Source organism: Limnohabitans sp., assembly GCF_030158565.1.
Taxonomy (GTDB): domain Bacteria; phylum Pseudomonadota; class Gammaproteobacteria; order Burkholderiales; family Burkholderiaceae_C; genus Limnohabitans_A.
On sequence record NZ_JAOASQ010000046.1, the window covers coordinates 1 to 111,545 of the forward strand.

The window sequence follows — 111,545 nt, forward strand, 5'->3', positions numbered from 1 at the left end:
TCAAAGGGGTTCAAAGGGGTTCAAAGGGGTTCAAAGGGGTTCAAAGGGGTTCAAAGGGGTTCAAACATCAAAGCCCGGGTTCTCGCGGGCCAGTTTGCGCAGCAGCGAAGGCCACACAAAAGCGCCGCCCAAGCCACCGGTTTGCACGCGCATGGCGTGCGAGATACCGTCCAAAATTTGCGGGTTCACGGCTGTCAGGTCCTTCGGGCCCGATTGCCCGGCTAGGGCATCGACCTGGATGCGGCAGGTGTTCTCAAACGTGTACATCGACAAGAAGGCATCGGCGATCGATTTGCCCACGGTGAGCAGACCGTGGTTGCGCAGCATCAAATAATTGGCGTCTCCCAGATCGGCTTGCAGGCGGGTTTTCTCGTCGTCACGGATGGCCACGCCCTCGTAGCCGTGGTAGGCCAGCGAGGCCAGCACAAAGGTGCTTTGTTGGCTGATGGGCAGCACGCCATGCGCCTGTGCGCTCACGGCCACGCCCGCCCGGGTGTGGGTGTGCAAGACGCAAGCGGCGTCGTGCCGCACCTCGTGCACCGCGCTATGGATCACAAAGCCCGCCGGGTTGACCGGGAAGGGGCTGTCGTGCAGTTTGTTGCACTGCATGTCCACCTTGACCAGGCTCGACGCGGTGATCTCGTCGAACATGAGGCCATAGGGGTTGATCAAAAATTGTTCCTGTCCGCCGGTGACCGATTCGGGCAACTTGGCGCTGATGTGGGTGAAGACCAGATCGCTCCAGCCGTACAGCGCCACCAGCCGATAGCAAGCGGCCAGATCGACACGCAACTGCCACTCGTCGGGGTGAACGCTGTCTTTCAAAGAAGGGATCTCAAACGCCATGGCACAGCTCCTGCGGGGGTGAATCAGAACAAGGCGTTCAGCTTAACCACAAGCGTGTGCGCGGTCAGACCTCTTGGTGACTTGGCGCACCGTCAGTCGGGGCGGGTTTGCGCTTCCAGTTGCGTCAGGTAAATGCGCGCATATTGCCCGCCATCGTCGGTGGGGCCACACATCTCAAGAGACGCTTGCAGCTGGCCGCACACGGCGGGGCGGTCGGGCTGGCCAAAAATCTTGCAGCGCAGCTGCTCGTCCAGTTGCACGCAAGGCACGCCTGCGGGTTTACCGCCAGGCATGCCGGGGATGGCCGAGGAGATGGACGGCGCGATGCAGCAAGCCGCGCAGCCTGCGCGGCAAGACACGGCCTTCATGTCGAAGCCTTCATTTGGGCCACAAGACCCACAGCTGCAAAGGTTGCTTCATGCGCCCGGCCAGCTCGCCTGCGGCGGCGCCCGAGCCTGCGTAGTAGTCGGCCCGCACCGCACCCACGATGGCGGTGCCGGTGTCTTGCGCCAGCACCAGTTTGTCCAGCGATGTCACCGGCCCTTGCGAGCGCAGCCACACCGGCGTGCCATAGGGAATGCTGCTGCGGTCCACCGCGATGGAGCGGCCTGCGGTGAGCGGCACGCCTTGCGCGCCTTTGGGGCCGGGCGGTGTGATGCCCGGCGGCAAGGCTTCTTCCTTGAAGAACACCACGCGCGGGTTTTGCCACAGCAGCTCGTTCACGCGCGAGGGGTTGCGGGCGATCCAGTCCTTGATGCCGGGCCAGGACGCATCGCGGATCAGGCCTTGGTCGAGCAGCCATCGGCCAATGCTTTTGTAGGGTTGCTCGTTGGTGCCCGCATAGGCCATGCGCACCAGGCGCTGGCGGCCATCGGGCTCGGTCAGGTTGACCAGGCCCGAGCCCTGGATGTGCAGCACCATGGCATCGACCGGGTCGGCCAGGTAAACCAGCTCTTTGCCGCGCAGGGCGGCGCGGGCGGCGGATGTGGTCTCCATCTCCTGGCGGGTGTACCAGGGCTTGCGCTGGGCCAGGCTGGCAGGGGGCGCATACAAGGGCACGTTGTAGCCTGCGCGTGGTTGGCGCGAGGCGTTGAGCACCGGCTCGTAGTACGAGGTCAGCAGTCCTTCGCTGCGTTGGTCGAGCGACTCCACGCGGTAGGCTTGCAGCTTCTGGCGCAGCCATTGGCGCTGCGCAGCGGCCGAGGCGTTGGCCAGTTGGCTCACCTCGGGGCACAAGGTTTTCCAGGCGGGTGCGGGGCGCAGGCAGCTTTGTTGCCAGGCGGGCCAGGCTTCTTGAAGGTCGTCGTTGTCCAGCCCGGTGATGTGGGACCAGGGCACCGGCACCCAGCGGCTTTGGGCCTGCGTGATGACCGAGGGCATTGGGCCTGCTTGTGGGCCAGGTTTTGCCTCTGGCCAAGGGGTTTGCTGGCGCGGGCTCATGCTGCAGCCAGCCAGACTGCCTACAATCGCGGCCAATAACCATGCGGCCCGGGCCGATGGCCATCGCATCAAAAGGAACGTGTTCATGGGTTTGATTTTGCTGGAAGCTTTGCTGGCCTTGGTCGTCTTGGTTGTGATTGTCTGGTGGACGATGTTTGCCGGACGCTCCAAAGGGGAGTTGTCTGCGCGCCCAGACGATGCGGACCAAGACAAACCGTGACGGGCTGCAACAGGCGACATCAGTCGAGCAAGGTCTGACCGCCTTCAAACCGCTTGGCGTAGTAGCGGTTGCTCAGGTGGTCGATGCGCACGCCGGTGCGCTCGTTGCTGGCGTGCACAAAGCGGCCATCGCCCACATACACGCCCACGTGTGAATGCCGCGCGCCCAGGGTGTTGAAGAACACCAGATCGCCGGCTTGTAGAGAAGCGGTGTCCACAGGCCGTGACAAGCGACCCAGATCGGCCGATGTGCCGCGCAGCTTCATGCCCGCAGCCTCTTTGTAAACATGCGTGACCAAACCCGAGCAGTCAAAGCCCATGGCGGGCCCGCGCCCACCCCAGGCATAACGCGTGTCAAGCAAGGACATCGCGTACAAGGCCAGGTCGTTGCGCGTGGCGTTGTGCGGTGAGGGGTTTGTGCTGGACGCCGTGGGTGGCGTGGCGGGCTTGGCCTTGTAAGGCGCTGGGGCGCTGCATCCTGCCAGCAGCGCTGCCGCGAGACAAAGCCCAGTTGTCGTCCACCAGGCTTGGCGGGTCGGGTGTGCGCGGGCCATGCTCATGACAGTGTGCGCAGCAAATTGGCCAGCTCGACCGCCGACTTGACCTGCATTTTGTCGAACACACGGGCCCGGTGGACCTCCACTGTGCGCACGCTGATGTCGAGCTGGTCGGCGATGAGTTTGTTGGGCAGGCCTTCGACCACCAGGCGCATGACGTCGCGTTCGCGCTCGGTCAATTCGCCCAATTGCGATTGCAGCAGTCCCGCTTGGCGACGGGCCGCCAGCCGTTCGTGAGACAGGTGCAAGGCTTGCTCAATGCGATCAACCAGCGCGTTGTCGGAAAAGGGCTTCTCGCAAAAATCGAAAGCCCCGCGCTTGACGCTGTCCACCGCGGTGGGCACGTCAGCGTGGCCGGTCAAAAAAATCACGGGCCAAGTCTGCGCAAGGCCATTGGCCAGCAACTGCTCAAACAAAGCCAGTCCGCTCATGCCGGGCATGCGCACGTCCAGCAAAATGCAACCGGCCTGTTTGACGGGGGATGCCCCGTTGTCCGTGGTTTTCTCCAGCATGGCCAAAAAGGCCTCGGCACTGTCAAAAGGCTCGCTCAGCAAGCGCCGTGTGCGCAGCAGCCAGGCCATGCCTTCGCGCACGCTGATGTCGTCGTCCACGATGTAAACCGTGCTGTCTTGGTGAGAATGCATGGCCGGATTTTAGGCTTTGGGCGGTGTGGTGCTGGCCTGCTCAACGAGTGCCGCAGGCAAAGTGAAGCGAAACACGGTGCCCTTGGTCGTCTGCGCCTCGAACTCCAGATGCCCACCGTGTTGTTCAACCACGGTACGGCAAAGGCTCAGGCCCAGGCCCATGCCCTCGGCTTTGGTTGTGAAAAAGGGTGTGAAAAGTTGCTCGGCCACTTCGGGTGCAATGCCCGTGCCCACATCGGTGACAGCGAATTCCACCCAACTTTGTTCGGCATTGGATGCTCCTCGCCGGGCTTGCAAGAGCAACACGCGCTCTGTGCATTCGGGCCGGTCCATGGCCTGCATGCCGTTGCGCGCCAGGTTCAGCAGCACTTGCTCAACCATGGTGCGGTCACACCACACGGCAGGCAGGCGCGGCTCAATGCGGGTCACCACGTTCACCTGCAGTTTGCGGGCCTGCAGATTGACCAAAGGCAAGATGGCATCCATCAGCGCATGGGGTGTCACGGCTTCGCGGGCCTGGTCGCGCCGCCGCACAAAGTCGTGTACGCTGTTGATCACGCGGCCCGCGCGGCCGGCCTGTTCGGCAATGCGGCGCAGCGCCATGTGCACATCGTCTTGCGATTGCGCCAAGGCATCCGGGTCTTTGAGCAAATTGAGCGATCCGTTGGCATAACTGGCAATGGCGGCCAGTGGCTGGTTCAGTTCATGGCTGAGCAGCGAAGCCATCTCGCCCACCGTGGCCAGACGGGCGGTGGCCTGCAAACGCTCCTGGCTGGCGCGTGAGACTTCTTCAATGCGGCGCTGCTCGCTGATGTCGATGACGGCCCCCATCCAGCCGCTTTGCTGGCCTTGGGTGTTGATCAGCGGTGCTTCGATGATCAGCACTGGAAAGCGCGTGCCATCTTGGCGCATGAACACCGATTCGAAACCTTCGCGCGGCGGGGCATTGCCCGCCAGTCGGATCGCTTGGCGTTGTTTGTATTCGTCCACCATTTCGGGTGGCCAGTAAGGCATGGGGGCGTTGTGTCCAATGAGCGCACTGGCCGGTAGGCCCACCATGTCGCAAAAAGCCGGGTTGACGTAGGTGATGAGGCCCTCCAAATCCCGCGCGCGCAAGCCGGTGACCAAGGAGTCTTCCATGGCTTTGCGAAAAGCCAGCGCATCGGCCAGGGCGTGTTCGGCTTTGAGGCGTCTGCGCGAGTCCTTGACCAAAAGCACCATCACCGTGATCAGTGCAATCGACATGGCGGTGACCAAGGCGGTCAGCACGTTGGGGAACAAATCGGGTTCGCCCCTGCGGCTGTCCATGCGCAGCACCAGGGTGTTGCCTGGCAAGTCCACCAATTGCTGCGCTGTGAACAGCCGCAGGCCGCGTCGCTGGGTGCCGGCAATGGCCAGGCGTGTGCCGTCGGCTTCGGTGAAAGACACTTCGTTGCGTCGGCCCAGTGTGTTGCCCAAACGCTCGGCCAGCATGGCTTGCAGACCATAGGTCACGATGGTGTAACCCACCAGCTCGCCTGCCAGTGTTTGCGGCAGGCACAGCTCCATGACCTCCATGCCCAAGCCGTCGGTTTGGGGCACATAGTAGCTGGTGGAATAGGCGGGACCGTTGAGCCGCCGTGCCCGCTGGCATGCCTGAATGGCTTCTGCGAACGTGTCGATTCGCGGCGCGCGTTCAAAGACCGGTGCGCGCAGGGGGGACTCCACAAATGCCAGGCTATTGAGCCGCGCATCGCGCCACTCCAGGCGCACCCAGTCGCGGTTGTCGCGCAATAAAGTGAGGGCCTCTGCGGACCAACTTTTGAGCGTGGTGTGCTGTGCCTGCAGTGCTTGCAAGGTCTGCACATCCAGAGACAGGCCGCTGCGGATGTCGTTGACCGCGTCGGTGGTGTCGCGCTCCAGTTCGGCTTGCAGTTGGCTGATTTCGTAGCGTCCAGCAAGCCACACCAGCGTGACCAGAACAGCCACCACCAGTGCCATGAGGGCGGCCCACAAGGAACGCCGTCCGGAGACCTTGAACAGCCCCGCGTTTTGCGCCAAGCGCCACGCACGCAGGTTTGGCAAGAGGGTTTGAAAAATCTGCAAAGATCGCAGCGATTTCATCGTCTGTTTACTTTGTTGTCGCATCGGTTTTGTCTGCATCGCGCGACACGCGTTTGACGCGTGGCGCAGCCCAGTTGCCATCGATCAGGAACTCCTGTGTCGAAGCACGGCTCAAAGGTGATTGCAAGTAAAGCTGTGCCAAAAAGGTGGTCAGGCCAACCAGCGGATTGACAGCGATGCCGGCCACCAAAGACGCTGTGCCGGTGTCCACCTCGGGCAAAATCACCACGCGCAATTGCTGTGTTTCCTTGGAAAGGTCTGCCCAGCCATCCAGTTGCACCACAGCATTGATGCCCTTGATTTGCAAGTTGCGCGTGGTGGCAATGCCATGGTCGATGCTGACATGTCCTGTCACAGAATCGAAGGCAAAACCTTCGTAGAACACGTCACGAAAATCCAGCAAAAAGCGGCGCGGCAAGGCTTGCAAGCTGAGCACGCCCAGCAGTTTGGCAGCACCTGCGTCGGCTTTGAGGAATTGACCGCGGCCCATCTTCACGTCGAACTGGCCGCTCATGCTGGGGTGGTGCAGTGTCAGCGGCGAACCGTTCCAACTGATGTGGCCTTCGAGATCGCCACTGCCGTCGCGCAGGGCGCCAGGGGTGCCCAAGCGTGTCAGCAAGTCCCCAGCATCGTTGACGGTCAAGCGAAAATTCATTTCGGTTTTGCGCAAGTTGCTGCCTTCGCTGGCCGTCAGCCACCGGCCGGTGCTTCGCAGTGTGGCCTCCGGCAAGATGATGTTGAATTTGTTGAGCCGCCATTCGCCGGCGGGTTTGCCTCTCGGTATGGCCAGTGCACTGTTGAGTGCTTCGATTTCGATGCGTCCCAGTTTCAGGCCACGCAGTTCCAGTTGCTCGATCACGATGTCCAGCGCGGGCAGCTGGGTTGGTGGTGCATCCAACAGGCTTTCGACATCGGCTGCGCTGGATGGGGGCAGGTTCAGGCGTGCGAGGCGGGCATACAAATGGCCTGGCTGGCCACCGGTGGATTGGCGAAACTCGAGGTGCCCACTCAATTCGCGGGCATCCACGTTGGCGCGCCATGTCAAGCCATCGCGCGAACCACCGGCGACCACCTCGTGAAGGGTTCGGCCTTCAGCGGTGATGGTGTTGGCTTGCAAACCAATGCGAGTTGGCAAGTAGCTTTGCATGGCGCTGTTGTCCTTGCCAGACGCCTCTGCATTCTGGCTGGCGGGCCACAAGGCCTGCCACTCGCCGACAGAGAATTGGTCGATCGTGATGGTGGCGGCAACACCGGCTTCGGGCATGGGCGGCAAGGCGCCGTTGGCTTTGCCCAAACTCATGCTGCCGCGCAAGACGCGAGGCGTTTGACCGGACAGGTCGCGCACATACTGAACCGAGGCCACGCGGCCCAAATCAATTTGCAGGCGGTCTTGCAAATGGCTGCCGGTGTTTTGGACGCGGCTGCGTATGCTCAGCGGCATGGTCGATGCCGCTGACTTGTTCAGTGGCGCGGGCAACTTCAGTCCCAGGCCTTCCAGTTGACTTTGAATGAACAGCTCGGGTTGGCCCTGACGCCACCCCAGATTGGCGGTGTAAGGCGTGCTGCCACTGAGGTGTTTGGCCAAGTCATCAAGGGGTTGGAATTCGCGGGCTTGACGCAAGCCTTCGGCGCTGATTTCGCCTTGTGCACGCAGCTGCAATGTGGGTTCGCTGCTGTTGCTGGTGGGCCGCAAACCGCCTTCTATCCGGATCGGGCCGCCCAGAAAACGTGCTTGAACGGCATTCAGGCTAAAACCAGATTCTGAAAATTGAATGGTCCCTTGGGCTTTTTCAAAAACCGGTAACACCGTGCTGGCCCGCAAATCGTTGCTGTTCAAGGCAAGGGCGCCTTGCACTTTGGTGTTGTGCGTCGCCAGCAAGGGGATGCTCAGTTTGAGACGGGTCTGTACGGCGCCCGTGGCTTGCATGTCATGCAAGGCCGAGCCCAGGAGCTTGTCCAGGGCTGACTTTTGAATCAGGCCGAGCACTTGCGCGGCAGGGCCTTTTTGTTCTGCAGAGACTTCCAGTGTGGCTTGCTCGGCCATGTTGGCAATTTGGGCCTGGATCCTGCTCAAAGGCATGCCCGTTTTTGCCTCGCCAGCGCGGGCCGAGGCATCGCTGAGTTTCATGCCCAATCGGTCAAACACCAGTTGCCCCGAGAGTTCGTGCAGACGTGGCCAGGGCAGGCTGTTGCTGGGCATCAAAGATGCGGGCACATAGTCCAGTTCCACACCGTTCAGACGTCCGGCGAATCGGAATTCACCTTCTTTGGGGTTGGCAAAGGGCAAACGATCGAGGTCGCCTTTGATGTTGACTTGGACCCCGCTGTAGCTGCCCTTGATCACGGCATCGCGCACATACTGGCGCACCGATGCGGGCAAAGACATGGGCAGGTAACGGTGCACACGCGCTGCATTGGCCTGGCTGACCTGGCCTTGCAACTCGATCATGCCCAAGCCTTTCGCACGGCCATGCCATTGACCTTGCCATTGGCCATTCAGATCGGCGTTGTTCAGTTGCACAGACCATTGCGGCACGTCCCACAGGCCATCCTTGTGTTGCCAACGTGCCTGGGCATGCAGACTGTTGATGGGCACGACGGGCTCTTCCAGAATGCCTGGCAACATGAGGGCAGCGCCTGCGCCCATGTCAAGCTGCATTTGACCGCCGGCCTGTGTCATTTTGACTTGGACCTGAGCCCCTTGCACCCCTGGCCAACTTGGCGAGTGCTCCTGTGTTGCGCTGGGTGCGCGTGCTGGCAGGTTCAAATTTCTAACGTTCGCTTGGGCTTCATAGCTTTGCGGATTTTCCCAGTCACCCACCCACGCCAATTGCAGTGCGTCCACTTGGCCCATCACGTCGGCTGTTTGCAGTTGTTGGTGCAATGCATCGGGCAGCGGCAAGCGCAAAGACAGATCGCGCAGCGCTTGCAAATCGAGGTGGTCGCCCTGGATGCGGCCTTGAGCGGGTTTTCGTGCCTGAAGTTGTTCGTGGGTGTAGGTCAACTTCAGGTTGCCACCAGGCCAATGCAAACCTTCGGCGCTGACAAAAGACAAGTTCTGCAAAGCGAGTGAAAATTTCTGTGGGAGCCGCTGCACAGAGACGCGCCCTGAGACGTGTTCAAAAGCCAAGGGCGCGCGTTGTGGGTCCAGTCGGATGTTCAGATCGGTCAGGTCGCTGTCGGCCGCGCCTCCGGTCCATTGCCCTTTTTCAAAATCGCTCCAAAGTCGCAAGGCGCCTTGGCCGGACTGGATGTCTGCGCCCAGATGCACTTGCTTGCGCAGTTGTGCCACGTCGACTTTGGGGAAATAGGCGTAGGCCTGCCCTGACCAGTCTGAGAACTGCGCCGCGTGTGTGGACAGCAAGCCGCGCTTGAAGCGCCCCACCGTCACGAAACGTGCGCCCCATTCTTCGGGGGGGGTTGCGTCCAGCCGCATGTCGTGAAAACGGGTCGAATTGCGCAGGACCAGATCGACCTCACGCAACGCCAGCGTTTCGGTGGCCGCCGCCGGTTTGTCCGATGGCCGTGTCTTGCCCTTGGGGGGCAGTTGTGCACGCTCGTTGGTCCAGCGGACGGTGCCAGCACGCACGAGCACTTCGTTTTGAGAGAACAGCCAATCGGCTGCGGCGCTGTTGCCTTGCGGGTTGGGGGGTAAATCCAGACCCGCGATCAACCAATGGCCGTCAGCGGTCCACCGGATGTCCAGCTCGGGCGCGTCCAGCACCAGCTGTTCAAGGCGAAGGCGCAAGACCGACCGAACGCTGATGGCCAGCACCACGCGCGGCAAGATCAGCCCGGGGCGACCTTGGGCGTCGAGCAATTCAATTTGGCGCAGCTCAAAAGAGGGTGCCCAACCTGTCGATTGCGCAGACACGGCGCCAATGCGCACCGGCACCCCCATGGTTTGCTGGGCCAAGCGCTCCAGTGCGGGGCGGTAATCGGCGATTCGCGGCACAATCCATAAATGCAGGACGCCCCAAGCCAGCCCCAGCAACAAACCCAGCACCAGCAGCACCCAGCTCAGGGCGTGGATGCCGTGGTTCAGCCACCGAGTCAGGCGGGGAAAATGGGGGATGGACAGCACAAACGTTTGAATCAGAAAGTTGGCAGGAATTATGACCCGCAGTGTGCCTTTGGATGTCGTTCAGCCCACGAATGAGCAGGTTTCGGCAAATTTGGCTGCGTATTCACGTTTTGTGCAGCGTTTGCAGCGCCGTTATGCCGACTGGCTGCCCCTCTTGCCGCCAGGCGAGCCGACCCGAAACAGCCTGAGCGAGGCCTTTGAGGCCCTTCAGGGCAAAGGGCTGGACACGGGCTCAGCCTTGCGGGTGTTGCGCCAATTGACCATGGAGCGCCTGGTTCAGCTCGACTGCACCCAGCAGGCGCCGCTGCAGGCCATCACCCACGGCATGACCTGGCTGGCCGAAGTCACGCTCGACATCGCTTGCCGGCAGGCGCTGGCCGATCTGGACAACATCCATGGCGCGCCCATGACAGCCAACGGCCAGCGTGCCGAGCTGTGGATCGTGGGCATGGGCAAGCTCGGTGCGCGCGAGCTCAATGTCTCCAGCGACATTGACCTGATTTATGTGTACGACGAAGACGGCGAGACGGCGGGCAATGCCGAGGGCCGCAACAAAATTTCAACGCAGGAATATTTCAGCCGTGCCGTCAAACGCATGTATGCGCTGATTGGCGACACCACCGAACATGGCTTTGTGTTCCGGGTGGACCTGGCGCTGCGCCCCAACGGCAACTCAGGCCCCAGCGTCGTGTCTTTGGGTGCACTGGAAGAATATTTGCTGGTGCAAGGCCGCGAGTGGGAGCGCTTTGCCTGGATGAAAAGCCGTGTGGTGGCGCCCCGCAGTGCGGTGGTCAGCGGCTCTGCCCAAAATTTGCGCAGCGTGGTGCTGCCTTTTGTGTTTCGCCGGTATCTGGACTACAACGTGTTCGAGTCGCTGCGCACGCTGCACCAGCAAATCCGCGACCACGCGGCCAAGCGCAGCGCGGGCCACCCCGAGCGCGCCAACGATGTGAAGCTCTCGCGTGGCGGCATCCGCGAGATCGAGTTCACCGTGCAACTCTTGCAGGTGGTGCGCGGCGGGCAGTTTCCGGAGCTGCGCACGCGCCCCACGCTGGACGCCTTGCAACGTGTGGCCAAAGCGGGCCTCATGCCGCAGGCCACGGCCGACGCGCTGAGCGCGGCCTATGTGTTTTTGCGTCAGGTGGAGCACCGCATCCAGTACCTGGACGACCATCAAACCCATGTCTTGCCCACACGCGACGATGACCTGGCCTGGATCGCCCAGACCATGGGGCATGCGGACACCTGCAGCTTTTTGACCGCCCTGGATGCGCACCGCGAAGTGGTGGCGCAGGAGTTCGACATCCTGTTGGGCGGTGACCGTGAGTGCAAAGGTTGCAACGGCAAAAACGGCCAGCGCAGCCCTGCCGAGTTGGATGGCATCGCGGGCGTGTTCAGTGGCCGCATTGGTGAGCGCCTGGCCCAATGGCCGGGCAATCCGCGCGTGCAAGCTTTGCGTGACGATGCCCGCGGACGCCTCATGCGCTTGCTGCAACGCACGGCCCAGTGGCTGCAAGAAGGCCGTGTCAGCGAAGAAGCCGTGCTCCGCATGGTTGACTGGATCGAGCCCTTGCTGCGCCGCGAAAGTTATTTGGCGCTCATGCTGGAGCGCCCTTCGGTGCACGAACGTCTGCTGCGCCTGCTGGGTGCGGCCAAATGGCCTGCCCGCTACTTGCTGCAACACCCCGGCGTGATCGACGAGCTGGCGGGTGGGAACCTGTTTGACAGCCGCTTTGATGCGGCAGAGTTTGAAGCCGAACTGCAGTCGCGTCTTGTGGCCCTGCAGCGTACAGGCGAAGACGACGAAGAAAGCCTGCTCAACCTGCTGCGCCGCGCCCACCATGCCGAGCAGTTCCGCACCCTGGCGCGCGATGTGGAAGGCGTGCTCACCGTGGAACAAGTGGCCGACGACCTGAGCGCCCTGGCCGATGCGGTGCTGCGCGTGACGGCGCGTTGGTGCTGGAGTCGCCTCAAGCAAAAACACCGTGACGAACCCGCCATCGCCATCATCGCGTATGGCAAGTTGGGGGGCAAAGAGCTGGGTTATGGCAGCGACCTGGACATCGTGTTTGTGTACGACGACGAAGACGAACGCGCCCAGGAAATCTATGCCGCCTTTGTGCGCAAGCTGATCAACTGGATGACCGTCAAAACCGGTGATGGCGATCTGTACGAAATCGACACCGCCTTGCGCCCCAACGGCAACGCAGGCCTTTTGGTCACGCGCTTTGAGGCCTATGCCGACTACCAGGCCCAGCGCGGCAGCAATGCCGCCTGGACTTGGGAGCACCAGGCCATGACGCGGGCCCGTTTCGTCATGGGCCTGCCCTCTTTGGCGCCGCGCTTTGACGCGGTGCGCCACGCCGTCATCAGCGCCCCGCGCGATGCGGCCAGCCTCAAGGCCGAAATCGTGGCCATGCGCGAACGCGTGCGCCAAGGTCATCCGGTCAAGGCGGACCGTTTTGATGTCAAGCACAGCCCCGGCGGCATGGTCGACGCCGAGTTTGCCGTGCAATACCTGGTGCTGCTGCACACCGCCCAACACCCTGAGCTGGCCGACAACGTGGGCAACATCGCTTTGCTGCAACGCGCAGAAAAAGTCGGCTTGTTGCCTGCGGGTGTGGGTGAAGCGTCGGCCAATGCTTACCGCGAGATGCGCCGAGTGCAGCACCGGGCGCGCTTGAATGAAGAGCCCACCGATGTGGTGCCCGCCACACTGGCCGCGCAGCGCGATGCGGTGTTGGCCTTGTGGTCAGTGGCCATGATTGAATAACCGGCTCAAATTTCTAATTGACGATAAAAGCACTTTATAGTTATTTTTTAAAGTAAATTTTTAAATTTAAAGTATCCTTTCTGAAGGTTTGCAGGCATTCAGGAGGGCATCGTGCAAAAAATCGGTTCAAACACGTTCCAAAAACGGTCGTGGATGGGGGCTTTGGTGCCCTTGCTCTTCGTCTCGCCTGCCATGGCGCAAAACGCGGAAGCATCCGTCAAAGCCTTACCTGATGTGCAGGTCAAGGACGCGCCGCTTGAATACCGGCAGTTTGAAAAGGTGGAGATCACGGGGTCGTCCATCGTGCGCAAGGAGCAAACACAAGCTTTGCCTGTACTGTCAGTCACACAGGAAGACATTAAACGAAGTGGTAGGCAAAGTGTTACGGATGTCATACAAAGTCTGCCGTCTATGAGCAATTTTGTAGAGTCAGCGCAGTTCAATACGGCTGTGGGTGGGTACTCATCAGGAGCAATTCATGGCTTGACCAATGGCACCTTGATTCTTATCAACGGACGTCGCCTACGAGCAATTACACGAACCCGTGCACAGCGGAACTGGTGGCACTTGCAGCGAGTTTGAAAAATCAGCAAGGACAAGTGGGACGTTGTAGCAAAACAGCATTTGACTTTTATGGCAACGGTAACCCCGACTTGCAAGCTGAAAAATCTCAACAAGGATCGCTGGGAATTGCATTCATGCCGCATACCAATTTGCGTGTAAGCATGGACTATTGGCGGGTGAAAATTCATGACGCCATTGAAACGGTGTCAGATGCTGCAGTTTTGCAGAATCCCAATGCCCATCAGGGCAATTTCATTCTTAACAGCAGCAACAACTTGGCGATGTACTTGCCATTGACGAATATTGGAGAAATAGTGAAGTCAGGTATTGATCTGGAGGCGCAATGGCGGACCCCTTCAGATTGGGGACGGCTTGGTTTCCATGCTCAAGGGACGTATATGCTCAACTCCAAACACAGCCAGGCGACTACATCTGCTTATAGTAGTGATTTGGGGCGTTTCAATGTTGATACAGGTACAGTCATTCCACGATTTAAAAGCCGAATGACAGCAAGCATTACGCAGTCCGAGTGGACGGGGAGTCTGAGTGTTAACTATGTTGCCAGCTATACCGATGCGGATATCAACGCGACTAATTTAGAAACTTTGAAAATTGAAACCGTATCAGGTAGAAAAGTACCTTCATTCACTACATGGGATGCCACAGCTCATTATGCGATGACTAGGCAGATGGATTTTCGAATTGCTGTGCTAAATATTATGAATCAAGAGGCGCCCTTATCGTTCGCTCAAACGAGTAAACAAATCTTTGGGGCAAATACCGTCAATAGCAATTTGTGGGGGCGGACCATTCAGATTGGTATGACGGTTCGTTTCTGAGGATCATTTAAACAACAAGGGCGGCGGGGCAAGGTGCGCTGCATTTTTAACTGACAATGCGGTAAGTTAACTTGATTCTGAAGGTTCAACTTTTGCGCCAACACAATCACCCACCAGAACCCCTCCTGCTCGTTCCCGGCCTCATGTGCGATGAGGCGGTTTGGGCGCCACTGATCCCCTTGATCGCGCATGCCGCGCCGTGCAGCGTGGTCGACCACGGCGCGGCCAGCAGCTTGCCGCAGATGGCCGAGCAGTTGCTGCGCCAAGCGCCTGCGCGGTTTGCCTTGGCCGGGCATTCCATGGGGGCGCGGGTGGCTTTGGAGGTGTTTCGGCAAGCGCCAGACCGTGTCAGTCGTATCGCCCTGCTGGACACCGGTTACCTGCCTTTGGCTGCGGGTGAGGCGGGTCAGTCCGAAAAAGACAAGCGCCAGCAGTTGCTGCACATCGCCAAGACGCAGGGGGTGCGCAGCATGGCCAGCGCCTGGGTGCAGGGCATGGTGCATCCGCAGCGTTTGTCGGATGCCGTCCTGATGGCGTCCATCGTGACCATGTTCGAGCGCAAGTCGCTTGAAATTTTTGAGGCCCAGATCCATGCCCTGCTCGCACGCCCCGATGCACGGTCTGTGTTGCAAAGTCTGCATGTGCCTACCTTGATCGCTTGTGGCGATCACGATGCGTGGGCGCCCTTGGCCCAGCACCAGGCGATGCAGGCATTGGTGCCGCATGCCCGGCTGGCCGTTTTTGCCGATGCGGGCCACATGGCCCCTATGGAGCAGGCCCAAGCGGTGGCAGACGCCTTGCTGCAGTGGTTGGCGGCTGAAGGCATTGGCCAGGCAAGGGGCAAAGAAGCCCATTAAACTGACCCGTCGGTCAATGAGGCGGGAAGTTCACATGAAACACGTTTGGAATCAAAAAAGGCTGGCCATCGCTGCCGCCGGTCTGCTGGCATGGGCCGCGCAGGGCATGGCCGCTGGCCCTGCCGCCATGCCCACAGCCGGATGTCCGGCCTTGCTGAACCACACGGTGGAGCGTTTGCAGGATGAAAAGCCCCAGTCCTTGTGTCAATACAGCGGCAAGGTCTTGCTGGTGGTGAACACCGCCAGTTTTTGTGGTTTCACATCGCAGTACAAAGGGCTGGAGGCCTTGCATACCAAGTACAAAGACCAGGGCTTTGCGGTGCTGGGTTTTCCGTCCAACGATTTTTCGCAAGAGACCGGCAGCAACAAGCAAATCGCCGATTTTTGCGAAAACACCTTTGGCGTGAAGTTCCCCATGTTCACCAAGACGCAGGTCACAGGCGATGGGGCTTCGCCGCTTTACAAACAATTGATCGCCGAATCGGGCCAAAAGCCCCGCTGGAATTTCTACAAATACCTCATTGGCCGTGACGGCAAGCTGGTGGACAGCTATGGCAGCGTCATCGGACCTGACAGCAAGTCGCTGGTCTCGGCGATTGAAAAATCCTTGAAAACTGCACCATGAATTCTCCGCGCATGAAGTTGGCCATTGTGGGCTCGGGCATTTCTGGCTTGGCCGTGGCACACACGCTCCGAGGCGTGGCGGACATCACTTTGTTCGAAGCGGGCGATTATTTTGGCGGACACACGCACACGGTGGATGTGACGCTGCCAACGGCCAAGGGCGTGGTCACTCACGGCGTGGACACAGGGTTTTTGGTCTTCAATGAGCGGACCTATCCGAACTTGATCCAGCTGTTTTCTGATCTGCAGGTCGAGACGGCGCCCTCAGACATGTCGTTTTCGGTGAAAGTGCCTGGCGCCAAAAATGGCCGAGCCCTGGAGTGGAGCGGCACCAACCTGAACACGGTCTTTGCGCAACGCAGCAATCTGGTGAGCCCCCGTTTTTGGCGCATGCTCAGCGATGTGATCCGCTTCAACGCGCTGTGCACGCGCATCGCACAAGAGCAAAGCGAGCAAGCCTTGCAGCAGCCGCTGAAAGACTTTCTGAGCACGCACAAGTTCAGTGAGCAGTTCCGTGATTGGTATTTCTTGCCGATGCTGGGCTGCATCTGGAGTTGCCCAACCGATCAGATGCTGCAGTTTCCCGTGGCCACCATGATCCGGTTTTGCCACAACCATGGGCTGATCCAGGTGATGAACCGGCCGCAATGGTTCAGCGTGGTGGGCGGTGCCCGGCAATACGTGGACAAGATTTTGGCCCATGTGCCCGACAAGCGCTTGAACACACCCGTGCGCATGGTTGAGCGCGATGAGCAAGGGGTGCGCATCGTCACCGATGGGCACACCGAGCATTTTGACGAGGTGGTGATCGCCACGCACACCGACCAGGCCTTGACCATGCTGCGCGAAGCCACGCCCAACGAACAGCATGTGCTGGGCAGCATCCGTTACCAGGCCAACCGCGCGGTCTTGCACACCGATGCTTCGGTGTTGCCTGCCAGTCCCAAGACCTGGGCCGCCTGGAATTACGAGCGAGCCCCCAGCGCCGAGCGCGAGTCGTCGCGCGTGTGTTTGCATTACCTGCTCAACCGTTTGCAGCGCATCCCGTTTGAGCAGCCGGTGGTGGTGTCGCTCAACCCGGTGCAAGGCATCGATCCGTCCACCATCGTGGGTGAGTACGACTACGCGCACCCTGTGTTTGATTTGCGGGCCATCAAGGCCCAGCAGTGCTTGCCCTTGATTCAGGGCTTGCAACACACTTGGTTTGCGGGGGCGTGGGCTGGTTATGGATTTCACGAGGACGGGCTCAAATCGGGCCTGCAGGTGGGCCGCATGTTGCTCACCAAAATGAAAGCCGCTAACCCATGAATACGGCGGGTGCCTGCATGGGCTGGGGCCAGGTGCGGCACACCCGCATGCGCCCTGCGCGCCACGCTTTTGTGTACCCCACCGCATTTTTGATGTTGCCCATGCGCCGTTTGCAGGCCCATGCCGCCACAGCCGATTTGGCCATCAACCGCCGGGCTTGGTTCGCCTTTCATGACGTGGACCATGGCGACGGACGCCCAGCCGATCAAGGCGGTGCCTTGGCCTGGATGGATGAGTTGCTGCGCCAGGAAGGCATCACCGATGCGCAAGGCGAAGTCTGGTTGCAGACATTTCCCCGTGTGCTGGGCCATGCCTTCAAGCCGGTGAGCTTTTGGTACGCGCACCGCAGCGATGGCAGCTTGGCGGCCATCGTGGCCGAGGTCAACAACACCTTTGGCGAGCGGCACTGCTACCTCTTGCCCAAGCCCCAATACGGGCGCACGCTCAGGGCAGACAAGGTCTTCCATGTCTCGCCTTTTTGCGACGTGCAGGGCGAATACCGTTTTCGCTTCATGCGCACCCAGCGCGATGGCCGCGAGCAACTGGTGGCTCGTGTGGAGCACGCCGATGCCGATGGACCCTTGATCGACACCAGCTGGAGCGGCACCCTGGAGCCGGCCACTGCGGCGGCCTTGCGCCGTGTGATGTGGCGCTTTCCCCTGCTCACGCTGGGTGTGGTGGCCCGCATCCACTGGCACGCCTTGCTCTTGTGGCTCAAAAAGGTTCCTTTTTGGCGCAAGCCCGCGCCCCCTTCATTGTTTGTGACCCGATGAAAAACGACACCGAATCGATGGCTTCCCCCTTGAATGGCGCAATGGCACCCGTGGCCGCAGCCTCTGCCCCTCTGCCCCAAGCGGCCAAGCGGGTGATGGCCTTGCTGGCCCGCTTGAAGGTGGGCACCCTCACCTTGTACGGCCCCGATGGTGCCGCACATGTGTTTGGCAACCACCAAGCCCCTTTTGCCACGCTGCACATTCAGCGCTGGGAGGTGTGCGCCGCCGTGCTCAAGTCGGGCGACATCGGCTTTGCAGAAGCCTATATGGACGGCGATTGGGCCACGCCCTCTTTGGCGGATTTGTTGTGCTTGTTCATCGCCAACCGCCGCGAGATCGAAAGCGCCATTTATGGCCACTGGCTGGGGCGCTTGGCGTACCAGGTCAAACATTGGCTGCACCGAAACAACAAAACCAACAGCCGCAAAAACATCCACGCGCATTACGACCTGGGCAATGCGTTTTACCAAGTTTGGCTGGATGGCACGATGAATTACTCGTCGGCCTTGTTTGACGGCGACAAGACCCAGGACATGGCGGAGGCGCAAAAAGCCAAAGTCCGCCGGGCCTTGCGCATGACGGGTGTCCAGCCGGGAGACCGGGTGTTGGAGATCGGTTGCGGTTGGGGTGCTTTGGCCGAGGCAGCCACCTGCGAGCTGGGTGCGCACATCACGGGCGTGACCTTGTCCACCGAACAGCTGGCCTTTGCCCAAGCGCGCATGAGCCGTTTGGGTGTGGCGGCGCAGGCCGATTTGCGTTTGCAGGATTACCGCGACATCAGCGATGCACCGTTCGATGCGATTTGCTCGATCGAGATGATCGAGGCGGTGGGCCAAGCGTATTGGCCCACGTATTTTCAGACTGTGAGTCGCTTGCTCAAGCCCGGTGGTCACGCTTGCATCCAGAGCATCACCATCGATGACGCCTTGTTCGATCGATATGTGAAGTCCACCGACTTCATCCAGCAGTACATCTTCCCGGGTGGCTGCTTGCCCAGTCCGAGCGAGTTCCGCAAGCAAGCCCGTGCCGCAGGCCTGGAGGTGGTGGACGAGTTGAACTTTGGTCCCGATTACGCCGAGACCTTGCGCCGTTGGCGTGACAGCTTCATGGCGCAGCTGGACCAGGTTCGTGCCCTGAAGTTCGATGACCGCTTCATTCGATTGTGGGAGTTTTATCTGGCGTATTGCGAAGCGGCTTTTGATGAGGCCAACATCGATGTGATCCAGTTCACATTGCGCAAGCCCGCTTGAGCAAGCCATGTTTCGCGCCATTCGTTCATCGATCCTGACACTCTCATGCGTGGTCATGGGTGCATTGCCATCGCCATCGGCTTGGGCGGATACAGCCTTGGTGTCTGAGACGGCGGTGCCCAAGGGCGCCGTGCCGACAGCCTTTTCGCGCTTGCGTGTGTGGGGCTTTGATGTCTACGACGCCCGACTGTGGACCCTGCCGGGCTTTGTTGCGACCCGGTTTGAGCAACAGCTGTTTGCGCTGGAGCTGAAGTATTTGCGCAAGCTCGATGGTGATGCCATCGCCAGCCGGTCGATACAAGAAATGCGACGTGTAGGCACGTTCACCGAGCAGCAGGAAAAAACCTGGCTTCAGGCCATGCGGCAGTTGTTTCCCAATGTGGATCACAACGACCGCATCACAGGACTGAACTGGCCCGGCAAAGGGGTGGAGTTTTGGCTCAATGGTCAGCGCTTGGGGCTGGTGCAAGACCCCGTTTTTGCCCGGTTATTTTTTGGCATTTGGCTGCACGAACGCACGTCAGAGCCCAAGATGCGCTTGCAGCTTTTGCAAGGCTTGGCGCCGTGAATGGTGCCAGGCTCCCGAGCTGGTCCAATGAAAGGCACATCATGACTGCATTCGATCACCGTCGCCGCGCTTTGCGGCGCATGGCCGTACTCCCTCTGGCCGCAAGCCTGCCCTTTGTGGGGGGCTGTGCATCGCCTCAGGTGCAGCAGTACGCGCAAGAAAAACCCAACCTTGACTTGCGCACCTACTTCAATGGCAAGGTCGACGCTTGGGGCGTCTTCACCGACCGCAGCGGTCAGGTGGTCAAGCGCTTCACTGTCGAGATGGATTGCAGCTGGCAAGGTGACGAAGGCGTGTTGGATGAAGCCTTTGTGTATTCAGATGGCACACGCCAGCGCCGCATCTGGAAGCTCAAAGCCGGGCCCAACGGCGCCTACACCGGCGTGGCCGACGATGTGGTGGGCCAAGCCCAGGGCCAGGTCAGTGGAAACGCTTTTCGCTGGGGCTACACCCTCGCCTTACCGGTTGATGGCAAGGTCTGGGAGGTGGACTTTGACGACTGGATGTACCTGATGGACGAGCGGGTGATGCTCAACAAGGCGACCATGAGCAAGTGGGGCATTCGCCTGGGCGAAGTGACTTTGTCCTTCACCCGCCGCACGCCTTTGGCTTTGCCGAAATGAAGGCCTTGAACACACCCATCACCGATTGGACGGGCCGACGCGTCTGGCTGGTGGGCGCATCCACCGGCATTGGCTTGGCCTGTGCGCAGCAGATGCGGCAAGCCGGTGCGCTGGTGATCATTTCAGCGCGCAATCCGCAAGGCGTTAGTGACTGGGCCGCAAGCGATACGGGTGTCCAATGGCAGCCATTGGATGTCACGGTGCAGGCCGATGTGCAGGCCACTGCGCAGAATATTCTGGCGCAAGGCCCACTCGACATGGTGGTCTATGCCGCAGGCCACTACCGCGCTCAACGCGCTACGGCGATGGACTTGCAGCAGCTGTTGCAACACGACCGGGTCAATTACCAGGGGGCTTTGCAGGTGCTGGATGCCGTCTTGCCCGGCCTGTTGGCGCAAGGTCACGGCCACATCAGCTTGCTCAGCAGTGTGGCGGGCTGGCGCGGCTTGCCCAATGGTCTGGCCTATGGCCCGACCAAGGCGGCCCTGACCCATTTGGCCGAAACCCTGTACCTCGATTTGCAAGACGCGGGCATCGGCGTGAGTGTGGTCAACCCCGGTTTTGTCGACACACCTTTGACAGCGCAAAACGAGTTCACCATGCCCGCCTTGATCAGCCCTGAGCAAGCGGCTCAAGCGATGCTCAAGGGCTGGGCTCAAGGTACTTTTGACATCCACTTTCCCAAGCGATTTACCCTGTGGCTCAAGCTCTTGCGCGTCTTGCCCTACCGTTGGTACTTTCCGCTGGTGCGGCGCTTCACAGGACTTTGACCATGGACACACGCCTTGCCACAGCCCGCCTGGCCCGTTTTTTTGAAGCGTTGACGCCGCAAAGCGTGCCGCAGTTGCATGCCTTGTATGACGCACAGGCCCACTTCAAAGACCCCTTCAACGAGGTGCAGGGATTGCCCGAGATCGAGCGCATTTTTCGGCACATGTATGTGGCGCTGGATGGGCCGCACTTCGTCATCACCAGCCAGTTGGTCGATGGGGCGCAGGCCTTTTTAACTTGGGAGTTCCGCTTTCGCTTCAAGCGCTTTGACACGCACACTTTGCAAACCGTGCGTGGCGGCAGCCACATCCTGTTCAACGAGCAAGGCTTGGTGACCTTGCACCGAGACTACTGGGATGCGGCCGAGGAGTTGTACGAAAAACTGCCCCTGCTGGGCGGGGTGATGCGTTGGCTTAAAAAACGCGCCAACACCTGAAACGATCCGCAGGTCGGAGCTTGAGCGCCGACCTGCAGACGCATCAAGCCGGTTGGCTTTCTGCGAAGCTGGGGCGTTGCGCCAGTTTGTCGTAGAGCTTTTGCAAGTTTGGATAAGGTGTGCGCCAGTCGATTTGCGGGAATCGGAAGTCCAGATAGCCGACCGCGCAGCCGACAGCGATGTCCGACAAGCTCATGTGGATGCCTGAGCAAAACGCTTTGTCGCCCAAACCCAAGCTCATGGCGCGCAGGCTGTGGTGGATTTTGTCCAGTTGTCGGTCAATCCAGGCGGTGCTGCGCTGGCTGTCTGTGCGCCCGGGCCACACGGCCTCCAGGCGAGCCAGGATGGCGGCATCGAGCAGGCCATCGGCCAATGCTTCCCAGGTTTTGACTTCTGCACGCTCGCGCCCTGCAGAAGGAATGAGTTTGCCCACGGGCGAGAGCGTGTCCAGGTACTCCACGATCACGCGTGAGTCGAACACGGCTTCGCCGCCTTCCATGATCAGGCAAGGTACTTTGCCCAAAGGATTGGACTCATGGATGCGCGTTTGGTCGGACCAGACGTCTTCGCTGATGAACTGGTAGTCCAGTTTTTTCTCGGCCATGACAATGCGCACTTTGCGCACGTAAGGACTGGTGATGGCGCCGATGAGTTTCATGTGTCCAGAAGTCTTGTGAAGATGAGGACGATTCTAGGGGGGAGAATCTGCAAAGTGCCTGACAGGCCACAGGATTGTGTCGCTTAGGCTCTTGAAAGCCTCGCCAACTACAATCGGGGGATGAATTTCTCCCCCATTTCCGCCCTTTCGCCGCTGGATGGCCGCTATGCCAGCAAACTCAACGCCCTGCGCCCGCTGATGAGCGAGCAAGGCTATATGCACCGCCGCGTTCAGGTGGAGATCGCCTGGTTCATCGCCCTGTCCGATGCGGGCTTTGCCGAATTCAAGCCCCTGACCCCCGGTGCCCGCAGTTACCTGACGGCGCTGGTGAAGAATTTTTCGGAAGCCGATGCGGTGGCCATCAAAGAGTTCGAGAAGGTCACCAACCACGACGTGAAGGCCGTGGAGTACTGGATCAAGTCCAAATTCAAGGACCGCCCCGAGCTGGAGCATGTGGGTGAGTTCGTGCACTTTGCTTGCACCAGCGAAGACATCAACAACACCAGCCATGCCCTGCAGATCAAGGGCGCACGCGCCCAGGTGATCTTGCCCGGCCTGGACGGCTTGATCGCCAAGCTGCGCGAGATGGCGCACACCTTTGCTGAAGTCCCCATGCTCAGCCGCACCCACGGCCAGACCGCCAGCCCCACCACCGTGGGCAAGGAAATCGCCAACGTGGTGATGCGCCTGAACGGCTGCCGCGAAAAAATCGCTGCGGTCAAGCTCATGGGCAAGATGAATGGCGCTGTGGGCAACTACAACGCCCACCTGTCGGCCTGGCCTGACTTTGATTGGGAAGCCTTTGCCAAGCAGGTGGTTGAGACGCCTGAGCTGAGCGAAACGCAAGACAGCCACTGGGGCTTGGGCCTGACCTTCCAGCCCTACAGCATCCAGATCGAGCCGCATGACTATATGGCCGAGTTGTTCGATGCCGTGGCGCGCACCAACACCATCCTGATCGACCTGTCGCGTGACATCTGGGGTTATGTGAGCCTGGGTTACTTCAAGCAGCGCCTCAAGGCCGGTGAGATTGGTTCGTCCACCATGCCGCACAAGGTCAACCCGATCGACTTTGAAAACGCCGAAGGCAACCTGGGCCTGGCCAACGCCGTGCTCAAGCACCTGTCTGAAAAGCTGCCCATCAGCCGTTGGCAACGTGACCTGACCGACTCCACCGTGTTGCGCAACATGGGCGTGGGCCTGGGTTACACCGCGTTGGCTTATGCCTCGCTCATGACCGGTTTGAACAAGCTCGAACTCAACGAAGAAGCCTTGGCCACCGACCTCGACGCCGCCTGGGAAGTGCTGGCCGAGCCGATCCAGACCGTGATGCGCCGTTATGGCGTGCAGGGTGCTTACGAAAAGCTCAAGGAAGTGACCCGTGGCAAGACCGTCACCGCAGCGGACCTGCATGGCCTGATCCAGGGTCTGGCGATTCCGCAAGCCGACAAGGACCGCTTGCTGGCCATGACGCCAGGCAGCTATGTGGGCAAGGCCGCTGAACTGGCCCGCCGGGTTTGACGGGTTTTCATGGCGCTCAAATCCACCATCTACAAAGCCAACCTGTCGATCGCTGACATCGATCACAGCTACTACGAAGACCATCAGCTGACGCTGGCGCGCCACCCCAGCGAGACCGATGAGCGCATGATGATCCGCTTGCTGGCCCTGGCCATCAACGCCTACAAACTGCAGGCCGTGTGCAACGGCGACGGCAAGCTGGCCTTTGGCGCGGGCCTGTCGGACCCGGACGATCCGGACGTCAGCCTGCGCGACTTCACCGGTCAGACCCGCATGTGGATTGAGGTGGGCCAGCCCGAAGACAAACCCATCATGAAAGCCTGCCAAAAGGCCGACGAGGTCTTGCTGTATTGCTTCAACCACGCGGCCGAAGTCTGGTGGAAAGGCATCGAGACCAAGTTGACCCGGCTGGACAAGCTGCAGGTCTGGCGCGTGCCCACCGAGCGCTCACAAGAGCTGGCCCAACTGGCCGAGCGCAGCATGCAGCTGCAAGCCACGGTGCAGGAAGGTGAAGTCACCTTCAGCAGCGACAAGGGCAGTGTTCACATCGAGCTCACCCGCTGGAAATAAGCGGGTAGGAGCAGCACCCTGTGCGCGATTCTCAAATGGCCGAGTTGGTGTTTCCCGCACGGGATGCGGGTTGAAATGCTTTAACTCAAATCCAGTTTGCTCTGGGCTTCTGCCGCCGCCTTGGCCCATTGGCGGTCTTCGGCGGCACGTTCGGCGTATTTGTTGAAGCGCCAGGAAGTGCCTTCGGTGGTGATGCGGTGCCAGACGGCGCGCTTTTCACCTGGCGTCATTTCGGTCCACAGCTGCACTTCTTCAAAAGTGCGGCCGCAGCCTTTGCACATGTCATCGCCCTGGCTGGTCGAGCAAATCGCAATGCAGGGCGTGTCGGGCGTGCCGGCATACCAGTCCTGCCAGGCCTCTGCGGCGGCCAGCGGCAGGCTGAACTCGTCGGCATAGTCCTGCTTGAAGTACACCATCTGACCATACACATCGGCCAAGGCGCGCAGCTCGCGTGGCAAAGCCACCCCGTCCGGTGAGGGGTTTTTGATCCGCCAGTGGTTGATGGCGGCTTCGATGTCGGTGATGTGGATGCCGGCCATGGTGTGTTGAAGAGCAGGACGCAAATCATAGCGGGTTGCAGGCGAGTGATGCACTTTGTGCAGGCTTGCATGCCTGAATTTCCCTTCAACGCACAAGGACAAACCCAACCACGGTTTAATCTGATCTTGAAGGGGAGTAGCTCTCTCATGCCCCAAGGTGCAAAGCCTTGAGGCACTTTGATAAGCCGTCATGACGAAGTTTTACTTCCGGTTTATCAGGCGCCAGAACTTGGTTCTGACGTCGAGCAAGACCTTCGATCATCGCCTGTGTCGAATCGATCGAAGCTTGCCGTGCAGTTTGGTTTGCACATGAAGTTCCCCTCGATTCGATGCAGGTTCAACAATGGAATCTGGAGTCTTCTGATGGAATTTTTATCCGCACCTTGGTGGTCTGCTTTGTTGGCGATCATTTTGATTGACCTCGTTTTGGCTGGCGACAATGCCATCGTGATCGCACTGGCTGCGCGCAGTTTGCCCGCTGATCTGCAAAAGAAAGCCATCCTTTGGGGCACGGTGGGTGCGATCGCTGTGCGCTCGGTCATGACCTTGTGCGTGGTCTGGCTCTTGCAAATCCCCGGCCTGATGCTGGTGGGGGGTTTGGGTTTGCTCTGGATCGCCTACAAACTCATCGCCGACACCGGTGACCACGATGAGCACGGTCCTGCTGCCACCACGTTCTGGGGTGCCATGAAGACCATCATCGTGGCCGATGCCTTGATGGGTGTCGACAACGTTTTGGGCGTGGCAGGTGCCGCACATGGTTCGTGGGACTTGGTCATTCTGGGTTTGCTCATCAGCGTGCCGATTGTGGTGTTTGGCAGCTCTGTCGTGCTCAAGCTGGTCGATCGTTTTCCGATGATCATCCAGTTGGGCGCTGCTGTGCTGGCTTTCACCGCGGCCAAGATGATCGTGGGCGAGCCTTTGCTGGACAGTGTGTTCGATGCGCCCTCTCAAGCCATTTGGCGTTGGACCACTTACTTGGTGGCCATCGCCTTGGTGTTGGGCGCGGGTTGGTGGTCTTCCAGAGTGGACAGCACGTCCACCAAGGCCTGAACCGGCTCAGCGCTCGGCTTGCATCTCGCGCACCAGCGACTGGGCTTGCCGCAAGCGGGTGTCCACAATCGACGCTTCGATGTGATCGCCGGCTTGCAAAGTGTGGTTTTTGGCCCAGTCCTGCGCGGCGCGGAAGCGATCAATGGCGCCTTGCCAATCCATGCGGGCCATTTGCGCTTCGCCTTCGGCTCTGAGGGCATGCAAATGCTGGCCTTCCACGGCCAGCATGCTCGCCAAGGTGTTCCACGCTTGTGCGTCCAGTGGGAAGGCTTGCACCTGTTCGCGCAGTTGGTGCAGCACCTCTGTGCGTGTCGGGGTGGGGGGCAGGTTCAACAAGGCTTGTGCAGTGGCGATCAGCGTGGGCCTGTCCAGCTTGGAGGCTTGCCCTGGAGCGGCCAGCAATTGCACCACCGTATCCCAGCGGTTTTGGGCCGCAGCCCATTCGGCGCGCAGCAATTTGGCCAAGCGGGCGGGTGCGTTTTGACCGCTCACCGTGCGCTCCAAATTTTGCAAGCTGCGCTCGGCCGCCGCAAAGTCCTTGAGCTGCATGTGGGCCAAGGTGGCGCCGTACCAGACGCCAGCCTTGGTGGCCGCAGTGGCTTGGGGCAAGTTGACCTGGCTCGTTTGTGTGGAGGCGCGCCAAGCGTCCACTTGGCCTTGAGACAACACGCGAGCGCGCGCTGACAGCATGGCTTGCTCGACATCGACTCGGTTTCCAGCAGGTGGTGCATCCAATTGCAAGCGGGCTTGCATGTCTGCGATCCGCTCAGTGGTCAGGGGGTGGCTGCGCAAATACGGGTAGGCGCCGTTGTCGTTGAGTCCTGCGGCTTGCTGGAGCTTGCCGAACATGCCGACAAAGCCTTGGGGGTCATAGCCGGCTTCACGCATCACGCCAAATCCCACACGGTCGGCCTCGCGCTCCATGTCGCGTGAATAGCTCAGCTGTGACTGGATGGCGGCGGCCTGCCCCCCTACGATCAGCGCCTGCGCGCTCTGCGCACTTTTGCTGGCGGCCAACACGCCCAGAATCAAGGAGCCGATCACCCACGGTGTCAATTTGCCTTGCGCGCCCATGGAGCGCGCAATGTGACGTTGCGTGACGTGACTGAGTTCGTGTGCCAATACCGAGGCCAATTCGTCGTGTGTGCTGACCACAGCAATCAAGCCCAGGTGCACGCCCAGATAACCACCGGGCAAGGCGAAGGCGTTGACGCTGCGGTCGCGTCCCAGCAGGATGCGCCAGGCAAAACGTTCTTGCAGCTCGGGGGACAGCTCACCGCGTGCTGCAGCCGATTTGACCAAGGGGGCCCACAGGCGCTGAATGTACTCATCCAGCACGGGGTCTTCCAGGTAGTCCGGGTCGCGGTAAAGCTCGCGGGCGATGCGGTCGCCCAGCTTGCGTTCAGCGGCCAGGGAAATGCCATCACCATCACCCAGAGAGGGCAGCGCCGCGTTTTGTGGCCAGGCGGGCTGAAAACACAGGCTTGAGGCCAGCAGCCCGAGGAGCAGTTTCGTGCGGTGGAATTTGTTTTTCACGACAAGGAGTGTCCCATTCAATGGCCGTATGATGACCCATTCCCGTGAACTTCTTGTAAACCATTCGGACCGCATCGCCCATGACGACCTCTGATGTTTTGACCCATTTTGACGCCCAAGGACAAGCCCATATGGTGGACGTGGGGGCTAAAGCCACCACCAAGCGCGTGGCTGTGGCCATCGGTCGCATCACCATGCTGCCGGCGACGTTGACCTTGATTGAATCGGGCACCGCCAAAAAAGGCGATGTGCTGGGCATTGCCCGCATCGCCGGCATCATGGGCGCGAAAAAGACCAGTGAGTTGATCCCGCTGTGCCACCCAATTGGCCTGACCCGCGTGGCGGTCGAGTTTGAAGTGTTGACGGCTGAATCGACCGTGGTCTGCAAAGCCACCGCCGAGACCGTGGGCCAGACCGGTGTGGAGATGGAAGCCTTGACCGCCGTGCAGGTGGCCTTGCTCACCATTTATGACATGTGCAAAGCTGTTGATAGAGGCATGACCATGAACGGCATCACGCTGCTGGAAAAGCATGGGGGCAAGTCGGGCAGCTTTGTGGCTGCATAAAAACCTGTTGTTTTTCAACGGGTTAGTTGTGTTGGCGTTACCGCTAATCTGCTTGAGACTCCCATCTCGTAGCAGTGACCATGTAGCTCAGTGAGCACCTATCAAAATTTCTGTCCCATTCCTGTCCCACTGAAGGATAGAAATGGCTTCTTTTCGATATCGCAGCGACCGCTGGCAAGCTAGAGTTCGGCGCAAAGGCTAACTGTTTTGCTCCCCCGATTGGTTGATGTGGGAACTCATTGGAAGCTAGTGCTTGAACAACTCCCTCTTGATTGACCATCGGTTTACTCAGTGCACAACCATTGCTGGGATGTACATTTGCGTTCCTGAGGAGCTGATTTGCATCGAATCCACGCTCTTTGAGCATGCGCTGAACCGTACCCATCGTTATCGATGAATCAGCGTTGAAGGTGAATGAGTTCCATTTACTTTCAATCTCTGCATAGCCCTTGTACTTACCACCTGTACGTGACCAATCATCAGCAATAGCAAGCCCACCTTCAGAACCACCTGTTGCATGATGAATTGCCATCAGGACACTAATCCATTCGGAATAGCCTTCGTCAGGGTCAAGCTCTGCGATCAATGCTCGAATCGCCAGAGCATTGTCGACTTGAAAAGCTGCCAGTGAGTTTTTTTTAGGTGCTGCTGTCGGCAAAAACTTTAGCTTGAGCGCAGGAGTAGTGCCGTTGTGCCTCAACAAATCATCAACAAAAGCAGATGTCAGCTCTACAAGTTGATCGAAGGGAACAATCTCAGCGACCATTAGCTCCTTATCGGTACTAGGTGGAGCAATGATGTATGAGTTGCCACACCGGATATCAATGCGTTCAGGATGGTTCTCTGTGCTATGTCCCGCTTGCTTAATTTTCAAGCCCGCATCTTGGCGATAGTAGTAATGAACACCTTTTTTAGTCTGTACCTTCAGGTTTGAGTACAGCCGATGTTTCGTCTCTAGGTCTTCAATAGCTTTTTGGGATTCTGGTGAATCTGCATCCAACACTACCAACCCATTAGAGCAATACAAGGCAACATCATCTTCTGGATGATCTTCCCAATGCTGTTCGATCTGTTGTTCAGAGAAGCTAGCAAGCCATTCTTTTATCTTAGTACTTGGGTTCTTCTGCCCTTTAACAATGGGACAAGGGAGATAACCCTTGGCGCTCCACTCAAGAGCAGCGGAAGAAGTATTTGAAGCATTAATTTCTAATTTCATTATGAGTCCTTTCATATAGTCCACAAGTGCAGACGGATTCATCCAGAAATTTAGAAATTGAATACTAAATAATACTTGAATTCACCTATAGTCTTTCAGGAGCACTTGCGGAAATGTAATTTGCCTGAAGCGCCTATCATATCTCAATACCCATGTCAATGTCAATAGTTTTATAAAAAAATCTATAAATTTATTTTTTTGTGGTAGGAGTTGTATGGTGTTGTGTGACTGAACCACCAGAAGCGTTTTGCCCTGCAGCCGTCCTCCTTGTGACAACTCTGCAGAAAGTTCTTTTGATAGGTCAGTCACTCTGTCTTGACTGGTGGATATGCGTTGAAGTGGATAGTCATTAGGAATTCAAAATATCTTAGAAGCCACAGTACCTCCTAGAGCAGTCCTAATAAGAATTGAAATCATTAAAGTACAAGTAAACTGCAGCTGGGCGAGAAATCTTGTCCCAACTTTGTCCCACTAAACAAAGGAATGTGGACGAAAAATTTGAAGTGCTGAGCGCCGAATCGACTGTGGTCTGCAAAGCCACCGCCGAAACCGTGGGCCAGACCGGCGTTGAGATGGAAGCCTTGACTGCCGTGCAAGTGGCCCTGCTGACGATTTACGACATGTGCAAAGCCGTGGACCGGGGCATGACCATCAACGGCGTGACCTTGCTGGAAAAGCATGGGGGCAAGTCGGGGAGTTTCATTGCGGGGCAGTGAGCGATAATGATTCGGCTGGGAATGCGATTTTCATCAGCTGCAGATGTTCTTGCGCTGTTTGCACATCACCCACCATCTGTGCGGCTTCGATGACCTTGCGGATCATCTTTGGCTCCGGCGAGTAGTGCAGCATGGACTGACCTTTTGCCAGCAGGTGTGTCGCGTTTTCAGGCGTGACGGGGGTCAAGGAAAATTCGGCGAAATCGGCGGTGGTATGGAACAGCACGCTGCTCTTGGCAACGCTCAGCGCATCGCTGCCCCACAACGTTGAACGCGCATTGGCTGGGATGAAAATTTGCCGCACGCGTGAATAGTCCACCGCGATGAATGCTGTGCTGGCCAGGATGGCCGCGCCCATGAAAGGCAAGATGCGCTGAGTTGCATGGGTATATGCCAACTTTGGCTGCGTCAGCAAAACGGCGCACAACAAAATAGCCAGTTGAAAAGGCCCATACCAAAGCGGAAACTCCAACAGGCTGTGCAAACCGATCACGGCCAACACGCCCCAGGCCAGTTGATGTTGCGCATCACGCGCGTGCCAGGGGCGCATGGCCAGCGTGATCACGATCAGGCTGAGTGTGACCAGTGAGGCAATCGGAACACCCAAGGCAAAGGCCAGTTGCAAGGGGGCGTTGTGGGCGTTGCCCAGTATTTCGCAAAAGCGCTCGCCCGAATAGTTCGCACTGTAGTGCGCGTATTTGAGCTCGTTCCAGCCCCAACCCCACCACGGCTTTTGGGCGATCAGTTCGATCACATTGCGCCACAACACTTTTCGGCTGCCGCAGCCATCGTCGTTGCCCATGCGTGTCAGGGCACTGATGGCATCCGTGCCGGAACTGTTTGACAGCAGGTGCGGCAAGGCCCAAATGGCTGCCGCATATACGCCCAATGCCCACAACACTAGGCGCCAGGACAAATGCGCCTGATGCTGGCGACGCTGCAGGGACCACCCCATGACCAGCGTTGTCACCAAGATCATCTGCAAGAGGCCGGTGCGTGAGTTGGTGGCGGCGTTTCCGATGGCGATCAAGGCGAGCATCCACAACGCATGGGTGAGGACAAGTCCACTGCGTGCCCACCAAAGTACGGCCAGAATGCCCATGGATGTGAGGGTGGCCAATTGATTGCGCTGGCGCAGGTTGGCCCGAGCCTCGCCCAGGACATCGGGCACATGGACCCAGCCACTGAAGGCTTCGGCCAGGCCGAAATACTGCATGAGTCCTATGGCGCTGCTGAGCACCGCCGCCATGGCCCAAGCTCTGGCAATGTCCAGTGCTTGGAGTCGCAGCCCCGATGCCATGAGCAAGCCGATGCAGCCCCAGCTGATCAAGAGTGGCAGCACATTGGGCAAGGGGGCCGATGCCCAAGGCGCCATCCAGGGCAAGACCAACAGGAAACTGGTCAGCAAAGTGGGCCAGCGTGTGACGGGTGATCGGTCAAACCAATTCACGCGAACCCCAAGAAAAACGCCCTGCAGAGCAGGGCGTTGGTGGGGGCCAGAAGGCTCAAGAAGCTTTGCATGAGGCGGGCAAGTATTTGACGGGCAAACCGTTGCTGCTGGCTGGGCCACAGCGCCAAGCGGCGATGGTTTTGCCACCATCGGTGCTGCCCACCACGGCGGTCTCACCGCTTTGCAATGGCGTCAATGCGATGGCATTGGCCGAGCTGCTGGTGGTGCCGCGCAAAGCTTCGTGGTTGCCGACCACAGTGATCACGCCATTGGCATCGACGGCGATGCTGGTGACGTACTTGCTGGTCTGGCTGTCACAGGCTTTGGGCAGGGTTTTGGACACATCCGCATCGGATGAGGAGGAAATCGCCTCGTTCACAGCGGTTTTGCAACCGTTGGCCGCCAACAGCAGCTCAGACACCTTGGCGCGGATGGTGTAGTCCTGATACGCCGGCAGAGCCAGTGCGCCCAGAATGCCGATGACCGCGATCACGATCATCAGCTCAATCAAAGTCAAACCTTTTTGCCTTTTTTGCATGGCATCTCCTCCCTGTTGAATGGAGTTCGATGGTAAATCAATCACCGATCAAACTCCAGTCAGCGGCCTTAAGAAGCTTCTTCCTGTGCGGGGCGTCGGGCCAAAATGATCTTGCCCAAGGCCAGCACCAACAAGGCACCTGCCACGCCCAAGCCATAGCCCCAAGCTTTGTCCTGAGGGATGTAGGCGATCAAACCTGGATCGGTTTGCACCATGGTGCCTGCAATCCAGCCCAGCAGCATGCCGCCCACAGTGATGATGATGGGGAAACGGTCCATGAGTTTAAGGACCAGTTGGCTGCCCCAGACGATGATCGGGATGCTGACCAGCAGGCCGAAGATCACCAGCGGCATTTGATGATCGGCATTGCCGGAGGTTTGTGCGGCACCGGCGATGGCGATCACGTTGTCAATGGACATGACCAAATCCGCAATGATGACGGTTTTGACGGCACCCCATAGTTTGTCGCTGCCCTTGATGTTGCCGTGGTCTTCGTCTTCGTCAGGGGTCAACAGTTTCACGCCGATCCAGATGAGCAACAAGGCGCCGACAAATTTGAGAAACGGAATGGCCAGCAGCGTGAGTGCGAAAAAGATCAGGATCACGCGCAGCACGATGGCACCGGCGGTGCCCCAAAGAATGCCTTTGGTGCGTTGGTGTGCGGGCAGTTGGCGGCAAGCCAAGGCAATCACCACGGCGTTGTCGCCACCCAGCAGGATGTCGATCATGATGATCTGGCCCACAGCGAACCAGAAATGAGCGGTCAGAAATTCTTCCACGGTGTTCCTTTGATCGCCTGTTGAGGTCTGGCGAAACTTGATTTCAAAAAACGGAAAGCCGGATTGTCCCGCAGGACATCCGGCTTCGGTATTGTGGCAAACCACAGCCGCCCGTAAGCGGCTCAGAGTTTACTTCAGCTGGGCCTTGAGCAATTTGCCCAGTTCAGACGGGTTGCGTGTGACGATGAAGCCGCACTCTTCCATGATGGCCAGCTTGGCATCGGCCGTGTCGGCACCGCCAGAGATCAGGGCACCTGCGTGGCCCATGCGCTTGCCGGGAGGGGCAGTCACACCAGCGATGAAGCCCACCACAGGCTTTTTCATGTTGGCCTTGCACCACATAGCGGCTTCGGCTTCGTCTGGACCGCCGATTTCACCGATCATGATGACGGCGTCGGTGTCTGGATCGTCGTTGAAAGCCTTCATCACGTCGATGTGCTTCAAACCGTTGATGGGGTCACCACCGATACCGACGGCGCTGGATTGGCCCAAGCCCACTTCGGTCAACATCGCCACGGCTTCATAAGTCAATGTGCCTGAACGAGACACAACGCCGATACGGCCTTTACGGTGGATGTGACCGGGCATGATGCCGATCTTGATTTCGTCAGGGGTGATCAGACCTGGGCAGTTGGGGCCGAGCAGCAGCGTGCGCTTGCCGCCAGCGGCTTCCTTGGCCTTCATCTTGTTGCGCACTTCGAGCATGTCACGCACTGGAATGCCTTCGGTGATACAAATCGCCAGGTCCAGATCGGCTTCAACGGCCTCCCAGATCGCAGCGGCTGCGCCTGCTGGTGGCACGTAGATCACGGACACGGTTGCGCCAGTTTGCGTGGCGGCTTCCTTGACGGTGGAATAGATTGGGATGTTGAAGATGGACTCGCCAGCCTTCTTGGGGTTCACGCCCGCGACGAAGCAGTTCTTGCCGTTCGCGTATTCCTGGCACTTTTCAGTGTGGAACTGACCGGTTTTGCCGGTGATGCCTTGGGTGATGACTTTGGTGTCTTTGTTGATGTAGATGGACATGTTTGTTCCTAATCAGTTGCGGACGGCACCTTCAGCACCGTCCTGCAAAGTCATTACTTAACGGCTGCGACGATGGCTGTCGCGGCTTCGGCCATGGTGTCGGCAGAGATGATCGGCAGACCGGATTCGGCCAGCATCTTCTTGCCCAGCTCGTCGTTGGTGCCCTTCATGCGCACGACCAGTGGCACGGACAGGTTCACGGCCTTGCAGGCGGTGATCACGCCGGTGGCGATGGTGTCGCACTTCATGATGCCGCCGAAGATGTTGACCAGAATGCCTTTGACATTCTTGTTGGCCAGCATGATCTTGAAGGCTTCGGTGACTTTCTCAGCTGTAGCGCCGCCGCCCACGTCCAAGAAGTTGGCAGGCTCGCCGCCGAACAACTTGATGGTGTCCATGGTGGCCATGGCCAAGCCAGCGCCGTTGACCAAGCAACCGATGTTGCCGTCCAGGCTGATGTAGGCCAGGTCGAACTTGGAAGCTTCCACTTCAGCAGGATCTTCTTCGTCCAGATCGCGGTAAGCCACGATTTCGGGGTGACGGAACAGCGCGTTGGCATCGAAGTTGAACTTCGCGTCCAGGGCCATCACGTTGCCTTTGCTGTCGCGGTTCAGCGGGTTGATTTCCACCAACGAAGCGTCGGTTTCCATGTAGCACTGGTACAGCTTCTTGAAGATGTCCACGGCTTGCGCGGTGGAGTCAGCGGGCATGCCGATGGCGTCAGCGATCTTCTTGGCTTGGGCATCGCCCAGACCGGTCAACGGATCGATGAACTCGGTGATGATTTTCTCGGGAGTGGAGTGGGCCACTTCCTCGATGTCCATGCCGCCTTCGCTCGAAGCGATGAAAGCGATCTTTTGGGTGGCGCGGTCGGTGACCACGGACACGTAATATTCTTTGTTGATGTCAGCGCCGTCTTCGATGTAGAGGCGACGGACTTTTTGACCTTCGGGACCAGTCTGGTGCGTCTTGAGCTGCATGCCCAGGATCTCGCCAGCCAAGCGTTTCACGTCGTCAATGGTTTTGGCCACTTTGACGCCGCCGCCCTTGCCACGGCCACCGGCGTGGATTTGGGCCTTGACCACCCACACTGGGCCGCCCAGTTTTTGAGCGGCTTCAACCGCCTCTTGAACGGTGAATGCTGGAATGCCGCGGGGGACTGGCACGCCGAATTGACGCAAGATTTCCTTGCCTTGGTACTCGTGAATCTTCATGAGGTCTTCTCTCAGTGGGTAGTTGATTGACCGGCCCGCTGGGGTGATTCACCCGCCAGCAGGCGCTGGACACTGCAGCCTGCGACTGTATCATGCTGCAACGCACCAATACTGAGCCCGGCGTCTTACAGCGACATGACGCAGCGTGCTTGATTTCATGAGGAAGTACACACAAATGGCCAAAATCTTCATCGACGGCGAAGCCGGCACCACCGGTTTGCAAATCCGCGAGCGCCTGGCGCTCATGCCCCAAGTGCAGGTGCTGAGCATCGATCCTGCCCGTCGCAAGGACCCGCAAGCCAAGCGCGAGTTGATGGCCGAGGCCGATCTGGTGGTGCTGTGCCTGCACGACGATGCCGCCATCGAGTCGGTCGCCATGATCGACAGCCTGACCGGCCAAAAGCCCCGCATCGTGGACGCGTCCACCGCGCACCGCTGCAACCCTGAATGGGTCTACGGCTTCCCTGAACTGGCCGCTGGCCAGCGCGAAGCCGTGATCGCCGCAGACCGTGTGGCCAATCCCGGTTGCTACGCCACGGGCGCCATTGCCTTGTTGCGCCCCTTGGTGCAAGCCGGCTTGGTGCCCGCCAATTACCCGGTCTGCTTGCCGTCGGTCAGTGGTTATTCAGGCGGTGGCCGCACCATGATCGAAGACTATGAAGCGGGCAAAGCCCCCTTGTATGAAGCCTATGCCTTGGGCCTCCAGCACAAGCACATTCCGGAAATCATGCGTTTCACAGGCCTGACCTGCCGTCCGCTGTTTGTGCCGGCGGTGGGCAATTTCCGCCAAGGCATGCTGGTGCAGCTGCCGTTGCATCTGGACGCCTTGCCCGGCCAGCCCAAAGCCGCTGATTTGCACCAAGCCTTGCGTGCCCACTATGCGGCCAGCCAAGCGGCAGGCGGCTGGGTCAGCGTGGAGCCCGCAACCGAGAACGGCAAGCTCGACGCCTTGGCGCTGAACGACACCAACAAGCTGGAGTTGCGCGTGTTTGCCAACGAAGAGGCGCGTCATGCGGTGCTGATTGCCCGTTTGGACAACTTGGGCAAAGGCGCCAGCGGTGCGGCGGTGCAGAACATCCAGTTGATGCTGGGTTTGTGAGCCAAGGCACCGACGGCATTTGCATTTTTCGGGACACTGCGACCATCGACAGAGCCTTCTGACGGCTCTCTCCAGCTTGATGAGCCCTTTCGAGGGCACGACGAAGCAAGATGGTTGCCCTGTCATCAGGGTGGTTCATTGGGGGGAGCCCTCAGAGGGCTTTGCCACATCTGCGAACGGCACTCATTCGTCGTCACAGCCTTGCACCACGCGGCGTACCACCTCGGCGGCAAAGCCCCGGGTGATCAAAAAGCGCATTTGCCTGGCCCGCTCATGGGCATCGGCAGGCGGCTGACCGAATTTCTTGCGCCAGACTTCTTGTGCGCGGCTCAATTCGGTGTCGCGCAAACCTTCCATCGCTTGCGCCACCGCTTCGCCAGACAGGCCTTTGGCGGCCAGTTCTTGCCGAACACGGGCTGCGCCCAGCTTGCTGGCGCGGCGGTGGACCACCGATTCGATGGCCCGCCCGTCGTTGATGAAATCCCGGGCCTGCAATTCGTCCAGCGCCTTGGCCAGCTCGCCTGGCGTTTCCTCGTGCGGTGCCAGTTTGCGCTCCAGCTCTGCCCGGGAATGCTCGCGCTGGCTCAAAAGCCGCAAGGCGCGGCCTTTGAGTGAGGGCTGAAACCCCAAACCCTTGCGGGTTCCGGGCGCCTTGGGTGCATCGCTCATGTGGCCCCTTACGCGGCTTCTTTGGCTTCCTTGGGCTCTTTGGCCGCTTTGGCGGGCTTGGTGGGTGCGGGTGCGGTGTCACCTGTAGCGCTTGCCAGCAAAGGAATGCCCAGCGAGTCGCGCACTTTGTTCTCGATTTCGAAAGCCAGGTCGGGGTTTTCGCGCAGGAATTCGCGGGCGTTGTCACGGCCCTGGCCGATTTTTTCGCCCTGGTAGGCGTACCAGGCACCCGACTTTTCGATGACCTTGGCTTCCACGCCCATGTCGATCACTTCGCCTTCGCGGCTGATGCCTTCACCAAACAGGATGTCGAACTCGGCGGTCTTGAAGGGGGGCGCGACTTTGTTCTTGACCACTTTGACCTTGGTCTCGTTGCCGATCGCGTCGTCGCCTTTCTTGATGGTGCCGGTGCGGCGAATGTCCAGACGCACCGAGGCGTAGAACTTGAGCGCGTTGCCGCCGGTGGTGGTTTCGGGGCTGCCGAACATGACGCCGATCTTCATGCGGATCTGGTTGATGAAGATGACGGTGCAGTTGGTCTTTTTGATGGTGGCGGTCAGCTTGCGCAGGGCCTGGCTCATCAAGCGGGCCTGCAGGCCGGGCAGGCTGTCGCCCATGTCGCCTTCGATTTCGGCCTTGGGGGTCAAAGCGGCCACCGAGTCGACCACGACCAGGTCCACCGCGCCGGAGCGCACCAGGCTGTCGACGATTTCCAAGGCCTGTTCACCGGTGTCAGGTTGGCTGATCAGCAGGTCTTGCAGGTTCACACCCAGGTTTTGGGCGTACTGCACGTCCAGGGCGTGTTCGGCGTCCACAAAGGCGCAGGTGCCGCCCAGGCGTTGCATTTCAGAGATCACTTGCAAGGTCAGGGTGGTCTTGCCGGATGACTCCGGGCCGTAGATCTCGATCACGCGGCCACGGGGCAGACCACCCACGCCAAGGGCGATGTCCAGACCCAGCGAGCCGGTGGAGACAACCTGGATGTCTTCGATCACTTCGCCCTCGCCCAGGCGCATGATGGTGCCCTTGCCGAATTGTTTTTCGATCTGGGCCAGTGCGGCTTGCAGGGCTTTGGCTTTTTCGGTGTTCACTTCGCTCATGGAAATCTCCTTGAATATCAATGGTTTGGGGCATCCGCTCCCTTGAAAGCGTGTGCTTAACTGGATGCGTGAACAGTACTGTAAACGAACTGTACAAACGAGTAAACCATATTTTTGGTCAGTTTGCCTTATCATTTGCGGCATGGCCGATGCACCACTTGTCACCCCTCCAGACCCCTCCAAAGCGATGGACGACCGCTGGCGTCAAACCCATTTGGGACGCCTGCTGGGCCACGCCATGCGGCGCTTTGACGAGCGGGTCTTGCACCTGATGGCCCACAACGAAGGCGTGCCTTTGGCCTTGTCGAACCTGGCCGCTCGCGACCAGATCAGCGCGGCGCATGTGCACATCACGCGCCACTTGGCGATCGAAGGCTCGCGGCTGACCGATCTGGCGCAAGCTGCGGGCATGAGCAAACAGGCCATGGGCGACTTGGTGGACCAGTGCACGGCCTGGGGCTTGGTGCAAAGGCAAAGCGATTTGCAGGACGCCCGTGCCAAACGTGTTGTCTTCACCGCCGATGGCTTGGCCTGGTTGCAGGCTTTCAAAGACGCCGTCGCGCAAGCCGAAGCGGAATTCAGGGATGCGGTGGGGCAAGATGTGGCCACGGTGGTGGCCTTGGGCCTGGAGGCGTATGCGCATTGACGTCATCAGGACAGATCACAAGATCAAATGAAGCCGGACAGTGACGGCCTGACACTAAAATCAGCTCAAGCGCCCGGATATACACCTCAAAAAAGCCAGCATCTACAACAGGAGACAGCCATGCGAATTCTCATTGCCGAAGACGATCAGGTGCTTGCCGATGGCTTGTTGCGCACCCTGCGCAACGCGGGTGCGGCGGTGGACCATGTGGCCAGTGGCAGCGAGGCCGATGCGGCGTTGATGACCAACAATGAATTTGACTTGTTGATCCTGGACCTGGGCTTGCCCCGCATGCACGGTCTTGAGGTGCTCAAGCGCTTGCGCTCGCGTGGCTCCACATTGCCGGTGCTGATTTTGACCGCCGCCGACAGCGTCGAAGAACGGGTCAAAGGCCTGGACCTGGGCGCAGACGACTACATGGCCAAGCCTTTCAGCCTGCAAGAACTCGAAGCGCGTGTGCGCGCCCTGACCCGCCGCGGCATGGGCGGCGCCACTTCCCAGATCAAGCACGGGCCACTGATCTATGACCAGTCCGGTCGCGTCGCCACCATCGACGGCAAGATGGTTGAACTCTCCGCCCGTGAACTGGGCTTGCTCGAAGTGCTGCTTCAGCGTGCGGGTCGTCTGGTCAGCAAAGACCAGTTGGTTGAACGCCTGTGCGAATGGGGCGAAGAGGTCAGCAACAACGCGATCGAGGTGTACATCCACCGCCTGCGCAAGAAAATCGAAAAAGGCCCGATCCGCATCGCCACGGTGCGCGGTCTGGGTTATTGCCTCGAAAAAATCCCCGGCTGATCGTGTCGGGCTTGCACACCCGCACCTTGGCCTGCGTGCCCACCGAGCCATGAAGTCCAAGGGTTGGAGCGTCAAGTTTTTCAAACGTGAACAGCGTTCGCTGTTCGGGGAGATCCTCGACTGGATGTTGACCCCGCTGCTGCTGCTGTGGCCCATCAGCCTGGCCTTGACCTGGCTGGTGGCGCAGGGCCTGGCCAACAAGCCCTTTGACCGTGCCATGGTCTACAACGTGCAGGCCTTGGCGCAACAGGTCAAATTGGGGCCCGACAAAAAAGTCCAGTTCAACCTGCCTCAGCCAGCCAGCGAATTGCTGCGCGCCGATGAAACAGACCTCGTTTATTACCAAGTGCGTGGGGCCAACAACGAGCACTTGAGCGGTGACCGCGATGTGCCCATGCCGCCCGATGAAGAGGACAAAGGCAGCAGCTACGAAGTGCACATCCGTGACGACGAAATGCGCGGCATGGAAGTGCGCGTGGCCTACACCTGGATACGGCTGGATGCCGATGGTAAGCGGCCTGCGCTGGTGCAAGTGGCCGAGACCCGTGAAAAACGCTCCGTGCTGGCCGCAGAGATCATCAAGGGGGTGATGCTGCCCCAGTTTGCCTTGCTGCCCTTGGCGGTGCTCTTGGTGTGGCTGGCGCTGGTGCGCGGCATCAAGCCTTTGTCTGAGCTGGAAGAGCGCATCCGTGCCCGCAAGCCCGACGACTTGAGCCCTTTGGACGACAAGGCGGTGCCCATGGAAGTGGCGCCACTGGTGCTGTCGGTGAATGACCTGCTTGAACGGCTGAAAGACTCCATCGTCACGCAAAAGCGTTTTTTGGCCGATGCGGCGCACCAGCTCAAGACACCGCTGGCAGGTTTGCGCATGCAGGCCGACCTGGCGCAACGCTCAGGCTCCAGCGAAGAAGACCTCAAAAAATCGCTGCAGCAAATTGGCCGCGCCAGCGTGCAAGCCACCCACACCGTGAACCAGTTGCTGTCTTTGGCGCGGGCCGAGGGTGGGGGGACCAGCGTGCCCCAGCAAGCCTGCGACATGGTGCGCTTGGTCAGCGATGTGCTGCAAGACAGCTTGCCCCGCGCCATGGACAAAGGCCTGGACCTGGGCTACGAGGGCGTGGACGCCGATACCCCTGGCGTGAAAGTGACGGGCAACCCCATCTTGCTCAAGGAGATGGTGCGCAACCTGGTCGAAAACGCCATCCACTACACGCCTTCCACGGCGCAGCGGCCAGGCGTGATCACGGTGCGCGTGTTGGTCGACCCCTACAGCAAGGCGCTGGTCTTGCAGGTCGAAGACAACGGCCCGGGCATTCCGGTGCCCGAGCGCGATCTGGTGTTTCAGCCGTTTTACAGGGCCTTGGGCACCAACGTGGATGGCTCAGGCCTGGGCCTGCCCATCGTCAAGGAAATTGCGCAGCAGCACGGCGCCACGGTCAGCATTGCCCCGACGTTTGAGAACCAGACGCCGCCTGGTGCGTGCTTTACGCTGCGCTTCAAAGTCTTTTGAGCCCGCGCCAGGCGCCAAAACCACTCAGGCGGGCTTGCCCATGTTGAGCTGCAGGCGCTCACGCTCCATCACGCGGGCCACGGCAGGCACCGCCGCGACCTTTTGCACAAAGGCCCACAGCTCGGGGTGCTCTTCGGGCGTGATGCCGGCAATCGTGCCCCAACGGGTCAGGGTCAAGCTGTAGGCGTCGAGCACGCCGAACTGCTCACCGCTCAACCAAGCCTGGCCTTTGGCGGCTGCGGCTTTGACCAAGGCCTGCAACTCGCCCAGCATGCCCCGGAACAACTGCGTGTTGTAGGGCTTGAGCGCGGCCTGCACTTCGGGCAAGTCCGAAAACTTTTGCGGCATGAAGATGTGCGTGAAGGTCGGGTGCACCGTGTTGTTCATCCAGGCCAGTGTGGAGATGGCTTGTGCGCGGGCAATGGGCTCCGTGGGCAAGAAGCCCGCCTGCGGGAAGAGCTGGTCCAGGTGCAGCACGATCGCCACGATCTGGGTGACGACCTGACCGTTGTTGACCAGCACGGGCACTTGGCCGCGTGGGTTGATGGCTTTGTACTCCTCGCTGTTTTGCTCGCCTTTGTGCAGCTTGACCATGTGCGGTTCAAACTCGGCGCCACTCATCTCGAGCAGCACATGGGGCACAAAGGAACAGGCGCCAGGGGCGAAATACAGTGTCAGGCTCATGGGGTCTCCGATAGGGGGTTAATTGGATGCGGGCTTGGCCTGCGGTGCCGTGGCAGGCGCTGTGCTCACCGGCGCAGACGCGGCACCAGAAGGTGCGACAGCCGCGGGCGTGGGTTTGGCGGGCAAGACTTCGGGCGCTTTGCCAGCAGGCGCGGCAGCCGCTTCAGAAGCTGGTGCAGCGGGCGAAGGCGAAGACGCAGGTGTGGGTGCAGTCTGGCCTGGCAGCGTGAACTGCAAGGCCTCGGGCTTGATTTGTTGCTGCAAGCGCTCTGGCTCGCGTTGCACATTGGGGCCCCAGCCCCAGCGGGCAAAGGCGTCCCACTGCCAGGCCAGTGTGATGACGTTGAGCAGCAGCAACAGGGCTATCCACCAGCGGATTTTCATGGTTGGTCCTCGGCAAAGGGGCGCACGCTGACTTCGGAACTGTGGATGTCCACCACGCCAGCATCGGTCTGCAATCGTAGCGCACCGCTGGCGCTGACACCCCGCGAAGTGCCCTGCAACCCATCGCTGGTGTGTACGCGCCGACCTTTGAGCACGTCACGCGCTTCAAAGCGTGCTTGCAGGGGGGCAAAGCCGGTGGTCTCAAAAGCCAAAATGGTCTGGATCAAGGGCGCCGCAACGCGCGCCAGTGCCGCAGCGGCAGTCGCGTCAGGCCAGCATTCGGTCAAGGCTGCAGGCGGGGTGTTCAGGCCATCGGCCGGGCGCGGACGGATGTTCAGGCCCACACCGATCACCACCTGGCTGCGCCCCCCCATGCTGGCGGCTTCCACCAGAATGCCGCCCAGTTTTCGTTCTTGCATCCACAAATCGTTGGGCCATTTCAAGCGCACATCGGGGTGCAGGCTTTCGGCCAGACTCAGACCCACCGCCAAGGACAGGCCTGACCAGTCTTGGGGGGCGATGGGCAGGCTCAGCGAGAAGGTCAGTGAATCACCCGGCTGGCTTTGCCACACGCGGCCCATGCGGCCACGGCCTGCGGTCTGGCGCTCGGCCACCATCAGCGTGGGCTCATGTTGGCCTGCGCGGGCGCGGCGCATGAGTTCGCTGTTGCTGGAGTCGATCTCGGGCAGGATATCGACGGTGAAGTCGGGCAGCCAGGGAAAGACTTGCTCCCAGATGGCTTCAGCGGGCCAGGCGGTGGGGGTCATCATGAGAAAAATGCCAAGCAGGGTGTCATTGCGAAAAGGGCGCTCACTTCAGGGCTGACGGCATCGCGAGCGAAGCGTGGCGATCCAGCGTGTTTGCGGTTTTGCGTGGAGTCTGGATGGCCACGTCGCTTCGCTCCTCGCCATGACGGCTTGTGAGGCGCAATGCTATTGAGAGGCCTTCTTGACCTTTTTGGCCGACTTCTTCTTGTCCTTGTCCTTCGGTTTGGCATCGGCCTTCACTTTGGACTTTGGCTTGGCCTCCGACTTGGCCTTGTCTTTGGATTTGCCTTTGGCCTTCTTTTGGCCTGGAATCTTGGGCGTGTCGGCGCGGTCTTTGGGCGACAGCAGCGTGCCCCGGCAGTTCTTGGCGCCGCACCAGCAGGGGTACTCGGCCTTGAGTTTCTTGGTGTAGGGCTCGTCGATGATCAGGCCGTAGTCGTAGTTCAGCTCTTCACCGGCGTGGATGTTGCGCAGCGCCTTGATGAAGATGCGCTCGTTCTCTTCGTCGGCCTCGCAGTTGGGGTCGCAGCTGTGGTTGATCCAGCGCGAAGAGTTGCCGCCGTGCAGCGCGTCGATCACCTTGTCCTCGTTCACATGAAAGTAGAAGGTGTGGTTCGGGTCTTTGGGGTCGTGCGGGTGGCGGTCTTGCGCCTCGTCCCAGCTGATGATCTCGCCCACGTATTCAATCAGCGTCTCGCCCTCGGCGAGGTCTTGCAGGGCAAACACGCCTTTGCCATGCACACCGGAGCGGCGAACCTGGATGCGTCGCTTGGATGTCGAACCGGAAGAAGAAACAGGGGATTTGGCCACGGTGTTCAAAAATTTGTTATGGTGAATTCATGTGGGCGTGCGCGTGAGCGCGCCCAGGCGTGCATGTGTGCGAGCGCGCGAGCGCACGCGAGACAAGGGGATTGTAGACATGAAAACTTTGGTGATTGCAGAGAAGCCTTCGGTGGCTCAAGACATCGTTCGGGCCCTGACCCCTGTGGCGGGCAAGTTCGAGAAACACGATGACCATTTCGAGAGCGACACTTATGTGGTGACGAGCGCGGTGGGCCACCTGGTGGAGATCCAGGCCCCCGAGCAATACGACGTGAAACGCGGCAAGTGGAGCTTTGCCAACCTGCCCGTGATCCCGCCGCACTTTGACTTGAAGCCGGTGGACAAAACCAAGAGCCGTTTGAGCGCCGTGGTCAAGCAGGCCAAGCGCAAGGATGTGACCGCCCTGATTAACGCCTGTGACGCGGGCCGCGAGGGTGAGCTGATCTTCCGCTTGATTGAGCAGTACGCAGGTGGCGCCAAACCGCTGAACAAACCCGTCAAGCGTTTGTGGCTGCAGTCCATGACGCCGCAAGCGATCCGCGATGGCTTTGACAGCCTGCGCAGCGAACAACAAATGCAGGGCCTGGCCGACGCCGCTCGCAGCCGGTCTGAAGCCGACTGGCTGGTGGGCATCAACGGCACCCGCGCCATGACCGCGTTCAACTCGCGCGACGGTGGTTTCTTTTTGACCACCGTGGGCCGGGTGCAAACGCCCACGCTGGCCGTGGTGGTCGAGCGCGAAGAGCAAATCCGCAAGTTCATGAGCCGCGACTATTGGGAAATCCACGCCGAGTTCGCCGCTGCCGCAGGCACCTACCCCGGCAAGTGGTTCGACCCGAAGTGGAAGAAAGAAGAAGACGCCGAAAAGAAAGCCGACCGCAAATGGACCGCCGCTGAAGCGCAAGCCATCGTCGACGCGGTGCGCGGCCAGACGGCCACCGTGACCGAAGAGGCCACGCCCACCACGCAAGCCAGCCCCGGCCTGTTTGACTTGACCAGCCTGCAGCGCGAAGCCAACGGCAAGTTCGGCTTCTCGGCCAAGACCACGTTGGCCCTGGCCCAAAGCCTGTACGAGCGCCACAAGGCCCTGACCTACCCGCGTACCGACTCGCGCCACCTGCCCGAAGACTACGTGCCCGTGGCCAAACAAACCTTCGAGATGCTGGCCGACAGCGGCATGCGCCACCTGGCCCCGCACGCGCTCACCGCGCTCAACAACAACTACGTGCGCAAGATCCCGCGCGTGTTCGACAACAAAAAGGTGTCGGACCACTTCGCCATCATCCCCACGCTGCAAGCGCCCAGCGGCTTGTCCGAGGCCGAGCAAAAGCTCTATGACCTGGTGGTGCGCCGCTTCATGGCGGTGTTCTTCCCCAGCGCCGAATACCAGGTGACCACCCGCATCAGCGTGGCCGCTGGCCACAGCTTCAAGACCGTGGGCAAGGTGCTGGTCAAGCCGGGTTGGCTTGCCATCTACGGCAAGGAAGCGGCCAATGAGGTGGAAGACGCCAAAGACGGCGACAAAGGCCAGAACCTGGTGCCGGTGCAGCCGGGCGAGCAGGTCGGTGTCGAGTCAGTCGAAGCCAAGGGCTTGAAAACCCGCCCACCGGCACGCTATTCAGAAGCCACGCTGCTGGGCGCCATGGAAGGCGCAGGCAAGATGGTGGACGACGACGAACTGCGCGAAGCCATGCAGGAAAAAGGCCTGGGCACGCCAGCCACCCGCGCCGCCATCATCGAAGGCCTGATCAACGAGAAGTACATGCTGCGCGAAGGCCGCGAGATGATCCCGACGGCCAAGGCCTTCCAGCTCATGACGCTGCTGCGCGGCCTGCAGGTGGAAGAACTCTCCAAGCCCGAGCTGACCGGCGAGTGGGAATACAAGCTGGCTCAAATGGAACAAGGCAAGTTGAGCCGCGCCACCTTCATGGCCGAGATCGCGGCCATGACCGAGCACATCGTCAAGAAGGCCAAAGAATACGACCGCGACACCGTGCCCGGTGACTACGCGACGCTCACCACCCCCTGCCCCAACTGCGGCGGCGTGGTCAAAGAGAACTACCGCAGATATACATGCACGGGCGCACAAGGTGCTGCTGAAGGCTGCGGCTTCTCGTTTGGCAAATCGCCCGCTGGTCGCACCTTCGAGCCTGCCGAGGTCGAGCAGTTCATGCGCGACAAGAAGATTGGCCCGCTGGACGGCTTCCGCTCCAAAGCCGGTTGGCCCTTCGTGGCCGAGATGGCGCTCAAGTACAACGAAGAAGAAAAAAACTGGAAGCTCGAATTCGACTTCGGAGACGACAAGAAGAACGAAGAAAGCGGCGAGATCGTCGAGTTCACCGACGAGTCGCTGGGCGCCTGCCCCAAGTGTGGCAGCGCTGTGCACGAGCACGGCAGCAACTACGTGTGCAGCAAAGCCGTGCCCACCCACGAGCAACCCACGCCCAGCTGCGACTTCAAAACCGGCAAGATCATCTTGCAGCAACCGGTGGAGCGCGAACAGGTCGTCAAATTGCTGAGCACTGGCAAGACCGATTTGCTCGACAAGTTCGTGAGCAACCGCACGCGCCGCAGCTTCAAGGCCATGCTGGCCTGGAACCCCGAAGAGGGCAAAGTGGCTTTTGAATTTGAGCAGCGCGAAGGCGGCAAGAAATACCCGCCGCGCAAGACCGCTGCCAAAAAGACACCTTTTGGCAAGCCAGCCGCCAAGAAGACCGCCGTCAAAACCCCCGCTGCCAGAAAAGCCGCCAAGACCGCCGCGCCCAAAGCGCCGCGCAAAGCCGCTGTCGGCACGCTCAAGCCCAGCGCCTCATTGGCCGCCGTGATCGGGGACGGCACTTATGCCCGCACCGAAGTGGTCAAGAAGATCTGGGACTACATCAAGGCCAATGGCCTGCAAGACCCGGCAGACAAGCGCTCCATCAAAGCCGATGGCAAGCTGCAAGCGGTGTTTGGCAAAGACCAAGCCACCATGTTTGAGTTGGCGGGGATCATTGGCAAGCATTTGAGCTGACTTTTGCGCTCGCCCTGAGCCGTCGACGTTTTTCGGCGGCATTGAAAACGCCACGCTTGCCGTGGCGTTTTCATGTGTACGTACTTTGCGGACCCCGCCCTAATTGTTTGTGGACGATGGTTTTGAGAGTTTGTTGTTTGCAGCTGGTGATTTTCATTCAAATGTCATTTTTATAGATTAAAAAATGTAATAAATGTTGAAAAATAATACCTAAAAATTAAATATATCTTGATACTTTGCAAAAATAGCTGCCTGCCAATCAACCATCGTAAGGGGTTATTTTTATGCTCAACGTCAACACCATCAACGCTAAGAACAGTCAAAAATTTGAAGTTAAGCCAGGTCAGCCGACCAGCATCAAGGTAGAACCAAACACGCGCTTTGAGCTGGCCGATCCCACCACCGGAAAGGCTCCCGTCAAGATCAAGGCGCGACGTGCTGGAGACAATCTCGAAATCGTGATGGATGAGAAAGCGCTGATTGAAGAAGAGGCGGCCAGCAACGCGCAGAGCCCGGACTTGGTGCTCGAAAATTATTACAAGCAAGAAGATGTCAGCTTGTTTGCCGGCACCGGCGAAGCTGCCGTCAGCTATGTGCCTGTCGATGGCGCTGCTGCGGGTTCTTATGCAGCAATGAGCACGTCCGCCACCACTGGTGCGGCACTGGGTGTTTTGCCTTTGCTGAATCCCTGGGTAGGCGCAGCAGTGCTTGGAACGGGTGCCTTGGCAGCGGCAGGCAGTGGTAAATCCAATCAGGCACCTGTTGCCCAAGATGCAGCAGCCAAGGTGGATGAAAACAAATTGCTCAGTGACAAAGTTCCCGCAGCCATAGATTCGGATGGAACGGTCGCAAGTTATCGTTTGGTGAGTGATGTTGCTGCTGGCAAACTGACCTTTAATGCAGACGGTTCGTACAGTTTCGATGCCAACAAAGACTTTGATGGACTCGCAGCAGGTCAAACACGGACTGTTAGCTTTACCTACAGCGCTGTGGACAATGCGGGTGGTGTCAGTGAGGCCAAAACGGTCAGCATCACTGTGATCGGGGCGAATGATGCCCCTGTGGCGATTGCAACAAACAAGGCGATCAATGAAGGTGTTGCAGCAGCAGGCTCTGTGACAGCCTCAGATGCCGATTCGGGTGCCAAGTTGACTTATGCATTGACTGAAACAGCGCCTGCTGGCTTGTCTTTCTACAAAGACGGGACTTACATGTTTGATGCAAACAACGTTGCGTACAACAGCCTCAAAGCGGGTGAATTAAAAACCATCGCCGTGGAATTCAAGGCCAACGACGGGACGGTGGACTCGGCAGAGCAGACCTTGACGATTGTCGTCAAAGGCGTGAATGACAAGGCGGTGATCGCTGGCACGTCTACAGGCCAAGTGACAGAAGATGCACCCAGCAATGTGCTGACCGGAAAATTGACGGTGACGGATGTGGACACGGGTGAGGCGGCATTCAAGCCCGTGGCGCAAGCACAGCCGGTGGGCAAATATGGTCACTTCACTTTCGATGCACCAGTCGGTGAATGGTCATACACCTTGGACAATACAAAAGCACAGGCGCTTTATCAAGATCAAGCATTTGTTGAAAGCATGACGGTCTCCACGGTAGACGGCACGACCAGTGTGATATCGGCGACGGTCAAGGGCGTGAACGATGTGCCCGTTTTCCAAATTCAAACAGGTGATCGGGTCGATGTAACGGGTTTGACCGAAGACCCACTGAATGCGGTGAAGACCTCGGGTAGCGTGACGGTGAGCGACCCAGATGTTGAAAGCGGAACGGTATACGCGGTCACGGGTTTGAGCATCAGTGGTGGTTACACCCCTTTCAAAGATCCAGCAAATCTGACAGAGTCTCAGAAGGCAACATATGACCGTCTGTTGAACATGCTCTCGTTGGACAGTACGGCGGTCAAAAATGGCTCGGGGAAATTGGACTGGAATTTTGATTCGGTTTCAAAAGAATCGTTGGACATGATTCCAGAGGGTGAAACCATGGTGCTTGAGTACACGGTCACTCAGAAGGACCCGCATGGTGAGTCTGCAACGCAAACGGTGACCATTGAGATCACCGGTACCAATGATGCCCCCAAGGTTCAACTTCGCGCAGGAGATTCAGCGGAAGGGAAGATTGTTGATTTGACTAAAAATGTCACGGGCTCCCTCACGATCATTGACGAAGATGGAGTTGGGGCATATTTCAAAACAGTGAGTTTGGATGGCAATGAAATCACTAATACAGCGACACTTAATATTTTGAAAAGTCTGTTTGTGTATGACCCAACCACATCAACTTTTGAAACCAAGAATGAAGATGGGAATTACGATTGGATATTCAAAACCAGCGATGCCGTGAGCAGTGGGTTGTCCTCTTTTGCGGGAGCTGGAGATCATAAGCTCACCTATAACATGAACTTTCGCGATGATCATTTGATTGCAACAAGCCAAGAGATCAACATTCTTTTCACTGTCTGATCTCAAATTAGTGCTATAGTTTACGCATTGAAATTCAACCCCAGCCCCGCCACCGGCCAGTCCTCCACCGCGATCAAGCGCCCTGTACCAGACAGGGTGATGTAGGCGGTGCGGTGGCCGGGGCCGCCAAAGCAGATGTTGGTGGTGTAGAGGTCGGGTAGCGGCACATGTTGCACGGCCTGGCCGTCGGGACTGACGATGGAGATGCCGCCGTGCAGCAAGGTGGCCACGCAGATATTGCCTTGGGCATCGACGGCCATGGAGTCAAAGCGTTGGTAGTGCCCACCGGGTGATGCCGTCACCATGCGTGCGCCCTGCGGCGATGGCCAGGGGTCTTTTCGCACTTGGCCGGGAGCGGTGATGTCGAAGGCCCACACGCGTGCGCCTTCGGTCTCGGCGTAGTAAAGCGTTTGACCATCGGGCGATAGCGCAATGCCGTTGGGCGTCATCGCGGGTCTGGCCACGGCGTGGACGCCCGAGCCGTTGGGCTGCGCATAGAACAATCCGCCCCTGTCCATCTCGTGGTGGCGCACCTTGCCCAGGTCGGTGAAGTAGAAGCCGCCATGCGCGTCAAACACCAGGTCGTTGGGGCCGCGCAGGCCGATGCCGTCCACCTGTTCGTACAGGCGTTCAAATTTGCCGGTGTTGAGGTTGACGCGCTCGATGCGCCCGCCTGAATAGTCTTGCGCTTGGCCGATCGGGCGCAAACAGTTGCCGGGGTCCCGCGTCCATTCAAAGCCGCCGTTGTTGCAGATGTACACCGCGCCATCGGGCCCGATGGCGGCGCCGTTGGGGCCCGCACCCAAGTCGGCCACCACGTGTACACGGCCATCGGGGGTCACGCGGCTGAGCGTGCCGCGTGCAATTTCGACCAGCAGCACCGAGCCGTCGTCCATGGCCACGGGCCCCTCGGGGAATTGCAGTCCTGTGGCCAGTTCGCGAATTTTCATGTTTGCGCCTTTGTAAGGGGATGTCCTCAATGTAATGACGCCAAAACGTGCAACAAGCGGGGATTCCCTAGGACCTGTCACATCGCTGTCTGTATAGGCCTTCGGGTCAGCACAAACACGCCCAAAGACAGATGGTCAGTCCTGCAAGCGCCGCCCACACTGTTGGTGGATTTCAACTACACAAGGAATGTTCATGAAACGCTTGACTGTTCAACACATGGGTGCAGTGGCTGCGCTCGCGATGGTTTTGCCTTGGGGCCTTGCCCTGGCTGCGACCGAGACCGGTGCCAGCTCGGGTTTGGGCTCGGGGACATCCAAATTCATTGAGCGCCAGGAGCTGGCCGTTCACGCGATGGGCCAGGTGCGCACGCAAGAAAAGTCTGTCGCGGCCACGCGTGGGCAGCTCAAGGCGCAGGCCAAGTTGCTCAAGCAAACGCGTGAGCAAATCGAGTCGCAGGACAAGTTGCTGGCGCGCACGCGAGAGCAAATCAAGGACCATGACAAGGACACCCCTGCGGTGAAAGACCAGTTGCAAGCGCAAGAGAAAACGCAAACGCAAACGCTGGAGCAACTCAAGTCGCAAGACAAGGAACTGGGCAAAACACTGGAGCAGCTGCAAGCCCAAGAGAAGCTACAGATTCAGCTTTACGATTTGATGAAAACCAAACGTGCCAGCAGCCCGTCCTGAGCCGTTTGGCCGTGGCGTGGCGTTTCAGCCTGGGCTTGAAATGTCCACCTTCACGGGCAGCGCAGCGATGAGCGCCTGAAGCGACGCGCCAATGTGTGCCCAGGCCGCGTTGCTTGTGTCGACACGCACTGGCGCATCGCCTTGCATCAGCACACGAGGGCGCAGATCGCTCGGGATCTGCAAAGGTGCGCACACCTGGTCCACCAGGGCCTGAACCACCGCGCCCGTGGCCAAGGTGCGCAGCTCGGGTTTGTAGATCTTGCCCACATTGGTCACCGGCATCCGCTCCAGGATGGTGATGGATTTGGGTTTGGCGGGTGCTTCGTCCACACGCTCAGCGGTGAAGGCCAGTAGCGCTTCTTCGCTCACGTGTGCGCCCGCTTTGAGCGTGGCAAAAGCCACTGGCAGCTCGCCCGCATAGGCATCGGGTGCGCCCACCGCGGCACACAGCTCCACAGCGGGGTGCGCACCCAGCGCGTCTTCGATCACTTTGGGGTCGATGTTGTGGCCGCCTCGGATGATCAGGTCTTTGGCGCGGCCCGTCAGGTGCAGGCGACCCTGTTCATCGACAAAACCCACATCGCCGGTGATGAGCCAGCCATCGGGCGTGAAGCTGCGGGCGGTTTCGGCCGCGTCCAGATAGCCCGAGAACAAATTGGGGCCCTTGTAGAGCACCATGCCTTTGTCGCCAGCGGGCAAGGTGAGGGCGGTGGCCTGGTCGTCGCTGCCCAAGGCCACGATGCGCACGCTGGCATGGGGCAACGGCCAGCCCACGCAACCGGCCGGTGCGCTCAGGCCCGGCGGGGCCACGGTGCTCAGGCCTGCGGTCTCGGTCATGCCCAGGCTTTCGTTGATCTGCAGGCCAAAGGCCTGCGCAAAGCGTTGTGCCAGCTCGGGCGGCAGCGGTGCCGCCCCAGTGCGCACGGCACGCAACCGCGAAATGTCAGCGCCTGCCAGCGGCACCGCCGCCAAGGCGGCCAGAACCGTGGGCACACCCGACATGAGCGTGCAGCCATGGTGCGCCACCAGCTGCCAATAGTTGGCAATCACCTCGCGGTTGCGGAACAAACTGGCCGTCGGGATGAGGATGTGCATGCCCACGGCCAGCGAGCACAAAGCCCCCGGCAGCACGCCCGCCACATGGAAGAGCGGGTAGCCGTTGATGGTGACATCGGTGCTTTGAAAGCCCTGCATCTGCGCATTGGCCCAGGCGGTGAAGATTTGCGCGCCATGGCTGTGGCGGGCCAGCTTGGGTGCACCGGTGGTGCCCCCGGTGTGAAAGTAGGCCGCGATGTCTTGCGGCTGGAACACGCGTTCGCTGATCAGCCGATCGCTCACTTGTGATGCCCGTGCCGCGTGAAAGTCTTGCACGCCTGCGGGCAGCGCGTCGGTGGCTGGCAGCGGTCCGCCATCGGGGTGGACCAGCAGCACGGTTTTCAAAGTGGGGCATTGGGCTTGCAGGCGCAGTGCTTTGGCGCGCAGTTGGCTCTCGTCGTCCACACCGTGTGCGATCAGCACCTGGGCACCACTGGCTTGCAGCAAAGACAAGAGCTTGTCCTCGCTCAGCAGGGGGTTGAGTGGCTGCACAATGCCTGCCGCCTCGCCACCCCACAGGGCCAGGTGGTAGGCCAATCCCCCGGGCAGCAAAACAGCCACCACACCGCTTGAGCGCAGGCCCAGGGTGAACAGCAAGTTGGCTGTCTGGTGAATGCCTTGAAGCAGATCCCGGTAGGTCCAGGTGGTGGCCGGGCCGCCGACTTGGCCGGTTTCCAAAAACGTGAGCGCGGGTCGGTCGGCGTGGACTTGCGCGCTGGCGCGGATCACGTCGTAAGTGCTGGCCCAAGGTATGGCTTGCGCCAAAGGGGTGGCTTCCAGGCGCTGGAGGTCAGCCAAGGATTGAACAGGGGTGGAGGCGGTCAGGTGCATGCGCGATGGTAGCCATGGCCTGGGTGGTGCTTTGTCACGCAGGCGGCAAAGGCGTTCAGGGCACTTTGGAGTGTGTGCACAGGTGACAGGGGGTGGTGGCACATGCTTTCAGAATGGGCATTCTTTTCCACATGCACGCAAGAGGCCATATGCAACACATCGGATTTGTCGGCGCTTCGGGTTTGATGGGCCATGGCATGGCCAAAAACATCCGGGCCAAGGGTTTTGATTTGTCGATTTCGGTTCACCAGCGCACCGCGCCCGTGCAGGACTTGTTGGCAGCGGGAGCGCGGCAAGTGGCCAGCTATCCCGACTTGGCCGCCTGTGATGTGGTGCTGATTTGCGTGACCGGCTCGCCCCAGGTCGAGGCCGTGGTGGCGGGGCCGGGCGGCCTATTGTCAAAAGCGCGTGCGGGGCTGGTCATCATCGACACCTCCACCAGCGAACCCGATTCCACCCACCGCCTGGCCGCCTTGTGCGCCGAAAAAGGCGTGGTGTATGTCGATGCGCCGCTCACCCGCACCCCGATTGAAGCCGAGGCGGGCAAGCTCAACTCCATGGTCGGCGCATCGCCTGAGGTGTTTGCGCAGATCGAGCCGGTCATTCGGGCTTACAGCGAGAACGTGTTCCATGTCGGCGAGATGGGCTCGGGCCATGTCATCAAACTGCTCAACAACTTTGTGGCGCAAGCCATTTGTACCGCCACCGCAGAAGCTTTTGCGGTGGGTGCCAAGGCGGGCATTCAACTCGAAAAACTGGTCGATGTCATCTCGGCTGGCGGCGTGAATTCGGGCCTGTTCCAGTTGATGGCCAAGACCTTGCAAGGCGACTATGCCGCCATGAAGTTTGAGCTGAACAACGCGACCAAGGACTTGCGCTACTACGCGCACCTGACCGAGAGCGTGAAAGTGCCTTCCATCATTGGCGGCAGCGTGCACCAGGCGCTGAGCACGGCGGTGGCCTTGGGCTATGGCAGCGAGATGGTGCCCTCGCTGGTCAAGGCGCAAGCCCAGCTCAACCAGGTCAAGATCGGCCAGTCTTGAGCGACGCGATCCTGAGCCCAGACCAAACCGCCAGGGCCTTGCCGTACAGCGCCTTGGCGCAAGAGATCGCGACTTTGCTGCAAGACCCCACGGTGGCCGTGCCGCCGCGCATCGTGCAGGCCCTGCAGGGCGGTGGCAGTTTGTTTGTCATGCCTGCGGCCGATGCGCAGGTCGCGATCACCAAGCTCATCAGCTTCATTCCGGGCAATGCCGAGCGTGGCCTGCCGACCATCCAGGGCGACATCGTGGTGTTCGATGTGCAAACCGGTCAGCGTGTGGCTTTGCTGGATGGTCCTACCGTCACGGCGCGTCGCACGGCTGCCGTGTCTTTGTTGGCAGCCCAACAGCTGGCCCCGCGCCGCGATGGCCCGATGCTCATTGTGGGCGCCGGGGTGCAAGGCCGATCGCATCTGGAGGCGTTTCACCAAGGCTTGGGGGTGCAAGAGGTGTGGGTGGCCTCGCGCAGCCGTGCCAGTGCCGATGCGCTGGTGGCGCATGCCCACAGCATGGGCCTTCAAGCGCGGCGTGTGGATGAGCCTAACGCCGCATTGGCCGATTGCCCGCTGGTGGTCAGCACCACACCCGCACAACAAGTGGTGTTGACCGCACGGCCCCGCAGCGATGCTTTTGTGGCCGCTGTGGGGGCCTTCACACCGCGCATGGTCGAATGGTCGGCTGAGGTTTGCCAACACCTGGCCCGCACTGGCACTTTGGTGGTGGACACCCGCGACGCCGACCACGAAGCCGGTGACTTGCTGCAAGCGGGCCTCGATGTCAGCACCTTGCCAAGCTTGGCCGATGTGGTGGGCCAGACCGTGGCTTGGCAAAACGCGCACAGGCCCGCTGATGGCCCGGTGTTTTTCAAAAGCTGCGGCTGGGGCGGTTGGGATCTGGCGGCGGCCCGTTGTCTGGAGCGCACACGCGCACAGCAGGGCTGAGCCGCTACCATGGCGCTTTGAAAAATCTTCTCAAGGAAACACCATGGTTCAACGCATCGATGTTGGCGCACGCATGTCAGAAGTCGCCATCCACAACGGCACGGTTTATCTGGCCGGCCAAATCGCCGAAGTGCCGGGGCAAGACATCGAAGGTCAGACCCGTCAGGTGCTGACCGCCATCGACACTCTGCTGGCCAAGGCGGGGACCGACAAGACCAAGATCTTGATGGCCCAGATTTTCATCACCGATCTGTCTGATTTTGCGGCCATGAACCGCGTGTGGGACGCCTGGGTGGTGCCCGGCCACACCCCACCCCGCGCCACGGTGCAAGCGCAGCTGGCCAACCCCGATTGGAAGATTGAAGTGGTGGTGACAGCAGCTTTGTGACGGAGGTTCAGCCAGCCAACCCGCATCCATCCACGTCATCCCGAACCTTTTAATTTGTCATCTCGACTTTTTAATTTGCTGTCCCAGACTTTTTAATCTGTCGTCCCGGACTTTCTAATTTGTCATCCCGGACTTGATCCGGGATCCATGACTTTTCACACATGGACCCCGGGTCTTCGCCCGGGGTGACAGGTGGATTCACATCGCATTTCTGCCTGTCGGTCGGTCCCTTCAGGTCCGACAGCGCCGGCCCACAGTGCTCAGTCTCAGCGCCCGACCACCCGTGCCATCTCCAGGCACTTGTTGGAGTAACCCCATTCGTTGTCGTACCAGGCCACGACCTTGATGAAGGTGCTGTCGAGCGCAATGCCCGCATCGGCGTCGAACACGCTGGTGCAGACTTCGCCACGGAAGTCGGTCGAGACCACTTTGTCGGTGGTGTAGCCCAGCACGCCCTTCAAAGCGCCTTCGCTTTGCGCTTTCATTTCGGCGCAGATCTCGGCATAGGTGGCGGGGGTGTCCAGCTCGGCGGTCAAGTCCATCACCGACACGTCCGAGGTGGGCACGCGGAACGCCATGCCGGTCAGCTTGCCCTGGATGGCGGGGATCACCACGCCCACGGCCTTGGCCGCGCCCGTGCTGCTGGGGATGATGTTTTCCAGAATGCCGCGTCCGCCGCGCCAGTCTTTGTTGCTCGGGCCGTCCACGGTCTTTTGGGTGGCGGTGGCGGCGTGCACGGTGGTCATCAGGCCGCGTTTGATGCCCCACTTGTCGTTGAGCACCTTGGTGATGGGGGCCAACGCGTTGGTGGTGCAGCTGGCGTTGCTGATGATGGTTTGGCCAGCGTAGGACGCATGGTTCACGCCATACACAAACATGGGCGTGTCGTCTTTCGACGGGGCCGAGATCACCACCTTTTTGGCGCCTGCGGCCAAATGCTTGCCCGCGCTGTCCTTGTCCAGAAACAGGCCCGTGGCTTCGATCACCACGTCGGCACCGACCTCGTTCCACTTCAGATTGGCCGGGTCACGCTCTTGCGTCAGACGAATGCGCTGGCCGTTCACAACCAGGGTGTTGCCCTCTACGGCCACAGTGCCCTTGAAGCGGCCATGCACGCTGTCGTATTGCAGCATGTAGGCCAGGTACTCAGGCTCCAGCAAGTCGTTGATGCCGACGATCTCGACGTCGTTGAAGTTCTGCACTGCGGCGCGGAACACCATGCGGCCGATGCGGCCAAATCCGTTGATACCGATCTTGGTGGTCATGGGGGAGTCTCACTTTCCTTATGGGGTTACAGCAGTGGGCTTGACTGCCAGCAGCAGAGCCATCTGCAATGTAACCATCTTATTTGAAAATATGAAACTTTGTTACATGCCGGGTGCTTGTGTGGGTTTGTTCTGGTTTTGTAACCGGCATGAAAAAAGCGCCCGAAGGCGCTTGAAGAGGGATTTTGGCGTTCGCAGCTGCGTTGTGCTGCCTCCGCTTGGGCGATGTGGCAAAGCGAAGCGCCTCTGAGCCCCGGCGGAGGCAGCGCAACGCAGCCCCCGGGGACTCGAATGCTCACTTTTTCTTGGCCACCACGCGCACCATTTCCAGGCACTGCTTGGCGTAACCCCATTCGTTGTCGTACCAGGCGACGATCTTGACGAAGCTCTTGTCCAGGGCAATGCCGGCGGTCGCGTCGAACACGCTGGCGCAGGGCTCGCCACGGAAGTCGGTGGAGACCACTTTTTCGTCGGTGTAGCCCAGCACGCCTTGGAGGGCGCCTTCGCTTTGGGCTTTCATTTCGGCGCAGATCTCGGCATAGCTGGCGTCGCTGTTCAGCTCCACGGTCAGGTCAATGACCGACACGTCCGACGTGGGCACGCGGAAGGCCATGCCGGTGATCTTCCCTTTGATTTCGGGGATCACCACGCCCACCGCCTTGGCCGCGCCCGTGCTGCTGGGGATGATGTTTTCCAGGATGCCACGGCCACCGCGCCAGTCTTTGCGCGAGGAGCCGTCCACGGTCATCTGGCTGGCGGTGGCGGCGTGCACGGTGGTCATCAGGCCGCGCTTGATGCCCCATTTGTCGTTGAGCACCTTGACCACAGGTGCCAGGCAGTTGGTGGTGCATGACGCATTCGACACGATGGCTTCGCCAGCGTATTTTTTGTGGTTCACGCCATAGACGAACATGGGGATGCTGTCTTTGGACGGGGCCGAGATCACGACCTTCTTGGCGCCTGCGGCGATGTGCATCTGGCTGGTGGGTTCGGTCAGGTAGTGGCCGGTGCATTCCAGCACGGTGTGCACGCCCATCTCGCCCCAGCGCAGGTTGTGTGCATCACGCTCGTGCGAAAGTTTGATTTTTTTGCCATTGACGATGAGCGTGTCGTCGGTGAAGTCCACCGTGCCATCAAAGCGGCCGTGCACGCTGTCGTACTTGAGCATGTAGGCCAGGTAGTCGGCGGGCTTGGGGTCGTTGATGCCGACGATCTGGATGTCGTCGTAGCCGTGTTTGAGGGCGGCGCGCAGAGCCAGACGGCCGATCCGGCCAAATCCGTTGATGCCAAGCTTGATGGTCATGTGAATGCCTCGGGAGAAAGTTACGAAACCGTTACGTAACCGGATTTGAAACCAGGACCCTTTCAGAATCCTGATCCCCGGACGTGACATCAGCGCCTTGTCGGCGCTGATGCGGTCCAGCCGGTCAGTGGCTGCGGGCCAGAATCAGGCCTTGAGCAGCGCAGCGTGGACCGTGTCGGCCACGTTCTCGGCGGTGAAGCCGAAGTGTTTGAACAGCACAGGCGCTGGGGCCGACTCGCCGTAGGTGTCGATGCCGACCACGGCGGCGCAGCCGTATTTCCACCAGCCGTCGGTGGAGCCCATCTCGACCGCCACACGGGGCAGGCCCGCAGGCAACACGCTTTGCTTGTATTCGGTGTCCTGGCGGTCAAACACATTGGTGCTGGGCATGGAGACCACGCGCACACCGATCTTGCGCTCGGCCAGCAGCTTTTGCGCGGCCAGGGCCAGTTGCACTTCAGAGCCGGTGGCGATGATCACGCCGTGGGTCTTCTTGATGCCGACGTGTTCGGGCTCGGACAGCACATAGGCGCCAAGGCTGATGTCGCCCAGATCGCTCTTGGGCGAGTAGGCCAGGTTTTGACGCGACAGCAACAGGGCCGAGGGGCGGTTTGCGTTTTGCAGCGCCACGGCCCAAGCCACGGTGGTTTCGGCCGTGTCGGCAGGGCGCCACACGTCCAGACCAGGGATCAGGCGCAGGCTGGCGGCGTGCTCGATGGACTGGTGGGTCGGGCCGTCTTCGCCCAGACCGATGGAGTCGTGGGTGAACACATGCACCACGCGCTGCTTCATCAACGCGGCCATGCGGATGGCGTTGCGCGAGTAGTCAGAGAAGGTGAGGAAGGTGCCGCCGTAGGGGATGTAACCGCCGTGCAGGGCCACGCCATTCATGATGGCGGCCATGCCGAATTCGCGCACGCCGTAGTTGATGTGGCGGCCGATTTGGCCGTCTTCGGTCTTGACCACGTCACCAGCCAGGTCCACGCGGAAAGCGGGCGTGCTCTTGGTGTTGGTCAGGTTAGAGCCGGTCAGGTCGGCCGAGCCGCCCAGCATTTCGGGCAGGGCGGCGGTGAAGGCTTCGAGCGCCAGTTGGCTGGCTTTGCGGCTGGCCACGGTTTCGCCCTTGGTGTGGGCCGCGACCACGGCGTCAAACGCCACCTGGTTGAAGTTCTTGGGCAAGTCGCCCTTCATGCGGCGCACGAACTCTTTGGCCTCGGCCGGGAAGGCGGCTTTGTAAGCGGCAAAGGCGGTGTTCCACTCGGCTTCGCGGGCTTTGCCAGCGGCTTTGGCGTCCCAATCGGCATACACCTCTTTGGGGATCTTGAAGGGCTCGTGGCTCCAGCCCAAGGCTTCGCGGGTGAGCTTGATTTCTTCGGCGCCCAGCGGTTCGCCGTGGGCTTTGGAGGTGCCCGCGCGGTTAGGCGAGCCCTTGCCGATGGCGGTTTTGCAGACGATCAGGGTGGGCTTGTCGGCGCTGTGCTTGGCGGCGGCGATGGCCTTGGAGATGGCTTCAGCGTCGTGGCCGTCCACGGCGTCGATCACGTTCCAGCCGCAGGCGGCAAAGCGCTGGGGCGTGTTGTCGATGAACCAGGGGGCGACCTTGCCGTCGATCGAGATGCCGTTGTCGTCGTACAGGGCGATCAGCTTGTTCAGCTTCCAAGCACCGGCCAGGGCCACGGCTTCGTGGCTGATGCCTTCCATCAGGCAGCCATCACCCAGGAACACGTAGGTGTGGTGGTTGACGATTGCGTGGCCGTCCTTGTTGAACTCGGCGGCCAGCATTTTTTCGGCCAGCGCCATGCCCACGGCGTTGGTGATGCCCTGGCCCAGCGGGCCGGTGGTGGTTTCCACGCCGGGGGTCACGCCCACTTCGGGGTGGCCTGCGGTTTTGCTGTGCAAGGTGCGGAAGTTTTTCAGCTCATCGACCGAGAGGTTGTAGCCGGTCAGGTGCAGCACCGAATAGATCAGCATCGAGCCGTGGCCGTTGGACAGCACAAAGCGGTCGCGGTTGGCCCAGTGCGGGTTTTTGGGGTTGTGTTGCAGGTGATCGCCCCACAGCGCCACAGCCATGTCGGCCATGCCCATGGGGGCGCCGGGGTGACCGGAGTTGGCTTGTTGAACAGCGTCCATTGCGAGGGCGCGGATGGCATTTGCCATTTGTTGTTGATTGGCCATGGGGGCAACTCCGGGAAAAGTATTCTGGAAAACCCGAGATTTTAGCGGTTTGGGCCAGGCTTGAGCTGCCTATGGGGCTGCCCAGTGCCGTTTGCGCGCAACAAGCGCAGTACGGAACATGGCAACATCGCGGCATGAATTCTTTTGCTTCTGACGTGAGCGCACCCACTGGCGCACAGGCCATGATCCTGGCTGCTGGACGTGGCGAGCGCATGCGCCCCTTGACCGACACCCTGCCCAAACCCCTGTTGAGTGTGCGCGGCCAGCCCTTGATGCAATGGCCCATGCAGGCTTTGGCCCGTGGCGGTTTTGCGCGGCAGCTGGTCAACACGGCCTGGCTGGGCGAGCAGATCCCCGCTCACTTTGGGCATCAAGTCGTTTGGCAAGGCTTGCCGCCTGTTGAGTTGACGTATTCCCATGAGGGCCAGGACTTTGGCCATGCGCTGGAGACGGCGGGGGGCATCGTGCGGGCCCTGCCCCAGCTGGCCGAGGTGTTTTGGGTGGTCGCGGGCGATGTGTTTGCGCCCGATTTTGTGTTCACCGCAGAGGCCGCCAAGCGGTTTGCCGCCAGCGATGCATTGGCCCACCTGTGGTTGGTGCCCAACCCGAGCCACAACCCGGGCGGTGACTTCGGCCTGTCGCCCTCGGGCGCGGTGCTGAACCTGTCCAAAGGCGCACCCGGCTGTGACCACACCTTCAGCACCATCGCTTTGTACAAGCGGGCTTTCTTTGCCGACTGTGGCCTGCCCGCAGGCAATCCACAAGGCGTGGCTTTGGCCCTAGCGCCCTTGCTGCGTGCCGCCATGGACCGAGGACAGGTCAGCGGTGAGGTTTACACCGGCCCTTGGACCGATGTGGGCACCCCAGAGCGCCTGGCACAGCTCAATGCCTGAACGTCATAATCGCCAGAACAAGCCATTGGAATCCCATGACGGTCATTGAACACGCATCCATTTACGCCCAACGTCGCGCCCGTGTAGCGGCGCAATTGGGCTACGGCGGCATTGCCATCGTTCCCACCGCGCCCGAGCGTCAGCGCAACCGCGACAGCGATTTCCTGTACCGGCACGACAGCTACTTTTATTACCTGACCGGCTTCACCGAGCCCCATGCCACGCTGGTGATCACGGCCGATGGCGAGGCCACCTTGTTTTGCCAGCCTAAGGATCTGGAGCGTGAGATCTGGGACGGTATCCGTTTGGGTCCGGACGCAGCACCCGCGGCCTTGGGGGTGAACAAAGCGTTCTCGTCGACCGAGCTGGCCGCGCAGATGCCCAAGCTGCTCGAAAACCGCAGCACCGTTTGGTACCCCTTCGCCACGCATGCGGGGCTGGAGGGCCGGGTCGACGGCTGGCTGCAATCGGTGCGCGCCCGTGTGCGCTTTGGCGCCTTGTGCCCCGACTTGCAGCGTGACCTGTGCAGCGTGCTCGACGAGATGCGCTTGGTCAAAGACGCGCACGAACAAGACATCATGCGCCGCGCTTCGCAGATCAGCGCCCGTGCCCATGTCCGCGCCATGCAGCGCAGCGCCGCCATGCTGCGCGCCGGGCAGGATGTGCGCGAATACCACCTGGACGCCGAGCTGCTGCACGAGTTTCGCCAACACGGCTCGCAATACCCGGCTTATGGCTCCATCGTGGCGGCTGGTGCCAATGCCTGTGTGCTGCACTACCGCGCCGACGAAGGGCGCATTCGCGAGGGTGAACTGGTGCTGATCGATGCCGGTTGCGAACTCGACGGTTATGCCAGCGACATCACCCGCACCTTCCCGGCCAATGGCCGCTTCACCGGCCCGCAGCGCGCGCTGTACGACCTGGTGCTGGCCTCGCAAGACGCGGCCGTGGCCGCGACCCGCGCTGGTGCCCGCTTTGTGGACCCTCACGATGCCACGGTGGCCGTGCTGGCCCAAGGCTTGCTGGACCTGGGCCTGCTCGACAAACACAAGGTCGGCGCTGCGCAAGACGTGATCGCCAACCGCAGTTACTTTCCGTTTTACATGCACCGCACCGGCCATTGGCTGGGCATGGACGTGCACGACTGCGGCAGTTATGTGGAGCCCTCGCAGGTGGGTCAGATCAGCGAGCGCAAGGACCCGCTGAGCGGCGAGACCATCAAGGACCGACCCAGCCGCATCTTGCAGCCGGGCATGGTGCTGACCATCGAGCCCGGCTTGTATGTGCGCCCTGCCGAAGGCGTGCCTGAGCAGTTCTGGAACATCGGCATCCGCATCGAAGACGACGCCATCGTGACCGACATTGGTTGCGAGCTGATCACGCGCGGCGTGCCGGTCAAAGCCGATGAGATCGAAGCCCTGATGCGGGCTTGAGCACGATGACACAGACGGCGCGTGTGTTGTCCATTCAGATGGGGCGCGTTCGCCCCCTCATGGTGGGTGAGCGCAAGCTCATGTCGGCGATCGGCAAGACACCCGTGACCGGGGCGGCGCTGGCAGGCCCGCTGGGGCTAGATGGCGACGAACAGTCGGATTTGAGCGTGCATGGTGGTCTGAGCAAAGCCATCTACGCCTTGCCTTCGGAGCATTTGGCCTGGTGGCAAGCGCAGCGCCAGGCGCAAGGTGTCACTTTGTTCGACGAGTCTTTGGCACCCGGCTATCTGGGTGAAAACCTCAGCTTGCAAGGCCTGCTGGAAGACCAGGTGTTCATCGGTGACCTCTTGCGTTTTGACGAGGTGGTCTTGCGCGTGACCCAGCCGCGTGAGCCTTGCGGCAAATTCAATGCGGTCATGGGCTACAAGCAAGCGGCCAAAGACATGGTGCAAAGCGGGCGTTGCGGCTTTTATCTGGCGGTGGATGTGGGCGGTACCTTGCGGGCCGGCGAGTCCTTCACGGTGGAGCAGGGCCCGCAAGCGGTGTCGATCGCACAGGCCTTGGGCCACAAAGCCTGGAAGCATTTGCGCTGACTGTGGCCCTTTTGCGCGGTCCATCTGTGCGTAAAAGTCAAAAGCCAACTCACTTTGTACGCAGATTTACGCAGTGTGCCTGGAGACATCGGCAGACTACAATGGAAAAACCAATATCACCAGATGAAATGTCTGGTCGATGACACGATGGAGATCACCATGAGCAACAAGCTCCAAGCTGAAGAAAAACGCGCCCAATTGCGCAAAGCCGCCCTCGAATACCACGAGTTCCCCACCCCCGGCAAAATCGCCATCGCCCCCACCAAGCAGCTGGTCAACCAGCACGATTTGGCGCTGGCCTATTCGCCCGGCGTGGCCGCCCCTTGCGAAGAAATCGTCAAAGACCCGGCCAATGCTTTCAAGTACACCAGCCGTGGCAACCTTGTGGGCGTGGTGACCAACGGCACGGCCGTGCTGGGCCTGGGCGACATTGGCCCACTGGCCAGCAAACCGGTCATGGAGGGCAAGGGCGTCCTGTTCAAGAAGTTTTCGGGCATCGACGTGTTCGACATCGAGATCAACGAGAAAGACCCCGACAAGCTGGTCGAGATCATCGCCTCGCTGGAGCCCACCTTCGGCGGCATCAACCTCGAAGACATCAAGGCGCCCGACTGCTTCTACATCGAGCGCAAGCTGCGCGAGCGCATGAAGATCCCGGTCTTCCACGACGACCAGCATGGCACCGCCATCGTGGTGGGCGCGGCCATCCTGAACGGCTTGAAAGTCGTGGGCAAAGACCCCAAAAAGATCAAACTGGTCACCTCGGGCGCGGGCGCTGCTGCGCTGGCTTGTTTGGGTCTTCTGGTCAAGCTGGGCATCCCGCGCGAAAACATCTGGGTGACCGACTTGGCCGGTGTGGTTTACGAAGGCCGCACCGAGCTGATGGACGAAGACAAGATCCAGTTCGTGCAAAAAACCGAGCACCGCACACTTCGTGAAGTGATTGCCGGTGCCGACGTGTTCCTCGGCCTGTCGGCTGGTGGCGTGCTCAAGCAAGACATGGTCCAGTCCATGGCGGCCAAGCCCTTGATTTTTGCGTTGGCCAACCCCAACCCCGAAATCCTGCCGGAAGACGTCAAAGCCGTGCGCGACGACGCCATCATGGCCACCGGCCGCACCGATTACCCCAACCAGGTCAACAACGTTTTGTGTTTCCCCTACATCTTCCGGGGCGCACTGGATGCGGGAGCATCGACCATCACGTTGGAGATGGAAATTGCCGCCGTGCACGCCATTGCCGAGCTGGCGCAGGCCGAGCAAAGCGAAGTGGTGGCGGCGGCCTATGCGGGCGAGCCATTGGCTTTTGGGCCGGAATACCTGATTCCCAAACCCTTTGATCCGCGTCTGATGATGAAGATCGCTCCGGCCGTGGCCCAAGCCGCCGCCGACAGCGGCGTGGCGCTGCGCCCGATTGCCGATCTGGACGCGTACCGTGAACGTTTGCAAGGCTTCGTCTATGCCTCGGGCACGATGATGAAGCCGATTTTCACGGCCGCCAAGCGCGCCTTGAAGAAACGCATCGCCTACAGCGAAGGCGAAGAAGAACGCGTGTTGCGCGCCGCCCAGATCGTGGTGGACGAAGGCATTGCCCGCCCCACCCTGATTGGCCGTCCGGCCGTGATCGCCGAGCGCATCGAGAAGTTTGGCTTGCGCCTGAAGGAAGAGCTGGACTACGACGTGGTCAACGTCGAGATGGACCACCGCTACCGGGATTTCTGGCAGACCTACCACCGCATGACCGAGCGCAAGGGCATCACCCAGCAGATCGCCAAGATCGAGATGCGCCGCCGTTTGTCGCTCATTGGTGCCATGTTGCTGCACAAAGGCGACGTGGACGGCATGATTTGCGGCACCTGGGGCACCAACCCCATGCACCTGAACTACATCGACCAGGTGGTGGGCAAACGCAAGGGCGTGAACACCTTCGCCTGCATGAACGGTTTGATGCTGCCGGGCCGCCAGGTGTTCATGCTGGACACCCACGTGAACTATGACCCCACGGCTCAAGAGCTGGCGGAGATCACCGTGATGGCCGCCGAGGAAATGCGCCGTTTTGGCCTCAAGCCCAAAGCCGCTTTGCTGTCGCACTCCAACTTTGGTTCGTCCAACCAGCCCAGCGCGGTCAAGATGCGCCAGGTGCTGGAGCTGCTGCGCATCAACGCGCCATGGCTGGAAGTCGATGGCGAGATGCACGGCGATGTGGCGCTGGACGCGGCAGCGCGTCATGCCATCATGCCCAACAGCACGCTGGCAGGCGATGCCAATTTGCTGGTTTTGCCCAACATCGATGCGGCCAACATCGCTTACAATCTGCTCAAGACAGCCGCAGGCGGCAACATTGCCGTGGGTCCGGTCTTGCTGGGTGCTTCCAAGCCCGTGCACATCCTGACGCCCAGCACCACGGTGCGCCGCATTGTCAACATGACGGCGCTGACCGTGGCAGACGCCAATGCGGCCCGTTAAGGGTTAAACAGAGAGCAAGCACCAACTTCCAAGGTCTAAACCCTTGGAGGCATTGCTTATTAAAGATGCAAGTGCTTGCATTTTTGTGACAATTGCATCACACTAGCGCCTTCGAGTTTTCGGGTTAACCCGGAGCTCTTGAAAGGTGTTTTCATGAAGGTAGCGTTCAAAAACCACGACCAGCGAAGCTGGTTCTCAGTGATGGTCGGGGTGATTTTGATGGCCTGCACTATTTTGGTGCAAGCCAAAACCGTTGCCGACGCGCCAAGTTCGTCCACTGTGCTGGTGGCCGATCTGCCGCGTGAAGGTCAAGCCACTTACCAACTCATCCGACAGGGTGGTCCTTTTCCTTACGAAAAGGACGGGGTTGTATTTGGCAACCGTGAACGTCAGTTGCCGCGACAAGAACGCGGTTACTACCGTGAATACACCGTCAAGACCCCCGGTTCGCGTGATCGCGGCGCCCGACGCATCGTGTGTGGTGGACAGGAAGCTCGCAACCCGAGAGCCTGTTACTACACCCAGGACCATTACGCGAGTTTTCGTGAAATTGTCGATAAGAACTGATTTTTAACAGAAAGAACCACGGAGATGGACATGCCGATTCGCCAGGACCAAGAGGCGCCCTTGAAGGGCGTGCGGTCCAACATCGTGCAGTCGATCCGCGCTTACCGCGTGAGCGACTTGCAAGAGGCCGCCCAAGGCTTGGGCCACCACTTTTTGTATGCCAACCTGGCCGAAGCCCAGAGCAAACAAGACGTGCTGGACCTGATTGGCGCGCAATTCACACTGCCTTCGCACTTCGGCAAGAACTTTGATGCCCTGTACGACTGCATGACCGACCCCCTGCACAAGTCGGGTCCACAGCCCGGCTTCATTGTGGTGCTGGAATCGATCCCCGCCAATGTGAAGTTTGACAAGGAAGCCCGCGAGCAATTGCTGGACATCTTCCGCGACACAGCCGATTACTGGGGAGACCGGAAGATACCCTTCCGATGCTTCTATTCTTTTCTGTAGCCCGTTCTGCGCAAAACAGCCAAGCAGGACGGGCGATTGAGGCACAAACCGAAGAAGCCGAAGTGGCCGAATCGATCGAAGAAGGCGAAAAAATGCCCACCGACAAACTGGTCGACGTGTCGCCTTTGGCGCTGCGCATGAGCAGCCCATTCAACGCAGGTTACTGGCTCGCAGCCGCCTGATCTGTGCGTTGGGCCACTGCGGTGGCCACCATGATAAAAGCCAGTCCACGGACTGGCTTTTTCTTTGGGCGCGCGGGTTCAGACCGCTTGTGCCAGCGCCACGAACTCGGCGACGGGCACCTCTTCGGCGCGGCGCTGCAAATCGAAGGTGCCCGCGAAGCCTTTTTCATCGAGCCATTTGCCCAAAGTATTGCGCAAGATTTTGCGGCGCTGGCTGAAAGCCACCTGCACCAAAGTCTCTAGGGTCTTGACGTTCACCACCGGTGGCTGGGCCAGCGGCACCATGCGCACCACGGCACTGTCCACGCGTGGGGGTGGGTCAAAGCTTTCGGGCGGTACAAACAGCACATTGGCCATGTCGTAGCGCCACTGCAGCATGACCGACAGGCGGCTGTAGTCCGATGTGGCAGGCTGGGCCACCATGCGGTCAATCACTTCTTTTTGCAGCATGAAGTGCTGGTCCTCGATCACCGCCACATGCTCCAGCAAGTGGAACAGGATGGGTGTGGAGATGTTGTAGGGCAGATTGCCCACGACACGGATCTTGGACGCTTTCACCGCAGCGGTCTGCGCGGCCAGCATGGTTTGCGCCAGTTCGGTGAAGTTGACTTTGAGAACGTCCGACTCGACCACGGTGAGCTGCTCGTGCAAGCGCAGCCGCACGGCCAGATCGCGGTCCAGTTCGACCACGGTCAGGTGACCCAGACGCTCAACCAAGGGTTGTGTCAGTGCCGCCAGGCCAGGGCCGATCTCGACCATGGGTTGGCCTGCTTGCGGGCCAATGGCATCCACGATGGCATCGATGATGCCGCCGTCGGTCAAAAAGTGCTGACCGAAACGTTTGCGGGCAATGTGCTTCATTGGGGTGGCTCGCGCATCTCGACATAGGCGCGGCTGCGCACATCATCGACCCAGCTGGTATAGGCTTCTTCGAGCTTCTTCTCACGCAAGGCATTGCGCGCGATGGTGCGTTGGTCCTGTTCAGAAACGGGCGCATTGCGGCGGTCCGTCACTTCAATCAGGTGAACGCCAAAGCGCGAGACCAGGGGCTCGCCCACTTGGCCGGGGCGCAAGCCGTTCATGACTTGCTCGAATTCGGGCACAAACATGCCGGGGTTGGTCCAGCCCAGGTCGCCGCCTTGTGCTGCGCTGCCGTCTTGCGAGAGCTGACGCGCCACCGTGGCGAAATCGGCTTTGCCAGACACGATGCTTTGGCGAATTTCTTTCAACCGCGCAATCACCTGCGCCTGGGGCATCTGCGCTGTTGGGCGCAACAAAATGTGGCGGGCGCGGGTTTGTGTGACCATCAGCGTGGCCTGGCCTTGCTTGCGCTCGATCACCTTCAGGATGTGAAAGCCCGCGCCCGAACGGATGACCGCGCTGGTGCCGCCGACCCGGAGGTTGCGCGTGGCGTTCAAAAACAGCTCGGGATAACGATCGGCAGGCCGCAAGCCCATGGCGCCGCCGTTGGCGCCCTTGTCTATGGTTTGCGAAAAGTTCTTGGCCAGCTCGGCAAAATTTTCACCGCTGCGGGCGCGCCGGGCCACGTCCTCGGCGCGGTCTTGCAAGGCCTTGATCTGGACTTCGGTGCTGGTTTCCGGCACGGCGATCAAGATCATGCCCAGATTCAATTCGGTGGGGGCCTGCCCACCTTGTGCCTGGATTTGTTCTTGCAAATATTGCTCAATGTCGCGATCACTCACACGCACACGGCCTTCGACTTCTCGCTCGCGCACACGGGTGAGCATCAACTGGTCGCGCAATTGGTCCCGAAAGGCTTTGACGGTCAGGCCTTCCTTGGCCAGGTTTTTGCGAAACTCATCGCGTGTCACCTGGCTGTTGGCGACCACGTTCAATTCTGCCTGGTCAATGGCCTCATCCTCGATCTTGATGCCGTTGTCACGCGCTTGCTGAAGTTGGGCTTTTTCGTTGATCAGTTGTTCCAGTGCTTGGCGTGTCAATTCGGCAGGCGACACGTTACGGCCTGCAGCCGCGCCTGCCATGCGCTTGCGCAAGGCTTGCACTTCCTGGTTGGTGATGGGCTCTGAGTTGACCACCGCCACAATGAAGTCGGCTTGGCGCGGGATGCTGGTTTGAGCCCAGGCCCCCGAGCTGCCGAGCAAACTCGCCAGGCCCAAGGCCATGCCTGCACAACGCAGACGGAAAAAAAGATCATTCATAAGACTGGAATCGGCTCGGTTGTTCGGTGTGGTCACGCAGGAATTGGTAGTTGGTGATGTTGTTGCGCAGGCTTTGCAGGGGGCTGGCACCGACCCTGGCCAAGCCCGAAAATTCCAACTGGAACATCAATTGTGTGCTGGCCGTGCTCACGGTGCTTTGCAGACGCTGCAAGACGACGCGCCCCAACCAGCAACCGGCATCGTATTCGAACCCGATGATGGTGTCCACGAGACGTTTCTCGGTCAAGCTGAAGTTCATGCGGCCCACGCTGTACCAGCGGTCTGGTCCCAGGCCTTGTCCGCGTGTGCGACTCCAGGCAGATTCTGCCTCGCGGTCACCGCCGCCCCACAAATCGTTGATCGGCCATTGCCAACCCATGTCCACTTGTTCACTCACACCTTGGTTGAGCCGGTAGGCGACGTTGAACACACGGTAAGGAGAGGGGTTGTAGCGGCTTTGCAAGGTCGTGCGAGAGACCGCGTTGGTTTGGGCGTTGATTTGTACGGCCGAATCGATGGTCCAGCGCTCATCCCAACGCACGCCTGCACCCAGCAGCATGTCGCTCAGACCGGTAGAGATGGTCGATTGACCTGGCAAGACGACTTCCTGACTGGCAAATCGGATGCGTTGTGCCATGCCCAATTTGAGCATTTCAGCGCCTGAAGTGGCATTGAACAGGCGCGTGGTCACACCCAAGGTGAGTGAATTGTTGTCGACCAGGCGGTCCTGACCTACATAGGGGTTCTCGCTGTAAATGGTCGACAGGTTGAAATCGGCAGCACCGCTGTCATAAAGCGGCAGCAGACTTTGGTCCCGGTAGGGTGTGCGCGCATAAAAAGCCCGTGGCTCCAGCGTTTGCAAAATGTCTTTGCCAAACCACTTGGTTTCACGCTCGAACACCAGGCCTGAATCCAAACTGAACGTAGGCAAGACGCGGTTGAAAGCACTTTCCCCGGTGCTCAGTGCGTTATCCAGTTGGTAGCGTGTGGCGTGCAATTGCAGCTTGGGGGTGACAAACCCCCAAGGCCGGACCCATGGTCGACTGACTTGCGCTTGTACATAACTGCGCTCGCCATTGCGCAAACTGGTCAAGGTTGACGCGCTCACATTCGGAATGCGCGTGTAATCGGCCTCAAAGCGGGTGGTGTCGCCCACCACCGACCAGTCCAGGCCTTCGGCATTCCATTGGCCGTAGCGCATGGTGATCTGCGGTGCGCGGTCATAAGGCGGCGTGATCGCCGCCGTGTCGATTTGCAAGGTTTGCCAGCGCTGCACCTGTGCCGTCATGCTGAAGTTGCCCCGTCCCCAGGACAGTGCGCCGGTCGAGGGCAGCAAACGCTGTGTCAGGGCCAGCCCAGAGCGGGGGAAATCACGCCAGAAATTGTCATCGCTCACCCGGTTGAGCGTCAGGCCGATCCCGACACGGCCAACGGCATCGAGCCCGGTGTCCAGGCTGCCGCTGTGTTGCGTGGTCAGGCCCCAGCGTGACTGCTGGCGCAGACTGTCGTTGGGCATGGCGATCAAGCGAGCCTGGCCTTTGTAGTCTTGCTCCATGTAGCGGAACTCGCTGTCCAACGAAACGCCGCGTTTGCTCATCAAGTTGGTGGTGATGGTGGCGTCACGGTTGGGGGCGATGTCCAGGTAGTAAGGCACTGACATGCTCAAACCGCTGACCGAGTCCACGCCGATGAGGGAGGGCAGCAAGCCCGATTTACGTTCGTCGGTCATCGCAAAACTGACGGACGATGCGCTCATGAGGGGGACACCCTTGAAGCGCAGCTGAACATCTTCAGCCTGGACGGTGGACTCTTCCGTGTCCATGGTCATGTGCGCAGCTTTGACGAACCATTCAGGCAACCACTCCGGCCCCGGTGTACGTCTGCAAGTGGTGTAGCGCGCCTGGTGAATGATCTGACGCTTGTCATCGATGAACTCGACTTGCGCCGCATCGCCGTAGCCGCCGCTGCGGTAGAGCTCAAAAGTGGGCTTTTCAAAGGTCCCCTGAAAGCTGTCGACTTGCAGCTGCAAGCGGGGGCCTTCGAACAAGCTGCCATCGCGGCTCAGCCGCACATGGCCCGTGGCGTTGACGATGTCGCGGCTTTGGTCGTAGGTGATGTGGTCGGCCTTGATCGCCAAACCAGGGCGGCGCACCGTGGCCTGGCCGTCAATGACCAAGTCCATGTCGGGGCGGGCCGTGATTTGTTCGCCATCCACAAAGATGGCCCCCTCGCTGCGCTGACGCTCGGAAATTTTTTCTTCCAGCACCGGGCTGCTGCGCAGCGTCAAGCCAGTGCCCTGTGCTTGCGCCAGGCTGCTGATCGCCCACAGCACAGCGATGACCACGCCGCGCAGGGCGGGCGTGGCAACAGGCGCCAGTGGCAAAGAGGGCAAAACAGGGAAGGTGGACACAACTCGAGGTGGGCAAAGTGGGCAGGGCCTGCGGCACGCCCAAGGGCAAGAGCGCTGGCTTTGTAGAATGGGATTATCCATGAGCCACCCTACTTCCTCCCCCGCCGTGACTTCTGAAGTCAGCTGGGCCGATCCGGCCCGTCAAGCCCTGTTCAACAGCTGGATGGTCAGCATCGCACCTGCCCAAGGGCTTTTGCCTGCAACGGTGCGCATCGCCTCGGCCGATGCCAGCTTTCGCCGCTATCTGCGCGTTGACACACTGAGCGGTGACAGCCGCATCGTGATGGACGCGCCACCCGACAAAGAAAATTCGCAACCGTTTGTAAAGATTGCGGCTTTGATGAAGGACGCGGGGCTGCGGGCGCCCGAAGTGCTGGACTGGCACGAGGCCCATGGCTTCATGTTGTTGAACGATCTGGGCAGCGCCACCATGATGTCGGCCATTGACGCCGAACGCCCCCAGGCCAACCACGGCCTGTACATGCAGGCAGTGGACGCGCTGATCCAGTGGCAATTGGCTTCGCGCCCTGGCGTGTTGCCGCCTTATGACCAAGCCTTGCTGAACCGCGAACTGAGCTTGTTCCCCGATTGGTACCTGGCCCAGCACAAAGGCGTGCAGTTGCAAGGTCAGGACAAAGAAACCATGGACAAGGCCTTTGCCTTGATCGTGCAGCGCAACCTGGCCGCGCCCAGCGTGTATGTGCACCGCGACTTCATGCCGCGCAATTTGATGATGCCCCACCAGAGTGAGCAACTCGGTGTGCTGGACTTTCAGGACGCGGTGTATGGCCCCGTCACCTACGACATCGCCAGCCTCATGCGCGACGCCTTCCTGAGCTGGGACGAAGACTTTGTGCTCGACATCACCATCCGTTACTGGGAAAAGGCCCGCAAGGCCGGGCTGATGGACTTTGAGGACTGGCACAGCGATTTTGGTGCCTTCTACCGCGCTGTCGAGTGGATGGGTTTGCAGCGTCACCTCAAAGTGGCGGGCATCTTTGCCCGCCTCACCTTGCGCGACGGCAAGCCCAAGTACTTGGCCGATGCACCGCGCTTCATCCACTACATCCGCAAGGCCTGCGACCGTTACCGCGAACTGGGCCCCCTGCTCAAGGTGATCGACGAGATCGAGGGCACCACGCCCCAGGTCGGTTTTGCCTACGGTCGGATGTGAGACCCTGATGCCCCGTTTTTACTGCCCTGCCCCCCTGCAAACTGGCCTGGCGCTGAGCTTGCCGCCGGGCGCTGCCCGCCATGTGCAGGTGCTGCGCATGCAGCCGGGCGACGTGATCACCTTGTTCAATGGCGAGGGCGGTGAATTCGACGCCACGGTGACCCGCATGGGCCGCAGCGATGTCGAGGTTGAAGTGGGCGTGCACCATCCGATTGAGCGCGAAGCCAGCCGTGCACTCCATTTGCTGGCTGGCATCACCGCCAACGAGCGCATGGATTGGCTGGTCGAAAAAGCCACGGAGCTGGGGGTTGCCAGCATCACGCCCTTGATGGCTGAACGCAGCGTGCTCAAACTCAAGGGCGAACGTGCGGATAAGAAACTGGCCCACTGGCAAGGTGTGGCCGTGGCAGCCGCCGAGCAATGTGGTCGCAATCGGGTGCCCGTGATCCATGCGGCCGTGACCTTGAGTGACTGGCTCAAAAAAGCACCGCTGGGGCAGCGGTGGGTCTTGTCTTTGTCCGAAGGCACGCAGCCTTTGTCGCAGATGCCGACGGACGGACCCGTGACGGTGCTCAGTGGCCCTGAAGGCGGCTTGAGTCCCGCCGAAGAGGCCAGTGCATTGGCTGGCGGCTTTGCGCCGGTCACATTGGGTGCTCGCGTATTGCGCGCAGAAACAGCCCCCCTGGCTGTTTTGGCTGTTTGCGCTTGAGTTGAGCGGCTGCTTGGGATCTTGGTGACAGTCTTTTATAAGCGGTTGACGATACACTCGTCCCCATGAACGCCAACCTCATCCTCCTGACCCTCTGCCAGGGCCTGTTCTTCACGAACAACGTCACCTTCATCGCCATCAATGGCTTGGTGGGTTTGTCCATGGCCCCCTTGGGCTGGATGGCCACCCTGCCGGTCATGGGTTATGTGGTGGGCGGTGCCTTGTCCACAGGCCTGGTGGCCAAGACCCAGTCGCGCTTTGGGCGGCGCATCTCCTTCCAGCTGGGTTTGTTGGTGGCCATCTTGTCTGCCTTGTTGGCCGCTTATGCGGCCTGGAGCCACAATTTCTGGTTGCTGGTCTGTGCCACGGTGATCGCCGGTTACTACAGCGCCAACGGCCAGCTGTACCGCTTTGCTGCAGCTGAACTGTCGGTGGAGAGCTTCCGCGAAAAAGCTGTCTCTCTGGTCATGGCCGGTGGTTTGATTGGTGCCATCGTCGGCCCCAATTTGGCGTCGCGCACCAAGGACATCGTTGCAACGCCATTCATGGGGGCGTACTTGGCGTTGGCCGCTGTGGCCGTCTTGGGGCTGGTGGTGATCAGCTTCATCCGCTTTCCTGCCTTGCCGCCCAAAAAAGCCGGTGACGCGGTGGGGCGCCCTTTGTCCGTCATCATGCGCCAGCCGATCTTCATCGTTGCGGCATCCACAGCGGCATTGAGCTATGGCGTGATGAACCTGCTCATGGCCGCCACGCCTTTGGCCATGCAAGTGTGCGGTTTCGGTTTCAGCGATGCCGCATGGGTGCTGGAGTGGCATGTGATCGGCATGTTCGCGCCGGGGTTTTTCACGGGACACTTGATCAAGCGATTCGGCACCTTGACCATCATGGGGGTGGGCGTGTTGCTCAATTTTGTCTGCATCGCGGTGGCCTTATCGGGCGTGGAGTTGCACCAATTCCTGATCGCCTTGTTCTTGCTGGGTCTGGGCTGGAACTTCCTGTTCACCGGCAGCACCACCTTGGCCATGCGGGCTTGGCGCCCTGAAGAAAAAGACCGCGCTCAGGCGGCCATCAATTTCTGCGTCTTCGCCACCATGGCGGTCACCTCGTTTGCTTCGGGAGCATTGGTCACCACCGGTGGCTGGACCTGGTTGAACGTGGGCTCATTGGTGCCTGTGGCTTTGGCCGGACTGGCCTTGGCTTGGCTCGGCCTCAAGCAGCGAAGCGATCGTCCAGCCAGCGCTTGAGCACCTTGAACACCAGCTGGCGCTGGGTGTCGTTGAAGATCTCGTGGTACATCGGCGCAAAGCAGTGTGAGTGCACCACCGATGCCGGCGCCTTGGCGGCAAAGGCCGCGTTGGCATCCGGGTGCACCAGACGGTCTTGCCCGGCATAGATCAACAAGCTGGGCACTTTCCACTCGGCGGCCAAAGCCACGGTTTTGGGGCCTTCTTTGTAGATCCAGGCCCCCAGCCGGGTCGAGATGCGGTCATGCACCAGCGGGTCGAGCGTGTAGCGCTGCACCGTTTGTGCATCGCGTGCGATCAGCTTGGGGTTCAGCCCATTGCCCACGCACAGGTCGGGCCAGTATTTGGGCAAGGTGGCCAGCAACAGTTTCTGGAACAGATTGGCCCAGGTGCCCAAGGCGGGCGAGGACATGACGACCGCGTCCACATAGCGCAGCTGTTCGGCCACGGCGCGGGCCACCACCAGACCGCCCATGCTGTGGCCCAGCAAAATCAAGGGCGCATCGTGGGCGCCATGGCGATCGCGGGTGTCGTCGATGACGGTGGCCAGGTCTTGCAAGAGGCCATCGTCGGTGTGCAGCGTGCCGCGCACGCCGTCAGAATGGCCGTGGCCTTGGTGGTCGTAACCGCGCACAGCAAAGCCCCATTGCCGCAAATGTTCGGCCACATGCTCGTAGCGCCCCGTGTGTTCACCCAAACCGTGCACCAGCAGCACCGTGCCCCGGATCGGGCTTGGCGGCAGGGGCCAGTCGTACACGGCCAGTTGACCGGCTTGACCCTGCAAGGTGCTGCGTTTGACGTTTTTCATGGCATGCGGGCGATGACTTCGGCCACGGCAGCGGTGAGCTTCTTGGCATAGGGCACGTGCAAAAACTCATTCGGCCCGTGTGCGTTGCTCTTGGGGCCCAGCACGCCACAGACCATCATCTGCGCTTTGGGAAAACCTGCGCTGAGCATGTTCATCAGCGGGATCGTGCCGCCTTGCCCGATGTAGCCGACCGAGGCGCCAAAGTGCGCCTGGCTGGCGTGGTTGAGCGCGTGCTCGAACCAGGGCTGCGTGTCGGGCGCGTTCCAGCCGGTGGCGCCGCTGCCGCTTTCAAAGGTCACTTGTGCTTGGTAGGGCGCGTTGTCTTCCAGCAAGGTCTTGAGTTCTTGCACGGCCGTGGCCGCATCGATCAGCGGCGGCAGGCGCAGGCTGAGCTTGAAGGCGGTGTAGGGCCGCAGCACATTGCCCGCGTCTTTGAGCGCCGGGAAGCCGTCTGCACCCGTCACGCTCAAAGTGGGTGCCCAGGTGCGGTTGAGCAGGGCCTGCACTGGGTCGGTGGTGGTGGGCAGTGCAAAGCTGGTGGAGCCACCGCAGTCGTAGTGCGCCCACGGGAAGCGTTTGTACAACTCATCACCCAAAATCGCTGCCGTGGCCTGCGCTTGCGCCATGCGCTCGGCAGGCACTTCGCAGTGAAAGCTCTGGGGCAACAAGCGGCCGGTGGCGCTGTCTTCGAGCCGGTCGAGCACCTGGCGCATGATGCGAAAGCTCGACGGCACCACGCCCGAGGCATCGCCCGAGTGGATGCCTTCGGTCAGGATTTGCACCTTGAGCGTGCCGCTGGCCATGCCGCGCAAACTGGTGGTGAGCCACAGCTGGTCGTAGTTGCCCGCGCCGCTGTCCAGACAAATCACCAAGCCCACATCGCCCAGGCGCGTGCGCAGCGTATCCACATAAGGCAGCAGGTCATAAGAGCCCGATTCTTCGCAAGTTTCGATCAGGCCGACGATGCGCGGGTGTGGCGTCTTTTGGCTTTTGAGCGCTTGCAGCGCGGTGATGCTGGCGTACACCGCGTAACCGTCGTCTGCGCCGCCCCGGCCATAGAGCTTGCCGTCTTCGTAGGTGGGCGTCCAAGGCCCCAGATCGTTGCGCCAGCCGGTGAATTCAGGCTGCTTGTCCAGGTGGCCGTACATCAGCACGGTCTGACCCGAACCCTCGCTGGCCGGGCGTGTGGCGGCCACTTCAAAAAACAGCACCGGCGTGCGACCGGGCAAGCGGATGACTTCCAGCGTCAGGCCTTCGACCTTTTGCGCCAGCACCCAGTCGGCGGCTTGGCGCACCACGGTGTCGATGTGGCCATGCGCGGCCCAGTCGGCATCAAAAGCAGGCGACTTGGCCGGCACTTCGATGTATTTTTTGAGCTCGGGCAAGATCGATCCGTCCCACGCGTGGGTCACTTCGCGCAAGGCTTGTGCGCTGTCCAGTTGGCCAGCGGGCATTTCTCGGTGCAAGGGGGCGTTCATGTTGGCAGCTTGTGGAGTGGGGTGTAAACAAACACTGTAGTGCTTTTGCACATGATTGGCCATTTAAAGGCTTCACCGGCGTGACGCGAACGCGGCACCGTTCTTGCCGAGTGGCGGCACAATGGCCTCGTTGGGTTGGTGGCCAGGCGCAAGTGGTGCGACAAGCCGATCATATTTTTCTGGGGGAAGTCACGTGAGTTTGCTGCCATCCGACAAGGAAAACCAGGCTTGCTTTTCGGCAGTGCCTGCCCGCTTGGGCTGCATTGTGTTGGCTGCGGGTGCAGGCCAGCGCATGGGGCATCGGCCGAAATGCCTTTTACAACTGAACGGGGTGAGCCTGCTGGAGCGCCAGTTGCAAGCGATGTCGGAAGTCGGTGGGGCCCCATTGGTGGTGGTTTTGGGTCACCATGCGGCACGCATTCAGCAAGAAGAGGCCTTGACGCGGTGGGCCGTCCGCACAACCGTCAATGCCCATCCCGATGACGGGCATGTCAGCTCTTTGCGAACGGGCTTGCAGGCTTTGCCTTGGCCCCTGGACGCCGTTCTGGTGGCCTTGGCCGATCAGCCCTTGATCAGCGCACAAGATGTGCGCGATCTCTTGCACGCTTACGCCCACCGACCCGAGGGCACGCACATGGTGCAGCCCTCGTTGCAAGGCCTGCCGGGCAACCCGGTCATTTTTTCGGGGGCTGTTGCTCGGGAAATTTTGGCCCACGGTCCTCAAATCGGTGTTCGCCAGTGGCAGGCCATGCAGCCACAGGCGGTGTACAGGTGGGAAACACCCAATGACCATTACCGAACAGATGTGGACAATGAAGACGACCGTCGTTCAGTGCAAGCCTCGACCGGGCAATCTTTGCGCTGGCCGATGGATTTGGACGTATGAAGTCTGTGGCAGTAAGCGCAAGCGCAAAGTGCTTTGACAAGAAGGTCAACCATGAACAGCATCGACCTTGATGCCCCCTTGGCACGGGGCATCAAGCCCGAAGGACGTCCACGATCAGCTTGATGGAAATCGCCAGCAAGCCCCATTGCACCCATTTGAAAAACCAGTCGTCAGCGATTTTCCGTGTGAGGTAAGCACCCGCCACGGTACCCGCCAAGGCAAACGGGATCAGCACCAGTGCACCCGCCAGTTCCGCAGACCCATAAGGCTGCAGCTGGTGGTAAGGCCCCAGTTTGGCCAGGTTGATGACGGCAAAAAACAAGGTCGATGTGCCGGCAAACACCAGCTTGGGCAGTTTTTGGGGCAAGAGGTAAACCTGAAACGGTGGCCCACCCGCATGCGAAATGAAGCTGGTAAAGCCCGACAAACTGCCCCAAAAAATCCCCTTTTTCCAACTGGCCGGGTGCGGCGATTGCAGGGTGTTGCGCTTGCGCCATGCGTTCAAGACAAAACCCACGCCCATCAGGCCGATCATCATTTTCACGACCGTGTCTGACACCACCGATGCGGTGAGCCAGCCCACCAAGACACCGCCCACGCCTGCCGGAACTAGGATTTTCAGGTTGATGATGCTGAAATTTTTGCGGTACAACCACAGCCCCACCATGTCAGAGATGATGTAAATCGGCAGCAGCATCACGACCGCTTTGACCGGTGACATGAACAGCGAAAGTATGGGCACGGACAGCATGCCCACGGTGGGCAATCCCCCTTTGGACAAACCCACCATGGCCGCAGCCAGCCCCGCCCAGATCAGGTAATGAAGTTCACCCATCACAGATCACAAGGTCCTGGATTCATAAATAAGGACGTGTCCAGCTCAGGCCGCGTGATGTTCCGCCCGCCGAGGCATCGGCCGGGTTGTATTCGCAGCCGATCCAGCCGTCCCAGCCACAGGCGGCAGACACCTCGTCGATGGTCTTGAAAATGTGCGCCCAGTTCACCTCGCCTGTGCCCGGCTCGTGGCGGTGTGGCACTTCGGCGATCTGGAAGTGACCCACTCGGCCCGTGGGCAGGTATTGCGCAATCTTGGTGCTCAGGTCGCCTTCGACGATTTGGCAGTGGAACAGGTCCATCTGCACCTTCACGTTGGGGGCGCCCACGGCCTGCACGATGCGGTGCGCGTGGTCTTGGCGGTTGAGGTGAAAGCCCGGCACGCTGCGCGTGTTGATCGGCTCGATCAGTACATCGCGCCCAGCCTTGGCTGCCTCAAGAGCGGCCCATTGCAAGTTGCTGACCAAAGTGGCATCGGCCGCATCGGCACTCGCATCTTCGGCACGCAAGCCGACCATGGCGTGGATGCGTGGGCAGTTGAGCGCCTCGGCATAGACCAGCGCTTGCGCAAAGCCGGTGCGGAACTCCGCCTCGCGCCCGGGCACGCTGGCCGTGCCACGGCTGCCCGATTCCCAGGCCTTGGCAAAGCCGTCTGTCTCTGCGCCGCCAGAAGGTGTGTTGAACAGCACCTGCTGCAAACCGTTGCCCTTCAACCGTGCCGCCAGCTCTTGCGCGGGAAAAGCATACGGGAACAAATACTCCACCGCCTTGAAACCGTCTTTGGCCGCTGCTTCAAAGCGGTCCAGAAACGGCAGGTCGGGGTACATCATCGAGAGGTTGGCGGCAAAACGGGGCATGGGTTTTCTTTCAGCAAAAGGGGATTTCAGTGGTGACACATGTCACCCCAGACGATTGGTGAGCGGTGCCCCCGAATGCACCGAATGTCACCCCGGACTTGATCCGGGGTCCATGTGCACCAGCCAACGCTGGATCCCGGCTCGGAGGCCGGGATGACAAGTGGGGGCAGGCGGGGGATGACAAATGGGGGGCAGGCCGGGATGACAAGCGATGCGCAGGTGGACTGCGCTGGGCCATGTGCAAAGGCATCACCACCTCGCGCCAAAGGCCTGGCGCAACTCGTCCAGATCGCTGGCGTTCAGCGGGGGGGTGTGGGGTTGCAGCAGCAGGAGTCGTGCGGTTTCTTCCAGCTCTTCGAGCGTGGCCATGGCCGCGGCTGGCGTGTCGTGCCACACATTGGGCCCTAGGCGCGGCAGCATCACGGCGCGGATCGGCGTGCCTTGCGCGGCGTTGCTGCGGATCAGCGCGGCCACTTCCTTGGCCGCGTCCGCGCTGCCCGGCCGGTGGTAACGCACCAAGGGCACATGGCCCACCTTCATCACAAAGTAAGGCGTGATCGGTGGCAACAATTCAGGCCCGTGGGCATTCAGGCTGAGCGCCACGCAGTGCGTGCTGTGGGTGTGGATCACGCAGCGGGTGTTGGCGTTGCTCTCGCAGGCAGCGGCGTAAATCTGGCGGTGCAAGGCGATGGTTTTGCTGCCCTTGTCGCCGCTGATTTGCTCACCTTGCAGGTCGAGTTTGGCCAGGCGCGCCGGGTCCAGAAAGCCCAAACACGCGTCGGTGGGGGTGATCAAAAAACCGTCGTCCAGCCGCACGCTGATGTTGCCTGCGGTGGCGTGCACATAGCCGCGCTCGAACAGGCTGCGGCCCACACGGCAGATCTCTTCGCGGGCTTGGGATTCGGTGATGCTCATGCCAGCACTGTAAAGGCTTTGGTGAAAAAGTCTTCGGTCCCAAAGTTGCCCGACTTGAGCGTGATGTGCACACCGCCGCTGCTGGAAGGCGCGTGGCACCACGGCACGCCCGGGTCGATCTGCGGGCCGATCTGCAGCTGCGCGATGCCCAGCGCCTGCACGCAAGCGCCTGAGGTCTCGCCCCCGGCCACCACCAGCTGCTGCACGCCCAAGTCCACCAGACCACGGGCCACAGAGGCCAGCGCATGCTCGACCAAAGCACCCGCCTCGGCCACGCCCAGCTGCGCTTGCACGGCTTTGACGGCATCCGGCTCGGCGGTTGAATACACCAGCACCGGGCCGCCCTTGAGCAGCGGCGCGGCCCAAGCCAGCACCTGCTGCACCACGGCATCGGTTTGCCCATGCATCAGGCTGGCAGGATTGATCGCCAGCGCGGGCCGTCCGGTGGCTTTGAAGTGCGCCACCTGCGCGTTGGTGGCCAGCGAGCAGCTGCCCGACACCACCGCTTGCAAACCACGGGCTGCAGGCAACTGGCTCGCTTGCAGCGAAGGCTTGAGCCCGAAGTTGGCCGACAGGCCAATGGCCACGCCCGAGCCTGCGGTGAGCAGCGGCAGGTCTTTCAAAGCCGAACCCATGCGGTGCAGGTCTTCGTTGCTGGTCGCGTCCATCACCGCCACGCCCACGCCTTCGGTGCGCAGAGCGGCGATGCGCTCGCGGATGGCTGCCTCGCCAAGGGCTACGGTTTTGTAATCGATCAAGCCCACCTTGCGCTGGGTTTGCGCCTGCATCACACGCACCAAGTTCGCGTCTGTCATGGGCGTCAGCGGGTGGTTCTGCATGCCGCTTTCGTTCAACAGCACATTGCCCGCAAACAGGTAGCCTTTGAACACGGTGCGGCCGTTGTCCGGAAAAGCCGGGGTCGCGATGGTGAAGTCTGTGCCCAACGCGTCCATCAGCGCCTCGGTCACCGGGCCGATGTTGCCCTCGGGCGTGCTGTCAAAGGTGGAGCAGTATTTGAAATAGATTTGCTGCGCCCCTTGGGCTTGCAGCCACTTCAAGGCTTCCAGCGATTGCGCGATGGCATCGGTGGCGGCAATGGTGCGCGACTTGAGCGCCACCACCACCGCATCCACATCAGCGGCCAGGGGCGCTGAGGGCACGCCAATGGTTTGCACCACACGCATGCCCGAGCGCACCAGGTTGTTGGCCAGATCCGTGGCGCCTGTGAAGTCGTCGGCAATGCAACCGAGTTTCAGCTTGCTCATGCTTTGCCCTTCGGCAATTCAATGCCCGGGAAAATTTTGATCACCGCGCTGTCGTCTTCCTTGGCAAAGCCTGCGGTGCTGGCCTGCATGAACATCTGGTGTGCAGTGCTGGACAGCGGCAGCGGGAACTTGCTGGCACGCGCCATGTCGAGCACGATGCCCAAATCCTTCACAAAAATGTCCACGGCTGAGAGCGGCGTGTAGTCGGCCGCCAGCACATGGGCCATGCGGTTTTCAAACATCCAGCTGTTGCCCGCGCTGTTCGTGATCACTTCATAAAGCGCCTCTGCGTCCACGCCCTCGCGCAGTCCCAGCGCCATGGCTTCGGCCGCAGCGGCAATGTGCACGCCCGCCAGCAGCTGGTTGATGATCTTGACCTTGCTGCCTGCACCCGCGCTGTTGCCCAGCTTGTAAACCTTGGCGGCCATGGCGTTCAAAAACGGCTCGGCCAGGGCATAGGCCTCGGGCTTGCCTGCCGTCATCATGGTCATCTGGCCGGATGCGGCTTTGGCCGCACCGCCCGAGATGGGCGCATCCACGTAGCGCAGGCCCATGGCCTCCAGGCGCGACTCCAAAGCCACCGACCAGTTCGGGTCGACGGTGGAGCACATCACGAAGACGCTGCCGGGCTTCATGCTGGCGGCGCATCCTGGGGTGGTGTCATCGCCAAACAGCACGGCTTCGGTCTGTGCGGCATTCACCACCACCGACACGATCACGTCGCACGCCGCGCCCAAAGAGGCCAAGGTGTCGTGCGCTGTGCCGCCGTCTTGGGCAAAGGCCGCCGCCACTTCGCGGCGCACGTCAAACACCTGCACGCTGTGCCCCGCACGGCGCAGCGATGACGCCATGCCCGAGCCCATGGCCCCCAAACCAATCAATCCCACTGTCGTCATGTCATTTCTCCAGGGTGCAGCGGTGCAGCGCCAAGTCTGCGTGGGCTGCGGTTGTCAATCCAATGCGATCTTGGCGTAAGCCGCCACGGTTTTCCATTGCGCGGTGTCGGCTTGCATGAAGCTGGCCATGCCTTGGGCGTTTACCCATGTGGGTTCAGCGCCCGCTTTTTGAATGGCGGCTTTCACTTCGGCCTGTTGCGCGACGCGCTCCAATGCCTGTTCAATCTTTTGCTGCACCGCTGCAGGCAGACCTGCGGGTGCGGCCAAGCCAAACCATGCAAAGACCTGGTAGCCCTTGAGGCCCGCCTCTTGCATGGTGGGCACATTGGGCAAGGCGTTGCTGCGTTGCGGCGTCGTCACGGCCAAAGCCTTGAGCTTGCCGCCATTGATCAGGCCCAGCGCCGAAGGCAGGTTGTCAAACATCAGGCTCACCTCGTCGGCCATTACCGCCGTCAGGCCTGCGGCCGCACCCCGGTAGGGGATGTGTGTCACAAACAAACCCGCTTGGCTTTTGTACAGTTCGGCGCTCAGGTGCAAAGACGTGCCTTGTCCGTTGGACGCGTAATTGAGCTGACCGGGCTTTGCCTTGATGCGGGCGCTCAGGTCGGCGACCGACTGGATGCCCGAAGCCGGATTGACCACCAGCACATTGGGCACGCGCCCCAGCAAGCCCAGCGGCACGATGCTTTCGGGCTTGTAGGGCAGCTTGGTGTAAAGCGCAGGGTTGATGGTCAAAGGCGGCGAGGCCATCAACAAGGTGTAGCCATCGGGCGTCGCCCGTGCCGCCTCTGTCGCGCCCAGATTGCCACCTGCGCCGGGCTTGTTGTCGATCACGATGGCTTGGCCCAGCTCTTGTCCGAGCTTGGGCGCTACCAAACGCGCCATGTTGTCGATCAGGCCGCCGGGCGGAAAGGGCACCACCAGCTTGATGGGCCGTGCAGGCCAAGTTTGGGCGGACGCGGTGCTCGCCACAAAGGGCAAGCAGGTCAATGCGGCAAGGGTAAGCACAAGTCGGCGTTGCATGGGGTCTCCAGATGGATATTTATCAGGTCATCATACAAATTATCGCCTCAAGAAGCCATAGGGAGAACGCTCAGGTGACGCAAGTGCTGAAGCGGGTTGACGCCTTACAGCTAGGTCAAAGCGACCGCCCGAAGCAATCGACTGGTGACAGTCATCGGTGGTGACAGATCCGGGCCATCTTGCGGCGCGGGCAGCTTTCACGGCTATCTTGGACGACGTTCACAAGTGGCCGATGCACTGGTCCGATGGGTGAAGGACGGTGAGGTGGTGCAAGAGGTCAAAGGTCCGTTGGACTGCTGCACAGACTAAAACCCCGCCTCGTGGTTAAAAATCGCGTTGCTTCGCCAAGCTGACACCCGACCACATCAGCAATCCAACCAGTGCGGAGGCTCTGGCACAAGAGATCAGCACAGGTGATTCAACGATGGGCCAAAACACAAGACCCTGCAGGAACATCAAGGCACCGGCAGAACGGAAAGCGTCAATCACCTGAGTCCAGTTGACCGCGTATTTGGTTTTCATAGTCACGCCCTGAAATGTGGATGGGGGTGTTAGTATACTGGTGTTTTGTACAGTATTTGGTGGCACGATGCCCAAGTCGATCAAGCATTTGCATGCCGCGGTTATGCCCGCAAATGAGCTACATAAGGTTACGTTTTAAAAAGCAAGCGTCAACTTATGAATTCGTCGCCACGTTGAATCCATGTGGCACTGTTGCCTCGCATTCGAAGGAAAAAACATGTTCAAAAATACCCTGATCGCTGCTGCTCTGATGGCTGCTTCCCTGGCTACTTTCGCGCAAACCGCTGTTGCACCCGCCGCAGCCACTGCCACGCAATCCGTGACACAGACCGCCGTCCAAGGCGCCAAGCAAGCTGCAACGCAAGCGGCCACACAAGCTGTGCAAGGCGCCATGCCCGCAGCGTTGAAGCCAGCCGTTGCCGCACCAGCACCTGCTGCGGCCCCTGCCGCTGCACCTGCAGCGCCAGCCGCTTTTGCACCCGCACCCGCCAAAGCGCCTGCTGCAGCGGCTTTGCCAGCTGTCAAGAAGTCCGGCAGCAACATTTGCCACGACGAAACCAGCGCTGGCTACAAGTCCACGAAAAACTTCAAACCATTCGCCAGCATGGACGAGTGCATCAAGTCCGGTGGCCGCGCACCCAAGGCCGCCAAAGCCAAAAAATAAAGCCTGACCGGTAAGTCAAACGCCCCATCAGCCCAGCGCTGGTGGGGCGTTTTGCATGGCGCTGGTCGTCAGCACTTGCGACCAGAATCGGAAGTCCTTTGCTTGGGGCACATGGCCGCTGTCGCCCACGCGTGCTGGCGCCTTCAGCGGCGCATCAGGGCTTCGGGCCCCTGGGCGCAGACAACATCAGCTTGTTGTTTTGTTCGCGGATCAGGGGGCGGATTTTGGCGGCAAAGGCCATGAACTCGGGGTCGCTGAACACACCGGCCCAAAAGGCGCGGCGGTCGGCGTCGTCGTCGAATTTCCAGATGTGGATCAGCTCGTTGAGGGCGCCGATGTCGCCTGTGAAATAGCCCACCAGTTTTTGCGGGTGCTTGGCCAGTGCTGGCCAGCCTTCATGGGTGTAGAGGGCGGTCAGCTCGCCCATCTTGCCGACGATGGCCGAGTAGGTGCGCAGTTCATAAATGGCCATAGGGGCTTTCTACAAGAGTGGGTCAAAGCCTCTGTTTGTAGACAAGTTCTCGTGAAATGCGGCTTGGGACAAACCCTTTCCGACCCCTTTGGGCACGGGTGTTGCCCTCGGCCAGCGCAGGGCAGCCATTGACCTTGATTCAATGCCGGGTATGAAAGCGCATCGGTTCCCCGTGGATGGGGTCTACAACTTCTAACAAAATGGCTGAATACAAACGGGATATTGTTATTAAGATGCGCGGCCTTTGTGGCGTTTTATTCAGGAAGAACAGCATGCATGTGTCCCGGCTCCTTGCCACTATCGCCTTGATTTTGACCCTGGTGGGCTGCGCCACACGCCCCAGCAACTTGGCTGGCGTTGAAGTTCAAGCTGTGAGAGAGACCGTGATTTGCGATGAGACCGATGGCACGGCGGGCTTTCTCGGCGGTGCCGTGGGGCAAGCGGCAGGCAAGTCCATCGACAAAGACACGGGCGGTATCGTGGGCAGCTTGTTGGGCTATTACGTCGGCATGAAAATCGGCTGTGAAACTTCCAAGCGCCCAGGTCAGATCCTCATGGTGCGTGACAGCAGTGGGCAAGTGTCAGAGCTCACGAACGATGCGCGCAAGAATGGTTTTTTCAAAGTGGGTGACCGTGTGAGCTATGAAGCTGAAAGCCGCTGGTCTGATTTGGCATCCAACAAGCCCTGGATCAAAAAAGCCCAGCCCTGACGTGCCCGAGGGTGGGCGCTCGAAGAACACGATCACAATGGGGGCCGTGATCTGTTTTTCTCACCATGTCTGACTTTGAAATCCCGCTCATCCAGGCGCACGCGCTGAAGGCGTTGGCCGACAAGCAATCGGTGCGTTCATGCACCTGCAGCATGGGCGCATGCACGGGCTGGGAAAGTGTGCCTGGCGAGCGCTGGCCTGCCGCGCAGGTCTCGCGTGTCGGCAGCTTGCGTGCGTTCGACAGCTTTGGCCCCGAGCCGACGTACGAAGAGTTTCATCCCCACAAAACGCGTTACGACTCGCCCGATGCGCCGATCGCACCGGCGTTCTTTCCCTACAACCGTTGCGATGTCTTCACATGCAGCCAGTGCGACCGCGTGTTGCTCAAGTACACCGAGTACGGGGGCTATTACATCGATGACCGCGTTCGCGCCGTGCAAGCCGACTTGGTGACCGACGCACAGCCCGAGGCCTGAAGCCAGACCTCAGCGCAGCTCAATCAAAGCCCCGGATCATCAGCACCGGCACCGGTGACAGCCGCATGATTTGTTCGGAGCCGCTGCCCAGCAGCACGCGCCCGATGCCGCGCCGCCCGTGCGTGCCGATCACGATCAGGTCGGCACCCCAATCGCCTGCGGCATCGGCCACCGAGTCGCCCAAGCGCTGCGCCACGCGGTTAATCAGCACATGGTCTGCGGCCACGCCCATGGCTTTGGCGGTGGCGGTGCCGGTTTGCAAAATGCGGTTGCCGTTTTCACGGGCGATTTGCATCAGTTCGCCCGAGTATTCGTGGCTGCCCAGAAAAGACAACTCATCGATGCAATGCACCAGCCGGACCTGACCCTTGCCTTCGTGGGCCAGGCGCAAGGCGTAGTCCAGGGCTTTGTCGGAGGTTTTGCTGCCATCGATCGGCACCAGGATTTTTTTGAACAAGGACATGACCGTCTCCACTTGGGCATGCGGGACCCGTTGCATTTGGGCGAGCATTTCAGGTCGCATGCACAACTCCCGGCTTGGGTTGATGAAAGGTGAAGAAGCATCCTAGGTCGGCCACGGTGAACAGGCCATTGATCAGACGGTGTGGATCGGATAGATACCCAAAACAAAGCCCCCCGCAACGCATGCGTTGCGGGGGGCTTGGGGGTTCATGACCCGTCGTGACGGATCAAGAAGGGGTCAGCGCATCAGGGTGCCACGGCTTCGATGGCGATGTCGATGCGCACTTCGTCACCCACGTAAGGGGCGTATTTGCCTGCATTGAACTCGGTGCGCTTGATGGTGGTGAAAGCGTTGGCACCGAGTGCTGGCTTTTTCATCATGGGGTGGGGCATGGCCTGGAAGCTGGTGACTGTCAGGGTCACGGGCTTGGTCACGCCTTTGATGGTCAGGTTGCCTTCGATGGCCTTGGGCTTGTCGCCTTCAAACACCACTTTGGTGGACTTGAAGGTGGCCTTGGGGAATTTGGCTGTATGAAGGAAGTCTTCGCCCTGGATGTGACCGTTGAAGTCCACCGAGCCGGTGTTGACCGAGGTCATGTCGATTTCGATGTCCACCGAGCCGGTTTTGGCTTCGGCGTCAAACACCACTTTGCCGCTGGTTTTGCTGAAGCTGCTCAGCTGGGTCGAGTAGCCGAAGTGCGAGTACGAAAAACGCGGGAAGGTGTGCGAGCTGTCCACGTTGTAGGTCACGGGTGCGGCCAAGGCCGAGCCAGCGGCCAGGGATGCAAAGGCCAACGCGGCGCTGAGTTTTTTCAAAGATGTCATGGGAAAGCTCCTGTTAGAAAAGTGAGGGGAAAAGGGGATGGATACCCGCGTGCGCGGGTATGACAACTTTCCTTTGTCACCCCGGACTTGATCCGGGGTCTACTGTTTGTCAACCCCGACGCGATCGGGGGTCCATGTCTTGGGCAAGTTCATTTGCCTTGTGACGCGGTGAGGGAAAAGTTGACCTGGATGTCGTTGGCCACCACATCGAACTTGGCCCACATGCCTTCGCCGATGTTGAAGTCGCCACGCTTGAGCGTGAAGCCGCCGGTCAGCACGCCGTCTTTGCCTTGCGCGGTGTGCTTCATCGGGAACTTCACGTCGCGGGTCTGGCCCTTGATGCTCAGCGTGCCGCTGACTTCATACTGGTTGGGTGCCGTCTGTTTGAATTGTTTGGCCACGAATGTGGCCTTGGGAAATGCGGCGGCGTTGAACCAGGACTTGGTCACGACTTCGTCATCGGCTTCGCTCGATCCGGCGTCCACGCTGGCCAGCTCGACTTCGAAGCTGGCTTTGGCGGCATCGGCTTTGGCCGGGTCAAAGTTCACCTGCGCGGCAAACTTCTTGAAGCGACCGTCGATGGCCACGCCCATTTGTTTGTAGCTGAAGGTGACGCTGCTTTTGGTGGGCACGATGGCCTGGTAGGGCGCAGCGTGTGATTGCAAGGCCAAGGCGGTGAGGGCCAGCGCCAGGGTTTTGTTCAGAAGGTTCATGGGGTTCTCAGGGTTTGGATGTGCCAGGCAGCATGCGGCGCAGCGTGTCGTCTTTGTGCACAAAGTGGTGCATGAAAGCCGCCAGCGCGTGCACCACGATCAGCAAGAGGAAGGCGATGTTCAACGCTTCGTGCAGTTCGGTCAGCGAGCGACCCAGCGCTTTGTCTTTGCCGATCAGGTCCGGGATGGGCAGCACGCCGAACCAGACCGTTTGAAAGCCCTTGGCCGAGCTCATGAGCCAGCCGGTCAATGGGATGACGACCATGAAGACATAGAGCATCCAGTGTCCGGCGATGGCGGCCAGTTTGACCGCGCCATACATGCCTGCCGACATGGGCGGTGGTCGGTGCGTGATGCGCCAAGCCAGGCGCAGCCAGACCAGCACAAAGACGGTGACGCCCGCCCATTTGTGCCAGGAGTACAGCTGCAGTTTGTCGGGCGACAGGGGCAAGCCGCTCATGTAAAACCCCAGGCCCAGCAGGCCGAAGATCATCAGGGCCATGAGCCAGTGCAGGCTTTTGGCAGTGCGGGTGTAGTGCGCGGTGCTCATGGGGTGTTCCTGTCGGGTCTTCTTGTGCGGTGTTCAGTGGAAGGTGTAGCCATCCATGGCGATCACATGGTCACTGATACCCCGGAAAAACGCTTCAGGCTGTGCGTCAGCGCCCGCAGCGCCTAAGGCGGTGAACAAAGGCAGCAGGTGCTCGTCGGTCGGGTGGGCGCGCTGGCCTGCCGCCTGCTGGCGGTAGGCCAGCAAGCCGGGCACGTCGCGTGCCGTCATGTGGGTGTGAACCCAGTCGGCAAAGGCCTGCACATAGGCAGGGGTGGCACCGCCTTGCATGCGCACCACCATGAAGTCGCGCAGGTTGTGCGTGATGTTGCCCGAGCCCACCACCAGGATGCCCTGCTGTGCCAAACCGGCCAGCGCCTGGCCCACGCGGTAAGCGTGCTCCGGGCCCAGGTGGCTTTGCACCGACAGCGGCACCACGGGCACATCGGCGTCGGGGAACATTTGTCGCAGTGGAATCCATGCGCCGTGGTCCAGGCCGCGCTCGGCGTCTTGCGCCACGGGCAAACCGGCGTTTTGCAGGGCGCTGACCACTTGGGCGGCCACTTCGGGACAGCCCGTGGCGGGGTATTGCATCTCGTACAGACGCGGGGCAAAGCCGCCAAAGTCGTGGATGGTTTCAGGTCGGGTGGCCAAGCCCACCGTGGGCACGGCGGTTTCCCAGTGCGGGCTGACCACCACGATGGCACGGGGCGTGCCCAAGCGCGCCGCCAGCTGCGTCATGGCCGCGCCCGCCGCACCGGGGTGCAGGGCAAACATGGGGGAGCCGTGGGGCACAAACAGGACAGAGCGTGGGGCAGACATGGTGTTGGAGTCCGACAAGGTTTGGAAGGGGCAGCGCCAAAAACAGGAGGTGGCACTGCGGGATGGGTTGAACTTTAGGCGCTTCAAACCCATAGAAAAAGTAGTGAATGATCAAATATTTGTTGCATTAATTGCAACAATTGGGCGATCGTATGTCGGTCAAACTGGCGCGGGTCCCGTTTGTGCCTGTTGGCTCGCTGTGAATGAGGGGGGCAGCCAGCTCGGGGGCGTCAAAGCCCGGCTTGGCGGTACAGATCGCTTGCCCGAGTGAGGTGATCGGACATGGCCTTGGCCGCTTCCTCGGCATTGCCTTGGGCAATGGCATCGATGATGCGCTGGTGCTCGGCCAGCGTGAGCGATTCGGCGCCGGGTGCGCGGACGATGGTGTGGTAATACTCACTGGCCCAGCCAAACAGGGCTTCGACGATGGCTGGAAATATTGGATTGCCGCTGATGCGGGCGATCTCGCGGTGAAATTCCATGTCGCGCTTGAGGAACTGGTCGAGTGTGCTGAGCGAAGCCTGATGTGCAGCCAGCCGGTCTCGCAAACGCTGCACGTCATCAGGTGTCGCTTTTTCTGCCGCTTGTCGCACCATGCCAACTTCCAGAAACAGCCGCGCATCCTTGAGGTGTTCCAGCGTCTCCGGCTGCATGCGCAGCAGATGGCGGGCACCCTCGGCGATTTGTTCAATCAACAAATGGGCAGTAGGCACCGTCACCCTGGCACGCTCGCCGTGCGAGATTTCGACAATCCCCGAGCGAGCGAGCTCCTGCAAGGCTTCGCGCACGGCCACACGGCCCACGCCGTAAAACTCCATGAGCTCACGTTCCGAAGGAAATTGATGACCCGGCGCAATTTCGCCGGAGGTGATCCTCGCCATCAGGCGATCAAGCACTTCCTGATAGAGCTTGCGCCGCTGTATCTGCTCTGCCACTTCATGATTCCTTAACCGACACGTCCCGCACGCACATCACCATAAAAAGAAGGGGCACCGAGTTGCCCACCCTTGAGTGCCATTTCCAGACCATCGCGACGAGGATTATCAGACCAAACCCTACACAGAGGCACGCCAGGGGCCATACCGGCGGACACCGTCAACGCCTGAACACCCAGATGGCTGGCCACCGCACCGGAACTGTCGCCTCCGGCCACCACGATGCGGCGCAGCGCCGTCTGATCCAGCAGGCGACGCATGATTTCGGCCAGCGCCATGCCAATGCGCTCGCTCGCCTGGGCTTTGTCGCAAGCGGCCCGCTGGACCATTGCGTCAAAGCCTTGGACAGCCGGGTCGTCCGGGCCTCGCGCCGAGTAAATCAGGGGCGACACACCATGGGCCACGGCATCGGTGGCCAGCGTCACCAGGCGCGTGATCTCCATTTCAGCCTGCAGCGGGTCGAGACATTGCGCCACATCGAGCCGCACGGTCAGAAAGCCGTGCTGTTCGGCCCAATCAATTTGGGCTGCACTCATGGGCGAACAACTGCCACTGACCACACCGATGCAGCTCTGTGCCTGGGCTTGTGGCAAGGCAGGCTGTGGCGCCAGCCATCCGCAGCTGCGCCAATATTCGGCCAAGGCGTACTGCAAGCCGGAAGACGAGGCACTGAACACCCCTTGTCCTCGCTGCTGCCAAACCAGCCGCCCAGCCTCGCGTTGGGACAGGACATCGGCCACGTCAAGCATCACCACCGGCTGGTCAGGGCCTTGCAGGCTTTGCCAGATTTCATCGGCCTGGCCTTGGGTCATTTGCGCCAGATTGACCAGTCCGATGCGGCGTGGTGTCTGCTGCGCTAGGTGCACTCGCAGATCGCTTTCGTGCATGGGCGTGACAGGATGGCGCGACATGGTTGGGTGGCGGTCAATGCGCCAGACCTCGCCTTGGGCGGCGGCAAACAAATGGCCGAAAACCTGGTAGCGCTGCAGGCGTGGTGCACCCACCACGATCGGAGACCAGCGCGCCTTTGTGGATTGCATCCCCAGGTCAATGGCTTGACCGATGGAGCCCACTTCGGGGGATGAATCAAAGGTGGAGCACACCTTGTATTGCACGATGGGCGCACCCAAAGCCGACAGGCGTGCGAACACCTCTGGCAGGGCTGCACGCATCCAGGCCGGGCTTTTGCCGCGCGATTGACCGGCCACGCCGACACAGCGCACACCGGGAAAGCGCGCCAAGTCTTCCGGTCGTGGTGGCTGCAAAAAAAGCACTGTGGGCACGCCAGCAGCTGTGAAGGCCTCCAATACATCGGTGGAGCCCGTGAAATCGTCGCCGTAATAGGTTAGCCAAAGCCCCTCGGCAGGTAAATGGTCGTGCATGGATTGTGTCTGACGTTCACCAAAAGCTGAGCGCGCTTTGCAGAGCAGGGCGCGTGGCAGCATACGTGCGCAAATCTACCCCGGCCTGTGCGGCCTCCCAGGCTTCGCGCAGAGCCGATACCCCTGCCGATACCCCTTGCGGGTGACCGAAGATGCCACCACCGGCTGTGCAGATCAAGTCTGCGTTGCCCAGCGCCTTGAATGTGTCGTGCGCTTGTAGACCAGTCTGTGCCGAGCTGAACACCGGCACGGCCAACATGGGCTGGTCCTTGAACAGAGGCTGGATCACCGAGCGTGCCGCATCAATCACCGTTTCGTCGCTGTCACTGAACTTGTTGCGCAAACCATTGACGTGCAGATGGTCGACCCCGGCCAGCCGCCAAAAGGTTTGCCAGGCTGCGAAATCCCAACCCAGCGCAGGGCTGCGGCTGAGGAAACCCCAACCCGCACGGTGCGCGTGGATGGGCAAGGCGCTGTGCCTGCGCAATGCGGTCATGCCCACCAAACCCACCGAATTGAGACAGGCCATCACGCAGGTACCACCATGGCGCAAGACCCAATCATGGCGGCGCTTCATCTGGTCGAGCTCGCCAGTGATGTTGAATGCCACCATCACTTGGCGACCTGTACGTTGCGCAGCCTCGTTCACCACACGCATGACGGCTGTCACGCGCTCTTCGAAAGGACAGTGCGGCCCATCGGCCTGCAATTCATCGTCCTTGATGAAGTCGATACCACCGTCAACCAGCATCTTCACTTGTTCGGCCGTCTCCTGCGGGTTCAGCCCCACGCTGGGTTTGATGATGGTGCCGATCAGTGGCCCCTGTTGTACGCCGCTCAAACGCCGTGTGCCTGCCATGCCAAAAGCAGGACCGGGGTAGGCCCGGGCGAACGCCTCGGGCAATCGCAGCTCCAGCAGGCGCAAACCCGAGACCTGCCGCAGCTCAAAGAGGTTGCCCGCCACGGTGGCCATCAAGGTGGGCAGACACGGCCCCAGGTTCTCCAGTGGCCAGGACAGCGTGAGCAGACAGCGTGTGTAACGCTTGGATGCCATCCCGCCGGGCAGACTGGGGGCGTCGGCCACATCCAGGATTTCCAGCGCCTCTACCCGTGCGCCCGATCTTTCCTTGAGCTGCGGGGTTTCGGCAGCCAGCTTCAGGAAAGTGCCACTCGACTGCTCCCCCGCGATGGTTTCAGCTGCCCGCATCGGGTCGTCACCAGTTTCCAGCCAGTACTTGGCCACAATTCTTTGCGTCATCATCGGTCCCTTATTTGAAGCCCATCACATGTGGCAGCCAGTTCGACAGCGCAGGCACAAAAGTCAGCAGCACCAACACCACGCCGTGCGCCCACAGGAAGGGCTTGAGTTCGCGTGTCAGCTCCGTCAGCGGCACTTTGGACACGTTGGAGGTCACAAACAGCAAGCCGCCCACGGGCGGCGTGATCATGCCCAGCGTGAGGTTGTAGATCACCACCATCGCAAAGTGGATCGGGTCGATGCCCAGTTTGGCCGCCACGGGGGCCAGAATGGGCACCAGCACCATCACGCCCGGCAGCGGTTCGATGAAGATGCCGAAGATCAACAAGAAGACGTTGATGACGATCAGGAAGGTCCAGGCATTGAGCTGCATGCTGGAGATCCAGGCGGCCACCGTTTGGGGCATGCCTTCGATCGTCAAAATCCAGGCAAACGACGCTGACGTGCCAATGATCAGCAGCACCGAAGCCGTGAGCAGGGCCGAGCGCGACAGGATGTCGGGTACGGCCTTCCACTCGAGCGTTCGGTAAATGAACTTGCCGCAGATGAGCGCGTAGAACACCGCCACCACCGACGCTTCGGTGGGCGTGAACCAGCCCGCTCGCATGCCGCCCAAAATCAGCACGGGCAGCAAGATGGCGGGCAGCGCTTTCCAGGTGGTGCGCAGAATTTCCGGGCCGCTGGGCATCTGGCCGTCGCCTTTGTAGTTGCGTTGCTTGGAAATGTAGAAATTCACCAAGCACATGGCAGCGGCGATCAGCACGCCCGGGATCAAGCCTGCAATGAACAGCGCACCGACCGAGACGTTGTCGTCGGCCAAGGCATAAATGATCATGATGATCGAGGGCGGAATGATCGGGCCCACGATGGCGGTGGACGCCGTGAGCGCTGCGGCATAGGGTCGGCCATAACCGGCCTTGTCCATCATGCGGATCAGCATGGAGCCGGGGCCTGCCGCGTCGGCCAGGGCCGAACCGGAGATGCCCGAGAAGAAGGTGAGCGACACCACGTTGGTGTAACCCAGGCCACCGCGCTTGTGGCCCACGAACTGTCCCGCAAACTTGAGCAGCACCTCGGTCAAGGAGCCGCCGCTCATCAGCTCGGCCGCCAAAATGAAGAAGGGCACCGCCATGAGCGGGAAGCTGTCCACACCCGTGAAGGTTTCTTTCAGCAAGGCCAGCATGGGGTAGGCATCGGAGATGACCAAAGCCGTGACGGTGGACAGGCCCAGGGCAAACGCCACGGGCACGCCGATGGCCAGGTAGATGCAGGCAGAAATCAGGAGGATCAGGCTGGCGCTCATAGGGATGCACTCGCGGTGGCGTCAAAGTGGGCATCGCTGGCAAATTCGCGGCGTGCAATGTAGCTGCGCACGATCAGCAGCCAGTGGATCAAGGTCATGGCCATGCCCAATGGCAGGGCCAGGTAAATCCAGGCAAACGAAATCTGGGTCGCAGGGGTGCTTTGGTATTGCGTGCGGTCCATGTACTGCAGGCCAAACCAGATCGCAAAAATACAAAATCCGGTGATCAGCAAAGCAATCAGCACCCGCAGGATCTGAGCCCCTCGGGTCGGCAGGCTGTCTTGCAGGTTGTCGATGGCGATGTGCCCGCCGTAACGCAGGACGGGGCCGCAGCCGATGAAGGTCAGCCAGAGCATCAAGTGACGGGCCACTTCCTCGGCCCATTCAATGGATTGGCTGGTGGTGTAGCGCAGCATTACGTTGGTGAAGATGATCACCGACATGGCGGCCAGGATCAGGATCAAGGCCCATCGGTTGAAGGCGAGAAAGTAGTCTTCGAATCTTTTCATGGCGCATCCTGCATTTTGTAAGAACGGCCTGTGCGGACAGGTCTGCACAGGCCGTTGCTCAAGGGAAATAGGCTTTACTTGAAGTCCTGGATCTTGCGGATGTTGTCAGCCCCGAACTCCTTGGTGTAGGACGCCATGGCCGGGGCCAGCGCCGTGCGGAAAGCTGCGCCATCGACCTTGCGCACCACGCTCATGCCTTCTTTTTCGAGCTGGGCAATGCCGTTGTCTTCGTCTTCATTGACTTTCTTGCGCTGGGCCGCTGCGGCTTTCTTGGCGGCTTCATAAAAAACTTTCTTATCGGCTTCGCTGAGCTTGTTCATCAGGCGCGGCGAGGTCAGGTAAAGAGCGGGTGAGTACACATGGCCTGTGAGCGACAGGTGCTTTTGTACTTGCGAGAACTTGGAAGCCAGGATCACGGGGATGGGATTTTCCTGTCCATCCACGGCACCTTGCTGCAATGCGCCAAACACTTCAGGGAAGGACATGGGGGTAGGCTGAATGCCGAAGGCTTTGTAGCCTTCCATGTGCACTTTGTTCTCCATGGTGCGCATCTTCAGACCGGCCGCGTCAGTGGGCTTGACGATGGCGCGTTTGCTGTTGGTCATGTGGCGGAAACCGTTTTCTGTCCAGGCCAATGCCACCAGACCTTTGGATGGGAATTTGGTCAGCAAATCCTGTCCTGCTGCGCTGTCAAGGTATCGGCGAGCGTGGTCATAGTCGCGGAACAGGAAGGGAATATCCACAATCTTGACTTCGGGCACGAAGTTGCCCACCGGACCGGTGGAAGTGTTGACGATATCGAGCGTGCCCAGTTGTACGGCTTCGATCATTTCTCGCTCGCCGCCCAAGGAGCCTGCCGGGAATTGCTGGCACTTGTAACGGCCCTGTGTGCCTTTTTCGATCTCGTCGCACAGCACCGTGGAGCCCACGCCGTAATGCGAAGTGGCCGCTGGTGTGTATCCAATTTTTATGGTGGTTTGCGCTTGTGCGCCTATGCCTATGGCCACCCCAATTGCGGTCGCTGCTAATCGCCATGTTTTCATTGATGTCTCCTGTAGGTTGTGGTGAGAAAGATTGGCGGAATGAAGGTCTCAGGTGATGCGCTGGATGCTGTCGGCGATCTCCTGGCGATCAAAGATTTTTTTCCAGTCGTCGCGCATCAGACGCGGTTTGCCAAAGGTGATGGCCTTGTTACAGGCGTCCGAGAATTGACCTGGAATCTGCTTGAAGATGACGGCCGACAAAATGGTCATGTGACCCAGAAGAAAATCGCGCGCGGCATCGGCAGGTACGCCGCGGGCCACCACCTCATCCATGGCTTCGCGCATGACGTCCAGCAAGGTGGCACAGACGGTCTCCGACAAGCCGGGCTCGAGCAGCGCCATTTGCTCCACCGTAACGCGGTACGAGCGTTCGATGGGTTGGTAAATCAGTTTGGCAATCGACTCACCCAGGACATAAGCTTCTTCAGGGCCTTGCATGAGCGCGTTGACGATCGATTGAGGCGCACGCAGACCTCCAAAGTAATCAGGCGAGCCTTCCACATGCACTTGTGGGTTGAAGATGTTGGGATGGCAAGGGTGGGTAACGAAGTAGACCAAATCGTCTCGCTGGGGCAGATGACCGGCGAAAGGCGCTGCAGCATCAAGCGTGATGACCATGGTGCCTGAGGCCAGCTTGGGCGAAATGTCAGCGGCAATGCGCCCGATCAGCGTATCCGGTACGGCCAGGATCACGGCATCCACACCTTGGAGCGCGTCGTCGATGCTGCAGCAGTGGATGCCCAACTCGTTCAGCAGGCGCTCTTGTCCAGCCTGGCTGACTTCGACATGGCGCACCTCGAACGGCGAGCCTTGGAGGTTTTTGGCGAGGCGGGCACCCATTTTGCCGCCGGCTCCCAACAATGCGATGGAGGTCATGTGTTTTCCTGATGGTGAAATGAGCCGGCGAAAACCGACTTGAATGATGGCATGATGGTATGACAAGTTAACCAGGCAAGAAAATAGAGACTTACCCGAACCTGTGCAGGATGCAGCGGCTGGGAAGTCCCGTGTTCAGGGCTAGTTAACGCAATTGACGCAAAACCGCTTCGGTGAATTCAGAGCAGCGCGCCTTGCCGCCTTGGTCGGCCGGAACCACGTGGCCTTGTGCCAGCACGTCTTCGACCGCTGACTCGATGCGTTTGGCATCACTGAGCAAAGCGTCATCGGCATGGCGCTCGCCCAGCCAGCGCAGCATGAGCGCGGCCGACAGCATGGTGGCCACCGGGCTGGCCGCGTCTTGCCCCGCAATGTCAGGGGCCGAGCCGTGCGCCCCCTGAAACAGGCCATGGTGTTCACCCAGCTCGGCCGAAGAAGCCACGCCCAGACCACCCACGGTACCTGCGCCCAAATCGGAGATGATGTCGCCGAACATGTTTTCGGCCACGATCACGTCGTAAAAATCGGGCTTCTTGATCATGTGCACCGTGATGGCGTCGGCATAGGCATAGTCGATGGCCACATCAGCGTAGGCCTGCGCGACTTCCGTGCACACGGCTCGGAAAAACGCGTAGCTGTTGAGGATGTTGGCCTTGTCACACACGGTCACGCGGCGTTGTCCATCACGCGGCGCACCCTGGCGTTGACGGGACAGGTCAAACGCAAAACGAGCCACACGCTCGACACCCTTGCGGGTCACGACCAAGGTGTCGGTGGCCAACTCGTCACGCAAGCGCACACCACCGCCCCGACTGGCGTACAGGCCTTCGGTGTTCTCGCGCACGATCACATAATCGATCTGGCCAGGTTGCCAGTCCTTCAAAGGACACTGCACACCCCGCAACAAACGAATGGGGCGCACATTGGCAAACAGGTCGAGCTTGAAGCGCAGACGCAGATGCAGGTCATTGCCCACTTCCGTGCCGTCGGGGTAAGTCACGCCAGGGAGTCCCGCCGCGCCATGCAGTATGGCGTGTGCGCTGCGGCAAGCTTGCAGCGTGTCATCGGGCAGCACTTGCCCAGTGCGCTGGTAATGCTGGGCACCTCCATCACAGGGGATGAAGTTGAGCCGGTCACTGCCACAGGCTTCGCGCAGCACAGCCATCGCCGCTTGACAGACTTCGGGGCCAATGCCATCGCCATCGATGGTGACGATGTTGTAGCTCATGCTTTGGCCTTGAGCGCACCCTTGGCCAACTGCCCCACCAGCTCGGGCAGCAGGGTTTGCGGGTCGACCGCCTGGCAGGCCACGGCCAGCGTGGCTTGCATGGCTTGGGCTGCGGCATCGTGCGAACCGGTCTCGTGCGCCATGTCGGCGTAATAGCCCAGGTCTTTCAGGGCGTTGCCCATCGAAAAACGCAGGCCAGACGTTTCACCGCGCAGCAAATAAGGCTTGAGGCGTTCCAGCGCTGCACCCCAACCGCCACCCTTTTCGAGCACCTCGACAAACACCGCATCGTCGATGCCCGAGCGGCGTGCGCAGGCAGCCGCTTCTGCCAGCAACGTGACCGAGCCGAGCGAGACAAAGTTGTGCAACAGTTTCATGCTGTGGCCCGCGCTCACTGCGCCCGCATGCACGATGTTTTCGGCGAAGGTAGACAACAAGGGTCGCACTTCTTCGAGCAGCGCCGCATCGCCACCGATCAACAGGTTCAGGCGGCCCTGCATCGCTTCGTTGGGCGTGCGGGTCATGGCCGCATCCATGAAACGCACACCGCGCTGCGCCAACGTGGCCGCCACCTGCTGGGTGGACGCCGGGATGCTGGTCGAGCAGTCGATCACCGTCATGCCTTGGCGCAGGCCAGCCAAGAGGCCGGTGTCGCCCGCCAAAATGGCCTCGACTTGGGCCGAGCCATTGACGCACAGGATCACCACGTCGCTGGCCTGCGCCACGGCTTGCGCGGTCGGCGCAGTCTTGGCACCTGCGGCGATCAAGTCACCCAGGGGCTGGTTGCCGGGGTGTTCCATGGCGGTCAGGGCAAAGCCCTTTTTGACGATGTTGGTGGCGATGCCCAGGCCCATCAGGCCCAGGCCGATCATGCCGATGCGGGGGTTTTGCATGTTAGGCTCCAGCGGCGTTCAGCCGTGCTTGATGGTGACGGTTTTGAGCGTGGTGAAGCTGTAGAGCGCTTCAAAGCCTTTTTCGCGGCCGTGGCCGCTGGCCTTGACGCCGCCAAACGGCAACTCGATGCCGCCACCTGCACCGTAGTTGTTCACAAACACCTGGCCGCTGCGCAGACGCCGGGCCATGCGCAGCTGGCGGCCGCCGTCCTGCGTCCACAGCGCTGCGGCCAGACCGTATTCGGTGCCGTTGGCCAGCTCGATGGCGTGGTCCTCATCGTCAAAGGGGCTGATCGCCAGCACAGGGCCGAAGATTTCTTCTTGTGCAATGCGGTGGCCAATCGGCACGTCGCGGATCAGCGTGGGCACTTGGTAGAAGCCACCTTTTGGCGCCTCGGGCACCAGTTGGCCCTGCGCAGCGATCGGCAGGCCATCGGTTTTGGCCAGTTCGACAAAGCTGCGCACGCGCTGCATTTGCGACTCGCGGATCAGTGGGCCACAGTTCAGGTCCATGTGGGCCGGGCCGGTGCGGGTGGCGGCAAAAGACTTGGCCAAGCGCTCCACCACCGCTTCGTACACCGGGCGGTGCACCAGCGCGCGGCTACCGGCCGAGCAGGTCTGGCCCGCGTTTTGCACGATGGCGTTGGTCACCACCGTGGTCATGGCGTCCATGTCGGCGTCGCCAAAAATGATCTGCGGCGACTTGCCGCCCAGCTCCAGCGTCACCGGTGCATGGTGCTCGGCCGCGGCCTGCACCACCAACTGACCCACACGGGGCGAGCCGGTGAAAGACACATGGTCCACGCCCTGGTGGCGCACCAGCAGGTCACCCGCTTCGTGGCCATAACCGGTCACGATATTGAGCGCCCCCGCCGGAAAGCCGACCTCGGCGGCCATCTCGGCCACACGCAGGATCGACAAGCAAGCATCTTCAGCGGGCTTGACCACGCAGGCATTGCCCACCGCCAGCGAAGCGGCCACGCTGCGGCCAAAAATTTGCAGCGGGTAATTCCAGGGGATGACGTGCCCGGTCACGCCAAACGGTTCGCGCAAGGTGAACACGGTGTGCCCGTTGTAAAAAGGAATGGTCTCACCCATGAGCTTGTCGGCCGCACCGGCATAAAACTCAAAGTAACGCGCCACCGCCGTGACGTCACCACGCGCCAGCGTGGTGGGCTTGCCGCAGTCACGCGACTCGATGGCGGCCAACTCGTCGATGTGCGCCAGCATGTGCTGCGACAGGCGGTGCAGCAAGCGGCCGCGTTCGGTGGCGGTCAGGCGGCCCCAGTCGCCGTCGAAGGCTTCGCGCGCGGCGTGCACGGCACGGTCAATGTCGGTGGCGTTGCCTCGGGCAATGGCGTCGTACTGTTCGCCCGTAGACGGGTCGATCACCGGGATGTCCTGCCCCGATGCGGGCGCGATGTGCTGGTTGGCGATGTAGTGCCGTTTCATGGGGTATGGCCTGAAAAGTTGTTAACTCAGTTTACAGGATGATTCGACAAAAATTCGACGCGCTCAGCAAGGACTTACCCACGTCTGCCGATTTGTAAAATAGATTGATCTCTTCAACAGGCCATTTCATGACCACACCCGAGCGTGAATCTGCCCCGTCCAATGCCTTGGCCCGGTTGCAGCCCGTCAAGCACGAACGTTTTGCCGAGCGGGTGTACGAAAGCCTCTTCCACGCCATCCTGACTGGCAAACTGGCACCGACTACACGCCTGCCTCCCGAGCAACAACTGGCCACATTTTTCCAGGTCTCGCGACCAGTGGTGCGCCAGGCACTGGACCGGCTGCGCAGCGACCAACTGATCGAATCGGTCCGCGGTTCGGGCACCTTTGTGCGGCCCGACTGGCAGCAGGTCTCGACCCGCCCTCCTCAGGAACCCGACATCAGCCACTGGCTCCACGGGCAGGAATTGCGTCTGGTGCTGGAGCCTGAATGCGCCCACTGGGCAGCTTTGCGGCGCAATCAGGCTGATTTGCAAAACATGGCGGCCGCTCTGGATGGTTTTGAACAAGCGGCGGCCAAAGGCGATGTGGCCCACCATTTCGATTTCCAGTTTCACGAAGCCATTGCCCGCGCCAGCGCCAACCCGCGCATGCTCCAAGTCATCCAGACTTTGCAGTACGACGTCAGCCATGCCGTCAACATGACCCGGCACTTGGTCCGGCTCAAGCCCTGGCAACGTACCCATGACGTGCTGGATGAACACCGCGATATTTACCGCAGCATTGAGCGACAAGATGCCGAAAGTGCCCGTCGGGCCATGCGCAGCCACATTGAAAAGGCTCGCATCCGGATGCTGGAGCCCTCACCGAATTGAGGCATTGCGGATCATGCGCGCCATAAAACTGGCTTGAGTTGTTGCAGAATCAGCAACAATGGACAAGCTCGATGCAATGCAAATTTTTGTGCGCGTGGCTGAAGCGGGCACATTCACCGCCGTGGCCGATCAGATGCAGGTGGCCCGCTCGGTGGTCACGCGGCAGATCGCCGCACTGGAAAAGCACCTGCGCGTCAAGCTCATCACCCGCAGCACGCGCAGCCTGACCTTGACTGCCGCCGGTGCCGCTTATCTGGAAAAGTGCCGAGTCATCCTGAACATGGTGGACGCGGCCGAAGCCAGCCTGGACGAAGAAAAAGCCGTGCCGCGTGGCCGCATCCGGCTAGGGCTGCCGCTGAGCTTTGGCTTGCAGCGGCTCATGCCCGCCTTGCTTGACTTCGCCAAGGCGCAGCCGCACATCGAGCTGATGATGGATTTTTCAGACCAGCGCTCCAACCTGATTGAAGAAGGCATCGACTTGTCGATCCGCATCACCGCCGATTTGCAGCCGGGCGACATCGTGCGGCACCTGGGCGAATGCCACTTGCTCACGCTGGCCTCGCCCGGTTATTTGTCAGAGCATGGCCAGCCGCTGCACCCCGAGCAATTGCGGCACCATGAATGCCTGATTTATTCCATGACCATGAACGCGGCCACTTGGGCTTATGCCGACGCGGGGCAGGTCAGCGCTTTTGCGGTGCGCGGCCGCATCCGGTCCAACAACGGCGTGGCGCTCACGCAAGCGGCCGCACAGGGTCTGGGCATCACGCGCCAGCCGGACTTCATCGCCGAGCCCTTTTTGGCGCGGGGCGAGGTGGTCGAGCTTTTGCAGGACTTTGCGCCACCGGCCTTGGGCATTTACGCGGTGCTGCCCAGCAACCGCTACATCCCGCATCGGGTGAATGTGTTGATCGAGCACCTGGCCAAAGCCTTGCGATCGGCTTGAGCGTGTCCCGTGCTTGACGCAGGCCTGAGCCATTTCGGCCACAATGCGCCCACTGCCGATTCAGGCGTTCACAGGACGACAAACCCATGACTTACCCCAACACCCAGCTCTTCATCAACGGCCAATGGTGCGATGCCGAAAGCGGCCGCACCCTGCCCGTGTTCAACCCCGCCACCGGCACCGAGATTGGCCGATTGGCCCATGCCGGTGTGGCCGATCTGGAGCGTGCGGCGCAAGCGGCGCAAAAGGGCTTTGAGATCTGGCGTGATGTGCCCGCCAACGAGCGCAGCGCCATCATGCGCAAGGCCGCCGCCCTGATGCGCGAACGCGCCCCCCAAATTGCCCAGCTGCTCACGCAAGAGCAAGGCAAGCCGCTGGCCGAAGCCAAGATCGAAGCCATGTCGGCCGCCGACATCATCGAGTGGTTTGCCGAAGAAGGCCGCCGCGTGTATGGCCGCATCGTGCCGCCGCGCAACATCAACGTGCAGCAAAACGTGCTCAAGCAGCCCGTGGGGCCGGTGGCCGCCTTCACGCCCTGGAACTTCCCGATCAACCAGGCCGTGCGCAAGATGTCGGCCGCTTTGGCCACCGGTTGCTCCATCATCGTCAAGGCCCCTGAAGAAACCCCGGCATCGCCCGCCGAGCTGATCCGCGCTTTCCACGACGCGGGCGTGCCTGCGGGTGTGATCGGTCTGGTGTTCGGCACCCCGTCCGAAATCTCGAACTACCTGATCGCCCACCCGGTCATCCGCAAGATGACTTTCACCGGCTCCACCCCGGTGGGCAAGCAACTGGCCGCGCTGGCCGGTCAGCACATGAAGCGCGTGACCATGGAGCTGGGTGGTCACGCCCCGGTGATCGTGGCCGAAGACGGTGACATCGCTTTGGCGGTGAAAGCCGCAGGCGCTGCCAAGTTCCGCAATGCCGGTCAGGTGTGCATTTCGCCCACACGCTTTTTGGTGCACCACAAGATCGCCGACGAATTTGCCCAAGTGTTCGCCGCGCATGCGGGTTCTTTGAAGGTGGGTGACGGCCTGGCCGAAGGCACGAACATGGGCCCCTTGGCCAACGACCGGCGCCTGACGGCCATGCAGGCGATCACGAAAGACGCGCTGGCCAAAGGCGCCAAACTGCTCACCGGGGGCGAGCGCATTGGTTCCGAAGGCAACTTCTTTGCGCCCACGGTCTTGTCGCATGTGCCGCTGGACGCCGATGTGGTGAACAACGAGCCCTTCGGCCCGATTGCCGCGATCCGCACGTTCGAGAAGATCGAAGACGCGATCGCCGAAGCCAACCGCTTGCCTTTCGGCTTGTCGGGTTATGCCTTCACCAACTCGCTCAAGACCTCGCACCTGCTGAGCCAGCGCCTCGAAGTGGGCATGCTTTGGGTCAACCAGCCTGCAGCCCCTTGGCCCGAGTTGCCTTTCGGCGGCATCAAGGATTCGGGTTACGGCTCCGAAGGCGGCCCCGAAGCGCTGGACGCTTACCTCAACACCAAGACGGTCTCGATCTTCAACGCTTAAGACCGCTTCGATCCGTAGGTCGGTGGCTTTAGCCCCGACATCGGGCGCGTGCTGAGTCAGCGTCGGAGTTGAAGCTCCGACCTACCCTAAGGACTTCAAGTCCCGATCACGCCGCCGTCGATTTTGCGGATCACCACGTTCGCAGAGCGGGGTCGGCCATCGGGCTGGTAGTCCGGCCAGCTCGAATACTTTTGCGGCAGCTTGGGGTCGCTGCGGTCGGTGGGTGTTTCACCCGGGTGCTGCACGCTGATGAACAGGTTGCGCCCATCGGGCGTGAAGCTCACGCCGGTGATCTCGCAGTTGGTCGGCCCGGTCAAGAAGCGGCGGATTTCGCCCGTGGTTGTGTCGCAGGCCAGCATTTGGTTGTTGCCGATGCGGGCGAACTCACCCTTGTACATCTGGGTGGCGTGGGCATCGGTCTGGATCCACAGCAAGCCATTGGGGCTGAAGCCCAAACCGTCCGGGCAGCCAAAGATGTCGCCCTTCACATTGCCCTTGGCCTCGGCCCGTTCGTTGGCCGGGTCACCGGCCAGCACCAGGTGGTTCCATTCAAACGTCAGGCCGTCAAAGTCACCCGCTTCGCGCCAGCGGATGATCTGGCCCATGGTGTTGTTGGCCCTCGGGTTGGCGGCGTCCACGCCGGGCTTGCCCGGGGTGCCGCGCTGGCTGTTGTTGGTCAGCGTGCAATAGACCCAGCGCGAAGCCTTGTCGATGGCCAGCCATTCGGGGCGGTCCATCTTGGTGGCCCCCAGCAAGTCGCTGGCCTGCCGGGCCTTGATGAGCACCTCGCCCTGGTCGGCAAAACCGTTGGCTGCGGTGAGTGGGCCCTGGCCGTGCACCAGGGGCAACCACTGGCCTAGGCCATTGGCATCGAAGCGGGCCACGTGCAGCGTGCCTTCGTCCAGCAGGTGGCGGTTGGCTTTGGCCCCGCCGGGCTGCATGCGGCCAGTGCTGACGAATTTGTAGATGTATTCAAAGCGGGCGTCTTCGCCCGAATAGACCACGGCACGTTGGTCTTGCGTGAGCGCCACCCAGGCGCCTTCGTGTGCGGCGCGGCCCAGCGCCGTGCGCTTGACGGGCGTGCTGGTCGGGTCCATCGGATCGACTTCGACCACCCAGCCATAGCGGTTGGGCTCGTTGGGGTTTTTCGTGGCGTCAAAGCGTTCGTCAAAACGCTCCCACGCGTAAAAGCTTTTCTCGTTCATGCCCCAGCGTTTGTGGTGGGCGCTGATGTCTTTGCCGCCGCCGAAATAGAACATCCAGTTTTCTTCGCCCGACAAATAAGTGCCCCAAGGCGTAGCGCTGCTGGCGCAGTTGTTGAGAGTGCCCAGCGTGGTGCGGCCTTGCGGGTCGGTGGCGGTGCGCAGCAAGGGGTGGCCTGCGGCGGGGCCCGACATGTCAAAAGGCGTGGTCATGGTGAAGCGGCGTGCATAGGCCGAGGGGCGCACCATCTCCCAAGCTTGGCCATTGAACTTGACCTCATAGACCGACAGGCCGTGGGCGTTTTGCGACTTCTTGACCTTGGCCGCGTTCATGGGCTCAAAGCCATCGGGGTGCAGCAAGCCGTCGTCGGTGTACTCGTGGTTGAGCGCGATCAGGCCGTGGGTGGACGAACCGTTGAGCGGGAAAAAGGCCAGGCCGTCGTGGTGCATGCCCAGTTGCACGGCCTGGTCGGCGGCGCTGTTGCTGCCGTCGGTGCGAAATGCGGGCATGTTGCCCGCCATGCCCACGGGCTCGCCCCAGCGTGCGATCACCTGGGCCACATAGCCGGGGGGCACCACCAGCGCATCGGTCTGACCCGGTGGGATGGCGGTAAAGCCCAACCGCGCTTTGTCTGTGGCCAGGTTGGCACAGCCCGACAAAGGGTGCAGCACACCCAGCAAGCTGGCCAGGCCCGCGCCGCGCAGCACCGTGCGCCGGTCCATGGGCAGGTGGGCAATCAAGTCATGGATCGAGGGGTTGCTCGATCGGTTGCTGTCTTCCATCGTCGAAAAGTCTTTGGGCATCGGTGTTTTCCAGAAATTCAAGCCAGTGCTAGGTTGATCCGGCCTGTAGTGGCACGAAAGATAACCCGGCGCGATGACAAGGGTGTGAAAGCCAGGTGCTTGACAGCTTGGTGTGCGTCAGATCAAGGAAACGGTCGCATGGCCTCTGTAGGATGTGAGCATTGACTTTGCCGAGCAGACTTCATGAAAAACACACTTTCCTTGTTGGCTTTTTCAGTCAACTTGTTGTTCACCGCTTCTGCGTCATGGGCGCAGACTTCCATCGCCTTGGGGCGCGCTGATTTTCGCGACAACTGCGCCAGTTGCCATGGCCTGACGGGTAAAGGCGATGGTCCGATGCGCTCTGCCTTGGTCAAGCCGCCCGCTGATTTGACGACGATCGCGAAGCGCAATGGCGGTGCGTTTCCGCAAGAGCAGATCGGTGAAGTCATCGATGGGCGCGTTCTGGGCGATGCTGGCCCGCACGGTTCGCGAGAAATGCCGGTGTGGGGTCAGGTGTTCAAAAAGCGCGCCATGACCCGGCCGGGTGACTCCGCGCGCACCGCAGAGTGGTCTGCGCAGGACCGCATCCTCTCGCTGCTCAAGTACCTCGAAGACATCCAGGTCAAGTGAGCTGGGCAGGCTTCACGGGGGGCTGAGCTGGATGCGCTGCAGGTCAAAGCCGTTGGCCGCCAGTTTGCCCAGCAAGCCCTGGTAGGTCGCTGCGGGCAACTCGGGTGTGCGCGACAGGATCCACAAATACTCGCGGCTGGGTTCGCTGACCACCACCCATTGGTATTGCGGGTCCAGGTCGATGATCCAGTAATTGCCCCAGACCATGGGGATGAACGACAGCCATGCGGGTGCAAAGCGCACTTGCAGGCGGGGTGAGTTGGCTCGGCCAATTTGACGCGCCATGCCCAGGGCTTCGCTCCACTCACCGTTGGCGGTTTTGCAGCGGTTGAGCACCTGCACCTGGCCATCGGCCTGCAGGCTGTACTGGGCACTGGTGCTGCTGGCGCATTTTTTTTGAAACCAGTTGGGGTACTTGGCGATTTCGTACCAAGTGCCCATGTAGCGCGGCACGTCCACGGAAGCCACCGTGTCCAAGGGCGCAGGCGTTTGGGCCGAAGCCGTCAGGGCACACAGGCCCAGACACAGCCCGGCCAGCCATGTGCTGGGGCGCCTCACACCACGATCGGGTTGAGTGCCCCGTCCATGCTCATGCAAATGCCGGTGATGTAGCTGGCCTTGGCGGAGGCCAAAAAGACGACCGCATTGGCGATCTCTTCGGGCTCGGCCATGCGGCCCAGGGGGATGCGCGAGACGGCTTGGGCCATCGCTTGCTCGGTGCTGATGCCTTGGTTGCGTGCATCGGCCACCAGGCCTTCTTGCAGGCGGTCGGTGCGCGTCAGGCCTGGGTTGATCGCGTTGACGCGGATGCCCTGCGGCCCATAAGCGGCAGCCAGCCCTGCACTGGCCAGCATCAGGGCCGCATTGGCCGCGCCGCCGGGCAGGTGGATGGGGCTGGCCACTTTGCCGCCGTTGCCCACCACGTTGACCACGGCACCTTGGCCACGAGCGGCCATGCGCTGGATGCTGGGGTTGATCATGTGGATGTAGGTGAAGTACTTGGCCTGCATCGCGTCTTGCCAGGCCTCGGGCGTCAGCTCGGGTGCGGGCGTGCGTTTGGCGGCCCCGGCCGAATTGACCAGCACATCGACCGGACCGAAGGCGGCCTCGGCCGAGTCGAGCGCCGCCAGGGCCGCTTGCGGGTCGCGCAAATCGGCGGCCACGGTGTGGATGCGCTCGGCTGGAAATTGCGTTTGCAAGCTTTGGCGGGCCTTGTCCAGGTTGGCGGTATCACGCGAGACGAGTGACACCTTCGCACCCTCTTGCAAGAAGGCCTGCGCACAGGCCAGGCCAATGCCTTTGCTGCCGCCAGTGATCAGAACGTGTTGGTTTTGAAGTTGCAAATCCATGAAGGTGCCTTGTGAAGCAGGAGAAAGAAAAGAGAGGGTTTCAGCTGTTGTGGCGTTTGACGCCTTTGACCAGAGGCTGAGCCAGGCGCTCGCCCTCTTGTTGCCAGAACACCGGGTCGGCGCATCGAATGCGCACGATCGCATTGCCCATGTGGGTGGCGGCGGCTTGGCGTGCCAGCTGCGCATCGCCCGCCTGGACAGCTTCGAGGATGGCCTGATGTTCGCTCTGCACTTGCTTGGCAAAGTCAACCCGCCGTGCCTCGTTGGCCCGCGTGACCTGAGTCACGCCGCGCAAGAATTGGCCGAGATACTCCAGCGTTTGAATCAGGAAAGGGTTGCGCGCCGCGTCGGCAATGGCGCGGTGGAATTTCATGTCTTCGTCCACACCGTTGTGGCCGGCTTGCACGGCTGCATCCAGCGCCTTGACGGCTTGTGTGATCGCGCGGATGTCGGCAGCATTGCGCCGCTGTGCGGCCAGGCCGGCCACTTCGGCCTCCAGCGCCCGGCGCACTTCGACCATCTGGATCACCGCTTCTTCAGAGGCGGCCAACTGGGCTTCAAAGTTCAAAGGGGCAAACGGCAGCTGGTTGTTCACAAACACGCCGCTGCCTTGACGCGAGTCCACCAGGCCCAGCGACTTCAGGCGGGAGACCGCCTCGCGCACCACGGTGCGACTGACCTGAAATTGCTCGACCAGGCGTGCCTCGGTCGGCAGCTTGTCGCCGGGCTGCAGGCGGCCTTGCTTGATCTCGGCGGCCAATTGCTCGGCCACCTGATCGGACAGACGCGCACCGCTGGAGACGGGGGTGAAGTGCTGAGTCATGGGGTTGTCATACAAAGAAACAAGTCAAAGGATAGCCGCAGTGGTTTTTCTTTGCTGAAAGCCTGGTGACAGCGCTGAAATCAGGGCATTGACCTCTGTTTTTAAAATTACGGATAGGTAAACTGATTTATCTATAGTAAATTACGGGTGTCGCACCGAGGGGGTGCTTTTTCACATGGCCGGAGACCACGCATGGGTGCTTACGTCAACCCGATTTATCCGTACAAAGCGTCCACCGAATGGATGACGACGCCACCGCAGCGCAAGCCTTTGATCGTCATTGGCGCGGGCCCGGTCGGTTTGGCTGCGGCCATCGATGCCCGTTTGCAGGGGCTGGAGGTGGTGGTCTTTGACGACGACAAGACCGTCTCGGTCGGCTCCCGTGCGGTGTGCTACGCCAAGCGTTCGCTCGAAATTTTGGACCGCCTGGGCATTGCCGACGAGGCTTGCGGCTTGGGCGTGAGCTGGAACATCGGCCGCACTTTTTTGGAAGAAGACGAGGTCTACCAGTTCAACCTGGTGCCCGATGCGGGCCACAAGCGCCCCGGCATGATCAACCTGCAGCAGTACCACGTCGAGGAAATGCTGATTGCCCGCGCACTGGAGTTGGGTGCCGACATCCGCTGGCAGCACAAGGTCACTGCCGTCACCCGCCACGATGAAGGCCACGACGACCACGCCACCTTGACCGTCGAGACACCAGACGGCGCATTCGACATCGAGGCCGACTGGCTGGTCGTGGCTGACGGCGCACGCAGCCCGATCCGCCGCCACTTGGGTTTGGACATCGAGGGCCGTGTGTTCCAGGACCGCTTCTTGATTGCTGACGTGATCATGAAGGCCGATTACCCCGCCGAGCGCTGGTTCTGGTTCGACCCGCCCTTCCACCCCAACCAGAGCGTGCTGCTGCACAAGCAGAGCAACAACGTCTGGCGCATCGACTTTCAGCTCGGCTGGGACGCCGACCCCGAAGAAGAAAAGAAGCCCGAAAAAGTCATCCCGCGTCTGCAGGCCATGCTGGGCGACGAGCGCCCGTTTGAGCTGGAGTGGGTCAGCATCTACACCTTCCAGTGCCGCCGCATGACCGACTTCCGCCACGGCCGCGTGCTGTTTGTGGGCGATGCGGCGCACCAGGTCTCGCCCTTTGGCGCACGCGGCGCCAACTCGGGCTTCCAGGATGTGGACGATTTGATGTGGAAGCTGGCGCTGGTCATGAAGGGCCAGGCGGGTGACAGGCTGCTCGACACCTACGCGCACGACCGCCAATTTGCGGCCGACGAGAACATCATGAACTCGACGCGCTCGACCGACTTCATCACGCCCAAGAGCCGCACCAGCAAGACCTTCCGCAACGAGGTGCTGGCGCTGGCCAAGCACCATCCCTTTGCACGCAAGCTGGTGAACTCGGGTCGTTTGTCGGTGCCGTCCTTTCTGACCCATTCGGTGCTCAACACGCCCGATGCCGATGTGTTTGCGGGCCAGATGGTGCCCGGCGCACCGATGGACGATGCGCCCGTGCAAGTGAACGGACAAGACGCCTGGCTGCTCGATCAGGTGGGCAAGGGTTTCCAGTGCCTGCTGTTTGTCGATGCCGCACCCAGTGCTGACACTTTGGCCACGCTGCAAGCCTTGAAACAAGGCGCTGTGCAGGTGCACACCTTGATCGTGTCACCCACAGCGCTGACTGTGCCTGGCCTTGCCGTTCTGGTCGATGTGCAAGGCTGGGTGGCCAAGCGCTACGACGCACAAACCGGTACGGCGTATTTGCTGCGCCCTGATCAGCATGTGCTGGCCCGCTGGCGCCAGTTCAACCCAGCGGCCGTGCAAGCCGCTGTGGCCCGCGCCATTTGCAAAGCCTGAGGAAGATGGACATGAGCACGACTGCACTGAAAACCGACCCCCACTTTCACGAGGCGGGCCGCCGCTTCTTCCGTGATTTTTCGCCGGGTGACGAGTTTTACGAACACCTGATTGAAGCCCACAATGGCTTGAGCGATGAACAAAGTGAAGCGCTCAATGCGCGTTTGATCCTGTTGTTGGCCAATCACATTGGCGATTTGAAAGTTTTGCGCGAGGCTTTGCAACAAGCCCGCGTGGCTGGCTGAAACCCTGCGCAAGGAGACCCCCATGAAAATCAACCGCATTCACCACGTGGCTTACCGCTGCAAAGACGCCAAGACCACGGTCGACTGGTATGTCAAAAACCTGAACATGGACTTTGTGCTGGCGATCGCCGAAGACCTGGTGCCGTCGACCAAGGCGCCCGATCCGTACATGCACGTTTTTCTGGATGCCGGTGGCGGCAACGTGTTGGCATTTTTTGAACTGCCCAATTCCCCCGATATGGGCCGCGACACCAACACACCCGAGTGGGTGCAGCACATCGCCTTCCAGGTCGACAGCCTGCAGGCGCTTGAAGAAGCCAAGGCGCAACTGCAAGCCAATGGCGTGGAGGTGCTGGGCCCGACCAACCACACCATCTTCAAGAGCATTTACTTTTTTGACCCCAATGGCCACCGCCTGGAGTTGGCGGCCGATGTGGGCACGCCCGAGATGTACCAAAAGCTCGACGCTTGCAAATGGGACATGCTGGAAGAATGGGCAAAAACCAAACGCGCGCCCAAACACGCGGCCTGGATGCACGATCAGGAATTCACGGCTTGAGTTGGGTGGCGGGTGCGGCTTGCGCCCGCTGCATTTCAGCTGCGCTGCAATTTGAAGACCGCCGTGCCCGCCATCAGGTTGGGCAAGACGCGCACTTCCTGGCCATGTTGCAGGCCGAATGAATCGAGCACTTGCAGCTGGTTCTTGCGGGCCAGATCGGCAAAGTCGGCGTAGGTGCCCACGCGGATGTTGGGCGTGTCGTACCACTGGTAGGGCAGCCGCTTGGTGACGGGCATGCGGCCGCGCAACACGCTCAGGCGGTTGAACCAGTGCCCGAAGTTGGGGAAGGCCACGATGCCGATCTTGCCTACGCGGGCGGTTTCGCGCAGCATGACTTCGGCGTTGCGCAGGTGTTGCAAGGTGTCGATCTGCAGCACCACGTCAAACGACTGGTCGGCGAAGACTTTCAGGCCTTGGTCCAGATTGAGCTGCAGCACGTTCACGCCGCGCTGGGCACAGGCCAGCACATTGGCGTCGTCCAGCTCCACACCGTAGCCGGTGCAGCCGTTGTGCTTTTGCAGGTGGGCCAGCAAGGCGCCGTCGCCACAGCCCAGGTCGAGCACGCGTGCGCCACGCGGCACCAGGCGGGCAATGGCTTGCATGATCAAGGGGTCGCTCATGCGGCACCTCCGATGGCAGGTGTGAGGCTTTGGGCGATCTGCTCGAAGTAGGCGCGCACCAAGTTCATGTAGCGTTCATCGTCCAGCAAGAAGGCGTCGTGCCCGTGCGGCGCGTCGATCTCGGCGTAGCTCACATCACGGCGGTTGTCGATCAGGCCCTTGACCATTTCGCGGCTGCGTGCCGGCGAGAAGCGCCAGTCGGTGGTGAAGCTCACCAGCAAAAATTTGCAAACTGCGCGCTCCAGCGCCTTGGACAGGTCGCCGCCAAAAGCGCGGGCCGGGTCGAAGTAGTCGAGTGCCCGGGTGATCAGCAAATAGGTGTTGGCGTCAAAGTACTCGCTGAACTTGTCGCCCTGGTAGCGCAGGTAGCTTTCGATCTGAAACTCTACTTCTTGTGTGGAGTATTTGTAGCCCGTTTCGCTGTTGACGGCGTTGCGCAATTCGCGGCCGAACTTCTCGTTCATCA

At 60.5% G+C, this 111,545-nt stretch carries 109 protein-coding genes (1 of these 109 running past the window's edge); 49 read left to right on the top strand and 60 right to left on the bottom strand.

Annotated features, from left to right (window positions below; genetic code table 11):
* Window positions 1–60: 60 nt before the first annotated feature.
* The 3 genes from Q1W40_RS09825 to Q1W40_RS09835 form a co-directional block, all read right to left on the bottom strand.
* A complete protein-coding gene (locus Q1W40_RS09825) occupies window positions 61–846 on the bottom strand; it encodes a class II aldolase/adducin family protein (protein ID WP_300711387.1) in 786 nt (261 codons plus the stop codon).
* Window positions 847–938: 92 nt separating this feature from the next.
* Window positions 939–1,214 carry a YkgJ family cysteine cluster protein gene (locus Q1W40_RS09830; protein WP_300711389.1) on the bottom strand — a complete coding sequence of 92 codons (276 nt, stop codon included), beginning with the start codon at window positions 1,212–1,214 and terminating at the stop codon, window positions 939–941.
* A 10-nt stretch (window positions 1,215–1,224) separates the two neighbouring features.
* The gene (locus tag Q1W40_RS09835) at window positions 1,225–2,373 is read right to left on the bottom strand and encodes an MltA domain-containing protein (RefSeq protein ID WP_300711390.1); all 1,149 of its coding nucleotides are present in this window, start codon (window positions 2,371–2,373) and stop codon (window positions 1,225–1,227) included.
* Between Q1W40_RS09835 and Q1W40_RS09840 the strand changes: the two genes are divergently transcribed.
* Complete coding sequence (locus Q1W40_RS09840; protein ID WP_255417087.1) at window positions 2,372–2,506, top strand: hypothetical protein; 135 nt, start codon at window positions 2,372–2,374, stop codon at window positions 2,504–2,506. The genes Q1W40_RS09835 and Q1W40_RS09840 overlap by 2 nt on opposite strands.
* Before the next feature lie 19 nt (window positions 2,507–2,525).
* Here the strand turns inward: Q1W40_RS09840 and Q1W40_RS09845 are convergent, their stop codons facing one another.
* The 4 genes from Q1W40_RS09845 to Q1W40_RS09860 form a co-directional block, all read right to left on the bottom strand.
* Window positions 2,526–3,065 (bottom strand): C40 family peptidase, encoded by a 540-nt coding sequence (locus tag Q1W40_RS09845; protein ID WP_300711396.1) that lies wholly within the window; start codon window positions 3,063–3,065, stop codon window positions 2,526–2,528.
* On the bottom strand, window positions 3,062–3,706 hold the full coding sequence (locus Q1W40_RS09850; RefSeq protein WP_300711398.1) for a response regulator: 645 nt from the start codon (window positions 3,704–3,706) through the stop codon (window positions 3,062–3,064). The genes Q1W40_RS09845 and Q1W40_RS09850 overlap by 4 nt, the downstream gene beginning before the upstream one ends.
* A 9-nt stretch (window positions 3,707–3,715) precedes the next feature.
* Complete coding sequence (locus Q1W40_RS09855; protein ID WP_300711642.1) at window positions 3,716–5,686, bottom strand: ATP-binding protein; 1,971 nt, start codon at window positions 5,684–5,686, stop codon at window positions 3,716–3,718.
* 130 nt (window positions 5,687–5,816) lie between these two features.
* Window positions 5,817–9,893, bottom strand: coding sequence for a YhdP family protein (locus Q1W40_RS09860; RefSeq protein ID WP_300711400.1), 4,077 nt, complete (start codon window positions 9,891–9,893; stop codon window positions 5,817–5,819).
* Between the two features lie 31 nt (window positions 9,894–9,924).
* On the opposite strand from Q1W40_RS09860, the gene glnE reads away from it, so the two are divergent.
* From glnE to Q1W40_RS09920, 12 genes are all read left to right on the top strand, one after another.
* Window positions 9,925–12,666 carry a bifunctional [glutamate--ammonia ligase]-adenylyl-L-tyrosine phosphorylase/[glutamate--ammonia-ligase] adenylyltransferase gene (glnE, locus tag Q1W40_RS09865; RefSeq protein ID WP_300711402.1) on the top strand — a complete coding sequence of 914 codons (2,742 nt, stop codon included), beginning with the start codon at window positions 9,925–9,927 and terminating at the stop codon, window positions 12,664–12,666.
* Between the two features lie 111 nt (window positions 12,667–12,777).
* Window positions 12,778–13,248 (top strand): Plug domain-containing protein, encoded by a 471-nt coding sequence (locus tag Q1W40_RS09870; RefSeq protein ID WP_300711404.1) that lies wholly within the window; start codon window positions 12,778–12,780, stop codon window positions 13,246–13,248.
* Entirely contained in the window at window positions 13,227–14,069 is an 843-nt protein-coding gene (locus Q1W40_RS09875) for a TonB-dependent receptor (protein ID WP_300711406.1), read from the top strand. The genes Q1W40_RS09870 and Q1W40_RS09875 overlap by 22 nt, the downstream gene beginning before the upstream one ends.
* A gap of 92 nt (window positions 14,070–14,161) precedes the next feature.
* Window positions 14,162–14,926, top strand: a complete 765-nt coding sequence (locus tag Q1W40_RS09880) for an alpha/beta hydrolase (RefSeq protein ID WP_315169285.1) — start codon at window positions 14,162–14,164, stop codon at window positions 14,924–14,926.
* Window positions 14,927–14,960: 34 nt separating this feature from the next.
* Window positions 14,961–15,551, top strand: a complete 591-nt coding sequence (locus tag Q1W40_RS09885; RefSeq protein ID WP_300711410.1) for a glutathione peroxidase — start codon at window positions 14,961–14,963, stop codon at window positions 15,549–15,551.
* A gap of 11 nt (window positions 15,552–15,562) precedes the next feature.
* The gene (locus tag Q1W40_RS09890) at window positions 15,563–16,858 is read left to right on the top strand and encodes an FAD-dependent oxidoreductase (protein WP_300711644.1); all 1,296 of its coding nucleotides are present in this window, start codon (window positions 15,563–15,565) and stop codon (window positions 16,856–16,858) included.
* On the top strand, window positions 16,855–17,631 hold the full coding sequence (locus Q1W40_RS09895; RefSeq protein WP_300711412.1) for a DUF1365 domain-containing protein: 777 nt from the start codon (window positions 16,855–16,857) through the stop codon (window positions 17,629–17,631). Before Q1W40_RS09890 ends, Q1W40_RS09895 begins: the two co-directional genes overlap by 4 nt.
* A 41-nt stretch (window positions 17,632–17,672) precedes the next feature.
* Window positions 17,673–18,881, top strand: coding sequence for a cyclopropane-fatty-acyl-phospholipid synthase family protein (locus tag Q1W40_RS09900; RefSeq protein ID WP_300711646.1), 1,209 nt, complete (start codon window positions 17,673–17,675; stop codon window positions 18,879–18,881).
* A gap of 7 nt (window positions 18,882–18,888) precedes the next feature.
* On the top strand, window positions 18,889–19,449 hold the full coding sequence (locus tag Q1W40_RS09905) for a chalcone isomerase family protein (protein ID WP_300711414.1): 561 nt from the start codon (window positions 18,889–18,891) through the stop codon (window positions 19,447–19,449).
* Between the two features lie 80 nt (window positions 19,450–19,529).
* Entirely contained in the window at window positions 19,530–20,072 is a 543-nt protein-coding gene (locus Q1W40_RS09910; RefSeq protein WP_300711648.1) for a DUF3833 domain-containing protein, read from the top strand.
* A complete protein-coding gene (locus Q1W40_RS09915; RefSeq protein ID WP_300711416.1) occupies window positions 20,069–20,842 on the top strand; it encodes an SDR family NAD(P)-dependent oxidoreductase in 774 nt (257 codons plus the stop codon). Before Q1W40_RS09910 ends, Q1W40_RS09915 begins: the two co-directional genes overlap by 4 nt.
* 2 nt (window positions 20,843–20,844) lie before the next feature.
* Window positions 20,845–21,279: a nuclear transport factor 2 family protein gene (locus Q1W40_RS09920; RefSeq protein ID WP_300711418.1), complete on the top strand. Its 435-nt coding sequence runs from the start codon at window positions 20,845–20,847 to the stop codon at window positions 21,277–21,279.
* A gap of 43 nt (window positions 21,280–21,322) precedes the next feature.
* Here the strand turns inward: Q1W40_RS09920 and Q1W40_RS09925 are convergent, their stop codons facing one another.
* The gene (locus Q1W40_RS09925; protein WP_300711420.1) at window positions 21,323–21,937 is read right to left on the bottom strand and encodes a glutathione S-transferase N-terminal domain-containing protein; all 615 of its coding nucleotides are present in this window, start codon (window positions 21,935–21,937) and stop codon (window positions 21,323–21,325) included.
* Between the two features lie 120 nt (window positions 21,938–22,057).
* Between Q1W40_RS09925 and purB the strand changes: the two genes are divergently transcribed.
* Both purB and Q1W40_RS09935 read left to right on the top strand, forming a co-directional pair.
* A complete protein-coding gene (purB, locus tag Q1W40_RS09930) occupies window positions 22,058–23,458 on the top strand; it encodes an adenylosuccinate lyase (protein ID WP_300711423.1) in 1,401 nt (466 codons plus the stop codon).
* 9 nt (window positions 23,459–23,467) lie between these two features.
* Window positions 23,468–24,028, top strand: coding sequence for a YaeQ family protein (locus Q1W40_RS09935; RefSeq protein WP_300711425.1), 561 nt, complete (start codon window positions 23,468–23,470; stop codon window positions 24,026–24,028).
* An 80-nt stretch (window positions 24,029–24,108) separates the two neighbouring features.
* Here the strand turns inward: Q1W40_RS09935 and Q1W40_RS09940 are convergent, their stop codons facing one another.
* A complete protein-coding gene (locus Q1W40_RS09940) occupies window positions 24,109–24,567 on the bottom strand; it encodes a DUF3717 domain-containing protein (protein ID WP_300711427.1) in 459 nt (152 codons plus the stop codon).
* Between the two features lie 363 nt (window positions 24,568–24,930).
* On the opposite strand from Q1W40_RS09940, the gene Q1W40_RS09945 reads away from it, so the two are divergent.
* Window positions 24,931–25,620: a TerC family protein gene (locus tag Q1W40_RS09945; RefSeq protein WP_300711429.1), complete on the top strand. Its 690-nt coding sequence runs from the start codon at window positions 24,931–24,933 to the stop codon at window positions 25,618–25,620.
* A 6-nt stretch (window positions 25,621–25,626) separates the two neighbouring features.
* Here Q1W40_RS09945 and Q1W40_RS09950 read toward each other — a convergent pair whose 3' ends face one another.
* The gene (locus Q1W40_RS09950; RefSeq protein WP_300711431.1) at window positions 25,627–27,156 is read right to left on the bottom strand and encodes a M48 family metalloprotease; all 1,530 of its coding nucleotides are present in this window, start codon (window positions 27,154–27,156) and stop codon (window positions 25,627–25,629) included.
* A gap of 80 nt (window positions 27,157–27,236) precedes the next feature.
* Here Q1W40_RS09950 and moaC point away from each other — a divergent pair, with 80 nt between their 5' ends.
* Window positions 27,237–27,722: a cyclic pyranopterin monophosphate synthase MoaC gene (moaC, locus tag Q1W40_RS09955; protein ID WP_300711433.1), complete on the top strand. Its 486-nt coding sequence runs from the start codon at window positions 27,237–27,239 to the stop codon at window positions 27,720–27,722.
* Window positions 27,723–27,765: 43 nt separating this feature from the next.
* Here the strand turns inward: moaC and Q1W40_RS09960 are convergent, their stop codons facing one another.
* Window positions 27,766–28,938: a bifunctional DNA primase/polymerase gene (locus tag Q1W40_RS09960; RefSeq protein WP_300711435.1), complete on the bottom strand. Its 1,173-nt coding sequence runs from the start codon at window positions 28,936–28,938 to the stop codon at window positions 27,766–27,768.
* Between the two features lie 485 nt (window positions 28,939–29,423).
* Here Q1W40_RS09960 and Q1W40_RS09965 point away from each other — a divergent pair, with 485 nt between their 5' ends.
* Window positions 29,424–29,654 carry a cyclic pyranopterin monophosphate synthase MoaC gene (locus tag Q1W40_RS09965; protein WP_300711437.1) on the top strand — a complete coding sequence of 77 codons (231 nt, stop codon included), beginning with the start codon at window positions 29,424–29,426 and terminating at the stop codon, window positions 29,652–29,654.
* Here the strand turns inward: Q1W40_RS09965 and Q1W40_RS09970 are convergent.
* The 5 genes from Q1W40_RS09970 to sucC form a co-directional block, all read right to left on the bottom strand.
* On the bottom strand, window positions 29,638–31,104 hold the full coding sequence (locus Q1W40_RS09970) for an O-antigen ligase family protein (protein ID WP_300711439.1): 1,467 nt from the start codon (window positions 31,102–31,104) through the stop codon (window positions 29,638–29,640). The two genes, Q1W40_RS09965 and Q1W40_RS09970, sit on opposite strands and share 17 nt — an antisense overlap.
* A gap of 55 nt (window positions 31,105–31,159) precedes the next feature.
* On the bottom strand, window positions 31,160–31,642 hold the full coding sequence (locus Q1W40_RS09975) for a pilin (protein ID WP_300711441.1): 483 nt from the start codon (window positions 31,640–31,642) through the stop codon (window positions 31,160–31,162).
* A gap of 68 nt (window positions 31,643–31,710) precedes the next feature.
* The gene (locus tag Q1W40_RS09980) at window positions 31,711–32,421 is read right to left on the bottom strand and encodes a TerC family protein (protein WP_108323668.1); all 711 of its coding nucleotides are present in this window, start codon (window positions 32,419–32,421) and stop codon (window positions 31,711–31,713) included.
* Between the two features lie 129 nt (window positions 32,422–32,550).
* Complete coding sequence (gene sucD, locus Q1W40_RS09985; RefSeq protein WP_300711444.1) at window positions 32,551–33,447, bottom strand: succinate--CoA ligase subunit alpha; 897 nt, start codon at window positions 33,445–33,447, stop codon at window positions 32,551–32,553.
* A 53-nt stretch (window positions 33,448–33,500) separates the two neighbouring features.
* Complete coding sequence (gene sucC / locus Q1W40_RS09990) at window positions 33,501–34,661, bottom strand: ADP-forming succinate--CoA ligase subunit beta (RefSeq protein WP_300711445.1); 1,161 nt, start codon at window positions 34,659–34,661, stop codon at window positions 33,501–33,503.
* Window positions 34,662–34,836: 175 nt separating this feature from the next.
* On the opposite strand from sucC, the gene argC reads away from it, so the two are divergent.
* Window positions 34,837–35,760 (top strand): N-acetyl-gamma-glutamyl-phosphate reductase, encoded by a 924-nt coding sequence (gene argC, locus Q1W40_RS09995; RefSeq protein WP_300711447.1) that lies wholly within the window; start codon window positions 34,837–34,839, stop codon window positions 35,758–35,760.
* A 183-nt stretch (window positions 35,761–35,943) separates the two neighbouring features.
* On the opposite strand, the gene recX is transcribed toward argC, so the two are convergent.
* Entirely contained in the window at window positions 35,944–36,429 is a 486-nt protein-coding gene (gene recX / locus Q1W40_RS10000; protein ID WP_300711449.1) for a recombination regulator RecX, read from the bottom strand.
* An 8-nt stretch (window positions 36,430–36,437) separates the two neighbouring features.
* Window positions 36,438–37,529 (bottom strand): recombinase RecA, encoded by a 1,092-nt coding sequence (gene recA, locus Q1W40_RS10005; protein WP_300711450.1) that lies wholly within the window; start codon window positions 37,527–37,529, stop codon window positions 36,438–36,440.
* 142 nt (window positions 37,530–37,671) lie between these two features.
* Here recA and Q1W40_RS10010 point away from each other — a divergent pair, with 142 nt between their 5' ends.
* From Q1W40_RS10010 to Q1W40_RS10020, 3 genes are all read left to right on the top strand, one after another.
* The gene (locus tag Q1W40_RS10010) at window positions 37,672–38,175 is read left to right on the top strand and encodes a MarR family transcriptional regulator (RefSeq protein WP_300711452.1); all 504 of its coding nucleotides are present in this window, start codon (window positions 37,672–37,674) and stop codon (window positions 38,173–38,175) included.
* Between the two features lie 120 nt (window positions 38,176–38,295).
* On the top strand, window positions 38,296–38,970 hold the full coding sequence (locus tag Q1W40_RS10015; RefSeq protein WP_300711454.1) for a response regulator transcription factor: 675 nt from the start codon (window positions 38,296–38,298) through the stop codon (window positions 38,968–38,970).
* 49 nt (window positions 38,971–39,019) lie between these two features.
* Window positions 39,020–40,480, top strand: coding sequence for a sensor histidine kinase (locus Q1W40_RS10020; protein WP_300711456.1), 1,461 nt, complete (start codon window positions 39,020–39,022; stop codon window positions 40,478–40,480).
* Between the two features lie 24 nt (window positions 40,481–40,504).
* Here the strand turns inward: Q1W40_RS10020 and Q1W40_RS10025 are convergent, their stop codons facing one another.
* The 4 genes from Q1W40_RS10025 to Q1W40_RS10040 form a co-directional block, all read right to left on the bottom strand.
* Complete coding sequence (locus Q1W40_RS10025) at window positions 40,505–41,164, bottom strand: glutathione S-transferase family protein (RefSeq protein WP_300711458.1); 660 nt, start codon at window positions 41,162–41,164, stop codon at window positions 40,505–40,507.
* Window positions 41,165–41,182: 18 nt separating this feature from the next.
* Window positions 41,183–41,548, bottom strand: a complete 366-nt coding sequence (locus tag Q1W40_RS10030; RefSeq protein ID WP_300711460.1) for a hypothetical protein — start codon at window positions 41,546–41,548, stop codon at window positions 41,183–41,185.
* Window positions 41,545–42,315, bottom strand: a complete 771-nt coding sequence (locus Q1W40_RS10035) for a biotin--[acetyl-CoA-carboxylase] ligase (RefSeq protein WP_300711650.1) — start codon at window positions 42,313–42,315, stop codon at window positions 41,545–41,547. The genes Q1W40_RS10030 and Q1W40_RS10035 overlap by 4 nt, the downstream gene beginning before the upstream one ends.
* Window positions 42,316–42,480: 165 nt before the next feature.
* A complete protein-coding gene (locus tag Q1W40_RS10040) occupies window positions 42,481–43,125 on the bottom strand; it encodes an SET domain-containing protein-lysine N-methyltransferase (RefSeq protein ID WP_300711652.1) in 645 nt (214 codons plus the stop codon).
* A gap of 109 nt (window positions 43,126–43,234) precedes the next feature.
* Between Q1W40_RS10040 and Q1W40_RS10045 the strand changes: the two genes are divergently transcribed.
* Both Q1W40_RS10045 and Q1W40_RS10050 read left to right on the top strand, forming a co-directional pair.
* On the top strand, window positions 43,235–46,150 hold the full coding sequence (locus tag Q1W40_RS10045; RefSeq protein WP_300711462.1) for a DNA topoisomerase III: 2,916 nt from the start codon (window positions 43,235–43,237) through the stop codon (window positions 46,148–46,150).
* A 284-nt stretch (window positions 46,151–46,434) separates the two neighbouring features.
* Window positions 46,435–48,633, top strand: coding sequence for a VCBS domain-containing protein (locus Q1W40_RS10050; protein WP_300711464.1), 2,199 nt, complete (start codon window positions 46,435–46,437; stop codon window positions 48,631–48,633).
* Window positions 48,634–48,653: 20 nt separating this feature from the next.
* Here Q1W40_RS10050 and Q1W40_RS10055 read toward each other — a convergent pair whose 3' ends face one another.
* Window positions 48,654–49,583 carry an SMP-30/gluconolactonase/LRE family protein gene (locus tag Q1W40_RS10055; RefSeq protein WP_300711466.1) on the bottom strand — a complete coding sequence of 310 codons (930 nt, stop codon included), beginning with the start codon at window positions 49,581–49,583 and terminating at the stop codon, window positions 48,654–48,656.
* A gap of 193 nt (window positions 49,584–49,776) precedes the next feature.
* On the opposite strand from Q1W40_RS10055, the gene Q1W40_RS10060 reads away from it, so the two are divergent.
* Window positions 49,777–50,271 (top strand): hypothetical protein, encoded by a 495-nt coding sequence (locus Q1W40_RS10060; protein WP_300711468.1) that lies wholly within the window; start codon window positions 49,777–49,779, stop codon window positions 50,269–50,271.
* 24 nt (window positions 50,272–50,295) lie between these two features.
* Here Q1W40_RS10060 and Q1W40_RS10065 read toward each other — a convergent pair whose 3' ends face one another.
* Window positions 50,296–52,197 carry an AMP-binding protein gene (locus Q1W40_RS10065; RefSeq protein ID WP_300711470.1) on the bottom strand — a complete coding sequence of 634 codons (1,902 nt, stop codon included), beginning with the start codon at window positions 52,195–52,197 and terminating at the stop codon, window positions 50,296–50,298.
* 149 nt (window positions 52,198–52,346) lie between these two features.
* Here Q1W40_RS10065 and Q1W40_RS10070 point away from each other — a divergent pair, with 149 nt between their 5' ends.
* From Q1W40_RS10070 to Q1W40_RS10080, 3 genes are read left to right on the top strand one after another with little or no spacing between them, the layout of a single operon-like run.
* Entirely contained in the window at window positions 52,347–53,240 is an 894-nt protein-coding gene (locus Q1W40_RS10070) for an NAD(P)-dependent oxidoreductase (RefSeq protein WP_300711472.1), read from the top strand.
* Window positions 53,237–54,178 (top strand): delta(1)-pyrroline-2-carboxylate reductase family protein, encoded by a 942-nt coding sequence (locus Q1W40_RS10075; RefSeq protein WP_300711473.1) that lies wholly within the window; start codon window positions 53,237–53,239, stop codon window positions 54,176–54,178. The genes Q1W40_RS10070 and Q1W40_RS10075 overlap by 4 nt, the downstream gene beginning before the upstream one ends.
* Window positions 54,179–54,221: 43 nt before the next feature.
* The gene (locus Q1W40_RS10080) at window positions 54,222–54,566 is read left to right on the top strand and encodes a RidA family protein (RefSeq protein WP_300711475.1); all 345 of its coding nucleotides are present in this window, start codon (window positions 54,222–54,224) and stop codon (window positions 54,564–54,566) included.
* Between the two features lie 266 nt (window positions 54,567–54,832).
* Here Q1W40_RS10080 and gap (Q1W40_RS10085) read toward each other — a convergent pair whose 3' ends face one another.
* The 3 genes from gap (Q1W40_RS10085) to tkt form a co-directional block, all read right to left on the bottom strand.
* The gene (gene gap, locus Q1W40_RS10085) at window positions 54,833–55,831 is read right to left on the bottom strand and encodes a type I glyceraldehyde-3-phosphate dehydrogenase (RefSeq protein WP_300711478.1); all 999 of its coding nucleotides are present in this window, start codon (window positions 55,829–55,831) and stop codon (window positions 54,833–54,835) included.
* Window positions 55,832–56,126: 295 nt separating this feature from the next.
* Entirely contained in the window at window positions 56,127–57,134 is a 1,008-nt protein-coding gene (gap, locus tag Q1W40_RS10090) for a type I glyceraldehyde-3-phosphate dehydrogenase (RefSeq protein WP_300711480.1), read from the bottom strand.
* Between the two features lie 144 nt (window positions 57,135–57,278).
* Window positions 57,279–59,309: a transketolase gene (gene tkt / locus Q1W40_RS10095; RefSeq protein ID WP_300711482.1), complete on the bottom strand. Its 2,031-nt coding sequence runs from the start codon at window positions 59,307–59,309 to the stop codon at window positions 57,279–57,281.
* A gap of 134 nt (window positions 59,310–59,443) precedes the next feature.
* Here tkt and Q1W40_RS10100 point away from each other — a divergent pair, with 134 nt between their 5' ends.
* The 7 genes from Q1W40_RS10100 to Q1W40_RS10130 all read left to right on the top strand — a co-directional run bounded on the left by Q1W40_RS10100 (window position 59,444) and on the right by Q1W40_RS10130 (window position 65,890).
* Complete coding sequence (locus Q1W40_RS10100) at window positions 59,444–60,202, top strand: nucleotidyltransferase family protein (RefSeq protein WP_300711484.1); 759 nt, start codon at window positions 59,444–59,446, stop codon at window positions 60,200–60,202.
* 35 nt (window positions 60,203–60,237) lie between these two features.
* Window positions 60,238–61,635, top strand: a complete 1,398-nt coding sequence (locus Q1W40_RS10105) for an aminopeptidase P N-terminal domain-containing protein (protein ID WP_300711486.1) — start codon at window positions 60,238–60,240, stop codon at window positions 61,633–61,635.
* Window positions 61,636–61,640: 5 nt separating this feature from the next.
* On the top strand, window positions 61,641–62,228 hold the full coding sequence (locus Q1W40_RS10110) for an MOSC domain-containing protein (protein ID WP_300711654.1): 588 nt from the start codon (window positions 61,641–61,643) through the stop codon (window positions 62,226–62,228).
* Window positions 62,229–62,387: 159 nt separating this feature from the next.
* The gene (locus Q1W40_RS10115) at window positions 62,388–64,691 is read left to right on the top strand and encodes an NADP-dependent malic enzyme (RefSeq protein ID WP_300711488.1); all 2,304 of its coding nucleotides are present in this window, start codon (window positions 62,388–62,390) and stop codon (window positions 64,689–64,691) included.
* 219 nt (window positions 64,692–64,910) lie between these two features.
* Window positions 64,911–65,258, top strand: a complete 348-nt coding sequence (locus Q1W40_RS10120; RefSeq protein ID WP_300711656.1) for a ribonuclease — start codon at window positions 64,911–64,913, stop codon at window positions 65,256–65,258.
* A gap of 24 nt (window positions 65,259–65,282) precedes the next feature.
* Window positions 65,283–65,708, top strand: a complete 426-nt coding sequence (locus tag Q1W40_RS10125) for a barstar family protein (protein WP_108323724.1) — start codon at window positions 65,283–65,285, stop codon at window positions 65,706–65,708.
* Window positions 65,687–65,890, top strand: coding sequence for a hypothetical protein (locus tag Q1W40_RS10130; protein WP_283223362.1), 204 nt, complete (start codon window positions 65,687–65,689; stop codon window positions 65,888–65,890). The genes Q1W40_RS10125 and Q1W40_RS10130 overlap by 22 nt, the downstream gene beginning before the upstream one ends.
* Window positions 65,891–65,968: 78 nt before the next feature.
* Here Q1W40_RS10130 and rsmA read toward each other — a convergent pair whose 3' ends face one another.
* From rsmA to lptD, 3 genes are read right to left on the bottom strand one after another with little or no spacing between them, the layout of a single operon-like run.
* Window positions 65,969–66,751, bottom strand: a complete 783-nt coding sequence (gene rsmA / locus Q1W40_RS10135; RefSeq protein ID WP_300711493.1) for a 16S rRNA (adenine(1518)-N(6)/adenine(1519)-N(6))-dimethyltransferase RsmA — start codon at window positions 66,749–66,751, stop codon at window positions 65,969–65,971.
* Window positions 66,748–68,070, bottom strand: a complete 1,323-nt coding sequence (locus Q1W40_RS10140; protein ID WP_300711495.1) for a peptidylprolyl isomerase — start codon at window positions 68,068–68,070, stop codon at window positions 66,748–66,750. The genes rsmA and Q1W40_RS10140 overlap by 4 nt, the downstream gene beginning before the upstream one ends.
* The gene (gene lptD, locus Q1W40_RS10145; protein ID WP_300711497.1) at window positions 68,063–70,480 is read right to left on the bottom strand and encodes an LPS assembly protein LptD; all 2,418 of its coding nucleotides are present in this window, start codon (window positions 70,478–70,480) and stop codon (window positions 68,063–68,065) included. The genes Q1W40_RS10140 and lptD overlap by 8 nt, the downstream gene beginning before the upstream one ends.
* A 79-nt stretch (window positions 70,481–70,559) precedes the next feature.
* On the opposite strand from lptD, the gene Q1W40_RS10150 reads away from it, so the two are divergent.
* The 3 genes from Q1W40_RS10150 to Q1W40_RS10160 all read left to right on the top strand — a co-directional run bounded on the left by Q1W40_RS10150 (window position 70,560) and on the right by Q1W40_RS10160 (window position 73,607).
* Window positions 70,560–71,654 carry a phosphotransferase gene (locus Q1W40_RS10150; RefSeq protein ID WP_300711499.1) on the top strand — a complete coding sequence of 365 codons (1,095 nt, stop codon included), beginning with the start codon at window positions 70,560–70,562 and terminating at the stop codon, window positions 71,652–71,654.
* A gap of 7 nt (window positions 71,655–71,661) precedes the next feature.
* Window positions 71,662–72,363 carry a 16S rRNA (uracil(1498)-N(3))-methyltransferase gene (locus Q1W40_RS10155; RefSeq protein ID WP_300711501.1) on the top strand — a complete coding sequence of 234 codons (702 nt, stop codon included), beginning with the start codon at window positions 71,662–71,664 and terminating at the stop codon, window positions 72,361–72,363.
* A gap of 65 nt (window positions 72,364–72,428) precedes the next feature.
* Complete coding sequence (locus tag Q1W40_RS10160; protein ID WP_108323736.1) at window positions 72,429–73,607, top strand: MFS transporter; 1,179 nt, start codon at window positions 72,429–72,431, stop codon at window positions 73,605–73,607.
* Here the strand turns inward: Q1W40_RS10160 and Q1W40_RS10165 are convergent.
* The gene (locus tag Q1W40_RS10165) at window positions 73,573–74,415 is read right to left on the bottom strand and encodes an alpha/beta hydrolase (protein WP_300711505.1); all 843 of its coding nucleotides are present in this window, start codon (window positions 74,413–74,415) and stop codon (window positions 73,573–73,575) included. The two genes, Q1W40_RS10160 and Q1W40_RS10165, sit on opposite strands and share 35 nt — an antisense overlap.
* Entirely contained in the window at window positions 74,412–75,893 is a 1,482-nt protein-coding gene (locus Q1W40_RS10170; RefSeq protein WP_300711507.1) for a M20 family metallopeptidase, read from the bottom strand. Before Q1W40_RS10170 ends, Q1W40_RS10165 begins: the two co-directional genes overlap by 4 nt.
* A gap of 193 nt (window positions 75,894–76,086) precedes the next feature.
* On the opposite strand from Q1W40_RS10170, the gene Q1W40_RS10175 reads away from it, so the two are divergent.
* The gene (locus Q1W40_RS10175; RefSeq protein ID WP_300711509.1) at window positions 76,087–76,779 is read left to right on the top strand and encodes a nucleotidyltransferase family protein; all 693 of its coding nucleotides are present in this window, start codon (window positions 76,087–76,089) and stop codon (window positions 76,777–76,779) included.
* 91 nt (window positions 76,780–76,870) lie between these two features.
* On the opposite strand, the gene Q1W40_RS10180 is transcribed toward Q1W40_RS10175, so the two are convergent.
* The 6 genes from Q1W40_RS10180 to Q1W40_RS10205 all read right to left on the bottom strand — a co-directional run bounded on the left by Q1W40_RS10180 (window position 76,871) and on the right by Q1W40_RS10205 (window position 82,569).
* Window positions 76,871–77,614, bottom strand: a complete 744-nt coding sequence (locus tag Q1W40_RS10180; protein ID WP_300711512.1) for a sulfite exporter TauE/SafE family protein — start codon at window positions 77,612–77,614, stop codon at window positions 76,871–76,873.
* Between the two features lie 22 nt (window positions 77,615–77,636).
* A complete protein-coding gene (otnI, locus tag Q1W40_RS10185) occupies window positions 77,637–78,470 on the bottom strand; it encodes a 2-oxo-tetronate isomerase (protein WP_300711514.1) in 834 nt (277 codons plus the stop codon).
* A gap of 249 nt (window positions 78,471–78,719) precedes the next feature.
* Entirely contained in the window at window positions 78,720–79,379 is a 660-nt protein-coding gene (locus tag Q1W40_RS10190; protein ID WP_300711658.1) for an aldolase, read from the bottom strand.
* A gap of 2 nt (window positions 79,380–79,381) precedes the next feature.
* Window positions 79,382–80,650, bottom strand: a complete 1,269-nt coding sequence (gene otnK, locus Q1W40_RS10195; RefSeq protein ID WP_300711516.1) for a 3-oxo-tetronate kinase — start codon at window positions 80,648–80,650, stop codon at window positions 79,382–79,384.
* A complete protein-coding gene (gene ltnD / locus Q1W40_RS10200) occupies window positions 80,647–81,546 on the bottom strand; it encodes an L-threonate dehydrogenase (protein WP_300711518.1) in 900 nt (299 codons plus the stop codon). Before ltnD ends, otnK begins: the two co-directional genes overlap by 4 nt.
* 54 nt (window positions 81,547–81,600) lie before the next feature.
* Window positions 81,601–82,569, bottom strand: a complete 969-nt coding sequence (locus Q1W40_RS10205; protein ID WP_108323777.1) for a tripartite tricarboxylate transporter substrate binding protein — start codon at window positions 82,567–82,569, stop codon at window positions 81,601–81,603.
* 739 nt (window positions 82,570–83,308) lie between these two features.
* Here Q1W40_RS10205 and Q1W40_RS10210 point away from each other — a divergent pair.
* Entirely contained in the window at window positions 83,309–83,755 is a 447-nt protein-coding gene (locus Q1W40_RS10210; protein ID WP_300711521.1) for a hypothetical protein, read from the top strand.
* Between the two features lie 154 nt (window positions 83,756–83,909).
* Here Q1W40_RS10210 and Q1W40_RS10215 read toward each other — a convergent pair whose 3' ends face one another.
* Window positions 83,910–84,227: an NIPSNAP family protein gene (locus Q1W40_RS10215; protein ID WP_300711523.1), complete on the bottom strand. Its 318-nt coding sequence runs from the start codon at window positions 84,225–84,227 to the stop codon at window positions 83,910–83,912.
* Window positions 84,228–84,499: 272 nt separating this feature from the next.
* On the opposite strand from Q1W40_RS10215, the gene Q1W40_RS10220 reads away from it, so the two are divergent.
* Window positions 84,500–84,937: a hypothetical protein gene (locus Q1W40_RS10220; protein ID WP_300711525.1), complete on the top strand. Its 438-nt coding sequence runs from the start codon at window positions 84,500–84,502 to the stop codon at window positions 84,935–84,937.
* 65 nt (window positions 84,938–85,002) lie between these two features.
* The gene (locus Q1W40_RS10225) at window positions 85,003–85,413 is read left to right on the top strand and encodes a hypothetical protein (protein WP_300711527.1); all 411 of its coding nucleotides are present in this window, start codon (window positions 85,003–85,005) and stop codon (window positions 85,411–85,413) included.
* A 19-nt stretch (window positions 85,414–85,432) separates the two neighbouring features.
* Here Q1W40_RS10225 and Q1W40_RS10230 read toward each other — a convergent pair whose 3' ends face one another.
* The 15 genes from Q1W40_RS10230 to Q1W40_RS10300 form a co-directional block, all read right to left on the bottom strand.
* The gene (locus tag Q1W40_RS10230; protein WP_315169325.1) at window positions 85,433–85,876 is read right to left on the bottom strand and encodes a universal stress protein; all 444 of its coding nucleotides are present in this window, start codon (window positions 85,874–85,876) and stop codon (window positions 85,433–85,435) included.
* 245 nt (window positions 85,877–86,121) lie between these two features.
* The gene (locus tag Q1W40_RS10235) at window positions 86,122–86,691 is read right to left on the bottom strand and encodes a YceI family protein (protein WP_300711662.1); all 570 of its coding nucleotides are present in this window, start codon (window positions 86,689–86,691) and stop codon (window positions 86,122–86,124) included.
* Window positions 86,692–86,849: 158 nt separating this feature from the next.
* Window positions 86,850–87,413 (bottom strand): YceI family protein, encoded by a 564-nt coding sequence (locus tag Q1W40_RS10240; RefSeq protein WP_300711529.1) that lies wholly within the window; start codon window positions 87,411–87,413, stop codon window positions 86,850–86,852.
* 7 nt (window positions 87,414–87,420) lie between these two features.
* A complete protein-coding gene (locus tag Q1W40_RS10245) occupies window positions 87,421–87,963 on the bottom strand; it encodes a cytochrome b (RefSeq protein ID WP_300711531.1) in 543 nt (180 codons plus the stop codon).
* A gap of 33 nt (window positions 87,964–87,996) precedes the next feature.
* Window positions 87,997–88,782 carry a class III extradiol ring-cleavage dioxygenase gene (locus tag Q1W40_RS10250; RefSeq protein ID WP_300711533.1) on the bottom strand — a complete coding sequence of 262 codons (786 nt, stop codon included), beginning with the start codon at window positions 88,780–88,782 and terminating at the stop codon, window positions 87,997–87,999.
* 230 nt (window positions 88,783–89,012) lie between these two features.
* Window positions 89,013–89,717, bottom strand: coding sequence for a transcriptional regulator NanR (locus Q1W40_RS10255; RefSeq protein ID WP_300711535.1), 705 nt, complete (start codon window positions 89,715–89,717; stop codon window positions 89,013–89,015).
* An 11-nt stretch (window positions 89,718–89,728) separates the two neighbouring features.
* Entirely contained in the window at window positions 89,729–91,099 is a 1,371-nt protein-coding gene (oiaK, locus tag Q1W40_RS10260; protein ID WP_300711537.1) for a 3-oxo-isoapionate kinase OiaK, read from the bottom strand.
* Between the two features lie 16 nt (window positions 91,100–91,115).
* Window positions 91,116–92,357, bottom strand: coding sequence for a ribulose-bisphosphate carboxylase large subunit family protein (locus Q1W40_RS10265; protein WP_300711539.1), 1,242 nt, complete (start codon window positions 92,355–92,357; stop codon window positions 91,116–91,118).
* A 10-nt stretch (window positions 92,358–92,367) separates the two neighbouring features.
* The gene (locus tag Q1W40_RS10270) at window positions 92,368–93,660 is read right to left on the bottom strand and encodes a TRAP transporter large permease (protein ID WP_300711541.1); all 1,293 of its coding nucleotides are present in this window, start codon (window positions 93,658–93,660) and stop codon (window positions 92,368–92,370) included.
* The gene (locus tag Q1W40_RS10275) at window positions 93,657–94,169 is read right to left on the bottom strand and encodes a TRAP transporter small permease (RefSeq protein WP_300711543.1); all 513 of its coding nucleotides are present in this window, start codon (window positions 94,167–94,169) and stop codon (window positions 93,657–93,659) included. The genes Q1W40_RS10270 and Q1W40_RS10275 overlap by 4 nt, the downstream gene beginning before the upstream one ends.
* A gap of 74 nt (window positions 94,170–94,243) precedes the next feature.
* On the bottom strand, window positions 94,244–95,212 hold the full coding sequence (locus tag Q1W40_RS10280) for a TRAP transporter substrate-binding protein (protein ID WP_300711545.1): 969 nt from the start codon (window positions 95,210–95,212) through the stop codon (window positions 94,244–94,246).
* A gap of 48 nt (window positions 95,213–95,260) precedes the next feature.
* Complete coding sequence (locus Q1W40_RS10285; protein WP_300711547.1) at window positions 95,261–96,088, bottom strand: phosphogluconate dehydrogenase C-terminal domain-containing protein; 828 nt, start codon at window positions 96,086–96,088, stop codon at window positions 95,261–95,263.
* Window positions 96,089–96,233: 145 nt separating this feature from the next.
* Entirely contained in the window at window positions 96,234–97,316 is a 1,083-nt protein-coding gene (locus Q1W40_RS10290; RefSeq protein WP_300711549.1) for an isocitrate/isopropylmalate dehydrogenase family protein, read from the bottom strand.
* A complete protein-coding gene (locus tag Q1W40_RS10295) occupies window positions 97,313–98,209 on the bottom strand; it encodes an NAD(P)-dependent oxidoreductase (protein WP_300711551.1) in 897 nt (298 codons plus the stop codon). Before Q1W40_RS10295 ends, Q1W40_RS10290 begins: the two co-directional genes overlap by 4 nt.
* An 18-nt stretch (window positions 98,210–98,227) precedes the next feature.
* Complete coding sequence (locus tag Q1W40_RS10300) at window positions 98,228–99,661, bottom strand: aldehyde dehydrogenase family protein (protein ID WP_300711553.1); 1,434 nt, start codon at window positions 99,659–99,661, stop codon at window positions 98,228–98,230.
* Between the two features lie 128 nt (window positions 99,662–99,789).
* Here Q1W40_RS10300 and Q1W40_RS10305 point away from each other — a divergent pair, with 128 nt between their 5' ends.
* From Q1W40_RS10305 to Q1W40_RS10315, 3 genes are all read left to right on the top strand, one after another.
* Window positions 99,790–100,536 (top strand): FadR/GntR family transcriptional regulator, encoded by a 747-nt coding sequence (locus Q1W40_RS10305; protein WP_300711555.1) that lies wholly within the window; start codon window positions 99,790–99,792, stop codon window positions 100,534–100,536.
* A 76-nt stretch (window positions 100,537–100,612) separates the two neighbouring features.
* Window positions 100,613–101,482, top strand: a complete 870-nt coding sequence (locus tag Q1W40_RS10310) for a LysR family transcriptional regulator (protein WP_300711557.1) — start codon at window positions 100,613–100,615, stop codon at window positions 101,480–101,482.
* Between the two features lie 86 nt (window positions 101,483–101,568).
* The gene (locus tag Q1W40_RS10315) at window positions 101,569–103,005 is read left to right on the top strand and encodes an NAD-dependent succinate-semialdehyde dehydrogenase (RefSeq protein WP_300711559.1); all 1,437 of its coding nucleotides are present in this window, start codon (window positions 101,569–101,571) and stop codon (window positions 103,003–103,005) included.
* Between the two features lie 95 nt (window positions 103,006–103,100).
* On the opposite strand, the gene Q1W40_RS10320 is transcribed toward Q1W40_RS10315, so the two are convergent.
* Entirely contained in the window at window positions 103,101–105,011 is a 1,911-nt protein-coding gene (locus Q1W40_RS10320; protein ID WP_300711561.1) for a PhoX family phosphatase, read from the bottom strand.
* A 183-nt stretch (window positions 105,012–105,194) separates the two neighbouring features.
* Here Q1W40_RS10320 and Q1W40_RS10325 point away from each other — a divergent pair, with 183 nt between their 5' ends.
* Window positions 105,195–105,623, top strand: coding sequence for a c-type cytochrome (locus Q1W40_RS10325; RefSeq protein WP_300711563.1), 429 nt, complete (start codon window positions 105,195–105,197; stop codon window positions 105,621–105,623).
* Window positions 105,624–105,635: 12 nt separating this feature from the next.
* Here Q1W40_RS10325 and Q1W40_RS10330 read toward each other — a convergent pair whose 3' ends face one another.
* Genes Q1W40_RS10330 through Q1W40_RS10340 form a run of 3 tightly spaced genes read right to left on the bottom strand, consistent with a single transcriptional unit; the run spans window position 105,636 to window position 107,795 of the window.
* Complete coding sequence (locus tag Q1W40_RS10330) at window positions 105,636–106,181, bottom strand: lipocalin family protein (RefSeq protein WP_300711565.1); 546 nt, start codon at window positions 106,179–106,181, stop codon at window positions 105,636–105,638.
* The gene (locus Q1W40_RS10335) at window positions 106,178–106,972 is read right to left on the bottom strand and encodes an SDR family oxidoreductase (protein ID WP_300711567.1); all 795 of its coding nucleotides are present in this window, start codon (window positions 106,970–106,972) and stop codon (window positions 106,178–106,180) included. The genes Q1W40_RS10330 and Q1W40_RS10335 overlap by 4 nt, the downstream gene beginning before the upstream one ends.
* Window positions 106,973–107,012: 40 nt before the next feature.
* Entirely contained in the window at window positions 107,013–107,795 is a 783-nt protein-coding gene (locus Q1W40_RS10340) for a FadR/GntR family transcriptional regulator (protein ID WP_300711569.1), read from the bottom strand.
* Window positions 107,796–107,987: 192 nt separating this feature from the next.
* Here Q1W40_RS10340 and Q1W40_RS10345 point away from each other — a divergent pair, with 192 nt between their 5' ends.
* The 3 genes from Q1W40_RS10345 to Q1W40_RS10355 are packed head-to-tail and all read left to right on the top strand — an operon-like array spanning window position 107,988 to window position 110,459.
* Window positions 107,988–109,655: an FAD-dependent oxidoreductase gene (locus Q1W40_RS10345; protein WP_300711571.1), complete on the top strand. Its 1,668-nt coding sequence runs from the start codon at window positions 107,988–107,990 to the stop codon at window positions 109,653–109,655.
* A gap of 11 nt (window positions 109,656–109,666) precedes the next feature.
* Window positions 109,667–109,900, top strand: coding sequence for a DUF2783 domain-containing protein (locus Q1W40_RS10350; protein ID WP_300711573.1), 234 nt, complete (start codon window positions 109,667–109,669; stop codon window positions 109,898–109,900).
* 22 nt (window positions 109,901–109,922) lie between these two features.
* A complete protein-coding gene (locus Q1W40_RS10355) occupies window positions 109,923–110,459 on the top strand; it encodes a VOC family protein (RefSeq protein WP_108323806.1) in 537 nt (178 codons plus the stop codon).
* Between the two features lie 35 nt (window positions 110,460–110,494).
* Here Q1W40_RS10355 and metW read toward each other — a convergent pair whose 3' ends face one another.
* Both metW and Q1W40_RS10365 read right to left on the bottom strand, forming a co-directional pair.
* Window positions 110,495–111,079: a methionine biosynthesis protein MetW gene (gene metW / locus Q1W40_RS10360; protein WP_300711576.1), complete on the bottom strand. Its 585-nt coding sequence runs from the start codon at window positions 111,077–111,079 to the stop codon at window positions 110,495–110,497.
* On the bottom strand, window positions 111,076–111,545 hold the 3' portion of the coding sequence (locus Q1W40_RS10365; protein WP_300711578.1) for a homoserine O-acetyltransferase. 691 nt of this gene lie beyond the right edge of the window; the window shows 470 of its 1,161 coding nt (coding positions 692–1,161); its start codon lies off the right edge, out of view — the gene reads right to left on this strand; its stop codon occupies window positions 111,076–111,078. The genes metW and Q1W40_RS10365 overlap by 4 nt, the downstream gene beginning before the upstream one ends.

What these genes read in the sequence shown, in the direction of transcription:
- Q1W40_RS10240 (WP_300711529.1), bottom strand. Translation starts at nt 87,413, where the DNA reads ATGAACCTTCTGAACAAAACCCTGGCGCTGGCCCTCACCGCCTTGGCC.
- Q1W40_RS09910 (WP_300711648.1), top strand. Translation starts at nt 19,530, where the DNA reads ATGGCCGTACTCCCTCTGGCCGCAAGCCTGCCCTTTGTGGGGGGCTGT.
- Q1W40_RS10205 (WP_108323777.1), bottom strand. Translation starts at nt 82,569, where the DNA reads ATGCAACGCCGACTTGTGCTTACCCTTGCCGCATTGACCTGCTTGCCC.
- metW (WP_300711576.1), bottom strand. Translation starts at nt 111,079, where the DNA reads ATGAGCGACCCCTTGATCATGCAAGCCATTGCCCGCCTGGTGCCGCGT.
- Q1W40_RS10030 (WP_300711460.1), bottom strand. Translation starts at nt 41,548, where the DNA reads ATGAAAATCCGCTGGTGGATAGCCCTGTTGCTGCTGCTCAACGTCATC.
- recX (WP_300711449.1), bottom strand. Translation starts at nt 36,429, where the DNA reads ATGAGCGATGCACCCAAGGCGCCCGGAACCCGCAAGGGTTTGGGGTTT.
- Q1W40_RS09935 (WP_300711425.1), top strand. Translation starts at nt 23,468, where the DNA reads ATGGCGCTCAAATCCACCATCTACAAAGCCAACCTGTCGATCGCTGAC.
- Q1W40_RS10315 (WP_300711559.1), top strand. Translation starts at nt 101,569, where the DNA reads ATGACTTACCCCAACACCCAGCTCTTCATCAACGGCCAATGGTGCGAT.
- Q1W40_RS10020 (WP_300711456.1), top strand. Translation starts at nt 39,020, where the DNA reads ATGAAGTCCAAGGGTTGGAGCGTCAAGTTTTTCAAACGTGAACAGCGT.
- argC (WP_300711447.1), top strand. Translation starts at nt 34,837, where the DNA reads ATGGCCAAAATCTTCATCGACGGCGAAGCCGGCACCACCGGTTTGCAA.
- Q1W40_RS10220 (WP_300711525.1), top strand. Translation starts at nt 84,500, where the DNA reads ATGCATGTGTCCCGGCTCCTTGCCACTATCGCCTTGATTTTGACCCTG.
- Q1W40_RS10120 (WP_300711656.1), top strand. Translation starts at nt 64,911, where the DNA reads ATGGCCTGCACTATTTTGGTGCAAGCCAAAACCGTTGCCGACGCGCCA.
- Q1W40_RS09945 (WP_300711429.1), top strand. Translation starts at nt 24,931, where the DNA reads ATGGAATTTTTATCCGCACCTTGGTGGTCTGCTTTGTTGGCGATCATT.
- rsmA (WP_300711493.1), bottom strand. Translation starts at nt 66,751, where the DNA reads ATGAAGCACATTGCCCGCAAACGTTTCGGTCAGCACTTTTTGACCGAC.
- Q1W40_RS09960 (WP_300711435.1), bottom strand. Translation starts at nt 28,938, where the DNA reads ATGAAATTAGAAATTAATGCTTCAAATACTTCTTCCGCTGCTCTTGAG.
- Q1W40_RS10055 (WP_300711466.1), bottom strand. Translation starts at nt 49,583, where the DNA reads ATGAAAATTCGCGAACTGGCCACAGGACTGCAATTCCCCGAGGGGCCC.
- moaC (WP_300711433.1), top strand. Translation starts at nt 27,237, where the DNA reads ATGACGACCTCTGATGTTTTGACCCATTTTGACGCCCAAGGACAAGCC.
- Q1W40_RS10245 (WP_300711531.1), bottom strand. Translation starts at nt 87,963, where the DNA reads ATGAGCACCGCGCACTACACCCGCACTGCCAAAAGCCTGCACTGGCTC.
- Q1W40_RS09975 (WP_300711441.1), bottom strand. Translation starts at nt 31,642, where the DNA reads ATGCAAAAAAGGCAAAAAGGTTTGACTTTGATTGAGCTGATGATCGTG.
- Q1W40_RS10305 (WP_300711555.1), top strand. Translation starts at nt 99,790, where the DNA reads ATGACCACACCCGAGCGTGAATCTGCCCCGTCCAATGCCTTGGCCCGG.
- recA (WP_300711450.1), bottom strand. Translation starts at nt 37,529, where the DNA reads ATGAGCGAAGTGAACACCGAAAAAGCCAAAGCCCTGCAAGCCGCACTG.
- Q1W40_RS10275 (WP_300711543.1), bottom strand. Translation starts at nt 94,169, where the DNA reads ATGAAAAGATTCGAAGACTACTTTCTCGCCTTCAACCGATGGGCCTTG.
- Q1W40_RS10025 (WP_300711458.1), bottom strand. Translation starts at nt 41,164, where the DNA reads ATGAGCCTGACACTGTATTTCGCCCCTGGCGCCTGTTCCTTTGTGCCC.
- Q1W40_RS10310 (WP_300711557.1), top strand. Translation starts at nt 100,613, where the DNA reads ATGCAAATTTTTGTGCGCGTGGCTGAAGCGGGCACATTCACCGCCGTG.
- Q1W40_RS10045 (WP_300711462.1), top strand. Translation starts at nt 43,235, where the DNA reads ATGAAAACTTTGGTGATTGCAGAGAAGCCTTCGGTGGCTCAAGACATC.
- gap (WP_300711480.1), bottom strand. Translation starts at nt 57,134, where the DNA reads ATGACCATCAAGCTTGGCATCAACGGATTTGGCCGGATCGGCCGTCTG.
- Q1W40_RS09890 (WP_300711644.1), top strand. Translation starts at nt 15,563, where the DNA reads ATGAAGTTGGCCATTGTGGGCTCGGGCATTTCTGGCTTGGCCGTGGCA.
- Q1W40_RS09905 (WP_300711414.1), top strand. Translation starts at nt 18,889, where the DNA reads ATGTTTCGCGCCATTCGTTCATCGATCCTGACACTCTCATGCGTGGTC.
- otnI (WP_300711514.1), bottom strand. Translation starts at nt 78,470, where the DNA reads ATGCCCCGTTTTGCCGCCAACCTCTCGATGATGTACCCCGACCTGCCG.
- Q1W40_RS10350 (WP_300711573.1), top strand. Translation starts at nt 109,667, where the DNA reads ATGAGCACGACTGCACTGAAAACCGACCCCCACTTTCACGAGGCGGGC.
- Q1W40_RS10070 (WP_300711472.1), top strand. Translation starts at nt 52,347, where the DNA reads ATGCAACACATCGGATTTGTCGGCGCTTCGGGTTTGATGGGCCATGGC.
- Q1W40_RS10265 (WP_300711539.1), bottom strand. Translation starts at nt 92,357, where the DNA reads ATGACGCAAAGAATTGTGGCCAAGTACTGGCTGGAAACTGGTGACGAC.
- Q1W40_RS10335 (WP_300711567.1), bottom strand. Translation starts at nt 106,972, where the DNA reads ATGGATTTGCAACTTCAAAACCAACACGTTCTGATCACTGGCGGCAGC.
- Q1W40_RS09915 (WP_300711416.1), top strand. Translation starts at nt 20,069, where the DNA reads ATGAAGGCCTTGAACACACCCATCACCGATTGGACGGGCCGACGCGTC.
- Q1W40_RS09940 (WP_300711427.1), bottom strand. Translation starts at nt 24,567, where the DNA reads ATGGCCGGCATCCACATCACCGACATCGAAGCCGCCATCAACCACTGG.
- Q1W40_RS09855 (WP_300711642.1), bottom strand. Translation starts at nt 5,686, where the DNA reads ATGGCACTGGTGGTGGCTGTTCTGGTCACGCTGGTGTGGCTTGCTGGA.
- Q1W40_RS10270 (WP_300711541.1), bottom strand. Translation starts at nt 93,660, where the DNA reads ATGAGCGCCAGCCTGATCCTCCTGATTTCTGCCTGCATCTACCTGGCC.
- Q1W40_RS10060 (WP_300711468.1), top strand. Translation starts at nt 49,777, where the DNA reads ATGAAACGCTTGACTGTTCAACACATGGGTGCAGTGGCTGCGCTCGCG.
- purB (WP_300711423.1), top strand. Translation starts at nt 22,058, where the DNA reads ATGAATTTCTCCCCCATTTCCGCCCTTTCGCCGCTGGATGGCCGCTAT.
- Q1W40_RS10140 (WP_300711495.1), bottom strand. Translation starts at nt 68,070, where the DNA reads ATGAATGATCTTTTTTTCCGTCTGCGTTGTGCAGGCATGGCCTTGGGC.
- Q1W40_RS10080 (WP_300711475.1), top strand. Translation starts at nt 54,222, where the DNA reads ATGGTTCAACGCATCGATGTTGGCGCACGCATGTCAGAAGTCGCCATC.
- Q1W40_RS10125 (WP_108323724.1), top strand. Translation starts at nt 65,283, where the DNA reads ATGGACATGCCGATTCGCCAGGACCAAGAGGCGCCCTTGAAGGGCGTG.
- Q1W40_RS10210 (WP_300711521.1), top strand. Translation starts at nt 83,309, where the DNA reads ATGTTCAAAAATACCCTGATCGCTGCTGCTCTGATGGCTGCTTCCCTG.
- glnE (WP_300711402.1), top strand. Translation starts at nt 9,925, where the DNA reads ATGACCCGCAGTGTGCCTTTGGATGTCGTTCAGCCCACGAATGAGCAG.
- Q1W40_RS10065 (WP_300711470.1), bottom strand. Translation starts at nt 52,197, where the DNA reads ATGCACCTGACCGCCTCCACCCCTGTTCAATCCTTGGCTGACCTCCAG.
- sucD (WP_300711444.1), bottom strand. Translation starts at nt 33,447, where the DNA reads ATGTCCATCTACATCAACAAAGACACCAAAGTCATCACCCAAGGCATC.
- Q1W40_RS09885 (WP_300711410.1), top strand. Translation starts at nt 14,961, where the DNA reads ATGAAACACGTTTGGAATCAAAAAAGGCTGGCCATCGCTGCCGCCGGT.
- Q1W40_RS10035 (WP_300711650.1), bottom strand. Translation starts at nt 42,315, where the DNA reads ATGACCCCCACCGCCTGGCCCGCTGAAGCCATCTGGGAGCAAGTCTTT.
- Q1W40_RS10300 (WP_300711553.1), bottom strand. Translation starts at nt 99,661, where the DNA reads ATGAAACGGCACTACATCGCCAACCAGCACATCGCGCCCGCATCGGGG.
- Q1W40_RS09850 (WP_300711398.1), bottom strand. Translation starts at nt 3,706, where the DNA reads ATGCATTCTCACCAAGACAGCACGGTTTACATCGTGGACGACGACATC.
- Q1W40_RS10105 (WP_300711486.1), top strand. Translation starts at nt 60,238, where the DNA reads ATGACGGTCATTGAACACGCATCCATTTACGCCCAACGTCGCGCCCGT.
- Q1W40_RS09830 (WP_300711389.1), bottom strand. Translation starts at nt 1,214, where the DNA reads ATGAAGGCCGTGTCTTGCCGCGCAGGCTGCGCGGCTTGCTGCATCGCG.
- otnK (WP_300711516.1), bottom strand. Translation starts at nt 80,650, where the DNA reads ATGAGCAAGCTGAAACTCGGTTGCATTGCCGACGACTTCACAGGCGCC.
- Q1W40_RS09825 (WP_300711387.1), bottom strand. Translation starts at nt 846, where the DNA reads ATGGCGTTTGAGATCCCTTCTTTGAAAGACAGCGTTCACCCCGACGAG.
- ltnD (WP_300711518.1), bottom strand. Translation starts at nt 81,546, where the DNA reads ATGACGACAGTGGGATTGATTGGTTTGGGGGCCATGGGCTCGGGCATG.
- Q1W40_RS10015 (WP_300711454.1), top strand. Translation starts at nt 38,296, where the DNA reads ATGCGAATTCTCATTGCCGAAGACGATCAGGTGCTTGCCGATGGCTTG.
- Q1W40_RS10295 (WP_300711551.1), bottom strand. Translation starts at nt 98,209, where the DNA reads ATGCAAAACCCCCGCATCGGCATGATCGGCCTGGGCCTGATGGGCCTG.
- Q1W40_RS10340 (WP_300711569.1), bottom strand. Translation starts at nt 107,795, where the DNA reads ATGACTCAGCACTTCACCCCCGTCTCCAGCGGTGCGCGTCTGTCCGAT.
- Q1W40_RS10155 (WP_300711501.1), top strand. Translation starts at nt 71,662, where the DNA reads ATGCCCCGTTTTTACTGCCCTGCCCCCCTGCAAACTGGCCTGGCGCTG.
- Q1W40_RS10320 (WP_300711561.1), bottom strand. Translation starts at nt 105,011, where the DNA reads ATGCCCAAAGACTTTTCGACGATGGAAGACAGCAACCGATCGAGCAAC.
- Q1W40_RS10160 (WP_108323736.1), top strand. Translation starts at nt 72,429, where the DNA reads ATGAACGCCAACCTCATCCTCCTGACCCTCTGCCAGGGCCTGTTCTTC.
- Q1W40_RS10325 (WP_300711563.1), top strand. Translation starts at nt 105,195, where the DNA reads ATGAAAAACACACTTTCCTTGTTGGCTTTTTCAGTCAACTTGTTGTTC.
- Q1W40_RS10250 (WP_300711533.1), bottom strand. Translation starts at nt 88,782, where the DNA reads ATGTCTGCCCCACGCTCTGTCCTGTTTGTGCCCCACGGCTCCCCCATG.
- Q1W40_RS10345 (WP_300711571.1), top strand. Translation starts at nt 107,988, where the DNA reads ATGGGTGCTTACGTCAACCCGATTTATCCGTACAAAGCGTCCACCGAA.
- gap (WP_300711478.1), bottom strand. Translation starts at nt 55,831, where the DNA reads ATGACCACCAAGATCGGTATCAACGGATTTGGCCGCATCGGCCGCATG.
- Q1W40_RS10215 (WP_300711523.1), bottom strand. Translation starts at nt 84,227, where the DNA reads ATGGCCATTTATGAACTGCGCACCTACTCGGCCATCGTCGGCAAGATG.
- Q1W40_RS10050 (WP_300711464.1), top strand. Translation starts at nt 46,435, where the DNA reads ATGCTCAACGTCAACACCATCAACGCTAAGAACAGTCAAAAATTTGAA.
- Q1W40_RS09840 (WP_255417087.1), top strand. Translation starts at nt 2,372, where the DNA reads ATGGGTTTGATTTTGCTGGAAGCTTTGCTGGCCTTGGTCGTCTTGGTT.
- tkt (WP_300711482.1), bottom strand. Translation starts at nt 59,309, where the DNA reads ATGGCCAATCAACAACAAATGGCAAATGCCATCCGCGCCCTCGCAATG.
- oiaK (WP_300711537.1), bottom strand. Translation starts at nt 91,099, where the DNA reads ATGCACGACCATTTACCTGCCGAGGGGCTTTGGCTAACCTATTACGGC.
- Q1W40_RS10355 (WP_108323806.1), top strand. Translation starts at nt 109,923, where the DNA reads ATGAAAATCAACCGCATTCACCACGTGGCTTACCGCTGCAAAGACGCC.
- Q1W40_RS10110 (WP_300711654.1), top strand. Translation starts at nt 61,641, where the DNA reads ATGACACAGACGGCGCGTGTGTTGTCCATTCAGATGGGGCGCGTTCGC.
- Q1W40_RS10165 (WP_300711505.1), bottom strand. Translation starts at nt 74,415, where the DNA reads ATGAAAAACGTCAAACGCAGCACCTTGCAGGGTCAAGCCGGTCAACTG.
- Q1W40_RS10280 (WP_300711545.1), bottom strand. Translation starts at nt 95,212, where the DNA reads ATGAAAACATGGCGATTAGCAGCGACCGCAATTGGGGTGGCCATAGGC.
- Q1W40_RS09925 (WP_300711420.1), bottom strand. Translation starts at nt 21,937, where the DNA reads ATGAAACTCATCGGCGCCATCACCAGTCCTTACGTGCGCAAAGTGCGC.
- Q1W40_RS10170 (WP_300711507.1), bottom strand. Translation starts at nt 75,893, where the DNA reads ATGAACGCCCCCTTGCACCGAGAAATGCCCGCTGGCCAACTGGACAGC.
- Q1W40_RS09845 (WP_300711396.1), bottom strand. Translation starts at nt 3,065, where the DNA reads ATGAGCATGGCCCGCGCACACCCGACCCGCCAAGCCTGGTGGACGACA.
- Q1W40_RS10130 (WP_283223362.1), top strand. Translation starts at nt 65,687, where the DNA reads ATGCTTCTATTCTTTTCTGTAGCCCGTTCTGCGCAAAACAGCCAAGCA.
- Q1W40_RS10230 (WP_315169325.1), bottom strand. Translation starts at nt 85,876, where the DNA reads ATGTCCTTGTTCAAAAAAATCCTGGTGCCGATCGATGGCAGCAAAACC.
- Q1W40_RS10100 (WP_300711484.1), top strand. Translation starts at nt 59,444, where the DNA reads ATGAATTCTTTTGCTTCTGACGTGAGCGCACCCACTGGCGCACAGGCC.
- Q1W40_RS10290 (WP_300711549.1), bottom strand. Translation starts at nt 97,316, where the DNA reads ATGAGCTACAACATCGTCACCATCGATGGCGATGGCATTGGCCCCGAA.
- sucC (WP_300711445.1), bottom strand. Translation starts at nt 34,661, where the DNA reads ATGAAGATTCACGAGTACCAAGGCAAGGAAATCTTGCGTCAATTCGGC.
- Q1W40_RS09895 (WP_300711412.1), top strand. Translation starts at nt 16,855, where the DNA reads ATGAATACGGCGGGTGCCTGCATGGGCTGGGGCCAGGTGCGGCACACC.
- Q1W40_RS10225 (WP_300711527.1), top strand. Translation starts at nt 85,003, where the DNA reads ATGTCTGACTTTGAAATCCCGCTCATCCAGGCGCACGCGCTGAAGGCG.
- Q1W40_RS09920 (WP_300711418.1), top strand. Translation starts at nt 20,845, where the DNA reads ATGGACACACGCCTTGCCACAGCCCGCCTGGCCCGTTTTTTTGAAGCG.
- Q1W40_RS10115 (WP_300711488.1), top strand. Translation starts at nt 62,388, where the DNA reads ATGAGCAACAAGCTCCAAGCTGAAGAAAAACGCGCCCAATTGCGCAAA.
- Q1W40_RS10150 (WP_300711499.1), top strand. Translation starts at nt 70,560, where the DNA reads ATGAGCCACCCTACTTCCTCCCCCGCCGTGACTTCTGAAGTCAGCTGG.
- Q1W40_RS09900 (WP_300711646.1), top strand. Translation starts at nt 17,673, where the DNA reads ATGGCACCCGTGGCCGCAGCCTCTGCCCCTCTGCCCCAAGCGGCCAAG.
- Q1W40_RS10285 (WP_300711547.1), bottom strand. Translation starts at nt 96,088, where the DNA reads ATGACCTCCATCGCATTGTTGGGAGCCGGCGGCAAAATGGGTGCCCGC.
- Q1W40_RS09835 (WP_300711390.1), bottom strand. Translation starts at nt 2,373, where the DNA reads ATGAACACGTTCCTTTTGATGCGATGGCCATCGGCCCGGGCCGCATGG.
- Q1W40_RS10010 (WP_300711452.1), top strand. Translation starts at nt 37,672, where the DNA reads ATGGCCGATGCACCACTTGTCACCCCTCCAGACCCCTCCAAAGCGATG.
- Q1W40_RS10180 (WP_300711512.1), bottom strand. Translation starts at nt 77,614, where the DNA reads ATGGGTGAACTTCATTACCTGATCTGGGCGGGGCTGGCTGCGGCCATG.